This is a genomic window from Pseudomonas sp. CH61, from assembly GCF_059429415.1.
The window spans coordinates 3,323,166-3,437,449 of record NZ_CM182098.1; the positions used below are offsets into that span (position 1 = coordinate 3,323,166).

The following is a 114,284-nucleotide window of genomic DNA, read 5'->3' on the forward strand; positions in this document are numbered from 1 at the left end:
CGCTGATCGATCTGCAACTTGGCCAGACGCAGTTCGGCGGTCTCGTTCAGACGCTCGAGCAATCTTGTCGGTGGAGGAACGGCCGGCATGCTTTGCGTGGGTGCCTGCACCTTGGTCGACGTCGGCAACGGCGCGCCCATGACTTGCGCCAATTGTTGGTACGCGGTGGCCTGATCACGCTCTGCCCGGCTCAATTCAAGGCGCACTTCCGAGCGCTGCACTTGCGCGCGCGTGCCTTCGACCGGTGACGATTTACCCGCCTCGATCCGTCCTTGCGCCACGCGCACACCGTGCTCGGCCAATTGCAGCGACTGGCGCGACAACTGCAAACGTTGCTGCGCGGTTTGCGCGCTGTTGAACGCCTGAATCACATCGGCACGCAAGGCATTGCGCTTGCGCTCCAGTTCGATGCCGGCAGCGTCCTGCGCGCGGCTGGCGACGTCGATGCGTGCGCCGCGTTTGCCGCCCAGTTCGATTGGCTGACTGAGCATTACCGTGGTTGTGCGCGAGTCGCGCCGAGTGTCTTCAGCCTCCCACGACACTTCAGGGTTAGGGATCAGCCCGGCCTGTTGCCGATCGCCTTGGGCGATGCCGATTTCCCATTGCGCGGCGGCCAGTTCCGGGTTGCCGGCGAAGGCACTTTGCAGGGCTTGGTCCAGCGTCAGGGTCGAAGCACTCGCCAGGCCGGCGCTGGCCAACAACACCAGGCCGCTGACTGTTTTTTTCAGGCGTGATTGCGCCGTCAGTTCTATTAAACCGGGCAATGGAAGACTTCCTTTATTCAAGAATCTCGGATGCCGCCACGGTAGGGTTTTGAACTTATCGACAAGGTGACTGGAACATTACAAATCCGTTATCCACGGTTTGCGGAAGTTGTTTTGTTCTAGGATGCGAAGTGCTGGCGGGGGTTGTTGCAATACATGGAAACAAATGCGCGTTAGTTATCTGCTGAATTGCACTTGCGTGAATCGAAGTCATGGGTTTTTTGTGGCTCTCGCTGCGACCGACTGTCGCAGAGCACTGGTTTAGAGCTTTTGATCGTTGACCTTGTAGCCACTACAACCTTTATCGTCCGGACTTCCCCTCACCCCAGCCCTCTCCCGGGGGAGAGGGAGCCGACCGAAGTGTCTGGCGTTATTTATCGACCTGTTACATCAAGTTGATTATGGATTCAGTAAATTTTTTCCACGTCGGCGTAGTTCTGAAATATCCCGCACTCAGTCCCCTCTTCCTCTGGGAGAGGGTTAGGGTGAGGGCCTTTTAAATTAAATACCCATTAAATAAAAGTGGTGATAGATCATGCGAATCCTTGTCGTCGAGGACGAGCTTAAAGCTGCCGAATACTTGCATCAGGGTTTGACCGAAAGTGGTTATGTTGTTGACCACGCGGCCACCGGTGCCGATGGCCTGCACCTGGCGCAACAACAAGCGTATGACCTGATTATTCTCGACGTGAATCTGCCGGAACTCGACGGTTTGGCCGTGCTGGAACAACTGCGTCGCACCCATTCGACGCGGGTAATGATGCTTACCGCGCGCGGGCGTCTGGTGGACAAGATTCGTGGCCTCGATCTGGGCGCCGACGACTATCTGGTCAAGCCGTTCGAGTTTCCCGAACTGCTGGCGCGGGTGCGTACGTTGATGCGCCGCAGCGAAAACTTTCCGGTGCCGCAGGTGTTGAAAGTCGCTGATCTGGAACTCGATCCGGGCCGCCATCGCGCGTTTCGTGGGGCGCAGCGTATTGACCTGACCACCAAGGAATTCGCCCTGCTGCACCTGCTGATGCGCCAGTCCGGCGAAGTACTGACCCGCACGCAGATCATCTCGCTGGTGTGGGACATGAATTTCGACTGCGACACCAACGTGGTCGAAGTGTCGATCCGCCGCTTGCGGGCGAAAATCGACGACCCGTTCGACAGCAAACTCATACACACCCTGCGCGGTGTCGGCTATGTGCTGGAGGCCCGGGAATGAAGCCCTCCAGCCTGTCGATGCGCCTCGGTTTGACGGTGAGTATTCTCGGCGCGCTGTTGGTCGTGTTCCTGGCGATCCTTGCCTATTTCGCGTTGACCCATGAACTCAATGCGCTGTCCCGCGACAGTCTCGAGAAGAAGATGGCGCAGGTCGAACACAGCTTGTCGCTGTACGTCGATGCCAATGAGATCAGCGGCAAGCCGCATATTTTGCTCGATCAGGTCATGGGCCATGACAACCTCACTTTGACGATTTATGACCGTTTGAATTTGCGTTCGCCGCTGCTCAAATCCGGTAGCGGTTTGACTGATCCACGAGTTGAATTGAAAGCGGTGCGGGCGACCACTGATCAACTGGCGTATTCCGACAGCCTGGATGCTGAAGGGGCGAAATTCCTCACCGTGTCCAAGCTGATTCGCCTCAAGGACGGCAACAGCGTGCCGGTGCTGCTGTCGATGGACAACGCCCATGATCAGGCTTTGCTCAGCGCGTATCTGCGCTCGACGCTGATTGCCTTGCCGTTGTTGCTGGTATTCATCGGCCTGACGGCCTGGGGCGCGGTGCAGCGGGGTTTGGCGCCGCTGCGCGAGTTTCGCAAAGTGGCGGCGATGGTCTCGACCCAGGACCTGGAACATCGATTGTCCGTGGTGAACATGCCGCAGGAATTGAGTGAACTGGCGCAGGGCATCAACTTCATGCTGCATCGGCTGGATGCCGGGGTGCAGCAGTTGTCGCAGTTTTCTGATGATCTGGCGCATGAGCTGCGCACGCCGATCAATAACCTGATGGGCAAGGCGCAGGTGACCTTGTCCCGCGAGCGCACGACCGAGGAATACAAGGACGTGCTGGTGTCGTGCACCGAGGAACTGGAGCGCGTGGCGCGGATTGTTTCGGACATGCTGTTTCTGGCGCAGGTCAGTCATCCGTCGGCGCTGGCACCGTTTGAAGCGGTGGCGCTGGAGGTTGAAGTGGCGAAAGTCGCCGAAATGTTTTCGTTGTCGGCGCAGGACAAGGAAATTCATTTGAATGTCATTGGCAGCGCACAGGTGATGGGCGATCGGTTGATGATTCAGCGGGCGATTTCCAATTTGCTGTCCAACGCACTGCGCCACTGCCCGAACGGGAAAACCGTGACGCTGCTGATTGAACAGAGTGCGACGCAGGCTTCCCTGCTGGTCAGTAACCCCGGCGCCGGGATTGAAGCGCAGCATTTGCCACATCTGTTCGACCGCTTCTACCGCGTCGACAGCAGCCGCTCACGCTCACAGGGCAGCACGGGGTTGGGGCTGGCGATCGTGCGCTCGATCATGAGCCTGCATCAGGGTGTGGCCGACGTGAAAAGCCTGCCCGGTGCGATGACCGTGTTCCGATTGGGTTTTCCTGCGGTGACACCAACGGCCCCATCGCGAGCAGGCTCACTCCTACAGTGATTTGCGGCGTACACGCATTAGTGAACGACACAACACCTGTAGGAGTGAGCCTGCTCGCGATTACGGTAGATCAGGCGCGAAAAAAAACGGCACCTTCCGGTGCCGTTCGCCTTTCACATTTCAGCTGTTATTTGCGCGCATCCGCCCACGATTTCAGCAGTTCGTTGTAGCTCACGGTCTCGCCCTTCGGCTTCTCGTTGGCCAGTTTCGGTTTCGGTGCGCCCGGCTGATCAAACCAGTACTGCGCGTCGCGCTCCGGATTCATCTTCGGTGCACAAACAGCTTGGGCCTTGGAGCGTTCCAGGCGCGTCATGATCGCGTCCTGGTCCTTGGCCAAACCATCCAGTGCCTGTTGCGGGGTCTTCTCGCCGCTGGCCGCTTCGGCGATGTGGCTCCACCACAGTTGCGCCAGACGCGGGTAGTCCGGCACGTTGGTCCCGGTCGGGGTCCATTGCACGCGGGCCGGGCTGCGGTAGAACTCGACCAGACCACCGAGCTTCGGCGCCAGATCGGTCATCGCCTGCGAGTTGATGTCCGACTCGCGAATCGGCGTCAGGCCGACGATGGTTTTCTTCAACGAGACAGTTTTCGAGGTCACAAACTGCGCATACAGCCAAGCCGCGAGTTTCTGCTTTTCAGGCGTGGATTTCATGAACGTCCAAGAGCCCACGTCCTGATAACCGAGCTTCATGCCCTCCTCCCAATACGGCCCGCGTGGCGATGGCGCCATTCGCCATTTCGGCGTGCCGTCGGCGTTGACCACCGGCAGGCCCGGTTTGGTCATGTCGGCGGTGAACGCGGTGTACCAGAAGATCTGCTGAGCGATATTGCCCTGCGACGGCACCGGACCGGACTCGGAGAAGGTCATGCCCGCCGCTTCCGGTGGCGCGTACTTCTTCAGCCAGTCGACATACTTGGTGGTGGCGAACACTGCCGCCGGGCCATTGGTGTCGCCGCCGCGAGTCACGCTGGAGCCGACCGGGTGGCAGTCCTCGACACGAATCCCCCACTCGTCCACCGGCAAGCCGTTGGGGATGCCTTTGTCACCGCCACCGGCCATGGAGAACCAGGCATCGGTGAAGCGCCAGCCCAGCGACGGATCTTTCTTGCCGTAGTCCATGTGCCCGTAAACGCGTTTGCCGTCGATCTCCTTGACGTCTTCGCTGAAGAATTTGGCGATGTCTTCATAGGCTGACCAGTTCACCGGCACGCCCAATTCGTAGCCGTACTTTTCCTTGAACTTGGCTTTCAGATCGGCGCGCTCGAACCAGTCAGCACGGAACCAGTAGAGGTTGGCGAATTGCTGGTCGGGCAGTTGATAGATCTTGCCGTCCGGCGCGGTGGTGAACGAGATGCCGATGAAGTCCTTGATATCGAGCGTTGGCGAGGTGAAGTTCTTGCCTTCGTTGGCCATCAGGTCGGTGATCGATTCGGTCTTGCCGTAGCGAAAGTGCGTACCGATCAGGTCCGAGTCGTTGACCCAGCCGTCATAGATATTCTTGTCGGACTGCATCACCGTCTGCATTTTCTCGACCACGTCGCCTTCTTGCAGCAGGTCGTGGGTGAGCTTGATCCCGGTGATTTCGCTGAACGCCTTGGCCAGCACTTTCGACTCGTATTCGTGGGTGGTCAGGGTCTCGGAAACGACCTTGATGTCCATGCCGCGAAACGGCTCGGCCGCCTTGATGAACCACTTCAATTCTTCGAGTTGCTGCTCGGCCGTCAGGGTCGACGGCTTGAATTCACTGCCGATCCATTTTTTCGCCGCGTCCTCGTAGGCATCGGCCCAGGCGGATGCGCTCAAACCGCTGAGTGCCAGCATGGCTGCCAATGAAATGCTATGTCGCAGCTTATTGTTTTTGTCGAACATAGAGACCTCCTGTTTAAGTTGTGGAGCCGCGTTGCCGAACGACTCGACTAGCCCCAACGCATCACAGCCAACAGCCACACCAGGGACAACGCGGACGCCACCCAGATGCTCCAGTCGGTGGCGCCGATCACCAGCAAATGCAGGTAGGCGCTGCCGAGAAGACCGATAAACAAACGATCACCACGGGTGGTGGCAATCGGCAGAAAACCTCGCCGCAGGATGCTCGGCGAACGCAATTCCCAAGTGGTCATACCGACCAGAATCAGGCCGATGACGATGAAGAATGCTGCGGTAGGCGTGGTCCAGCTCATCCATTCCATCATCAGCTCCTCAGACCCGACCAAGGGCAAAGCCCTTGGCCACGTGGTTGCGAACAAACCAGATCACCAGCATGCCCGGCAGAATGGTCAACACCCCCGCCGCTGCCAGCACACCCCAGTCGATACCCGAAGCGGACACCGTGCGTGTCATGACCGCCGCAATCGGCTTGGCGTTTACCGAGGTCAACGTGCGCGCGAGCAGCAGTTCGACCCAGGAAAACATGAAGCAGAAAAACGCCGTGACACCGATCCCTGAACCGATCAACGGAATGAAAATCTTCACGAAGAACTTGGGGAAACTGTAGCCGTCGATGTAGGCCGTTTCGTCGATTTCCTTGGGCACACCGGACATGAAACCTTCGAGAATCCACACCGCCAAGGGCACGTTGAACAGGCAATGCGCCAACGCCACGGCGATGTGCGTGTCGAACAGGCCAATCGACGAATACAACTGGAAGAACGGCAGCAAAAATACCGCTGGCGGCGCCATACGGTTAGTCAGCAGCCAGAAGAACAGGTGCTTGTCGCCGAGAAAACGGTAGCGCGAAAACGCATAGGCCGCCGGCAACGCCACGCTCAGCGAGATCACCGTGTTCAGGCTGACGTAATACAGCGAGTTCAGATAACCGGTGTACCAGCTCGGGTCGGTGAAGATCACCTTGTAGTTCGCCAGCGTAAAGGCCTGTGGGAAAAGCGTCAGGCCGCCGAGGATTTCGGTGTTGCTCTTGAACGACATGTTCAGCAGCCAATAGATCGGCACCAGCAGGAACAGGATGTATACCAGCAGCGGAATTAGCTTTCTTTTGCTCATGGCCGGGCCTCAGCGGTTGGCGTCGGAGTGCGTCATGGCGGTGTAGAACAGCCAGGACACCAACAGGATGATCAGGAAGTACACCAGCGAAAACGCCGCTGCCGGACCGAGGTCGAATTGCCCTACGGCCATCTGCGTCAACGTCTGACTCAAGAAGGTCGTGGCGTTACCCGGCCCGCCGCCGGTGAGCACGAACGGCTCGGTGTAGATCATGAAACTGTCCATGAAGCGCAGCATCACCGCGATCAGCAGCACGCTCTTCAGCTTGGGCAATTGAATATGCCTGAACACCGCCCACGCCGAGGCGCGGTCGATGCGCGCAGCCTGGTAATACACGTCGGGAATCGCGCGCAAACCAGAGAAACACAGCAGCGCCACCAGTGAAGTCCAGTGCCAGACGTCCATCACCAGCACCGTCACCCAGGCGTCCATGGTGTTGGCCGCATAGTTGTAACTGATGCCCATGGCGTTGAGGCTGGAACCAAGCAGACCAATGTCGGCACGGCCGAAGATCTGCCAAATGGTGCCGACCACGTTCCACGGAATCAGCAACGGAATCGCCAGAATGATCAGCACCACCGACGACCAACGACCCTTGGTCGGCATGGTCAAGGCGACGGCGATGCCCAGCGGAATCTCGATCAGCAACACACAGGCCGAATAGATGAACTGGCGCAGCAACGAGTCGTGCAGACGCGGATCGAGCAGCACTTGCTTGTACCAGTCAGCGCCGACAAAGTAGCGGCTGGACTGGTCGAAGATGTCCTGCACCGAATAATTGACCACGGTCATCATCGGGATCACCGCACTGAACGCCACCAGCAGAAACACCGGCAACACCAGCCACCAGGCCTTGTTGTTCTGCACCTTGTTCATGGCTGCACCTCGTCGTCGGCTTCGAGCAGAAACTCATCGGCATAGACCATCAGCCACTGCGCCGGAAAACTGATGTACGCGGTGCCCTGCGGTACCGGTTTGTCTTCGGCCAGGCGCACCTTCAGCGGCGCACCATCGAGGTCGAGGGTCATGATCTTGTAGGTGCCGAGGTCTTCGACGTGTACGACCCTGGCCTTCATCGCGTCATCAAACGGCTCGTCCCAGACATGAATAAACTCGGGACGGATGCCGACCTTCAGATTTTTCCACTGGCCGTGTTCGATATGTCGCTGCATCGCGTCAGACAGCGGCAGATGCGTCGAGGCGAAACCGACGCCGCCGGGTTGTGGCTGCACCTCGATCAAGTTCATGCCGGGGCTGCCGATGAAATAGCCGACAAAGGTATGGCTCGGCCGCTCGAACAGTTCCCGTGGCGTGCCGAACTGGACGATCTGGCCGCCGTACATCACCGCGATCTTGTCGGCGAAGGTCGAGGCCTCGAGTTGATCGTGGGTGACGTAGACCATGGTGATGTTGAACTGCTCGTGAATCTGTTTGAGCTTGCGTCGCAGCTTCCACTTCAGGTGCGGGTCGATCACTGTCAGCGGCTCGTCGAAGAGGATCGCTGAAACATCGTCACGGACCAGACCGCGGCCCATCGAGACTTTCTGTTTTTCGTCGGCGGTGAGGTTGCGCGCCTTCTTGCTCAGGAGGTTTTGCAGGTCGAGGACTTCGGCAATTTCCTGCACCTTGCTGTGCACTTTCGCCTCGGCCATGCCCTGATTGCGCAGGGGAAACGCGAGGTTATCGAACACGGTCATGGTGTCGTAAACCACCGGAAACTGGAAAACCTGGGCGATGTTGCGCTTCTCCGGCGTCAGGTCGTTGACCGCTTTGCCGTCGAACAACACGTGGCCCTGCGAGGGACTGAGCAAACCGGAAATGATGTTGAGCAAGGTCGACTTGCCGCAACCCGACGGCCCGAGCAAGGCGTAGGCGCCGCCCTGCTCCCAGACGTGATCCATCTCGCGGATCGCGTAGTCCTCGGCGCCGCTCGGGGTTTTGCTGTAGCTGTGGGCGAGGTGCTGCAAACGGATTTCGGCCATCAGGCAACCCTCGCGACACGCCGGCCCGGTGCTTGCACCAGACGGCCCTGCGCATCGAAAACGAACAGTTTGTGGGTCGGGATGTAAATGCGGATCGGCGCATCGACGTCGTATTCGTGAACGCCGGGCAGGTGCAGCACCAGCAGGAAATGCTCGTTGCGCACATGCAGGAAGGTTTCCGAACCGCTGATCTCGGCGACTTCGACGGTGACTGCCAGTTCGAGGTCGTCATCGTTGCTCGGCACCAGCGAGATATGGCTGGGGCGCACGCCAAAACGGAACTCGCCCTCGCCCACCGGACGCAGATCGACGTTTAACGGGAAGTGCACGAAATTGGCGAAACTGACTTCGTTACCGGCGATGCGCCCAGGCATCAGGTTGATCGGTGGTTCGGAGAACAATTCGGCGGCGAGCACGGTTTGCGGTTGGTGATACACCGAAGTTGACGCGCCGCTCTGAATCACTCGGCCTTCGTGAAGAATGGTCGTGGTGCCGCCGAGTGCCAGCGCTTCGTTGGGTTCGGTGGTGGCGTAGATCGCGATGGTGTGGCGCGCCTTGAACAGCTCGCGCATTTCCTGACGCAGTTCTTCGCGCAGTTTGTAGTCGAGGTTGACCAGCGGTTCATCGAAGAGGATCAACTCGGCATCCTTGACCAGCGCGCGCGCCATGGCGGTGCGCTGCTGTTGGCCGCCGGAGAGTTCCAGCGGATAGCGCTGCAGAAACTTCTCGATGCGCAGCATCTTCGCGGTTTCCTGCACTTTGCTGTGGATGATCTCTTTCGACACACCGGCCTGACGCAGTGGCGAGGCGATGTTCTCGAACACGGTCATGGTCGGGTAGTTGATGAACTGCTGATAGACCATCGACACGTTGCGCAGGCGCACCGGGCGTTGGGTGACGTCGACGCCGTTCATCAGGATGCGACCGCTGTCAGGCTTATCGAGCCCGGCCATTAAACGCATGAGGCTGGTTTTGCCGGACAGCGTGCGGCCGAGCAAAACGTTGAACGAACCGGGTTCGAATTTCAGGCACGCATCGTCGATCCAGGTCTGGCCCTCGACGGTACGGCTGACGTGCTCCAGGGTGAGTGACATGGCTCGGCCTTTTTATTATTGGAGTCAAGCGACCTGTGCACGGGAGCGAGTTTCGTGCCAGAAATGGCAAGTGGTTGATTTGTCGTGAAAATCGTTGAATGCGTGGGGATTGAGCGTTCATTGCTGAACACATTTGAACAATCGGGCGATTGACAATGAACAATAGTGAACAACACTCTATAAGCGCTTTTTCCCCGATTCTGTGAACGCCGAAGATCCATTGTAGGCCTTCGCCTGCTCGCGATAGCGGTGTGTCAGTCGATGCAAATATGTCTGACACACCGCTATCGCGAGCAGGCTCACTCCTACAGGGGATCTGTGTAGGTTTCGAAGATCGGGTTCATAACAACAATAAAAATCGCTGCATCAGAGGCTGACTGCCATGGCCGCACCTGCCCCGCCGCTGTCCCACGACGCGATCGTCCAGACGTCCTGGCAACGTTGCCGCGCGTTCGGTCTTGACCACCAAAGCACGCCCGCTTTTGATCAACTGCCCGCCACCGGCATTACGCAGCTGCTCGAGCGCCATCATTCACTGGTGCAGACCACACACCAGGAAGTCCTGCCCTACTACGAAAACATCCTCAGCAATTCCAACTGTCTGATCATGCTCGCCGACAATCAGGGCCAGGTGCTGACCTCGTGGGGCACGCAACGTTTTATCGAACCGAATCTGGCGCGGGGCTTTCAGGCCGGGGCGAGCTGGGTGGAACGCACCAGCGGCACCAATGCGATCGGCACGGCGCTGGCCTGCGAACAAGCGGTGCACATCGAACACGATGAACACTTTCTCAAGGCCAACCGCTTCATGACCGGCTCCGCCGCGCCGATTTTCGACGCTGAGCGCAAGGTCATTGCGGTGCTCGATGTGTCCAGCGACAGCTATCTGCCGCCCTCGCACACTTTGGGCATGGTCAAGATGATGAGCCAGACCGTGGAGAACCGGCTGATCCTCAACCTGTTTCATGGCCAGCACTTTCAACTGACCTTCAACACCGGGTTGAACAACCTCGACAGTCAGTGGGCGGGGTTGTTGATTTTTGATGAGAGTGGACAAGTGCTGTCGGCCAATCGCCGCGCCGACAATCTGCTCGGCGTGCGTTTGTCGCGGGTCAGTGTCGAGAGCCTGTTCAAGGTGTCGCTGCTGGAGTTGATCAATCAGCCGGACGGGTTGCCGTTTGCCTTGCAGACGTCCGGGCGTAACCGTTTTCAGTGTTTGTTGAAGCGGCCGAAACAGGCGTCGGTTCAACCGCGCGTTTTTGCTGCTGAACCCAAAACTGCCGCACCCACCGCGATCAGCCTCAACACCTTGCACTTCGGCGACGCTCGCGTGGAAAAAGCCGTGCGGCAGGCTGAGCGTTTGCTGGAGAAAGACATTCCGCTGCTGATCCATGGCGAAACCGGGGTCGGCAAGGAAGTCTTCGTCAAAGCCCTGCACCAGGCCAGCTCGCGTAGCAAACAGGCGTTCATTGCCGTTAACTGCGCAGCGATCCCCGCCGAACTGGTCGAGTCCGAGTTATTCGGTTACGAGAAAGGCGCGTTCACCGGCGCCAACCAGAAAGGCAGCATCGGCCTGATTCGCAAGGCGGATAAAGGCACGCTGTTCCTAGATGAAATTGGCGATATGCCGCTGCCGACTCAGGCGCGGTTGTTGCGGGTTTTGCAGGAACGCTGTGTGCAGCCGGTGGGCAGCAGCGAGTTGTTTGCGGTGGATCTGCGGATTATTTCGGCGACCAACCGATCTTTACGCGAACAAGTGCAATTGGGACGGTTTAGGGAGGATTTGTATTACCGCATTGGTGGGCTGACGCTGGAGCTGCCGCCGCTGCGGGAGCGCAGTGATAAGGAGGCATTGTTTAAACGACTGTGGGAGCAACATCGTGAGCCGACGCAATGGGCGGGGTTGAGCCAGGAAGTGCTGGAGCTGTTCAGCCGTCATCCGTGGCCGGGGAATTTGCGTCAGGTCAGTAGCGTGATGCAGGTAGCGTTGGCGATGGCTGAGGAACAGCCGGTGAGGCTGGAGCATTTGCCGGATGATTTTTTTGTTGATCTGGAGATGGAGCCGGTTGAGCGCGCGCAGCCGTTGGGGTTGGATTTGAATGATGTTGGAGCGTTGAACCGGGAGTTGAAGGCTTCCGGGGGGAATATTTCGCATCTGGCGCGACGGCTTGGAGTTAGCCGCAATACGCTTTACAAGCGGTTGCGTCAGATTGAAGGTTGAGTGAATCCCGTTCCCCTCACCCCAGCCCTCTCCCCCAGGAGAGGGAGCCGACCGAGATGTCTGGCGCTGGACATTGACCTGAAAAAACCAGTCGATTATGGATTCAAAGCATCACGTTCAAGTCGGTGTATCTCTCGAACATCCCCCATTCAGTCCCCTCTCCTGGAGGGAGAGGGAGCCGACCGAGGTGTCTGGCGCTGGACATTGACCTGAAACATCGTGGCGATTATGGATTCGGTGCAAATCGGTCAGGTCGGTGTATCTCCTGAACATCCCCCAATCAGTCCCCTCTCCTGGGGGAGAGGGCTAGGGTGAGGGCGAAAATTCCGGCTCAACATGCGCAACCGAAGCCGCCTCCAATGTGCGCAGCCCCACCAGTACAACAACCACCATCATTATCCCAGCGCCAATGGCCACACCAAACCCCGCTCGCGCGCCCCACGCATCAATCACCAGCCCCGCCAGCATGCCGCCGAGCGCAACGCCAATGCTGATCCCCGTGGTCATCCACGTCAGCCCTTCAGTAATCCTCGACGGCGGGATGATGATTGTCCCCAGCTTCATGACCACGACCATCGTTGGCGCAAACGAAATCCCGGCAATAAACAGCGTCGCTGACAAGACATAAACGTCCGCTGCAAAAATCGGCAACACGCCGGTGAACGCCGTGACCAATATCCCGATCAGGAACTGTTTTTCGATCGCCAGCGAAACCCGCATTGCACCGAACGTCAAACCCGCCACCAGTGAACCGAACGCATAGGCGGCGAGGATGAAAGTCGCCGACGCTGGCCAGCCTTGCGCATTGGCGAAAGCCACGACGGCGACATCGATTGCTCCGCCAATGACCCCCATCGCCAACAACGCGAGGACAATGGTGCGCACGCCGGGGATCAGCAAGGTCGAGCCACTATGGCTGGCGTGGCCGACGACAACCTTGGGTTCAGTCTGGCGCTGCAGGAGAAATGCTGTCACCCCGACAGCCAACAGCCCGACCGCAACAAGGGGCCCGGCTTCGGCGAAAAAACTCACGCTCAAACCGATCGCCAGTGGCGGGCCGACGATGTAGGCCATTTCGGTGAGGACCGTGTCCAGCGAGAACGCCGTGTGCAGTTGCGGCTTGCCCCGGAACAACTGCGTCCATCGTGCGCGGATCATCGACGGCATGCTCGGCATCGTCCCCGCCAGTGCGGCCAGAACAAACAGCAGTGGGGCCGGTGCGCGCATGTAAACCGCAAGGATCAGGGCCAGCAACATGGCAATGCTGAACGCCGTGACGACGGGCAGCACGCGGCTCTGGCCATGTTGATCGACCAGTCTCGAGATGTACGGGCCGAGCAGTGCATTGGCCAGGGTGAACGTCCCGGCGACGGTGCCGGCCAGCCAGTAAACCCCGGTTTTCTGCACTAGCATGGTGATGATGCCGATGCCGATCATTGCCTGTGGCAAGCGGGCGATAGAACTCGCGAGCACTAGCCCGGTGGCGCCGGGGGTGGTTAGTAGCTCGCGATAGTGATTGGCCATGATGTTTCCCTTCGATAATCGTCGCTGATCAGCATCCGGCTGAACGCGTTGCCGACATCAAGACCTACGCGAACGGCAAAAGCAACCCTCACCCCAGCCCTCTCCCAGAGGGAGAGGGAGCTGACCGAGGTGTCTGGCGTTGTGCATCGACCTGAAAGACTGTGTCGATTATGGATTCGGAGAAAAACTTTCAAGTCGGCGTATCTTTTGAGCATCCCCCATTCAGTCCCCTCTCCCTCTGGGAGAGGGTTAGGGTGAGGGGCTCTTCTTCGCAGCCAAACAAAAACCCGCACACGGCGGGTTTTGTTTGTAACAAGTACAGCTATCAGTCAGCCAGACGCCAGGTAGTCCCACCCTTACCGTCTTCCAACACAACGCCCATCGCCGTCAGCTGATCACGAATACGGTCCGACTCAGCCCAATCCTTACCCGCACGTGCCGCCAGACGCGCCGCAATCAGCGCATCAACTTCAGCCGCATCGACACGCCCTTCAGCGCCCGCCTGCAGGAAGTCATCCGCCTCCAACTGCAACACACCCAACACGCTCGCCAGCTCTTTCAGACGTGCCGCCAGACCTGCCGCTGCATCGAGATCGCTCTCGCGCAGACGGTTGATCTCACGCACCATCTCAAACAGCACCGCACAGGCTTCCGGCGTACCGAAGTCGTCGTTCATTACCGTGGTGAAGCGTTCAACAAACGCTTCGCCGCCAGCAGGCGCCACAGTCGGCAAACCTTTCAACGCGTGGTAGAAACGCTCCAGCGCGCCTTTGGCGTCCTTGAGGTTGTCTTCCGAGTAGTTGATCGCGCTGCGGTAGTGGCTCGATACCAGCAGGTAGCGCACGACTTCCGGGTGGTACTTTTCCAGCACGTCGCGGATGGTGAAGAAGTTGTTCAAGGACTTGGACATCTTCTCGCCATTGATACGAATCATGCCGCAATGCATCCACGCGTTGGCGTAGGTCTTGCCGGTGGCCGCTTCGCTCTGGGCGATTTCGTTTTCGTGGTGCGGAAACTCAAGATCGCTGCCGCCGCCATGAATGTCGAAGGTCTCGCCGAGGCAGCAGGTGGACATCACCGAGCACTCGATGTGCCAGCCCGGACGCCCGGCGCCCCACGGCGATTCCCAGCTTGGCTCGCCCGGTTTGGCGGCTTTCCACAGGACGAAGTCGAGCGGATCCTGTTTCGACTCGTCGACTTCGATGCGCGCGCCGATGCGCAGGTCTTCGATTTTCTTGCGCGACAGTTTGCCGTAGCCCATGAACTTGGCGACGCGGTAGTACACGTCGCCATTGCCCGGGGCGTAGGCGTAACCCTTGTCGATCAGGGTCTGGATCATCGCGTGCATGCCCGGAATGTGATCCGTGGCGCGCGGTTCCATGTCCGGCTTCTTGATGTTCAGGCGCGCTTCGTCTTCGTGCATCGCGGCGATCATGCGCTCGGTCAACGCTTCGAACGATTCACCGTTCTCGTTGGCACGGTTGATGATCTTGTCGTCGATGTCGGTGATGTTGCGCACGTAGGTCAGGTCGTAACCGCTGAACCGCAACCAGCGGGTCACCAGGTCGAACGCGACCATGCTGCGGCCGTGGCCAAGGTGGCAGTAGTCGTACACGGTCATCCCGCAGACGTACATGCGCACCTTGTTGCCATCCAGCGGCTTGAAGACTTCTTTGCTCTTGGTGAGCGTGTTGTAGATCGTTAGCACGTTATTTCCCTTGACGCTGAATCACTGGCCCCACGAATCACGCAGGGTCACGGTACGGTTGAATACCGGCTGACCTGGTTTCGAGTCCTTCAAATCAGCGACGAAGTAGCCTTCGCGCTCGAACTGGAAACGGTCTTCCGGCTGTGCATTGCCAAGCGATGGCTCAGCACGACAACCGGTGAGTACCTGCAGCGAATCAGGGTTGATGTTGTCGAGGAAACTCGCGCTGTCTTCAGCCTTCTCTGGGTTGGCCGAACGGAACAGACGATCGTACAGACGCACTTCGCACTCGACGCTGGCGGCAGCCGGCACCCAGTGGATCACGCCTTTGACCTTGCGGCCTTCAGGGTTCTTGCCGAGGGTTTCCGGGTCGTACGAGCAACGCAGTTCGACGATGTTGCCATCGGCGTCCTTGATCGCTTCGTCGGCACGGATCACGTAGCTGCCGCGCAGACGCACTTCACCGGCCGGTTCCAGGCGCTTGTAGCCTTTTGGCGGCTCTTCCATGAAGTCGTCACGGTCGATGTAGATTTCCCGGGCGAATGGCAGCGCGCGCACGCCCATGTCTTCTTTCGGGTGGCGCGGCAGTTCGAGGTTCTCGACCTGGCCTTCCGGGTAGTTGGTGATGACCACTTTCAGCGGACGCAGCACGCACATCGCACGCGGTGCGGTCTGGTCGAGGTCGTCACGGATGCTGAATTCGAGCATGCCGAAGTCGACCACGCCGTCGGAACGGTTGGTGCCGATCATTTCGCAGAAGTTGCGGATCGATTTCGGCGTGTAGCCACGACGGCGGAAGCCCGACAGCGTGGACATGCGCGGATCGTCCCAGCCGTTGACGTGCTTTTCATCGACCAGTTGCTTGAGCTTGCGCTTGCTGGTGATGGTGTAGTTGAGGTTCAGACGGCTGAACTCGTACTGACGCGGGTGCGCCGGCACTGGCAGTGCGTCGAGGAACCACTCGTACAGCGGACGATGGCTTTCGAACTCGAGGGTGCAGATCGAGTGGGTGATGCCTTCGATGGCGTCCGACTGACCGTGGGTGAAATCGTAGTTCGGGTAGATGCACCACTTGTCACCGGTCTGGTGGTGATGCGCGTGACGGATGCGATACATGATCGGATCGCGCAGGTTCATGTTCGGCGAGGCCATGTCGATTTTGGCACGCAGCACGCGGGCGCCATCGGCGAACTCACCGGCGCGCATGCGCGCAAACCAGTCAAGGTTCTCTTCAACGGAACGGTCGCGGAACGGGCTGTTCTTGCCCGGTTCGGTCAGGCTGCCACGGTATTCCTTGGCTTGCTCCGGGGTCAGGTCGTCGACGTAGGCTTTGCCGGCCTTGATCAGCTCGACGGCCCAGTCGTGCAACTGGTCAAAATACTGCGAGGCGTAGCGCACTTCGCCGGACCATTCGAAGCCCAGCCATTTGACGTCGCTTTCGATCGCGTCGATGTATTCCTGGTCTTCCTTGGCCGGGTTGGTGTCGTCGAAACGCAAGTGCGTAACGCCGCCGAACTCCTGGGCCAGGCCGAAGTTCACGCAGATCGACTTGGCGTGACCGATGTGCAGGTAGCCGTTGGGCTCAGGCGGGAAACGGGTAACGATCTGGGTGTGCTTGCCCGAGTCCAGGTCTGCCTGGATGATCGGCCGCAGGAAATTGACCGGCACGGCAGGGCCGGACTTGGCATTCGAGGTAGGGTCGACAGTGGGCTTGCTCATAGGATCCTTGACTTACATGTGCGCGGCCGCAGAGGGGGCCAGACAAAACAAAGCCGCTATCATAGCCGATGCTGTCAAGGGGCTGACAGAGCAGGCCCTATAAAGGTGTGCTTTTTATCGCCGGGAATTGAAAAACAGCCTCGAAATTCGCGCCTGTCACGCTAAACTGCGCACCTTGGCCCACGCTGGCTGAACCGGTTTGGGGGCTCGATGTCCCAAAACCACGAATTCCTCTAAAGAGTAGCGATCATGACTCAAGTTAAATTGACCACCAATCATGGCGACATCGTCATCGAACTGAACGCTGAAAAGGCGCCGATCACCGTCGCCAACTTCATCGAGTACGTCAACGCCGGTCACTACGAAAACACCGTTTTCCACCGCGTCATCGGTAACTTCATGATCCAGGGCGGCGGTTTCGAGCCAGGCATGAAAGAAAAGAAAGACAAGCGTCCAAGCATCCAGAACGAAGCTGACAACGGTCTTTCCAACGAGAAATACACCGTTGCCATGGCCCGCACCATGGAGCCGCATTCGGCTTCCGCGCAGTTCTTCATCAACGTCGCCGACAACACCTTCCTCAACCACAGCGGCAAGAACGTGCAAGGCTGGGGCTACGCAGTATTCGGTAAAGTGACCGCCGGTACCGACGTTGTCGACAAGATCAAAGGTGTATCGACCACTTCCAAGTCCGGCCACCAGGACGTACCAGCAGACGACGTGATCATCGAGAAAGCCGAGATCATCGAAGCGTGATATTGCTGATTTCAGACTTGCATCTGGAAGAGGAGCGCCCGGACATAACCCGGGCGTTTCTGGATTTGCTCGCCGGACGCGCCCGCTCGGCTAGTGCGTTGTACATTCTCGGCGACTTCTTCGAAGCGTGGATTGGCGACGACGCCATGACGCCCTTCCAGCGTTCCATCTGCCAAGCCCTGCGCGAACTCAGCGACAGCGGCACGGCGATTTTTCTGATGCACGGCAATCGCGACTTCATGCTCGGCAAGGCCTTCTGCAAGCAGGCCGGCTGTACGTTGTTGAAGGATCCGAGTGTCGTGCAGTTTTACGGCGAGCCGGTGCTATTGATGCACGGCGACAGCCTCTGTACCCGCGACGTCGGCTACATGAAGCTGCGGCGTTATCTGCGTAATCCGATCACGCTGTTTATCCTGCGCAATCTGCCCTTGAGCAGCCGCCATAAACTGGCGCGCAAACTGCGCAGCGAAAGCAAGGCGCAGACGCGGATGAAGGCTAATGACATTGTCGATGTCACGCCGGAGGAGATTCCGCGGATCATGCAGGAATTTGGCGTGAAAACCCTGATCCACGGCCACACCCACCGCCCGGCGATTCACAAGTTGCAGCTTGGTGAACAAGCGGCGAAGCGGATTGTGTTGGGGGATTGGGATCGGCAGGGTTGGGCGTTGCAGGTGGATGAGAGCGGGTATGCACTGGCACCGTTCGACTTCGCCCCGCCGCTGGCTTTGCCGCATGGCTGAAGATCGCTACCCCCTCACCCCAGCCCTCTCCCCCAGGGGGGGCGAGGGGGAAATGATCTGGTCAAACGATACTGGACACGGTTATAGGGTTTTACCCTTTTTCATGCCGCCAGGGCCTCCATGTCCACCGGAGTTCGGTAGCCATTGTGACTGTGCAGCCTGATCCGATTGTAATAATGGGTCAGGTAGCGCAATACATCGGTACTGGCCTCATCTTCGTTTCGGTAGCCAGCCTTGGGTATCCATTCAGATTTCAAACTGCCAAAGAAACGCTCCATCGGGGCGTTGTCCCAGCAGTTTCCTCGTCGACTCATGCTTTGTTTTATGCGCATGTCCGCCAGCGTTTCACGAAACACTTTACTGCTGTAATGACAGCCCTGATCCGAATGGAACATTAGGTTTTCAGGGCGTCCTCGCGACTCGAAAGCCATCTTTAACGCTCGACAGGTCAGAGCTGAATCCGGACTTCTGGACATCGCCCAGCCGACGATGCGGCGGGCATGCAGATCAAGTACAGCAGCCAGATAAACCCAGTAAGTACCGGCCCAAATGTAAGTCACGTCGCCACACCACACTCGATTGGGGGCCTCGACTTTGAATTTACGCTCCAAATGATTGGGGGCGTATTGCGCCTCCGCACCGCTGGGTTTGTACCGATGCCTGCGCCGTTGCTGGCTCTTCAAACCGAGCTCGCGCATCAGGCTACGAGCCATGTAACGACCTACCGACTCTTTTTCGTTACACAGCGCTTTTGACAGGCTGCGCGCGCCCATTGAGCCGCGACTTTGCTCATGTAATTCGGCAGCCTTGATCTTTAGGCGATCGCGCCCGACATGCACTTTCGCCCGCTGTTTCAGACGCTCGTAATAACTGCTGCGGTTGATACCAAACACGCCACACAACTCGGATCTTGGATATTGCTCGCTTAACTCCTCGACCAGCCTTACCGATCGAGGGAATCCGACATCAAGAGAGCTGTAGCCTTTTTTAAAATTTCCTTCTCGCGCTCAATCCGTCGAATTGTTGCTTCCAGCTCCTGGATGCGTTGTTGGTCAACGGTCATGGCCTTGGACTTCTCAGGCGTCTTGCCACTGCGCTCCGCACGCAGTTGCTCAACCCAGCGACGCAGAGCTGTAGGGCCCACGCCCATTGCTTCGCAGGCTTCACTCACCGAATAGTCTTTATCCAAAACCAGGCAAGCCGCATCCCGTTTGAAATCTGTCGAAAAATATCGTCTGGTCAAATCACACCTCGTCGTTGGGCGTAGATTAACGCCCTTTAGGGGTGTCCAGAATCATTAAGCCAGATCAAAAGGGAGCCGACCGAGTGCAGTTCAAAACCCGCGATCGACTCACAATCTCAAATCATGCTTTCCCCAAACCGGAGTTCAACTCGGTGGCTCAGGTCGGCGTACCTCGAAAGCAAACCTCGGTCAGTCCCCTCTCCCTCCGGGAGAGGGTTAGGGTGAGGGGCTTTTGACCTCAGTGCCCGGAAGCAGCAGGCCCTGCCTTCGCGGCAAACGGTGGCTTAGCCAGCCACACAATCAAAATCAACCCCATAAACCCCCAGCCCAACAACGTGAAGTAATCCACGGTAGAGAGCATGTACGCCTGACTGGTCAAAATCTGATCCATCTGCGCATAAGCCGATTGGCTCGCCCCGCCCAAATGATTCAAAGTCTCGCGCGTCGCCGGCTCAAAGGTACTGATGCTTTCACTCATATACGCATGATGCTGATCCGCCCGGCGAATCCATATCCATGTGGTCAGCGACGCAGCAAAGCTACCGCCCAGCGTCCGCAGAAAAGTCGCCAGACCGGCACCATCGGCAATCTGACTCGGCGGCAGGTCCGACATCAGAATGCTCAAGGTCGGCATGAAGAACAGCGCCACACCAATGCCCATGAACAACTGCACCAGCGCAATGTGCTGGAAATCCACTTCATTGGTGAATCCCGCCCGCATAAAGCAGCTCAAGCCAATCGCCAGAAACGCCAGCCCGGCCAGTAAACGCAGGTCGAACTTGTTCGCGTACTTGCCGACAAACGGCGACAGCAGCACCGGCAGAATGCCGATCGGCGCCACGGCCAAACCGGCCCAGGTTGCGGTGTAACCCATCTGTGTCTGCAACCATTGCGGCAGGATCAGGTTGATGCCGAAGAACCCGGAGTAACCCAGCACCAACACCAACGTGCCGATGCGAAAGTTACGGTGCGCAAACAAGCGCAGATTCACCACCGGATGCTGGTCGGTCATTTCCCAGATGACGAACACCGCCAGCGCAATCACCGAAATCGCCGCGCCGATGATGATGAAGTTCGACTCGAACCAATCCAGGTCATTGCCCTTGTCGAGGATCACCTGCAACGCGCCGACGCCGATGATCAGGGTGATCAGACCAACGTAATCCATCGGCTGACGGCTGGTTTCCACCGGACGTTTGGCCAGTTGCGAGCGCACTACCATCACCGCAAAGATGCCGATCGGCACGTTGATGAAGAAGATCCACGGCCAGCTATAACTGTCCGTTATCCAGCCACCGAGAATCGGCCCGGCAATCGGCGCGACCACCGTGACCATCGCCAGTAACGCCAGGGCCATGCCGCGCCTCGCCGGCGGATAGACCGCGATCAACAGGGTTTGCGTCATCGGATACAGCGGCCCGGCGACCAGACCTTGCAGGACGCGGAAGCCAATCAATTCCGGCATCGACGTGGAGATACCGCAGAGAAACGAGGCCAGCACGAACAGAATGGTGGCCCACAAAAACAGCTTCACCTCGCCGAAACGGCGGCTGAGCCAACCGGTCAGCGGCAACGCAATCGCGTTGCTCACGGCGAACGAGGTGATCACCCAGGTGCCCTGCTCCGAACTCACCCCGAGGTTGCCGGAAATCGTCGGCAGCGCCACGTTGGCGATGGTGGTGTCGAGCACTTGCATGAACGTCGCCAGCGACAGGCCGATGGTGCTGAGCAACAGGCTGGGCGGCGTGAAAGAGGCGTTATTGCTCATTGTGAATCCTATGAAACCAGGTTGTCGCCGTGCCCTTGTGGGAGCGAGCCTGCTCGCGAAAGCGGTGTGTCATTCAGCATTTATTTGTCTGAAAGGCCGCCTTCGCGAGCAGGCTCGCTCCCACAGGGAAAGATTCAGCGTTGCGCGGTTTTGCTGACCGCAGCGCTGTTGTCGTGGATCAGCTGCGCAATCATCGCGTCGGCTTCGGCCAGTTGACGGTCGTAGACGTTGGTGCTGAACGAGGCCTTTTGCGGTGGTTGCTGTGCGAGCACCGGGCCGCTCTGGTCGTGCAGGTTCACTTCAACATTGGTCGACAGACCGACGCGCAGCGGATGCTTGGCCAGTTCTTCGGCGTTGATGTGAATCCGCACCGGCACACGCTGAACGATCTTGATCCAGTTACCGGTGGCGTTCTGCGCTGGTAGCAGAGCAAACGCGCTGCCGGTACCGGCGCCGAGGCTGTCGACGGTGCCGCTGTATTTCACATCGCTGCCGTAGATATCGGATTCGATATCGACCGGCTGACCGATGCGCATGTCACGCAGTTGGGTTTCCTTGAAGTTGGCGTCGATCCACAGTTGATCCAGCGGAATCACTGCCATCAACGCCGTGCCCGGCTGCACACGCTGACCGAGCTGCACGGTGCGTTTGGCCACGTAACCGGTGACCGGCGCGATCAAGGTGCTGCGGGCATTGGTCAGGTAAGCCTGACGCAGGTCGGCAGCGGCGGACATCACATCCGGATGCGACGAGACCACGGTGTCATCGACCAGCGCGCTGGTGGTTTTCAGCTGCTGCTTGGCGTTGGCCAGGGCGTTTTGCGCCGAGGTCAGGTCATCGCGAGCGTGGGACAGTTCTTCCTGGGAAATCGCCCCGCCCTGCGCGAGGTTTTTCCGCCGGTTGTAGTTGTCCTGGGCTTTCTGCACTTCGGCCTGTTGCGCATTGACCTGGGCTTTCATGCCATCAACGTTGCTGTACAAGCCACGCACCTGACGCACGGTGCGCGCCAGTTTCGCCTGCGCACTTTGCAGGCCGACTTCAGCGTCGTTCGGGTCGAAGTTGATCAGCACCTGACCTTCGTGAACCAGATCACCATCGTCAGCGCCAATGCTGACCACAGTGCCGGTCACCAGCGGGGTGATTTCGACAACGTTACCGTTGACGTAGGCGTCGTCGGTGCTTTCGTTGAAGCGCCCGATGAACTCGTGATACGCCCAGACGCCGGCGCAGGCGAGTGCAACCACAACGGCCAGCACCAGCAGCATGACTTTGCGCTTGCGCGGGTTGCCGGTGTCCGGGGTGTTGCCTTGAGCTTGGGTGTTTTCGGCAGTGGCCATGACAATTACCTTGAATTAGTTGTGCGGCGTGGCTGGGGTGGCGTTGGCTGCGGTCAGGGTTTGCCCCTGGAAGCCGCCGCCCAGCGCTTGCATCAGTTGAATCGACAGATCGATTTGCTCGGCATTGAGGTTGGCCAGTTGACGCTGGGCCTGGAGCAATTGCTGCTCGATGCTGAGCACGTCCAGGTAGTTGCCGATGCCGGAACCGTAACGCTGGACCACGGTGTTGTAAGAATCCTGGGCAATGTCGGTGGCGTGCTGCTGCGCACCGATCTGCCGGCCGATGTCACGCAACTGATTGATCGTGTCGCTGACATCGCCCAGTGCTTTCACCAGACTTTTGTTGTACTGCGCCACCGCCAGATCGTAATCGGCGTCGCGCGCATCGAGGTTGGCGCGCAGGCGTCCGCCGTCGAAGATCGGCACGGAAATGGTCGGGGCAATATTGAAGAAGCGACTGGCCGAACCGAACATCGCATCACCCAACAAAGACTCGGCACCGGCCGAGGCCGACAGGTTCAAGTTGGGATAGAAGCGGGTTTTCGCCGAGTCGATGTCTTTGCTCGCCGCTTCAACGCGCCAACGGGCGGCAACCAGATCCGGGCGACGACCGAGCAGTTCCGCCGGCAACACCGACGGAACGGCAACAGCGCTGGCTTGCAGGACTTTCGGTCGGGCGATTTCGTTGCCACGATCCGGGCCTTTGCCGAGCAGCACAGCCAAGGCGATCTTGGCGCTGTTCAGGCGCTTTTCTGCGTCGATCAGGCTGGCTTCGGAACTGGCTTCCAGACTTTGCGTTTGCTGGAACTGGTACTGACTGTCGATCCCGGAACTCAGGCGACGCTGGCTCAGGTCGAGCATTTGTCTGGTGCGTTTGAGGTCTTCGTTGGCCAGGTCATAAACGATGTGTGCCTGACCGAGATCGCTGTAAGCGCGAGCGACATCGGCGGCGAGGGTCAGCTGTGCGGCCTGACGATCAACTTCAGCGGCGCGGGCCTGACCGAGTGCAGCTTCCCAGGCATCACGCTGGCCGCCCCAGAGGTCGAAGTTGTAATTGAAACCGGCGCTGACGTTACGCACGGTGGCGTAGGCGTCGCCCTGCCCCAGCGGATCCTGATCCTTGGCCAGACGCGAACGGCTGATGCCGGCGCTGGCGTCGAGGGTCGGATAACGTTCGGCATCGGCGGCATACGCGGCGGCGTTGGCCTGATGCGCGCGGGCCTCAGCGATCTGCATGTCCGGGCTGTCGTGCAGGGCTTCGCGAATCAAGCCGTCGAGTTGCGGATCGCCGAGGCTGGTCCACCAGTCGCTCTTCGGCCAGGCGGCCGGCGACAGGGTCACGCCGTTGAGGGACTGGCCGACTTTCAGGTTTTTTGCATCGAGGCTCGCGCCCGAAGTGTCGAGGCCGCTGTAGTTGGCGCAACCGGCGAGAATCATCGCCGACAGCACCAGAGTCAGGCTGCTGCGCAAGGTTTTACCGCTCATTGTGTTCACCTAAGCGCTGGATGGTGATCGGGTCACCGGCTGCCAGCAGGATTTTCTTGAGGATGTATTCCAGGGTTTTCAGCTCTTCGCGAGAGATGGCGCCGGCCAGTTCATTCATCGCATCGGCGCCGATGTGCGGCAGGCGATCGGCCAGTTGCTGGCCTTGCTCAGTCAGTTTCAGTTGCACCTGACGGCGATCGCCTTCGCTGCGCTGGCGAGCCAGAAAGCCTTTCTGCTCCAGACGATCGAGCATGCGCGTCATCGAACCGCTGTCGAGCGACAGGTGCCGGCACAGTTCGGCCGGGGTATCGACGCCGAACTGGGCCATGATGATCAACACCTTGAACTGCGCGGCGGTGATGCCGTGGGGTTCCATGTGGGTGTCGATGATCCGGTCCTTGAGCAGCGCGGCACGGCCAAGCAACAGGCCGAGATGGCAATGTTTGAATTCGTCCGGGGTGAAATGCTTCATTTGCTCACCTAATAACTGCCTAGGCAGTGAATGTATGTCGAGATGTTACTGCCTAGGCAGCGAATGTCAATGGAATAGTTAGCAGGCTTGGTAATTAGTTGAGCAATGGAGTTGGTTTTGTGTCGCACAGGCGGACGCCATCGCGAGCAGGCTCACTCCTACAAGGGAACGCATTTCAAATGTAGGCCTTCACCTGCTCGCGATTGGAGCGACTCGGTGTGAAGTCGGTCAGGATTCGTCGGAAGGACGCACAGATGGCGGTTGCACCGGATGCACCTCACGCCCCCGCAAGGCAGTCGCCACATACCCAAAGGCCCGCTTGCTCACCGCATAAATGCTATGCCAGCCCGGCGGTGCCGGCTCGATGGCGGCATGCAACGCTCGCGCGTAATCAAGCACCAGCCCGGGCGTCCAGGCCATCGCCTCTGCCCGTTTGCGCACTTGCGCAGCAACCCAGAACTCGGGGCTGAAGATGACTCGGGCGAAATCCAGCATGCTCGAATGTCCCCGGTTCATCGCTCCTTCCAGCGCCGCTTCGAGGCTATGGGCGACGGCGCTGGAACAGTTTCGGCTGGTCAGGTTGTACGTACTGTCCTGCCGATACTCCGTCCAGAACGCATGCAGGCGCCGGGCGTCGTAATGGGCGAAACTGACCTGCACCGAAGACGGGCACCAGTCCGCCACCTCGCCGGCATAGTCCGGCAGAAACCTGCCGGCAACATCGTTGTTCGGCGTCGCCCGCAGCAAGCGCACGAAATCCCCCGCCGAACGATCAATGTCGTCCTGCGGGTAATGGCTGATGTAAATGTCCGGGCCACATTCCAGTGCCGCATGGCCGGCGGAGATCACGCCGTTGATATCGACCGCCGCGATGTAGCGGTTGAGCAGGCGATTGCGCACCAGAGTGTCGTCGACGGTACCGCTGGGGGTCCAGACGTGAATCACCAACGCGTCGCTGCTGGCCGGCGCACTCACTGCAGCAGGACTGGTCAGCGGCAGCTGGTGTTTGAAGCGCACGGCTTGCCGCAACAAGGCGCAACCGGTCAGGAACAGGCTCATGCCAATGCAAAACGGCACCGTGCCCTTGTACAGCGTCGGATACGGCTCAAGGATAAACACGCCAAAGCCGATTTCGAACAACCCCGCCAGCAGCGACACTCGCCAACCGACAAAACGCACCACCAGCGCCGCCGCCAGCCGAAAGCCGCCATCGAGCAGAAAAGCCCCGCCAAACAGCACCGCCAGAATCAGCCCGGCAGCGTGTTGCCGGTCGACGATCAACAGTCCCAGCAAGAGAAACGCCAGTCCTCGCGCTCTGCGCAGCGCCGCAGCGGTCCCGGCTTGCGGTGCCGGCACCAGCAGCAGGATCAGCGCTTCGAGCAACAACAGATAGCCGAAGAGATGCAGCGGAAAATACAGAACACCGTCCAGCGCATCAATGAAGATGCCCACACCGGCCGCGCCCCAGGCGATGCCCGTCAGCGCCAGCGCGGACCAGCGTTTGCGGACGAATTCGTGACCGAGCAAGACCATACTCAAGCGGACCATTTGCGCCCCCGTTCTCTTCGGGTAGCCGCCAACCGCGCAGCTTTCCAGTGGCGGTGAGTCTAATCCATTCTGCAAAAGCCGGATCGCAGCGACGCGACCCGGCGATGGGAAACGCGCGTTAGAAATCGCGCTTGTAGAAGATATCCAGCGAACTCGCCACGCCACTTGCCGCCTCGACATAGACCTTCTTGCTCAGCTTATAGCGCAGCGCAATGGTGTTGGCCGGTTCAAACACGCCCACGCCATAACGCAAACTGAGCTTCTCGGAGATATTGCCGCTGGCCACCACACTGGTGGTGTTGCCGCTGCCCGCCGTGTCGAGCTGGAAATCCTGAATCCCCAGATCCTTGGCCAGGCTGCTGGTGACTCCGGAACTGCCCATCAAGCCCAGCCCCAACGCCGCTTGCGCGAGCATGTTGTTGTCTTCGCCGTTGGTGCTCAGCGGTCGACCGAGGACCAGATAGGAAAGCGCCTGCTCCTGACTCATCGCCGGCTCGGAGAAGATCTGCGTGGTCGGCTGCTCGGCGCTGCCGCTCAGGCGAATACCGGCGATCACGTCGTCGGTCTGGCGGATCGCTTCGATGTCCAGATACGGCTGATCGAGGGGGCCGGCGAACAACAGACGCGCACGCCGCACTTGCAGGCGCTGGCCGTAGGCACTGTAGCGGCCGTCGTTGAGCCACAGTTCGCCACGGGTGTCCATGTTGTCGCCGATGTGCACATGACCTTGCACGTTGGCGGTCAGACCAAAACCGGCGAAGGCCAGTTTGTCTTCGCCGACCACCACGTCGATGTCCATTTTCATCGCCAACGGTGGTTTGCCCTCTTCGGTCTGCGCACCGACGATGATCGTGTCATCGGAGACTTTTACCGTTGACGGCGGCAATTCACGCACGGTGATTTCACCTTTGGGCACCTGCACTTTGCCGGCGATTTTCAGTTCGTCGCCGGCCATGGAAATCTTCAGGTCCGGTGCTACTTCCAGCTTGGCATAAGGCTCGACGGTGACCGGCAATTGCGTGCCTTTCAACGCCAGATCAACCACCAGTGCCTGGCCCCAGGCAACGTTACCGTTGAGGCTGCCCTGCCCGCTCTTGCCGCTTTTCCAGCCGCCGTCGAGGCGTACCGATTCGCCGGCAATCAGGGCGGTGAGTTGCAGATTCTGCAGCTCCATCGGCAACTCGGCGCCGGACACTTCGCCATCGCTGAGTTGCACGGTGCCGTTGACCAGCGGCGCCAGCAGTCCGCCGGAAATCGTCCCGCTGCCATTCAGGCGGCCGGTGAGTTTTTCAACCATCGGCACAAACGGCCGCGCCACCGACAGATCCAGTCCGCTGAGGCGGAACGAGCCGCTCAACGGTTTGTTTTTCGGCAGTGGATTGAGCTGTGCCTGCACCATCAACTCGCCGAGTTTGCCGCCGACGAAATTCAGCTCGGTGTCGACGCGCTTGGGGGTGAGTTTGCTGGTGAGTTTCAGGGTCTGGTAGGGGAAGTCCAGCCACTGATCCTTTTCCTTCATGCGCAAGGTGCCGCCGCTGGCGTCAATGCTGACCACACCATTCGGGCCGCTGGCCGGCAGATCCAGTTGCAGATCGGCGTTGAGCTTACCCTTCCAGGCAAAGTCTTTCGGCAACCATTGCGCGAGGCTTTCGATCGGGAACTGCTTGAGGTGGTAGCGCAGTTTCGGCTCCGGCATCAGCCGTTGATCTTCACCGCACAGGCTGGCGTCGCCGGACATCCAGCAATGCGCGCCAAAGTTGATCTTGCCGTCGGCCAGACGTTCGAGTTTGGCCGGATTCTGCAGTTTCCAGTCCTGGCCACCGGCCTGAATATCGCCACTGGCCAGACGACCACGCCAGTTGCCCTTGTCCAGATTGCCATCCAGACCAAGGGCCAGTTTCAGCTTCGGCCCGATCAGGTCGAGGTTGAGTTTCTGGTTTTTGATATCGCCCTGAGCGCTGGCAGTCAGCGTGCCCAATGAAGTGTCACCGGCCTGAATGCCGGCACCTTTCAGATCGATCTTCGCCCTTTGCGCACTGTCGAGGGTGGCATCGAGGTTGAGGCTTTGCAGGCGATTGTCCTGGAACGCCAGTTGCGAACCTTGCAGACCGAGTTTGCCCTGCGGTGCTTTCAACGTACCGGCCACATTGACCTGACCGTTGACCTGCCCGCGCAGTTGCGGCCAGAGCTGAGCCAGACGCGACAGCTTGATGTCGATCTGCCCGGTGAGTTTCTGTTGCAGGCTGCCCTTGCCGTTGATGCTGTTGTCGCCGAGGCGGATTTGCAGGGCGTTCAGGTTCCACTGCTCGCCAGCGCCGTCAGCCTTGGCCTGAAGGATCGCCGGTTGACCGCGCAGTTTGCCTTTCAAGTCGAGGTCGGCGGTCAAACTCAGGCGTTCATTTTTCATTTCGCCTTGGCTTTTCAGCGGTCCAGCTAACGTGCCCGGCAACTCGGCAACCCAGTACGCCGGGTTCAACGCCGACAGCTCCAGCGCTGTGTCCCAGGCGATGCCGTCGGCGAACTGCACATTGACGTGCCCTTCAGCCTTGCCCTGCCCGGCTTGCATTTTCAGTTGCGGCAAAGCGATCTGTTTCAGGCTGCCGCTGAACGGACTGCTCAGGGTAAACGCGCCCGCAGGACCATCCAGCGCGGCGGCGAAGTTGCCGAGGTATTGACCGTCGGTGTAAGAGACTTCGCCAGTGAAGGTACGCAAGGCGACTTGTGGCTCGTCGATTTCGTTGTAGAGCCGATGCCACGGAAAGTCCTGCCAGTTGATGTTGGCTTGGGCGCTGAGGCCTTTGCTCCAGTCGACGCTACCGGTGAGTTTCAGGCTTTGTTTATCGTTGGCCGTCAGGTCGAGGCCGGCGATCTGCGCGCCGCTGGCGTCGACTTTGCCTTTGAGCAGCAACGCCACCGGGCCTTTGTCGGCGGGCAGCGTGGCGTTGCCGTTGAGCTGGTAACCGCTTTTCAGGTCGCCTTCACCGGTCAGCAGCAATTGATTGAGTTGCAGGGTGTCGGGCAGGTCGGCGCTCGGTTTGAACGCCTCGCTAGTGATGCGCACCTTGGCTGGCAGGTTTTCCGCCAGCGGTTGCAATTCACCACTCAACAGGCCGTCGAGGTAACCCCGGCTGTCGGCGTGCAGGTTGAGGGTTTTCAACAGGTCGCCGTCGATCTTCAACGCCAGCGCCCACAGCCCCGTGCCCGGCGACGGCAATGTCAGGTCACCGGCGATGTTCAGCGGCCAGTTGCCGGTCGGCGTGAGTGTGCCGGACAGGTTCAGGCTGAGCTCGTCGCGCTGCAATTTCACGCTGTCGATCTGCATGCCCTGGGCGGTCCAGTGCGCCGCCAGTTGCAAACCCTTGAGCTGCTCGCTGCCGTTGAATAACAGGCTGCCAACCTGCACGTCGCCCAGTTCGATGGCCACCGGCAATTGCAGATCCGGCAGTTTGATCGGGCCGCTCTCAGTGGTTTCTTCACTCGGCGGGAATTGCAGAATGACCTGATCTGCCTTGAGCTGTTCGATGCACAGGGTCATGCGCGTCAGGCACAGCGGCGACCAGGCGAAGATTGCCTTGTTCAGTTCGACGCGGCTGCTGTCCTGCTGCCACAGCAGATGATCGGCGCTCCACTGCCCGCCTAGGCGACCCTGGAAATTTTCCACGCTCAAGCCCGGCACGAGGCCCAGCACCCAGCGGCTGCCGGCCGCCGTGCCGAGCACAGCGGTGACACTCAATACAATCAACAACACCAGCGCCAGCAGCGTCAGCGCCGTAATTTTCAAACCACGCTTCACAGCTCAGGCCCCATGGAAAAGTGCAGCCGGATGCCGCCATCGTCGTCGAGTGCGTGGGCCAGGTCGAGGCGGATCGGCCCCACCGGCGAGACCCAGCGCACACCAATGCCGACCCCGGTCTTGAGGTTCGGCAGTTCGAGTTTATTGAAGGAGTTGCCCTGGTCGACGAAGGTCGCCACGCGCCATTTTTCGGCGATCGAGTATTGATACTCGACGCTGCCAGCGACCATGTAACGGCCGCCGATTCGGTCGCCATCGGAGTTTTTCGGCGACAGACTCTGATAGTCGTAACCGCGCACGCTCTGATCGCCACCGGCAAAGAAGCGCAGCGACGGCGGCACCGAGTTGTAGCCGTTGGTGGCGCTACCGCCGACCTGCACGCGACCGAGCAAGCGATGTTTGTCGAACACCGTGGTCAGGCCTTTGACCAGCGCGGTGCCATACAGAAGGTTGTTGTCCGAGCCGAGGCCTTCCTTCGCCACTTTGCTTTCGAAGCTCAGGCGATAGCCGTTGTGCGGGTCGATGCGGTTGTCGCTTTTCAGATACGAGTAACTGATGCCGGGCATCAGCAAGGTGCTCAGGCCGGAGTCATCGCCGAGTTCATATTCTTCACGCTGCCATTTCAGCGAGATCACCCGCTGCCAGCCACTCGGCAATTTGCTGTGCCATTCCGGGCCGAAGGTCAGCAGTTTGCTCAGGGTATCGGAGCCGTCGATGTCTTCGAATTGATAACCGCCGGCCCAACGCAATTTATCGGTCAGTGGCGGGTCGAGCGGGATGTCGTAGAACAAACCAACGTTTTGCCGCGGCGCTGAGAGCTCGGCTTCCCAGCCATAACTGTCGCCCTGCGGGTTGACCCAATGGCGGGTCCAGTTGGCTTTGATGCGCGGGCCGACGTCGGTCGAATAACCGAGACCCAGGCCCATGGTGCGCGGCTTGCGCGTGTCGAGTTTGACGTCCACCGGGATCACGTCGTTCTTCGCGGTGGTCGGTGCGGCATCGACGCGTACGCCTTCGAAGTAACCGCTCGATTGCAGATCGCGATTGAGTTCGGCGATCAGCTCGGAGTCATACGGCTCGCCTTCCTTGAACGGCACCATGCGTTGCAGCAGGTCTTCGTCGAACGGCGTGTCGCCTTCGAATTTGACTTTGCCCAGCGCATAACGCGGGCCGCTTTCGTAGATCAGTTCGATGTCGGCGACACCGGCGCGCGGGTCGACCATGAGTTTTTGGCTAGTAAAGTGGCCACTGAAAAAACCGAAGCGCGAAGCCTGATTCTGAATAAGTCTTTTGGCGTCTTCGTAACGGCCATGGTTGAGCACCGCACCGGACTTGAGCGCGTCGCTTTTCGGGACTCGAAAGGATTTGAGGGAGGCCGCCGGGCCGTCGACACGGAGGGTGACGTTGCGCAGGTGAATAGGCTCGCCGGGATCGATCTTCAACACCAGGCGCGGCTTTTCGCCACCCTTGACGTCGCTTTCGATCTGCGGCTGGTAGTAGCCCAACGCCTGAGCCGCTTTGCGCGCCTGCTCTTCGGCACCGCGACTGAAGCGCTGCAGGGCTTCTTCGTCACGATCGCCGAGGCTGCCGATATAGCCTTCTATATTGGCCTTGAGTTCATCGTTGGACGGTTTGATCCGCACATCCAATTCACTTTGCGCCAGCGCCGCGCAGCTGGTTAACAGCATGAGCACGCCACTGGTAAATCTTCCTGGAAACTTCATAGGCGCGGATGCTATCACGGGCTTGGGAGCGTGATAGAACAGGAAATTTCCCAAGAAGTTCGATTGTTATGCTGTTGCAGTTTGTAACACCTGCGGATTGGCGTGGAAAAACACGTGTTCGCGCACCGGGCCGACGGCAACTTCGCCGATCTCTTCGTAACCCTGCCTTTTATAGAATTCCAGGTAACGCGGGTTGCCGGTGTCGAGCACCACGCCTTGCGAGGTTTCGTCGACGGCGCACCAGTTGTGTACGGCCGTCAGCAGTTGTTCGCCAAAGTGTTTGCCCTGGAATTGCGGGTGAATGCCCAACAAGGGAAGCATGTGCACGGAATCGCTGGGCACGCACGCGGCGACCGCATCGTGGTATTCCAGATAGCGTCGGGTGCAACGAAAACCGGTGCTGAGCACCATGCGCAGGCGCCACGCCCAGCTTTCGGTGATGCCCAGGCGCCGTTGCGGTGGCGCGATCAGGGCGATGCCGATCAGGCGGTCGTTGACCAGCAGACCGATAGCGGGCAGGTCCTGCAGAAAGTGTTGTTTGACCAGTTCACGCACCGTCGCCCGCACGCGCTGTTCATAGCCGGGGCGTTCGGCTTCGAACAGGTAGCCGAAGGTCGGCTCGTGGCGATAGGCCTGATAGAGCAGCGATCGGGCTTCGCGGGAATAGCCGCGGTCGAGCATATGAATGTCGGCGATGGCGGTCTGGGTTTCAGGCATGACGGTGAATCTCCCCGGGGCGCGTGCAAATGGCGGCGCTCTTGTTGGTACGAACCTTTTGCGGGTGGCGTGGTTCCCCACAGGTATAGACCAAGTCGGGATCTTCATCGACTGGGCGGCCGTCAATCGCGAGCAGGCTCACTCCTACAGGGGTACGCATTCCAATTGTAGGAGTGAGCCTGCTCGCGATGACGCCGGCCCTGACAACATCTATCTGGCAGGCAAAGACGATTTCCCCTACCCCACACTGGCCCCCATCCCACATGTCAGCTAGCATCGCCCTTTTGCCAGGACTGCCGACCATGAAGATCGTTTCCTTCAACATCAACGGACTGCGCGCCCGTCCGCATCAGTTGGCAGCGCTGATCGAAAAACACCAGCCGGACGTGATCGGCCTGCAGGAAACCAAGGTCCACGACGACCAGTTCCCGCTCGAAGAAGTCCGCGCCCTCGGCTACTACGTGTACTTCCACGGCCAGAAAGGTCACTACGGTGTGGCGATACTCTCGCGTCAGGAACCGATTGCGATCCACAAAGGTTTCGCCACCGACGAAGAAGACGCTCAGCGTCGCTTTATCTGGGGCACCTTCGCCGACGCCAATGGCGTGCCGGTGACGATCATGAACGGCTATTTCCCACAGGGCGAAAGCCGCGACCACCCGACCAAATTCCCGGCCAAGCAGCGTTTCTACAGCGATCTGCAAGCGCTGCTGGAAACCCAGTTCCACAACGAACAGCCTGTGGTGGTGATGGGCGATGTGAACATTTCCCCGGAAGACTGCGATATCGGCATCGGCCCGGACAACATGAAGCGCTGGCTGAAAACCGGTAAATGCAGCTTCCTGCCGGAAGAGCGCGAGTGGATGGCGCGCCTGAAAAACTGGGGTTTGACTGACAGCTATCGCCACTTGAACCCGGACGTGACCGACATGTTCAGCTGGTTCGATTACCGCAGCCGTGGCTTTGAAGATGAGCCGAAGCGTGGCCTGCGCATTGACGTGATTCTGGCGTCGCATGGTTTGTTGCCGCGGGTGAAGGCAGCGGGTGTCGACTATGAATTGCGCGGGATGGAAAAACCTTCCGATCATGCGCCGATTTGGCTTGAACTCAGCTGATCCCTAGCCTTACGCAATCCCTGTAGGAGTGAGCCTGCTCGCGATAGCGGTGAATCAGTCGACATAAATGTTGACCGGTACACCGCTATCGCGAGCAGGCTCACTCCTACAGGGGATCGCTGTCATCTTTCGGTCATGCGCCTGACTTAATCTCCCCGGCAATCCCCTTGGCTTGATTCGGTGCCGGCATGACCCTGCGTGTTCTGTGCGTGTTTCTCTTGAGTGCGTGGCTGACGGTTTCTGCCGCCGCCCTGCCCCTTCCTGAAAACGGCCCGGCGCTGCGCATTCAAGGCTCCAACACCATTGGCGCCGAACTCGGCCCGGCACTGGTCGAAGGTTTGCTGCAGGAACAAGGCCTGCTGAAAATCCACCGCGAAACCCCGGACAGCGCCAATGAACTGCGCATCGTCGGCCAGACCAGCGAAGGCAAACGCGTGATCGTTGAAGTCGCCGCCCACGGTTCCAGCACCGGTTTCACCGCGTTGAAAAATGCCAGCGCCGATCTGGCGGCGTCCTCTCGCGAGATCAAGGACAGTGAATTACAGGCCCTGCAATCACTGGGCGATCTGAAAAATCCCGCCGCCGAACAAGTCATCGCCATCGACGGCCTGGCGATCATCCTTCATCCCGACAATCCCCTCCAACAACTGGACACTGAGCAACTGGCGCGGATCTTTGCCGGCGAAGTGAAAACCTGGGAAGACCTCGGCGGGCGTGGCGGTGCGATTCATTTATATGCGCGCGATGATCAATCCGGCACCTACGACACGTTTAAGGAGCTGGTCCTCAGCCGTCGTGGGAAAAGTCTGAGCAGCAACGCGAAAAGGTTTGAATCCAGCGAGCAATTGTCCGACGCCGTCAGCGCGGATCCGCAGGGCATCGGCTTCATCGGTTTGCCCTACGTGCGCCAAGCGAAAGCCGTGGCCATTGCTGATGGCGCATCGCAGTCGATGCTGCCGCTGAACAGCTTGATCGCCACCGAAGACTATCCACTGTCGCGGCGGTTGTTCTTCTATCTGCCGCCCGAAAGCAACAATCCTTGGGCGAAAGCCTTGGTGACGTTTGCGCAGAGCCGTGAGGGCCAGGCGATTGTCGCGGCAAACGGTTTTATCAGCCAGACCGTGCATGCCATGAGCGTCGCGCCGAACGCGCTGATGCCCGAGGGTTATCAATCCCTCAGCCGTCACGCCCAGCGTCTGACGGTGAATTTCCGTTTCGAGGAAGGCAGCGCGAATCTCGATAACAAGGCGCGTCAGGATCTGGCGCGGGTGTTCGACTATATAAAGCGTCATGACAAGACTGAACGCTCGGTGACCTTGGTTGGGTTTGGTGATGCCAAGGATGACCCGGCGCGGGCGGACCTGCTGTCAAAGCTGCGGGCGATGGCGGTGCGGCGGGAGTTGGTGAAAAACGGCGTGGTGTTGCGTGAGGTTCGCGGCTTTGGTGCGTTGATGCCGGTGGCGGCGAACAATGCGGATGAGGGGCGGATCAAGAATCGGCGGGTTGAGGTTTGGGTGTATTGATATCACCAGATTGTTCCCACGCTCCGCGTGGTAACGCCACCATGGACGCTCCGCGTCCACTGTGACGCAGAGCGTCACGGGATGCATTCCCACGCAGAGCGTGGGAATGATCAGGTGGATCAGCGTTCGCTACGCAGCATCTCCTTTGGCACATACTTGCCGATCTCGAACTTGCCGATCGCCGCGCGGTGCACTTCGTCCGGGCCGTCGGCCAGGCGCAGGGTGCGTTGCATGGCGTACATGTAAGCCAGCGGGAAGTCGTTGGAGACTCCTGCCCCACCATGCATCTGGATCGCTCGGTCGATCACCCGCAGTGCCACGTTCGGCGCAACCACTTTGATCTGCGCGATTTCGCTTTTCGCCACTTTGTTACCGGCGGTGTCCATCATGTACGCGGCTTTCAACGTCAGCAGGCGCGCCATGTCGATCTCCATCCGCGAGTCGGCAATCTTGTCGATGTTACCGCCCAGACGCGCCAGCGGTTTGCCGAACGCGGTGCGACTTACCGCGCGCTTGCACATCAATTCCAATGCACGCTCAGCCATACCTATCGAGCGCATGCAGTGGTGAATCCGGCCTGGGCCAAGACGGCCCTGGGCAATTTCAAAGCCGCGTCCTTCACCCAACAGGACGTTTTCGTACGGCACGCGCACGTTGTCGAACAGTACTTCGGCGTGGCCGTGTGGCGCGTCGTCGTAGCCGAACACCGGTAGCGGACGGACGATTTTCACCCCGGGGGTATCGACCGGCACGAGGATCATCGAGTGCTGGGCGTGGCGTGGCGCATCGGGGTTGCTCAGGCCCATGAAGATCAGGATCTTGCAACGCGGATCGCAGGCGCCTGAGGTCCACCATTTTTTGCCGTTGATCACCCACTCGTCGCCATCACGCACGGCGCGGGCGGCCATGTTGGTAGCGTCGGAGGAAGCCACATCCGGTTCGGTCATGGCGAATGCCGAGCGGATCTCGCCGCGCAGCAGTGGTTCGAGCCAGCGTTGTTTCTGTTCTTCGTTGGCGTAGCGCACCAGCACTTCCATGTTGCCGGTGTCTGGCGCCGAGCAGTTGAACGGCTCCGGGCCGAGCAGCGAGCGGCCCATGATTTCCGCGAGCGGCGCGTATTCAAGGTTGGTCAGGCCGGCACCGAGCTCCGACTCCGGCAGAAACAGATTCCACAGGCCTTCGGCCTTGGCCTTGGCTTTGAGCTCTTCCATGATCGCCGTCGGCTGCCAGCGATCGCCTTCGGCAACCTGGCGCTCGAACACGGCTTCGGCCGGGTAAACGTAAGTGTCCATGAACGCGGTCACGCGCTCACGCAGTTCTTGCACCTTGGGCGAATAAGCGAAATCCATGAGCAGCTCCCGATGGTTAAGGCAGTTCTTGAGCAGAGGTTGTTTAGGCCATGCAATCGATGCTAGAACAGCGTTGATAATTTACCTAGCCTATTCTCGGCGTGTATAAACATTCATCACCGATATATGATCGGCTGATTGCCAGCCCCCAAAACACCGCCCTAAATAACAAGAGAAGCCGCGTTATGAATCTGAGTAAGGTCGACCTCAACCTTTTCATCGTCTTCGACGCGATCTACACCGAAGCCAACCTGACCCGCGCCGGGCAGATTGTCGGCATCACCCAGCCGGCGGTATCCAACGCCTTGGCGCGGTTGCGCGAAACCTTTAACGATCCACTGTTCGTGCGCACCGCGCAGGGCATGGTGCCGACACCGATGGCGCAAAACATCATCGGCCCGGTGCGCAACGCGTTGTCGTTGCTGCGCGTGTCGGTGCAGGAAAGCCGCATCTTCAACCCGGCGCAAGCGGTCAAGACCTACCGCATCAGCATGACCGACCTCACCGAAGCGGTGATTTTGCCGCCGCTGTTCCAGCGCCTGCGCCGCTTGGCGCCGACCGTGATTATCGAAAGTTTCCTGTCCAAGCGCCGGGAAACCACCAAGGAACTGGCCGCCGGGCGTCTGGATTTTGCGGTGGATGCGCCGCTTAACACCGACCCGCAGGTGCGCCACGTCAAGCTGATGGAAGACCGTTACGTATGCGCAATGCGCAAGGGTCATCCGATGGCGGGCAAGGAAAAACTGTCGCTGGATGATTATCTGTCGCTGACGCATATCCATATTTCAAGCCGCCGCAGTGGTCTGGGCTATGTCGATCTGGCGCTGGGTAAAATGGGCATTCAGCGCAAGATTGCCCTGCGTTCGCAGCATTACTTGATGGCGTCGCAGGTGATGCAGCAGACCGACATGGTCATGACCGTGCCGGAGCGCTTTGCCCGTCGGCATGAATTGCAGGCGTTTAATCTGCCGGTGAATGATGTGCCGCCGGTGGAGACGCACCTGTACTGGCATGAAAGCACTGACCAGGACCCGGCGAATCGCTGGATGCGCGAGCAGATGATCGAGTTGTGCCAGCAGGTGACGGCGCAGGAGAAGAAGCTCGATAAGGTGTAAGACTTCTTACCGTGTCTTCGTTCTTCGCGAGCAGGCTCGCTCCCACAGGTTCTCGGTCGAACACAAATCCGTGTTCGACACAGATCCACTGTGGGAGCGAGCCTGCTCGCGAAGGGGCCATCAAATACACCACAGATCATCCTGCTTGACGTAAACGTCAACCTGCCATTAGCTTAGCGCCAAGACCTTTTTCCGAGCGCTTCCATGAGCAGCCAGACTTACAGCATCTCCGACCTCGCCCGCGAGCTGGACATCACCACCCGGGCGATCCGCTTTTATGAAGAGCAAGGCCTGCTCAGCCCTGAGCGCCGTGGCCAGGAACGTATCTATTCGCCACGCGACAAGGTCAGCCTGAAGCTGATCCTGCGCGGCAAACGCATCGGTTTCTCGCTGGCCGAATGCCGCGAACTGATCGAGCTTTACGACCCGTCCAGCGGTAACACCAAACAGCTCAACAGCATGCTGGCGAAAATCAGCGAACGCCGCGAGCAGCTGGAGCAGCAGTTGCTGGATATCGAACAGATGAAGCTGGAACTCGATACCGCTGAAGAGCGCTGCGTGCAGGCGCTGGAGCAAACCCTCAAGAACCAGCAAGCGATCTGACAAACAACACAAATCCCCTGTAGGAGTGAGCCTGCTCGCGATAGCGGTGTGTCAGTCGAACAAATATTATCTGACACACCGCTATCGCGAGCAGGCTCACTCCTACAAGGGTTCTCCACGAATTCAAAAGAGCAGGTCAACCGCCATGTCCCTCCCCTCCCAAGTACGCCTGATCGAAGTCGGCCCGCGCGATGGCCTGCAGAACGAAGCCCAACCGATCAGCGTCGCCGACAAGGTGCAACTGGTGGATGCTCTCAGCGCCGCCGGTCTCGGCTATATAGAAGTCGGCAGTTTCGTTTCGCCGAAATGGGTACCGCAAATGGCCGGTTCCGCCGAGGTGTTCGCACAGATCCAGCGCAAACCCGGCGTGACCTACGGTGCACTGGCGCCGAACCTGCGCGGCTTCGAGGACGCCATAGCCGCCGGGGTCAAGGAAGTCGCGGTGTTCGCCGCGGCCTCCGAAGCCTTCTCGCAACGCAACATCAACTGCTCGATCAGCGAAAGCCTGGCGCGCTTTGCGCCGATCATGGAAGCCGCGCAGCAGCACGGCGTTACCGTGCGCGGTTACGTGTCCTGCGTGCTCGGTTGCCCGTACGAAGGCACGGTCGCGCCAGAGCAAGTGGCGATGGTCGCGCGTGAGTTGTATGCGATGGGCTGCTACGAAGTATCGCTGGGCGACACCATTGGCACCGGCACCGCTGGCGCGACTCGCCGCTTGTTTGAAGTGGTGTCGGCGCAAGTGCCACGGGAAAAACTCGCCGGGCATTTCCACGACACTTACGGCCAGGCCATGGCCAATATCTATGCCAGCCTGCTCGAAGGCATTTCGGTGTTCGACAGCTCTATCGCGGGCCTCGGCGGCTGCCCGTACGCCAAAGGCGCGAGCGGTAACGTTGCTACCGAAGATGTGGTGTACCTGCTCAACGGCCTAGGCATCAAGACCGGAATCGACCTGGACGCCTTGATTGCTGCGGGTCAGCAGATCAGCGCGGTGCTCGGTCGCCCGAGCGGTTCGCGCGTGGCCAAGGCTCGCAGCGCACAGTGAGGGGACAAGGTGTTACCGCTGTGTCTGGAATGTGGGTTGAAGCGAGTAACACGGAAACAAATTGTCTGGTTTCGTCGGAGTGAAAAAACGCCTTAATTTTCAAGTCATTGATTTATAACGTATTTTTAAAGTTGGCACGGCTTCTGCTATCTCTATGGCATAACAAGAATAAAAAGCAGCAAACCAATAAAAATAAGACGTACCGACTCTGACATAACAAAAACAACACGGCAGAGACGCAGCTAACAGATTTTTTTGGAGAAGGTGTGCTTTTCAGGGTGCTCTCAGGAGTGACCCGCAACCGGGCAGAGAACAATAAAACTACCTTCAGGTAGCTCCCGAATCGGTTGGATCGCTCAGCGAGAAAGCAGATCAGCGCTCAAAAAAATACGTTTGCTCTTGACCCCGGATGGGGGTCGCCAAAAACAGCGGTAAAGGGCCACGGTTGCCAAAAACAACAACAGACCGACCCTCAATAATAAAAAAGAGCACGCGACGACAAAATTAAAGGGGAGCCTCGGCTCCCCTTTGTGCTTTCTGTGATTCCTCTTTCCAACACCGCTAATCCCTGTGGGAGCGAGCCTGCTCGCGAAAGCGGTGTATCAGACACATTTGCGCTGAATGACACACTGCATTCGCGAGCAGGCTCGCTCCCACATTAGATTGTCATCACATTAAGTTTTGTGTCAGGCCTGCTTTTCGCGCAGTTCTTCGATGCTTATTTCACGCATTCTGAATTTCTGAATCTTGCCCGTCACCGTCATCGGAAACTCTTCGACGAACTTGAAGTGCCGTGGCGTCTTGAAGTGCGCGATGCGTTCCTTGCACCAGGTTTGCAGCTCCAACTCGGAAGCATTGTGGCCAGGGTGGAATTTGATCCAGGCGACAATCTCCTCGCCGTAACGCGAGCACGGAATGCCGATCACCTGCACGTCCGCCACCGCCGGGTGAGTGAAGAAAAACTCTTCCAGCTCACGCGGATAAACGTTCTCGCCGCCACGGATGATCATGTCTTTGTTACGCCCGGCGATGTTGACGTAACCCTCCTCGTTCATGCTCGCCAGGTCGCCGGTGTGCATCCAGCCCGCTTCATCGATGGCTTCAGCGGTGGCTTGCGGATTACTCCAATAGCCGAGCATCACGCTGTAACCACGGGTGCACAGTTCGCCGATGGTGCCGCGCGGCATGAGGTTGCCGGCTTCATCGATGATCTTGCTTTCCAATTGTGGCTGCGTGCGGCCAACGGTGGTCACGCGTAATTCCAGCTCATCGTTCGGCCCGGTTTGCAGCGACACCGGGCTGGTTTCGGTCATGCCGTAGGCGATCTGCACTTCGCTCATGTGCATCTCGCTGATGACCCGGCGCATCACTTCGATCGGGCACGTGGCGCCGGCCATGATCCCGGTGCGCAGGCTCGACAGATCGAATTCGCCGCGCTGTGGCTGGTCGAGCATGGTGATGAACATGGTCGGTACGCCGTAGAGGCCGGTGGCCTTTTCTTCGGCGACGGTTTGCAGGGTCAGCAACGGGTCGAACGCGTCGTTGGGGTAAATCATCGTGCTGCCGTGGGTGATGCAGCCGAGGTTGCCCATGACCATGCCGAAGCAGTGGTACAGCGGCACCGGGATCACCAGGCGGTCGCGCGGGGTCAGGCCGATGCTTTCGCCGACCATGTAACCGTTGTTGAGGATGTTGTAGTGACTGAGGGTCGCGCCCTTGGGGAAACCGGTGGTGCCGGAGGTGTACTGGATGTTGACCGCTTGATCGAAGTGCAGGCTGTCGCTGCGTTCGTGTAGTTGTTCTTTGGAGACACTGCTTGCCATGTCGGCCAATTGCGACCACGGCAGGAAACCTGACGGTGGCTGCGCATCGAGGCTGATCACCCCGCGCAAGTCCGGCAGGCGCTCGTTGCGCAATTGGCCGATGGATTGCTCGGCCAGTTCCGGCACCAATCCCTGCAACATGGTGTGGTAGTTGGAGGACTTGAACGCCCCGGCGCAAACCAGCCATTGGCAGCCGGATTGCTTGAGTACGTATTCGAGTTCGGAGCTACGGTAGGCCGGGTTGACGTTGACCAGGATCACGCCGATTTTCGCGGTGGCGAATTGTGTAATGCACCATTGTGCGCAGTTGGGTGCCCAGATACCGAGCCGGTCGCCGGCCTGCAAACCCAAAGCCAGCAGCGCTCTGGCGTGCAGATCGACTGCATCGGCCAGTTGTCGCCAGGAATAGCGCAGCTGCTGATGGCGCACCACCAGCGCTTCACCGTCCGGGTACTGCGCGACCGTCTGATCAAACTTCTGTCCGATGGTCATCGCCAGCAAGGCTTTGTCCTGAGAACCACGGGTGTAGCTGCGCTGCGGGTTTGCACTGGGTTGATCCATGACGACCCCTATTGTCTTTATTTATGGGTTGCCGACGGTCACTTGTAGGAGTGAGCCTGCTCGCGATCTCGATCCATCAGTCAACATTTACGTCGACTGACACAACGCGATCGCGAGCAGGATCACTCCTACAAAAACTAATCAGCTTTCAATCTTGAACTGCCCCTACTCTCGCTCAAGTTGACGTTAACGTAAAGGGTGATTGACAGCCATCCATCACAGGCTTACGTTAACGTAAAGGTGAGAGCCGAGTGACCGCCCTCCCCACCCTACAAAAAAGCCAAAAGGTGACCCATGAGCTATCCATCCCTGAACTTCGCCCTCGGTGAAACCATCGACATGTTGCGCGATCAGGTGCAGTCCTTTGTCGCCAAGGAGATCGCCCCGCGCGCGGCGCAGATCGACAGCGACAACCTGTTCCCCGCCGACATGTGGCGCAAGTTCGGTGACATGGGCCTGCTCGGCATCACCGTGCCGGAAGAGTACGGCGGCGCGGGCCTGGGTTACCTGGCGCACGTGGTGGCGATGGAAGAAATCAGCCGCGGTTCAGCCTCTGTAGCGCTGTCCTACGGTGCGCACTCCAACCTCTGCGTCAACCAGATCAACCGCAACGGCAACCATGAACAAAAAACCAAATACCTGCCGAAACTGATCAGCGGCGAGCACGTCGGCGCCCTCGCCATGAGCGAACCGAATGCCGGTTCCGATGTGGTTTCAATGAAACTGCGCGCCGACAAACGCGGTGACCGTTTCGTCCTCAACGGCAGCAAAACCTGGATCACCAACGGCCCTGACGCCAACACTTACGTGATCTACGCCAAGACCGACCTGGAAAAAGGCCCGCACGGCATCACCGCCTTCATCGTCGAGCGCGACTGGAAAGGCTTCAGCCGCAGCAACAAGTTCGACAAGCTCGGCATGCGTGGCTCCAACACCTGCGAACTGTTTTTCGACGACGTCGAAGTGCCAGAAGAAAACATCCTCGGCGTGCTCAACGGTGGCGTGAAAGTGCTGATGAGCGGCCTCGATTACGAGCGCGTGGTTCTCTCCGGTGGCCCGACCGGGATCATGCAGTCGTGCATGGACCTGATCGTGCCGTACATCCACGACCGCAAACAGTTCGGCCAGAGCATCGGCGAATTCCAGTTGATCCAGGGCAAAGTCGCCGACATGTACACCCAACTCAACGCCAGCCGCGCCTACCTCTATGCAGTTGCGCAGGCTTGCGAGCGTGGCGAAACCACCCGCAAAGACGCCGCCGGAGTGATCCTCTACACCGCCGAACGCGCCACACAAATGGCCCTCGACGCGATCCAGATTCTCGGCGGTAACGGTTACATCAACGAATTCCCGGCGGGCCGCTTGCTGCGTGATGCCAAGCTGTACGAAATCGGTGCCGGCACCAGTGAGATCCGTCGCATGCTGATCGGTCGCGAACTGTTCAACGAAACGAAATGAATTTCGTCAGCGGCAAGCGGCAAGTTTCAAGCTGCAAGAGGACCGCGCTCTTGCTTCAACTTGTAGCTTGTAGCTTGCAACTCGAAGCTGCTACGGAGTAGCCCCATGATTCTGCACACTCAGCTCAACCCTCGTTCAGCGGAGTTCGCCGCCAACAGCGCGGCGATGCTCAAACAGGTCGACGCCCTGCACACCCTGCTCGCCCAAGTGGCGCAGGGTGGCGGCGCGAAAGCTCAGGAACGTCACACCTCACGCGGCAAACTGCTGCCGCGTGAACGCATCAACCGTTTGCTCGATCCGGGCTCACCGTTTCTGGAAATCAGTCAATTGGCCGCCCACGCTGTGTATGGCGAAGACGTACCGGCCGCTGGTGTGATCGCCGGTATCGGCCGGGTTGAGGGCGTCGAATGCATGATCGTCGCCAACGATGCGACGGTGAAAGGTGGCTCGTACTACCCGCTGACCGTGAAAAAACACCTGCGCGCGCAGACCATCGCGCAGCAGAATCGCCTGCCGTGCATCTATCTGGTGGACTCCGGCGGCGCCAACCTGCCGCGTCAGGACGAAGTGTTCCCGGATCGCGAGCACTTCGGGCGGATCTTCTTCAACCAGGCCAACATGAGTGCAATGGGCATCCCGCAGATCGCCGTGGTCATGGGTTCCTGCACTGCGGGTGGTGCTTATGTGCCGGCGATGGCTGACGAAGCGATCATGGTGCGTAATCAGGCGACGATTTTCCTCGCCGGGCCGCCGCTGGTGAAAGCCGCGACCGGCGAAGTGGTCAGCGCCGAGGATCTGGGCGGCGCTGATGTGCACTGCAAGATTTCCGGGGTCGCCGATCATTACGCCGACAGTGACGAACACGCCCTCGCCCTCGCCCGCCGCAGCGTCGCCAACCTTAACTGGCGCAAGCTCGGCGAGGTGCAGCAGCGCGCGCCGATTGCGCCGCTGTACGCCAGCGATGAGTTGTACGGCGTGGTGTCCGCCGATGCCAAGCAACCGTTCGACGTGCGCGAAGTGATTGCGCGACTGGTCGACGCTTCGGTGTTCGATGAATTCAAGGCTTTGTTCGGCACCACGTTGGTGTGTGGCTTTGCGCACCTGCACGGCTACCCGATCGCGATCCTGGCGAACAACGGCATCCTTTTCGCCGAAGCCGCGCAGAAAGGCGCGCACTTCATCGAACTGGCCTGCCAACGCGGTATTCCGCTGCTGTTTCTGCAGAACATTACCGGCTTCATGGTCGGCCAGAAATACGAGGCCGGCGGCATCGCCAAGCACGGCGCGAAACTGGTAACGGCGGTGGCTTGCGCCAAGGTGCCGAAATTCACCGTGATCATTGGCGGCAGCTTCGGCGCTGGTAACTACGGCATGTGCGGGCGCGCTTACGATCCACGTTTTCTGTGGATGTGGCCAAACGCGCGGATCGGCGTGATGGGCGCCGAGCAGGCAGCGGGCGTGTTGGTGCAGGTCAAACGCGAACAGGCTGAACGCAGTGGGCAGGCCTTCAGTGCCGAGCAGGAAGCCGAGATCAAGCAACCGATTCTCGACCAGTACGAAGAGCAGGGTCACCCCTACTATTCCAGCGCACGGCTGTGGGACGACGGCGTCATCGACCCGGCGCAGACCCGCGATGTGCTGGCCCTGGCCTTGTCCGCGTCGCTGAACGCGCCAATCGAACCGAGCCGCTTCGGCGTGTTCCGGATGTGATTTTTTGTGGGAGCGAGCCTGCTCGCGAATACGCTTTGTCAGGTAGTGGAAATGTCGACTGATACAACGCTTTCGCGAGCAGGCTCGCTCCCACAGGAACCGTGGAGACGGATGAATATGAGCGATTTCAACACCCTCGAACTGCAAAACGACCCACGCGGTTTCGCGACGCTGTGGCTCAACCGCGCGGAAAAGAACAACGCGTTCAATGCCGAGATGATCCGCGAGTTGATCCTCGCCCTCGACAAAGTCGCCAGCGACGCCAGCCTGCGTTTCTTGCTGGTGCGTGGCCGTGGCAAGCATTTCAGTGCTGGCGCTGACCTGGCGTGGATGCAGCAATCGGCCGAGCTCGATTACCACACCAACCTCGACGACGCCCGCGAACTGGCGGAGCTGATGTACAACCTCGCCAAGCTGAAAATTCCCACAGTGGCCGTGGTCCAAGGCGCAGCGTTCGGTGGCGCACTGGGATTGATCAGTTGCTGTGACATGGCGATTGGCGCCGATGACGCGCAATTCTGCCTGTCGGAAGTGCGCATTGGTCTGGCGCCGGCGGTGATCAGTCCGTTCGTTGTACAGGCTATCGGCGAACGGGCTGCGCGGCGCTATGCGCTGACCGCTGAACGTTTCGGCGGCCAACGCGCACGGGAAATCGGTTTGTTGTCCGAAAGCTATCCCGCCGCTGAACTGGATCAGCAAGTCGAACAGTGGATCAACAACCTGCTGCTCAACAGCCCGGCTGCGATGCGCGCCAGCAAAGACTTGTTGCGTGAAGTCGGCAACGGCGCGTTGACCCCGGCGCTGCGCCGCTATACCGAAAATGCCATCGCCCGCATCCGCGTCAGCCCTGAAGGTCAGGAAGGCTTGCGCGCCTTTCTGCAAAAACGTCCGCCGAACTGGCAAGCCGCAACCACCCCCAAGGAGCCGCGTTGATGAGCGCACCTGTTCTCACCACTCTGCTGGTGGCCAACCGTGGCGAAATCGCCTGCCGTGTGATGCGCACCGCCAAAGCGCTGGGCCTGACCACGGTCGCCGTGCACAGCGCCACCGACCGTGAAGCGCGGCACAGCCGTGAGGCGGACATTCGCGTCGATCTGGGTGGCAGCAAAGCGGCCGACAGTTATCTGCAAATCGACAAATTGATCGCAGCGGCCAAGGCCAGTGGCGCTCAGGCGATTCATCCGGGTTACGGCTTTCTCTCGGAAAACGCCGGTTTCGCCCGCGCTATTGAAGCGGCCGGGCTGATTTTCCTCGGCCCACCCGCCTCGGCCATTGATGCCATGGGCAGCAAGTCCGCCGCCAAAGCGTTGATGGAAACCGCCGGTGTGCCACTGGTGCCGGGTTATCACGGTGAAGCGCAGGATCTCGAGACCTTCCGCGATGCTTGCGCGCGTATCGGTTATCCAGTGCTGCTCAAGGCCACGGCCGGCGGCGGTGGCAAAGGCATGAAAGTGGTCGAGGACGTCAGCCAATTGGCCGAAGCCCTCGCCTCGGCTCAGCGTGAAGCGCAGTCATCGTTCGGCGACTCGCGGATGCTGGTGGAGAAATACTTGCTCAAGCCGCGTCACGTGGAAATTCAGGTGTTCGCCGATCAGCATGGCAACTGCCTGTACCTCAATGAGCGTGATTGCTCGATCCAGCGTCGGCACCAAAAAGTCGTCGAAGAAGCGCCGGCACCGGGCTTGTCCCCGGAACTGCGTCGGGCGATGGGCGAAGCGGCTGTGCGCTCGGCGCAGGCGATCGGCTATGTCGGCGCGGGTACTGTGGAATTTTTGCTGGATGCGCGCGGTGAGTTCTTCTTTATGGAGATGAATACGCGGTTGCAAGTCGAACACCCGGTGACAGAGGCCATCACCGGTCTCGATCTGGTGGCGTGGCAGATCCGCGTGGCGCGTGGTGAAGCGCTGCCGATCACCCAGGCGCAAGTGCCGTTGAACGGCCATGCGATTGAAGTGCGCTTGTACGCCGAGGATCCTGCGAATGACTTCCTGCCGGCGACCGGGCGTCTGGCGTTGTACCGCGAATCGGCCGAAGGGCCAGGGCGCCGGGTGGATAGCGGAGTCGAAGAAGGTGACGAAATTTCGCCATTCTACGACCCGATGCTCGGCAAGTTGATTGCCTGGGGCGAGGATCGCGAACAGGCCCGGTTGCGCTTGTTGAGCATGCTCGACGAATTTGCGATTGGCGGTTTGAAAACCAACATCAATTTTTTGCGACGGATCATCGCGCACCCGGCATTTGCGGCGGCGGAACTGGATACCGGGTTTATTCCGCGTTATCAGGAGCAATTGCTGCCTGCTCCGGGCATGTTGAGCGATGCGTTCTGGAGCGCGGCGGCGCAGGCGGTGGCGCAGAGTCTGCCGCAATTGGCGCGTCAGGATGATCCTGCTTCGCCATGGTCACTCAACAGCGGTTTGCGCGCGGGTCTGCCAAGGGAAATCACCCTGCATTTGAGTTGCGAGGGGCAAGATCGCGCTTTGACGTTGAGTACCGATGATCACGCCAGACTGTCCGGCGAAGCACTCATCGTCGAGCACGAGGGCGTTCGTCGTACATTGCGTGCCATCCGCCAAGGGGATTCTCTGTACCTGCAATGGGAAGGCGAGTTGCGGCGCATCGAAACGTACGACCCGATCAGCGCCGTCGAAGCCAGTCACACCCATCAGGGCGGACTGACCGCGCCGATGAACGGCAGCATTGTCCGCGTGCTGGTCGAGGCTGGGCAATCGGTCGAGGCCGGTGCGCAACTGGTGGTGCTGGAAGCGATGAAGATGGAACACAGCATCCGCGCGCCGCATGCCGGGGTGATCAAAGCACTGTATTGCCAGGAAGGCGAAATGGTCGGCGAAGGCAGCGCTTTGGTTGAACTGGAAGCAGTGTGAATATGAGGATCGATCCTACGCTTGGCGAGGATCGATCTGACTAGTAACGCGCCGTTGCCTGAACCACAACTCCGATGATTCGACACTCATCGGTCAGCAGGGCTTTCGGCCAGGTCGGATTGAGCGGCACCAGGTAACGCTGGCCGCCCTCTTCGTCCAGCTTGCGGAAGATCGCTTCAGGGCTGTCGGGCCACTGGGCGATCACCAGTTTGCCGGGCACCGCCTCCGCTGCCGGGTCGACCAGAATCAGCATGCCTTCGGCAATGCTCTGGCCACTGGGAGCGGTCATCGAATCCCCCGCCACCGTCAACCAGAACGCCGGGCCACGCGCGTGGTAATCCGTCAGTTCGAAACGCTGTTTGCCGGATGCCTTCGTGTAGGACGCCGCATCGCTCTCGCGCACCTCGCAGGTCGTCTGCCAATCGCTGACCGGGTAACGGAAGTAAGGGTTGTACTTCTGCGCCAGCGGCATGTCGTCGTCAGATGTTATTTGCGGTTCCCGGATCACCAGCACCACTTCCAGAAAATCCATGCCCAGCGCGTGCAGCACGCGATTCATTTCCGTGATGCCGGGTTCGCGACGCTTGTTCAGCCAATGGCCGATCCCGCCCTGGGACATGCCGACGCGCTCTCCGAGCTCTGTTTGAGTGATTTTGAGTTCACTCATCTTGGCCTTGACCAACTCAATCCATTTGTCCATGTGCAGCACCTTACGTCGACGCCTTCGGCCAGCAAAACACATATTGTAGTATTTAAATTCTGGTCACAACTACACAGAGTACTATTCTGAAGGCACGGATTTTCAATCGACCAAGGAGTGCCTCTTCATCATGAATATCAGCAGCAAAGACTTGCCCGATCTGCAAATGGACACCACCTTCACCTCGCCTCAGGGCAATGCGGCGGCGCAGCGAGCATTGGACTATTACTTGAAACCAGCTGTGTCAGAACCGGCAGTCGACGAACGCTTTTTCGATGTCAGGCGCCATCTCAGTGGCGAAGAAGCCTTGGTGCACGCCTCGGATCTGTTGCGCTGTGCCGCAGCCACTGCGTTCAAGGCAGCCGAAAACCTGCAAGGCGCGAGTCGCGATCTGGCATTTTCAGTGGTGCACATGGTGGATATGGCGCGGGCGATGGTTGACCATTCGCTCGATGGCGATGAAGCCTGAGGGAGAGCAGTGCGGGCGGACAGGAAAGAATTTTCCTATCGCGTAGGTAAAAACATTTGACTTGCAAATGATAATGATTATTATTGCATGCAGCTGGTCGCGAGATCAGTCGATGGACCAGAGACCTTAGGTCGGTCTTCTGGACTATCTCCTCATCAGGCTAATCACGGTTTTTGACCCGGCTTTTTGCCGGGTCTTTTTTTGCCCGTTTTTCGGGCTTGTGGCTTCAGGCTAATGAAGTCTTTAGGTGCTGCAAATTCGATGGCGCGGATAATATCAAAAGAATATCGCTTGGCAAGCGAAGCCCGGCCAGATTGGGGCAAACTAATGACAATTAGCACTTGAGAATCAATCGCACACTCTCTAAGCTGCTTGCGCGTCATGGAGGACGCCCCCCGCCACACCCCTCAAATCCCCTCGGTTTCAGCCCTGCCTGCGTGTACAGTAACGGCCATAAAAATCATATTCAGGAATCGATTATGACCGTGGCCAAATCTTCGTTCGACATCAGCGCCAACTTCGACAGCGGCAACATCCAAGTCATCGACATCAGCAACCCGCTCAATCCGGTTCTGGCCATTCGCCCGGACACCCGCAGCGCCCATTTTCAGTGGTTCCACTTCAAGGCCAGCGGTCTGCATGTTCATCAGGAACACTGGTTCCGCCTGGTCAACGCCAGCCAGTCCTCCTATAACAAAGCCTGGACCGGCTATCAGGCAGTCGCCTCCTACGACCACGTCAACTGGTTCCGCATTCCAACCAGTTTTGAAGGTGACAGCCTGCGCTTTTGCCTTGAAGCCGAGCAAACCCACGCCTGGTTCGCCTACTTCGAACCCTACAGCCGTGGTCGTCATGACTGGCTGATCGATCAGGCCCTGAGCAAGGCCGGCACCGAATTGCTGGCCACCGGCAAGAGCGTCGAAGGTCGCGATATTCAACTGCTGCGCAAAGGCACCGGCGCCGAAGGTCAGCGCAAAATCTGGATCATTGCTCAACAACATCCCGGCGAACACATGGCTGAATGGTTCATGGAAGGCGTGATCGAACGCCTGGAAAGACACGACGATCCCGTGCTGAACAAACTGCTGGCCAGCGCTGACTTGTACCTGGTGCCGAATATGAATCCCGACGGTGCCTTCCACGGTCACTTGCGCACCAACGCGATGGGCCAGGACTTGAATCGCGCCTGGCAGAACGCCAGTCAGGACGTCAGCCCCGAGGTACTTTTCGTACAGCAGCAAATGGAAAAGTACGGCGTCGATCTGTTCCTCGACGTACATGGCGACGAAGAAATCCCCCACGTATTCACCGCCGGTTGTGAAGGCAATCCGGGTTACACGCCGCGCATCGAAAAGCTCGAAGAGCATTTCCGCAGCCACCTGAAACACACCACCAAAGATTTCCAGACCAAGCACGGCTACACCCGCGACGAACCGGGCCAGGCCAACATGACCCTGGCGTGCAACAGCGTCGGACAGAAATACGACTGCCTGTCGCTGACCCTGGAAATGCCATTCAAGGACCACGATGATCATCCCGACAAAGTCACCGGCTGGTCGGGCAAACGCTCGAAGCAATTGGGCAAAGACGTGCTGACCACCATCGCTGACATGGTTGATACCCTGCGCTGATCCCCTCCTCCGTCCCGCAAAAGATCGCAGCTTGTCTGCGATCTTTTGCTTTCTGCCATTCGTACCTTCACGCAAACAGGTTGCAAAATAAAACCTGAATCAATACCGTGATCAAGGTTTTATTTTGAAACCTAAAAGGATGCGGGATATGAAACCTCTCAAAAGCAGCACCGTTTTGCTTTTCTCTGTGGCCTGCGGTCTGGCCGTGGGCAATGTGTATTACGCCCAGCCATTGCTGGACGCGATGGCCGAGGCGTTTGCGATGTCGCCGGCGACCATCGGCATCGTCATCACCCTGACGCAAATCGGTTACGGCATCGGTCTGGTACTACTGGTCCCCCTCGGCGATCTGCTCAACCGGCGCCGGTTGATCGTCACTCAAACTCTGCTGTCGGCAGCGTCCTTGTTGATGATCGCGCTGGCGCCCAGCAGTGTCTGGCTGCTGCTCGGCATGACGCTGACGGGGCTGCTCGCCGTAGTGACGCAGGTGTTGGTGGCTTACGCCGCCACACTGGCGATCCCGGCCCAACGCGGGCGCGTGGTCGGTGTGGTGACCAGCGGCATAGTGGTGGGAATTCTGCTGGCACGCACAGTCGCCGGCGGCATCGCCGATCTGGCTGGGTGGCGAGCGATCTACTTTCTGTCGGCAGGGCTGACCCTGGTGATAACGTTGCTGCTGTTTCGAGTTCTACCCAAGCATGAATCGCCACAACCGGCGACTGGCTACATTGCACTGATCGCCTCGGTTTTCAGTTTGTTCAAAGAAGAACCGGTACTGCGCCAACGCGCGATCCTCGCCCTGCTGACCTTCGCCAGCGCAATGGTGCTGTGGACGCCGATGGTGTTGCCACTGGCCGCGCCGCCACTGTCCCTGTCGCACAGTGAAATCGGACTGTTCGGGCTGGCCGGTGCCGCCGGTGCGCTGGCCGCCGCACGGGCCGGGCATCTGGCGGATCGCGGTCTCGGGCAATGGGTCAGCGGTCTTTCACTGTTGCTGATGCTCGCCTCCTGGTTGCCGATCGCCCTCACCCAATCCTCGTTGTGGGCTTTGTTGCTCGGCGTGATCACCCTGGATCTGGGTCTGCAAGCCGTGCATGTCACCAGCCAAAGCATGATCTACAGCGTGCGTCCCGAAGCGCAAAGCCGTCTCACCGCCGGTTACATGTTGTTTTACTCGATCGGCAGCGCACTCGGCTCCATCGGCTCGACCGCCATGTACGCGTGGGCCGGCTGGATTGGCGTGTGCCTGCTCGGCGCGGGCATCAACGCCGTGGCGCTCGCGTACTGGTGGCTGACCCTGAAAAGCGGCGCACCGGCTCGATGCGCCACTCAAGCGGGTTAACTGCGATCGCGACCGCGCAACATGCTGTCGAGCACTTCGTCGCGGCGGATCCAGCCATGAAACAACGCCGCCGCCAGGTGCAGCAGCACCGTCAGGAACAACAAATAGGCCAGATAGCCATGAGCCTTGCGCAAAAACGCGAACAACTGCGCATCGGCCGGAACGATCGCTGGCAACTGCAACGTTGTGCTGAGCATGACCGGTTCACCCGAGGCGCTGATCATCGCCCAGCCGAGCAACGGCAACACCAGCATCAACGCGTACAACAGCAAATGCGATGCCTTAGCCGCCAGCACTTGCCAGCCCGGCAGATCCGCTGGCAACGGTGGCTGGCGAGTGGTCAGTCGCACCAGCAAACGCACAATCACCAGCGCCAGAATCGCGATGCCCAGCGGTTTGTGCAGATGGATCAGCCATTCATGCCGCTCGGAAACCGAGGTGACCATGCCGGCACCGATAAACAGCATGGCGATGATCATCAGCGCCATCAGCCAGTGCAGAAGCCGCGCCAACAGGGCGAAATGCGTCGGTTGAGTGCTCATGGACGAGCCTCCTGTTTGGCAGCGGGCAACTGGCTGACTTCGCTGGTGCGGCGCAGATAGGAATCGGCGTAACCGGCGGAACGAGCCGCGAGCAACGGGTCGTCGGAACCTTGAATCCCGGCCGGCAGCACCAGCGGGTCATAGTTGATGTCACGGCATTCGCCGCTCAGTTGTGGCTGGGTTTTTTCCAGCACCAGCGTGCCGGCGTTCAACACTTTGCGCCCGGTTGGCCAAGTCTTGCTGGCGTCATTCACCGGATCCTCAGGATTGGCCAGGGTAATGTTCAACTGAAAACGCAGCGGCGCGGACGCCAATCGTTGCACCAGATCTTTCTCGAGAAAATCGCCACCCTCAGGCGCGGTGGCGCCCGCAGCATCGCGCGCCAACGGCGTCATGCTCCAGCGTACGGCCTGCTTTTTACCGCTGGCGTCGACCAGATAAAACGCGTTGACGCTGTTGTAAGTTTCAGTGGCATAACTGGCCGACGGCTTGGCGGTTTTCACCCAGGTCAGAAACGGCACGGCTTCCGGGTGCGAGGCAAAGAACGCCGGGACCTTGCTCGGATCAGGTTTACCCGTGGCCGGGTCCGGCGACTGCGCCAGCTGCAATTGATAAAACGCCTCAGGCGTGCCGACCGGGAACACCGGCATGCTGTTCATCCCGGTGCGCCACTGCTGCCCGTTGGCCTGGGTGAACCGCAACGCCAGACTGCGAATCGGCACGCTGCTGTCCGCTGCATACGGATTGCCCGCCGGCAGCGCGAAACGCCCAACCACCGGAGTCTGCGGCTCGTTGAACACCTGCGCGGTAGAAAATACCCGTGCCTCGCCACTGCTCTCGAAATGCCCGATCACGCACACGCCTTTGGCGTGGTTACGACGAAACCCGGGATGCACGCCGTTGTTCTTCTCCAGCACATCGACCAGCGCTTTTGGCGTCAGACGTTGTGGGTCGAAGTTACCGTGAACGTAGGCAAACGCCCCGGCCACCGCAGCGACTACCACGGCAATGCCGCCCAGACGCAATATCAGGCTCGCGGCACTCAGTGGCGGGAGTTGCGGCCCGCCGGGCGGTGAAGCGTTGGGTGAGGTACGATCAACCATGAAAAACTCCAGGGCCATCGGCCACAAGTAGGAAGAATCAGCAAGACGCGCCTCGTCCGGGTTTATTCCACGCGACGGTATTTATTTTTCCGAACGTGGAATAACCTCCAACGGCGGGCGTCTCCCTAGTCCACAGCGTAGTGACTAGCAGAATTTCATGAGCGAATTCGACGAACAGTTGAGAGAAATCATTCCCAGATTGCGCCGCTTTGCCGTGTCACTGACACGCAACAGCAGCAGCGCCGACGATCTGGTGCAGGCGTGCCTGGAGCGGGCGCTGTCGAGTTGGGGCGATAAACGCGCCGACGGCGACTTGCGTGCCTGGCTGTTTGCGATCCTCTATCGACAATTTCTCGATGCCCATCGCCGCTCGCGACGCTACGCGCGGATGCTCGAGTTCTTCACCGGTCGCGACGATGCCGAACCCTCGGCGGAGCGCACCGTCATTGCCCAGTCGACCCTGCAAGCCTTCGACCGTCTGCCCACCGAACAGCGCGCCTTGTTGCTGATGGTCTCGGTGGAAGGCCTTTCCTATAAAGAGGTCGCCGAGATTCTCGACGCCCCGATCGGCACCGTGATGTCGCGCCTGTCCCGCGCCCGCCAGGCCTTGCGCCAACTCAGCGACGGCGAAATCAGCAGCCCTTCTTTGCGGATACTCAAATGATCAGCCTGCCTCCCAACGAGCGTGATTTGCACGCCTATGTCGACCACCAGCTCAGCGACGCCGACCGGCGTGTGCTGGAGACCTGGCTGGCCAGTCACCCGGACGAAGCGGCGCAGGTGCGCGCCTGGCAACAGGATGCCCAGCAACTGCGCGCGGCACTTAGCGGCGCGTTGCAGCAACCGGCCAATCCGGCGCTTGATCCGGCCATGATCCGCCAGCGCCGCCAGCGTCAGTCACGGCGTCATCTGGCCAGCGCGGCGGTGTTGCTGATTGCGGTCAGTGTCGGCGGCTTCAGCGGCTGGCAGGCGCGGGAAATGACCCTTGTGCGCTCGACCATGCTGCCGATGACCGACGCCTTGCAGGCCTATCGCTTGATTGCCCAGCAAGGCATGCTGCCAGCGGATTACAAAGTCGACAGCGAGGGTGATATGCAACGCTGGCTCGACCGTTATTTCACCCGTGCCAGTCGCTTGCCTGATCTGAAGGCGGCCGGGTTTGAACCGGTCAGCGGACGCCTGCTCAGCACCGACGAAGGCCCGGCGGCGATGGTCATGTATGAGGATGGCAGCGGGCACAAGGTGAGTTTCTACGTGCGCCCGCCGGGCCCGAAAAACACCTTTTTGCCCCGTGGCAGCCGCAGTGATGGCGATTTGCAGGCCGAGTACTGGTCGGGCGGCGGGTATAACTATGCGATGGTCAGCCCGGTCGATACGCCAGCGGCGCAACAGCTCAAGCAATCGCTGCAATTCTGAGAGCTCAACCTCTCCCCTGTGGGAGCGAGCCTGCTCGCGAAGGAGCCGGATCAGTCGCATCGTTGCTGAATGACACATCGCATTCGCGAGCAGGCTCGCTCCCACAAGGGGATCAGCTTCAGCCTCAGAAACCCACATCGAGCACGACATTATCCAGATAGGTGCCCGCCGGTGGCGTGGTCTGGTCGGTGTAGATTTTCGCGTTGTAGTTGAAAATCTGGCTGCCCGTGCCCAACCCGTTACCCGGATTGACCTCGGCATCGGTACTCGCCCGCCGCGCCGTGCCGACACTGCCCCAGCGCGTGGTACCGGCGCTTTTGAAAATATCGTAGGCCAGATAATTGCTCCCGGAAATCATCCGTCGCCGCCCGCCAACACTCACCGCGTTCTGCCCGTCACTTAACCCCACGGTGTAAGCACTGCCCTTGGTGCAGGCCAGATTGATCGTCTGTCCGGTCACCGGCGTAAAAGCGCTGACCACCGGCGCGCTGCCGAAGGCAATGTTCGGCGCCGTAATCGTGCAGTCGTTGGACACGGTCAGGTTCACCGTCAAAGAAGTCGTGCCGTTGGCGATATCACGCCCGAGGCAAACAGCGCCGATGCCGATCCCCGAACAGTAATTCCAGTTCCAGAAAATGCTCAGGGTCTCGGTATACACCCCGGCGGCGACGTTGCTGCCAATGGTGGTACCGAGATACAGCGGCACGGTTTTCGGCGTCGTACCGTTGAGCAGACCCAAGGCATCGATGATGCCGTTGCGCGCAAAGTCATAGGCAGTGCCGCGGGTCAGTGGGTAACTGGTGCTGTTGTTGGCGTAGATCGTGTAATTGATGACATCGCCGGTCGGCCCGACCAGACCACTTTGAGTCGATGAAACGGTGCCCCAGAAGTGGTCGTTGCTGGTCAGCAGGGACAGCAGCGAACCGGTGCAACTCAAACCCGCATTCAGTGTGGAACTGGGCTGCGAAGTCGTGCGCACGGCGATCGAACTGAGCATACCGAACGCCGCCGGCGTGGTGCTGACCACCGAACACGCAGCCTGCACCGCCGCCGGCAACATTAGCGCCAGCAACAGAAGCCAGCGCGCGCGGATCATTGGCACACCAACGGGCCAATTAACGGTACCTGATCCTGATTCAGATCGACACTGAACTGCGCCTGACAGGTCTTGCCGTCGGCCAGCGTCACCTGCAGCGAGTTCTGCGCCTGCAGGTTTTCCAGATAGACCAGCCCATCCCAGCCGACGACCGTTCGCGTGCCACTCTGCTCATGCAAAACACCCGCGCCCAGCGGCAACTCGCGCTGCTGCGCGTCGACCAGCACGATGCTCGCGGCAATCACTCGGGTCAGCGGAAACTCCAGCAGATAACCGCTGCCACGCCTTACAGCGATGCGTTGTTCGACGTTGGGGCTGCGCACGTTGGCCGGCAGATTCAGGGGATCGATTTCATACTTGCCGCGGTAATAGGCGCTGCTCCATGGCACCAGCAAATGACCGTTCTTGTCGGTCTGACCGACCTGCTGGTTTTCGTAGCGCACCGGAATGTCGGCAAAACCATCGGTGCTCACCACCACAAACGCATCGTCGATACGGTTGGCGGCAAACACCTGACGGTCCATCCACACCAGTGAACCACTGGCATCGGCCCAACGGGTTTCGGCGTCGGAAGTGCCATAGACACCGGCCTGCAACTGCACCGATTGCAGACGCCAGGTGACGTCGGCCTGACGATAATCGGCGCCGTCACCCTTGGCGTAACCCAGATTGAAACCCACGCCGCCCTCAGTCGGCACCGCGCGGCTGTAGTTGACCCGCTGCTGGCTCTGCCCGGTTTTGCTGCGATCACTGCTGATCGCCAGGCTGCCGCGCAGATCGAACGGAATCACCAGCTGCGCCTGCACCGCCCAGTTGCTGTCGCCGATCTCACGGTTGGCCGACAGGTAGAAACTGCTGTTGCGCCACAACGGTTTGCTCCAGCTGAGGTTGAGCAGCCGCGTGCGCGAATCGTCCGCCGCGCGCACATCGAAATAACCCGCACCAAGGCTGCCCCAGCGTTCGAGGTTAAGGCTCAGGGTCGCTTGCTCGCTGCGCCGGCTAAGACTGATGTACGGGCTGTCGACCACGCTCAGGTCGGCGTATTGATCGTGACGTTGCAGCCGCTGGTAGGAAAAGCTGAAACGCTGGTTGCTGTACTGGTAGCCCAGGCTTAATTGCTGGCCGCCCTCGCCGTCGAAACGGCTTTGGCTCAGTGCACTGTTGAGCACACCGAAGTTACCGAGCTGCCAATTGCCGCCGAGGCCGCCCAGTGTCAGCGAATCGGCCGCTTCGGCATGGCTTTCCACGGTGAAACTGTCGCTGACGCCATAGCGCAGACTGCCGGAGGTGACACCCGGGCCGTAGTTGAAATCCTTCAAACCATAGTCGCGACGCAGCGTACCGGCGGCCACGGAAAAATCGCTCAAGCCTTTTTGCAGCAAGGTGCTGGTGACATAGAACGGCACCGTGGTCGAGACCTGCCGACCGAGCGCATCAGTGGTCACTACGACGGCTTCGCCCGCACCGTTGATGAACGGAATATTGGTCAGCGTGTACGGTCCGGGCTGCAAATCTGCGCTGCTGGACTTGTAGCCATTGATGAACAGATCCACCGAGGACGGCACCGCCGCTTCACCGGCAAATTGCGGTAATGGATAGGTCACCAGATCCGGGCGTACGGCAAAGTCCCGGGAAAACTGCACGCCGCCCAGACGCACCGAACTGCTCCACGGCAAAGCACCGCTGATCACGTCACCGGCCTCGTAGGTGAGCATTCGTTCGTCATCGGAGTATCGCCACGTGGTGTCGTAGCGCAGATAGCCGTTGTCCAGCGTGTTGAGTGAATCACCAGACAAGGTTTGCCGATACTGCCCGGTGTTGGACAGCGTGCCCCAGCTGTCGAACAGCCGTACTTCGTTCCACGCCGCCAGATAAGTGCCGGCATCGTCGGTGTCATTGAGGTACAGGTCATAGTTGAACAGCGCGCCGAAACTGCTCAGCGCCGGAGTGCGCGGGTAAGCCTGACGATTGCCGATGAACTGTTCCGGCAGCCAGTCCGGCGGCACGTCCAGCAGCAAACGTTGACCAACACTGTCGTAGTCACTGTGCAGCCCCGCCAGACTGTCGAGATCGACCTCGGCGCCGAGGCTGTCGGGCAGTTTCATGCCGGTCTCGCGCAACGCGGTCACTGGCACGAACAAGCGCCCGTCGCGCTGCTGCACTGCCACCACGCGACCGGTATTCATCTGGTTGACCACCAGTTCCAGAAACAACTGTGCATCACTGACGGCCTCCATGCCGCTGGGAGGCGGCGGCAGATCGCCGGCCCCGGATGGTTGAATGAACATCAGGCAACACGCGCCGGTGATGAGCCACAACGGACGCTGAATACGGCGAACCCGTCCTGGGTTCATACGCGTTTTACGTCCGTCAATGGACTGAATCCTCCTGATACCGCTTGCGTCGACGCCAGATGCCCGCGCTACGACTCACTTACTTGGCGGGCGTGATGCTCTGCACCTGTGCCGCGCCATTTACTCGTACCTGCAACGCTGACTCACCGGCCAACGGCCCGGGCGCCGGCCAGCGCATCACCGCGCCGGGAAGCACATAACCCAACAACCCTTCGGCCAATGGCTTGCTCTGCCCGGCCTGTTTGATTGCCACGTCGGTCAGCCGCGCATGCACCGCGCCCTGATTGCGCACTTCCACATAAGGCTTGCCGTCCACGGCTACCGTGCGCCAGCTCAACTGCGGCAGGCCAACGCCCTTGGGATCACGCGCACGGCTGCTGTCCTCTTTGCTCCACAACCCGGCGCCATAGGCAAACAGCGGCACCGAATAACGCATCTGGAAGCGGATCGCTGCGGCGGTTTTGCCGCCGTCAGCGGTTGCAGGTTGCGCGGAGGGAATTTCGTCGATGATGATCCGGTAGGCCAGCTCCTGGCCCGGCGGTACGTCTTTGGTTCGGGTCAGGCGCACCAGTTGTTTCTGCCCCGGTTCGATTTTCGCCACCGGTGGGCTGCCGATCACGTCGCGCTGGTTCTGGTATTGCTCGGCGAAACCACTCTGGCTCCAGCCGAACACGCGGATCTGCAGATTGGCGGTTTCGCTGCCGCGGTTTTCCAGCCACAGCGCACTGGCCTGTTGATCAGCCTCCAGCACCGGATCGATCGGCCAGATCAGCACCGAACTCGCCGCGTGCGCCTGGCTTGCGCCAAGCATGACCATCGTCCACATCACACAGCGCACGAAAGAATGCCGTGACGTCACTGCCCCCATAAAACTGCTCCTTGTCGGCCATTCAACTTCGCCTCACCACGACAGTTGCACCTGCAACACGTCGCTGTACGTCCCCCCAGGCTGATTGCCCGGCAATTGCACCTGACCGTAAATCGGCAGGCTGATGTTGTTCGCGTCGCTGTAAGCCACCGCCACACTCTGGCCAATGCCCAGGCTCTGGCTGTACGCCGCATCGCGAAACAGTGCATACGCCACCCGCGCGCTGCCGCTGTTGACCTGCATGTGCCGGCCGCTGCTGTTGTACTGGCCGCCATCAACGCTCATGTTCAGCGTTACGCCCGGCGTGCATTGCAATTGCACCCCGCCGGTCAGCGCGACCTGCACGGTGCCGGTGGCCAGTGCCGAACGCGAACCGAAATTCAGCCCGCCATAGTTCGACACCCCGCCCACCACCAGACACCCGGCAGTGACCGTGGCACTGACCTGAAAGCTCTGGCTCGTCGCTGCGGTCAGCGGCAGCGGTGCACTGCCGGCACAGAGCAGGAGCAGCGCGGCACAGCCATGGCGGCGCATGGCATCAGAACGTCAGTTCAACAGCGACGGTGTCGGTGTATGTCCCCGCCGGCAAACCGGCCTTGCCCACCGCCTGACCGTAGATGTTCACCGTCTGTGCGACTCCGGTGCTGGCCGCAAGATTGATGGTCCCGTCGATCGCCAGCAGTTGCGAGTGCCCGGCATCGGTGTACAAGTCGTACGGCACGTAATTGGCCACCCCGTCGTACAACGCTCGGGTGCCGCCCGGCGACATGCCGTCATGGGAGCCGGCGCGCACCTTGACCGTCGGCGTGGTGCCACTGGAACAGAGAATCGACAACGCCCCGCCGCCTCCGCCCAACACTTGTCCGGTGGCGGTGGTGAACAGGCTGTTGGCGGTGCCGAAGTTCAACGCACCGAAGTTCAGCCCGGTGGAACCGCCAGCGCCGTTGACCTGACAACTGCTGATCAGAATCAGGCTGGAGGTGATCTGGCCGGTGACCGTGGTGGCGGCGTTGGCACTGGAAACCAGCGCCAGGCCAAGCAATGACAAACCTATCCTTGATGCAAACATACGCATGGTGTCCGTCCTCTCCGGGGTTACCAGTCGAGCGTCACCGTCAGCGTGTCGGTATAGACACCTGCCGGTACCGCGCGGGTATTCGCCACCACCGAGCCAAATACCGGAATGGGTATCTGCGCAGCGCTGGTGACAGCGAAATTGTGTTGCTGGCCGATGCTGTAGCTCCGGGCGCCGGAGGGATCGACGAACAGCTGATAGGGAAGGGTCTGGCGGCCGTTGCTCAGGCGCCGGGTGTTGCCGTCACCGTGGCTGCCGCCGTCGATGGTGACAGTGAAGCCGGTGACCGAAGGATTGCAGGCAACGTTGAGTTTGCCGCTGCTGTCGCCATCCAGACTGGCCTTGATCGGCGCGTTCCAGGTGGGCCCCTGAAGGCCGAAATCGAGGGTGCCGAAATCGCTGACCGGGCTCTCGGGCGTGCTGGTATTGGTAACTTCGCAGCCGGCAATCAGGATCAGCCGCGCATTGATCTGCCCGCTGACCGCCGCTTGCGCCTCGTCTGCGAGCAATGCCAGCGTACCTGCCGCTACCACCATCCAGTGTTTGCCTGTCATTGCGCCCGTCCCTGCTCCCTTACGCTGACTCATTCACCGCGTTCATCATGGAACGCCTTCCTTGCACACCCGCGTCCACCGGGTGTCTTGAAACCGCGATCACCAGGTGACCGTCACCTTGACCAGATCCGAATAACGGCTGACTCGCGGCACTTCAGCCAAGCGTTCGATGCGCGCGTACAACGGTAATTCCACCGTGCCGCTGTCCGGCACCCGTCCGCTGACCGGCACGTCCACCACCAGCGGTACCCGGCGCGCCGCATCCTGATACAAGCGATACGGAATAGGTTTGCTGCCGACCGAACCGGCCATGTAGCGGACCTCACCGACACCGCCATGCAAGCCGCCATCGACGCGCATCTGGTACGGCGTGTCCGGGTTGCACTCCAGCCGTGGCAGGCGCTGATTGGTCAACGCCGCGCCCAATGGCCCGGTCGGGTCGTCAAGGCGCGCGGTGCTGCCGAAGTCGAGCACACCCAGTTGCTCAATGCCGGCGCCACGCTGTTGGCCGATCAACTGGCAGCCGCGCTGCACGTCAACGCGCACTTCGACTTGAAGATCTGCCGCATGAGCAGGCACAACGAGTACCCCCAGCAGGCCCATGACCACTTGTACATTCACTGCGCCGTTCCTTGTCAGTGATCGCTTGCGACGTCGTTTCTGTGATTGAGGTTAGCAACGGTCGACGATTCCGCCAGTCGATTGGATCCAGGGATCGCCCGGGATATGTTTCGAAAGGTTGGCAACCGGTCGAGCCATGTCGCTAAAAATAGCTGTACGCGCGGCACAAATTTGTTCAATAACCGCCCACTGTCGATCCGCTGTGGTGGCTGGCCAGGTCGGCGTCTGGTTACACTGTGTCGCCGCGCTCCCGGGAGCCGGTTTTGACGATCACGGAGACGCCCACAGTGCCTGCCCACCTGCCGAAACGATCGCGACTGATCCAGCGCTGGCCGGCGTTGCGCCGTTGGTTGGGCAAGGGTTTGCCGGCCAGTGTCGGGCATGACGCCAGTGCCCAGTCGATCCATGATTACTTCCGGCACAAGGCCAGTGTGCAGGGTTACACCCTCAGCCACAGCCAGCAGCGCGTCATCGAGTGCATGGCGCAGCAGGCCAGCCTGTTGTTTGGCGCAAGCGGCCGAACTGCGCCAAGCCTGTATCTGTTCGGCGCCGTCGGACGCGGCAAGAGCTGGTTGCTCGATGGCTTCTTTCAGGCCCTGCCGATCACGCAGAAACGGCGCCTGCATTTCCATCAGTTTTTCGCGCAATTGCATCAGGGCATGTTCAGCCATCGCGAGCAGGACGATGCCCTCGAAGTGACCCTCGACGAATTGCTGGAGGATTGTCGGGTGCTGTGTTTCGACGAGTTTCATGTGCATGACATCGGCGATGCCATGCTCATCACCCGGCTGTTCAAAGCATTGTTCAAACGGCGAATTCTGCTGTTGGTGACTTCCAACTATGCGCCGGATGGCCTGCTGCCCAATCCGCTCTATCACGCCCGCTTCAAACCGGTGATCGAACTGATCAATACGCACATGCAGGTGATGGAAGTCGGCGGGCCGCACGATTACCGCAGTCACACGCGCCACTCTGCGCAGCAGTTATTCACTCAGGGCCATTACGTGTGGCCAGCCACGCCAGCGCAACGTGCCACTCTGCAGCTGCCGCCTGCCGATGCGCCAGCCGTTGCGCTAACCGTCGGCACCCGGCAGATTCGGGCTCGCTGGTGTGAAGAGCGAAGTGTCGGTTTTACCTTCAACGATCTGTGTGAACAGCCGACGGCGGTCATGGATTATCTGGAGCTGTGTCGACGTTTCGACCGCTGGATCATTGATGATCTCCCGGAACTGGGAGAATGCCCGATCGCCGCACAACAACGCTTCATCAACCTGATCGACGTGCTGTACGACCAGGACAAGCACCTGACGTTGCTGGGTCGCCTGCCCTTGCGCGAAAGCCTCGACGGCCACGCCATTGACCTGGCGCGCACGCGCAGTCGGTTGGGGCAGTTGCAGGAGATGCACAACGACGACTGAGCACACTGACCCTGTGGGAGCGAGCCTGCTCGCGAAAGCGCGGTATCAGTCAATACATAAGCGGCCGACAGTCCACTTTCGCGAGCAGGCTCGCTCCCACAAAAGGCAGCTGAAGTTTCGCCACCTACCCAATTTCAAATCCGGGTATTGCCGTTATCATGTCGCCCATTCCCGGCGCCCCAGCGGCGCGCCCCTGATCATTAGCGAACCCCAACATGCACACCCTTGCTCAATTGCGCGCCGGCGAGTTGTCGGGCATCACGCGGCTGGATCTGTCTTGCGGACTGACCGAGTTCCCGGTCGAGATTTTCCAGCTGGCCGACACTCTGGAAATTCTCAATCTCAGCGGCAATGCCCTGAGCAGCCTGCCGGATGACCTGCATCGTCTGACGCGTCTGCGCGTGCTGTTCTGCTCCGACAACCCATTCACCGTACTGCCGGTCTGTCTCGGCCAATGCGCGGCGCTGACGATGGTCGGCTTCAGGGCCAATCGCATCGTCAACGTCCCCGCTCAAGCCCTGCCGCCACAACTGCGCTGGCTGATCCTGACCGACAACTGCATCGAAAGCCTGCCGAGCGAACTCGGTGAGCGCCCGGCCCTGCAAAAGCTCATGCTGTCCGGCAATCGTCTGCAAGCGCTGCCGCCTTCACTGAGCAACTGCCATCGACTTGAGTTGCTGCGCATTTCCGCCAACCGCATGACCGAACTGCCGCAGTGGCTGCTCGCGCTGCCGAGCCTGACCTGGCTGGCCTACGCCGGTAACCCGCTGGAAACCGAGGCTGACGACGCCGCACTGGAGGCGACACCGCTAATCGACTGGTCGGCGCTGCGTCTGCAGCAACAGTTGGGTGAAGGTGCCTCGGGGGTGATTTCCCGGGCGAGCTGGCATCGCGACGATGGTTCAGTGATGTCGGTTGCGGTGAAATTGTACAAAGGTGAAATGACCAGCGACGGTTCGCCGCTGCACGAAATGAATGCCTGTATCACCGCCGGCCTGCATCCCAATCTGATCCGCATCGAGGGGCGCATCAGTGGCCATCCCGACGGCCAACAGGGACTGGTGATGCAACTGATCGATCCGTCCTTCCATAACCTCGCCGACCTGCCAAGCCTGGCGTCCTGCTCACGCGATGTGTACGCCGATGATTGCCGGTTCAGTGCCGAGGTGGCGCTGAACATTGCCAGAGGCATCGCCTCGGCAGCGGAGCATCTGCATCAGCAAGGCATCACCCACGGCGATCTCTACGGGCACAACATTTTGTTGAACGAGCGCGGCGATTGCCTGCTCGGGGATTTTGGCGGGGCGTCGTTCCACGCCATTGCCGACACGGCGCAAACACGCGCGCTGCAACGCATCGAAGTACGTGCGTTCGGAATTCTGCTGGGTGAGTTGCTGGCGCGCATCGACTCGGGGTTGAGTGATGAGCGGCGTGCGGTGCTTGAGGAGCTGGAGCGGCGTTGCTGTCAGGCGGAGGTGCTGGCGCGGCCGGGGTTTGCTGAGGTCATGCGGCAACTTGAAGATCTGTGACCGCTGCGCGGTCAATCGCGAGCAGGCTCACTCCTACACTGGATCTGTGGCGTTCACAAATCCCCTGTGGGAGCTAGCCTGCTGGCGATGAGGCCATCACTGACGCGGTCGATCAGCCCGCCAGGCCGACAAACATGTCCTGCACGTCATCATGGTTGTCGAGGCCTTCGAGGAATGCTTCAACCTCAGCCATCTGCTCGTCGCTCAAACCGCTGACCGGGTTCTTCGGCTGGTAGCCGAGTTTGGCCGACAGCACGGTGAAGCCTTGCTCTGGCAGCGCTTTCTGCACCGCATCCAGATCGGTAGGGTCGGTCAGGAACAGGGTTGCGCCGTCTTCGCCCGGCTCGAAATCCTGAGCACCGGCTTCGATGGCGGCCATTTCCGGATCGGCGTCCGGGGTGTCCGGCGAAGCTTCGATCATGCCGACGTGGTTGAAATCCCAGGCCACGGAGCCGGAGGCACCCAGTTGGCCTTTACGGAACGCCACGCGGATTTCGGCGACGGTACGGTTGATGTTGTCGGTCACGCACTCGACGATCAGCGGCACCTGGTGCGGGGCGAAGCCTTCGTAGGTCACGCGATGGTATTGCACGGTTTCACCCAGCAGACCGGCGCCTTTCTTGATCGCGCGATCCAGGGTTTCTTTTGGCATCGAGGCTTTCTTGGCCTGTTCGACCACCAGACGCAGGTGTGCGTTGGTGGTGGTATCGGCACCGTTGCGGGCAGCGATGGTGATTTCCTTCACCAGTTTGCCGAAGATCTTGCCCTTGGCGTTGGCTGCCGCTTCTTTGTGTTTAACCTTCCACTGTGCGCCCATTACTCACTCTCTTGATCTGTGGCGCCGAGACATCTATTGGCCGACGCGTGGCGCCAAGTTTATACGGCCTAAAGTCGGCAATCGACCAAAAAAACACAATGCAGAATCGACATCTTCACCAGTGCTTGTAGGGGGATTCTGAAAAACACCTTTGACATGACCATTCAGCGCTGTGGTTTCGTACCCTCTCAGGCCCGTATTGCCTGACAGAGCCTGTTCGAATGCTCAATGACAAGGAAAGTCCTTTTACCCTGATCCTGACCGACAGCCGCCTGTGCCTGCCGGTGGTGCGTTTTCATGGCGAGGAAGCACTCAACCAGCCCTACCGTTTCGACATCGAACTGATCGGCCTGGCCCCCGCCGTGGCGCCGGGTACCTTCCTGCATCAACCGGCATTTCTGCGCCTGGACGACCAGCATGGGATTCACGGCGTGATCGACAGTGTCAGTTGCGAACATCGCGGCACGCATCGGATCGGCTATCGACTGACCGTAGTGCCACGTCTGCAAAAGCTCGCCCAGCCGAACAAGCGCCGCGTGTTTGTGCAACGCAGCGTGCCGCAGATTCTCCAGCAATTGCTCACGGAAAATGCCCTGCCCGTTGAGGGCTACCGGATTGAAATGACTGTCGGCCAATACCCGCCCCGGGCGTTTTGCATCCAGTACGAAGAAAGCGATCTGGCATTGCTGCACAGGCTGTGTGAAGAAGAAGGCATCCACTACCACTTCGAACACCGAATGGACGGCCACATTGTCGTGTTTGCCGATGACAGCCTGAGCCTGCCGCAAGTACCGGTGCTGATTGCGTTCAAGGCCTGCGAGCAAACTCCCTCACCCTGCGTCAGTGCGCTGTACCAGCATCACCACGCAGCCCCCATCGCCACGCTGCATGCGGTGCGTAATCGAGGGCAACAGGTGATCAGCGTCGATGCCGCCAACCACATCACGGTAAATCCCCTGCCGCCAATACCTTCCCTCGAGCAACGTCACCACGAACAACGCAGCCGTCGGCATCTGGAGCGGCAACGCTGCCAGCACCGCACGATCAATGGCCGCAGTGATCGGGTCGGTTTGCTCAGTGGCCATCTGCTGCAAGTGTCGGCGCATCCGATCAGCCACTTCAACGAACAATGGCGGCTCACGTCGATCCGCCATCACGGGGAACATCCGTCGATTCTTGACCCGAACCCTGCCCTGCACCGCTACCACAACGATTTCACTGCCCAGCCCTGGTCAACCGATTTTCGTCCCGCGCTTAGACAAACCCGCCCCGGCATTGCCGGATATCACCTGGCGCAGGTGTTCGGGCCTGCCGGGCAACCGGCACAACTCGATGAGCAGGGTCGAGTCGCCGTCAGGCTGTGGCCCTCGGAACACCCGCAGGCACTTGATGACGACACGATCTGGTTACCCATCGCCATGACGCGAGCCAATGGTCGAATCGCACTGGACGAACTGCCCTGCGCCGGCAGCGAAGTGTGGGTGAGTTTCCTCGACAGCGACCCGGATCGACCGATCCTGTGTCTGGGCAACTCGCGCAAGCCTACGCCTCGCGAACCACCGCCTGCGCGCGACAGCAGCTTGTTGCTCGACTGGTTGCTCAACAGCGATGCCCGCTGATCCCTTTGTAGGACATCAGCAAAAAGCGCTCAGGCTTTGTCAGCCTTGCCCGCCGCCGCGGCGAATTTCGCCAGACGCACGTCCAGGTGCCGCGGCCGCCGCCCATGATCCTCGGCGCGCTCCTTGCGGCGGATCGCATTGCGCACCATCAACGAGCCGAGATAGCGGATCGGCTCCGGCGGAAAATAGCCCAGCGGCCCGTTGACCAGCGGCGAGCGCGTCCACGGGTTGTCCAGGCCTTGCACCAGTGAAGCGAGAATCTGCCCGCCCATGTGGCACGGGCCGACGCCGCTGCCCGAATAGCCAAAACCGTAAAACACATTGCCGGCGCAGCTCATCTGGCCGAAGAATGGCAAACCGGTGACCGAGCGATCCGACGGGCCGTTCCAGGTGGCATCGACTTTCACATCGGCAAACGCCGGAAAGAAGTCCGCAAGGCTGTTTTTCAGCAGGCCGGCATAAGGCGATGGCTGATCGAACACCGGCAGCATCCGCCCGCCAAACGCGAAGGTGTTGCCGCCCTTGCCGAGCATGATCCGGCCGTCCGGGGTGTTGTGGTAGTAGTGCACGAAAATCCGCGAATCGAGCACTGTCACGCCGCTGGTCAAACCGATTTCCTGCAACAGCTCCGGGCGCGGTTCGGTGATCAGCATGTCGCTGGAGACAATCGCCACGCTGCGTTCGAACTGCGGAAAAGCACGGGCCATCCAGGCATTCATCGCCAGCACCACGCGATCGGCGATCACCGTGCCAGTCGGCGTCTGCAAGCGCGCCGGGCGTCCTTCTTCCAGCCCGGTCATCGCGGTGTTTTCGTGAATCTTCACGCCCAATTGCAACGCCACCCGACGCAAGCCACGCACCAGTTTGCCCGGCTGCACACTGGCCGCTGCCGGCGAGAACCAGCCTTCCAGATGCTTGCTCGAACCGGCCATGCGTTGCACATCGGCGAGCGGACGCTGGGTGAACGAGTTGATGCCATGGAGTTCCAGTGCGGCAATCACCGCATCGGTCGAGCCGACTTGCGCGCGGTTGGTCGCGGTGTACAGCGTGCCGTCGAGGCGATAATCGGCATCGACGCCGTACTGCTCGCAGAACTCACCGATCGCATGGATGCTGCGCTCCGATTCCTTGACCAGACGTACCGCTTCCTCGACGCCAAACAGACGTTCAAGGGTGAAATATTTTGCCGACCATGACAGCGCACAACCACCATTACGCCCACTGGCGCCGGCGCCGCAGATGTCCGCCTCGATTAGCAATACATCAAGTTCGGGGTTCTGTTGCTTGAGCATGATTGCCGTCCACAACCCGGTGTAGCCGCCGCCAACGATGCACACATCGGCGCGTACTTCGCCCTGCAAAGGCGGGCAGGTTTGCGAGTTGTCGGCCTGCAAGGCCTGCTCCAACCAAAACGGTCTCATGGGATTTCTCCAAGTCAGATGGCCACGACCCAGCCTGCCGCGAGCGTCGCAGCAGGCCGCGAGGCACAGGGTTTCAGGAACGCAGGGGTTTGATCGTCAGCGGGCAATTGGGGATAGACGCACGCGGTTCCATCACCCCGACCGGGCGACTGTTCCAGTGCGGAATCAGCACCAGCGCCGAGAACAGCGCACAACCGGCGAAGACGATGAACACCGTCACCGAGTCGAAGTAACCCGGCAGCAAACCGCCCAGCACCGCGCCGACCGAGCCGCAGCCGTTGACGAAACCGGCCGCTGTGGCGCCAGCCTTGGCTTTGCCGAAGTCGATCGCGGCGGCACCGCTGATCATTGAGTCCGGGCCGTACAGGGTCAGGCCCATGACGAACAGCAAAGCGACCACCAGCAAGACACTGCCGGTGTGCAGCGCGCCCATGAACAACGCCAGCGTCACGGTCAGCGCCAACAGACTCAACACGCAGGCCGGCATGCGCCGGGCGCCGAAGAGTTTGTCCGAGGCCAGGCCAATCAGGATCGGCCCGAGCAACCCGGCCAGTTCGAACGAGGTGGGAATGATCGCCGCGCCGACCTTGCCGACACTCGGCATCTGCTCAAAAACAATCACCGGCCCCCACAACAGAATCGCGTAACGCGCCGGTTTCAACATGAAATACGCCAGGCCCAGCACCAGCACCGTGCGGTTACGCAGGATTTCCTTCAACGGCTCCCAGACACTGAGCTTGCTGTTGGCTTCGGTTTCTTCTGCGGTCAGTTCAGGTTCCGGCTCTACCGCCGGCAAGCCGACGTCTTCCGGTTTGTTGCGCTGGAAGATAAAGAACAACACCGCGACCACGGCAACCACCACCGCACTGGAAATGAACGCCGCGTGCCAGGTGCCCATCAAGGTATACGCCCACCAGCCGGCGAACGGCGACGCCACCAGACCACCAAACGCGTAACAGGAACTCCATAGGCCGAGCACCCGCCCGCGCTGCTGAGAGGGGAAGAAACTGCCGAGGTTTTTGCACAATCCCGACCAGCCGGTGGACTGCGCCAACCCCTGAATCAACATGCAGGTGGCGAAGATTGGCAACGTGGCGTAACTGCCCATCACCAGCGCCGCTGCGGCGGAAATCAGCAACCCACCGAGCACCACGACCCGTGGGCCAAAGCGGTCGGCGAGCATGCCCCAGGTGAACTGGCCGAGGGCATAAGCCGCCAGATAAATGGCATCGAGGTTGGCCATGGCCATCTTGTCGAGCATGAAGGTCGGGTCTTCGGCGATGCCCAGTTTGGCCACCGAAAAGGCTTTGCGGGTGAAATAGAAAGCGGCGTACGCCAGCCAGGTAATCGCGAAAATCTGCACGCGCCAACGCGCAATGGTGCCGATGTGCTTGTTCATGGTGGTTCTGACCTCAGGGTGTGAGTGTGCCGGCAGAATCGTTAAGCAAAACGCCTGTGTTTTTATTGTTGAGCACTGCGATATCACCCCGTCCCTAAGGCGATATCGGTCAGATGAGTCCTGCTGTTGCACGCACAGGCTCATGGCCACCGTGCTGCCCGAGCGGGCAGTCAGCGATGGCGTGAGCCGATCAAAGCAATTACTGTTTAATAAATAAAATCGATTTATCGTATTTCACACATAAGCTCAGCTTGTTACTGACTTAACGATCAGGTGACTTCATGTCGGTGTCCCACGCCCAACTCAAAGCCTTCCACGCCGTGGCCGTGCATGGAAGCTTCACCAAAGCCGCCGAGCGCCTTTTTCTCACGCAACCGGCGATATCCGACCAAGTGCGCAAACTCGAAGAGCGTTTCGGCGTTTTGCTGTTCCACCGCAATAAACGTTCCGTGCGCCTGACTGATCTGGGCGAGCGCCTGCTGGCGATCACCCAGCGTCTGTTTGTGATTGAAGCCGAAGCGCAGGAGTTGCTGCAGGAATCTCAGGCCTTGCAGACCGGCAGCCTGATTCTCGCGGTGGATGCGCCAGTGCACGTGCTGCCGCAGATCGCACGGTTCTGTGAGCGTTATCCGGGGATCAGCGTGAAGATCGAGACCGGCAACACCGATGAATCACTGTTTCGTCTGTTCAACTATCAGGCCGATCTGGCGTTGCTCGGGCGCGATGTCAGCGATGAGCGCTTGCTGTGTGTTCCATTGCGTAACGATCCGATGGTGGCGTTCGTTTCGCGTAATCACCCGTGGGCCGAGCGTGAATCGATTTGCCTGGAAGACCTGGATGACACGCCGCTGGTGCTGCGTGAACACGGATCGGTGACAAGGCAGACGCTGGAAGAGGAAATGGCCCGGGCCGGGTTTCGCATTCGCCCGGCGATTCAGGTGGAAGGACGGGAAGCGGCACGCGAGGCGGTGGTGGTCGGGATTGGCGTGGGCGTGGTTTCGGCGGCGGAGTTTGGTGCGGATTCGCGGGTGTGTGCGTTGCCGATTGTCGATTGCACACGACGGCTGACGGAGACGCTGGTGTGTTTGCGTGAGCAAAGCAATCGACGGGTGGTGTCGACCTTCCTCGATATGGTTCGCGACAGTCTCCCCGGTTCCTGATCGTTCCCACGCTCTGCGTGGGAACGCCTCAACGGACGCTCCGCGTTCGGCTTTGGATGGGACGCAGAGCGTCCCGGGCTGCATTCCCACGCAGAGCGTGGGAACGATCACGGGGCGGCTGGCGCGAGGCCAAAGAACGCCTGAATCAAGCGCAACTCCCGACGCCGCTCCATGCAGCCGATCATGTGCCGATTGACCAACCCTGCCCCGACAATCGGAATCGCCACCACCCGCGGGTCATGGCTGACCTCAACCGATGACACCACACCAACACCCAACTCGGCCGCGACGGCTTCGGTCACCGCCTCACGGCTATCGAGTTCCAGCAGCACGCGCGGATGGATCGACGCCTGCGCGCAGGCGTCATCAAACGTGCGCCGGGTGATTGAGCTTGGCTCGCGCAGCACCATGATCACCTGATCCAGTTCCTTGAGTTTCACTTCACCAGCACGCACCGCCCACGGGTGCACCGCCGGTACCAACGCGCAAATCCGTGATTCGCTCAACGCTTGCAGATGCAGGCCTTTGCGCGGCTCCACTTCGGTCAACACCGCCACATCGGCGTGTTCCGACAGCAACGCCGCGAGGGTTTCCTGAGCATTGCCCAAACGCAGATTCACCGTGATCCCCGGATACCGCGCACGCAGGCTGGCGAGCATCGGCATGACCATGTGCGGCCCGTCCGCCGCCACTTCCAGCCGTCCGGTGAGTAATTGCCGGTTGGCCTCGAGCATCGTCTGCGCCTCTTCCGCGAGGCCAAACATTGCGCGGGTGATCGCCGCGAGTTTGGTGCCCTCCTCGGTCAGTTCGACCCGTCGCGCGGTGCGCCGTAACAGAGTGATCTGGTAGTGCTCCTCCAGCGCCTTGATATGCCCGGTAACTGCCGGCTGGCTGATGAACAAGCGCGCGGCGGCGCGAGTGAAGCTGCCTTCGCGGGCCACGGCGTCGAAGGCGCGGAGCTGGAACAGATTCATGAATAACTCTCACTGATGGCTGGCATAACAACAAACAATTTGATTGATGCAACAGCGAATTGCAACGTATGCCTCGTAGCTTCATCCCACAGCGCAATCCGAGGACACACGAATGAGTATCGCCGAACCCATCCTGCTCACTCCCGGCCCGTTGACCACTTCGGCCCGCACCCGCCAGGCGATGATGGTCGACTGGGGGTCATGGGATGACCGCTTCAACCAACTGACCGCCAGCCTATGCGAACAATTGCTGGCGATCCTCAACGGCGCCGCCACGCACCACTGCGTGCCATTGCAGGGCAGCGGTACCTTCGCCGTCGAAGCGGCCATCGGCACTTTGGTGCCGCGTGACGGCAAAGTGCTGGTGCTGATCAACGGCGCGTACGGCAAGCGTCTGGCGAAGATTTGCGAAGTGCTCGGCCGCTCGTTCAGCACCTTCGAAACCGCTGAAGACGAACCGACCACCGCCGCTGACGTCGACCGTCTGCTGCGCGCCGACAGCGACATCACCCACGTCGCGCTGATTCACTGCGAAACCAGCACCGGGATTCTCAATCCGCTGGCGGAGATTGCTCAGGTCGTCGAGCAACACGGTAAACGCCTGATTATCGATGCCATGAGTTCCTTCGGCGCATTGCCGGTGGATGCGCAACAAGTGCCGTTCGATGCGCTGATCGCCGCGTCCGGCAAATGCCTGGAAGGCGTACCGGGAATGGGCTTCGTCTTCGCCCGCAAGGAATCACTGGCCGCAGCCGCCGGTAATTCGCACTCGCTGGCGATGGACCTGTTTGACCAGCACACCTACATGATGAAAACCGGGCAATGGCGCTTCACCCCGCCGACCCACGTGGTCGCGGCACTGCACGAAGCGCTGCTGCAATACAACGAAGAAGGTGGCCTGCCGGCGCGACATGCGCGTTACGCGGCCAATTGCGAGGCGCTGATGGACGAGATGGGCAAGCTCGGTTTGCGCAGCTTCCTGCCAGCGGCAATTCAGGCGCCGATCATTGCCACGTTCCATGCGCCGCAAGATCCGCGTTATCAGTTCAAGGATTTCTACGAACGGGTCAAGGCCAAGGGTTACATCCTCTATCCCGGCAAATTGACCCAGGTCGAAACCTTCCGCGTCGGCTGCATCGGCCACGTCAGCCCGGACGAAATGCGCCAGGCCGTCGCGGCGGTCGGCGAAGTGCTGCGCGAGATGGAAGTCCTAGAGATCTAACCCACACCCAAAATCCCCCTGTAGGAGTGAGCCTGCTCGCGATGAGGCCGTGCCAGTCGACGAAGATGTTGAATGATCAACCGCTATCGCGAGCAGGCTCACTCCTACAGTTTGAATTGCATTGCCAACTCAGGAAGTTGATCAACATGAACTACGTCAATCCAAACAAGCTGCAAGCCGCGATCCTCGACTGGGCCGGCACCGTGGTCGATTTCGGCTCGTTCGCGCCGACGCAGATCTTCGTCGAAGCGTTCGCCGAGTTCGACGTGCAGGTCTCCATCGAAGAAGCCCGTGGCCCGATGGGCATGGGCAAGTGGGATCACATCCGCACCCTTTGCGATCAGCCGCAAGTGGCCGAGCGTTATCGCAAGGCATTCGGCCGCACGCCGACCGATGACGACGTCACCGCCATCTACAATCGCTTCATGCCGCTGCAGATCGAGAAGATCGCCGAGCACTCGGCACTGATTCCCGGCGCTCTGGAAACCATCGCCAACCTGCGCCAGCAAGGGATAAAGATCGGCTCGTGCTCCGGCTATCCGAAGCAAGTGATGGACAAGGTCGTCGAACTGGCCGCCACCAACGGCTACGTCGCCGACCACGTGGTTGCCACCGATGAAGTGCCGAATGGCCGTCCGTGGCCGGCCCAGGCGCTGGCCAACGTGATCGCGCTGGGCATCGACGATGTCGCCGCATGCGTGAAGATCGACGATACCGTGCCGGGCATTCTCGAAGGCCGCCGCGCCGGTATGTGGACCGTTGCGCTGATCTGTTCGGGCAATGCGCTGGGTCTGGATTACGCCGGTTTCCGCGCCTTGGGCAGCGATGAGCTGGCCAGCGAACGCAAGCGCATTCACGCACTGTTCGAAGGCTCGCGCCCGCACTACATGATCGACACCATCACCGATTTGCCGGAAGTGATTGCCGACATCAACAAACGCCTGGCCAATGGTGAAATGCCCCAATACAGCTAGTTCCGCCGAGACGAAGAAAACCGCTGATTGCAAACGCAATCAGCGGTTTTTTATTCGACTTGCATAAATCAAATCAAGCAAACGATTTAACAGGCGCTTACCAAACTCAAGTGTTCACTCTGAAACAAGATCACCTGCGGCGTCATAAGCCAGACCGTCCGGGTATTTAATACTGCCATCCGGAAACTTGATTGTTCCGTCCGCCCATTCAATACGCCCATCCGCATATTCGATCGTATCATCTGGCCACACGATTCGGCCATCGGGATACTCTACCCGACCATCTTCATATTGAATAATACCATCGGGACGTGTTACCGATGTTTTATCCACATCGATCCGGCTGCCGTCCGGCAATGTCGTCGAGCCATCCTGGTGGGTTGTGGCACCGATGGTTTGAATCAGTGCAATCAAGGCAATCGGGTCGACATTGACGTTGACCGTTGGCCACGGCATCGGCGGTCGCTTGGTGTTGACTGGATCAGTCGGAAGGGTTGGCGCTACAGGCGTGGTTGGCGCCACCGGTTTGGTCGGGGCTACAGGCTTGGTCGGCACCACCGGTTTGGTCGGGGCTACAGGCTTGGTCGGCATCACCGGTTTGGTCGGGGCTACAGGCTTGGTCGGCACTACCGGTTTGGTCGGGGCTACAGGCTTGGTCGGCACCACCGGTTTGGTCGGGGCTACAGGCTTGGTCGGAACTACCGGTTTGGTCGGGGCTACAGGCTTGGTCGGCACCACCGGTTTGGTCGGGGCTACAGGCTTGGTCGGAACTACAGGCTTGGTCGGAGTGATGGAGGGCCGTGGTTTTGGTGTCGGTTTCGAGATCGGAGCCTTAGCCATATCTTTCTTTACGGCGTAGGTGTTTTTTTGCTGGGCAGCTACAATAGTTTTTTTCATTTCCACAAACTCAACACAATAAAATCAGCACTAATTACAAACCTTAGAAAACAACTAAGGACCTGACAAAACAATAATCACCCCACCCCAATAATTCAAATCAAAGCAAACACAAGATATAAACAACAAACAGTTACACCAACAACTTCAAACCACCACCCAACAACTCCCCCAATACAACAACCCAACAACTTCAGAAATACGCCTTTTCGACAGCGCCACTCCGCCAGCAAAAAACATTGATTAACTCAGGCAAAAACATCACATCAGGTTTACAGTTGATACAGGCCGTCAAACAAGAAGCGGTACCTGTAAACCCTGACCGATGAGGAAACACCGTATGCCGTGGACAAGTTCCGAATCACGCTACAGCACCGTATCGGTCCTGCTGCACTGGCTGATGCTGGTGTTGTTGGTGCTGGTCTACGCCAGCATGGAATTACGTGGCCTGTTTCCCAAAGGCAGCGGCGGGCGCACGCTGATCCGCGAAGTGCACTACATGCTCGGCCTGACCGTGTTTGTGCTGGTGTGGTTTCGCCTGCTCGCGCGCAGCATTGGCCCGGCGCCGAAAATCTTCCCCGCCTCACCGCAATGGCAAACCGTACTGGCGCGGCTGATGCACTGGGCGTTGTACCTGTTCATGATCAGCATGCCGATTCTCGGCTGGCTGATTACCAGCGCCGAGGGGCATCAGGTGATGTTCTATGGTTTTGATCTGCCGCTGCTGGTCGCGGAGAACAAGGATTTCGCCAAGCAGGTCGAGCACTGGCATGTTCTGATTGCCACGATCGGTTACTGGCTGATCGGCCTGCATGCGCTGGCGGGGATCTATCACCACTATGTGGTGCGCGATAACACGCTGCTGCGGATGATGCCCAAGCGCGGTTGATTGTCAGGGGCTGGCGATAAAACCGCGCCGGCCCTGCAAGCCACCGGTATGAATGAAGATCAGCCGCGTGCCAGCTGCGAATCTGCCCGCCTCGACTTGCTGTTTGAGCGCCAGCAACGCCTTGCCGGTGTATAGCGGCTCCAGAGGAACGCCGCTGGCCTGCTCGGTCTGCTCAATGAACGTGAGCAACAGCGGATCGACCTTGGCAAAGCCGCCGCGGCTGGCGTCGATCAGTTCATATCCCACGCAGCTCTGACCGGGCGACGGAACAATCGCCTCGACCTGCGGCGCCACGCCGTGATCCTCAGGTACCGCCAACGCGCCATAGACCGGATGCGCACCGGCCTCGGCGAGAACCAGCCCGGCGAGTGTCGTCCCGGTGCCACAAGCCAGCCACCATCCGTGGTAATCACTCCAACCGAGCGTGGGTAATTGCGCTTGCGCCTGTTCCTTGATCGCGGCACAACCGAGCGCACCCGGTAAACCACCACCGCCCTCGGGCACTGCATGCAGTTGCGGATACAGCTCGTGCCAGGGCGCCCAGAATCCCGGTTCGTTTCGTGCGCGATAACCGCCGTAACCCAACCAATGCAGCTGCATGCCAAACGCCTGCAAATCCAGCACCGTCGGTGTCTCTTGCGCATGCCCGCGTAACAGGCCCACGGTTTTGAACCCCAGCCGCCTCCCCGCTGCCGCCAACGCGTGCAGATGATTGGAATGCGCGCCACCGAGGCTGATGATGCCTGCGGCCCCCGCACGATCGGCGGCTTTGAGGTGTTCGACGAGTTTGAACCATTTGTTGCCGCTGATCAGCGGGTCGATCTGGTCGAGGCGCAGGATCGCGACTTCAATATCGGCGGTTTTCAGCCAGTCGAGGTGAAGGTGTTCGAGAGGGGCTTGGGGTAGCCAATCGGAGGGAGGCAAAAGCATGGGCGGCGATTCGATCTGGACAGAGCCGGCATTCTAGTCGCTCACAAGCCGCCATCGCGAGCAGGCTCACTCCTACATTTGAAATGCGTTCCCTGTAGGAGTGAGCCTGCTCGCGATGGCCATTGGCACGCTAGACCTGCTAAATCAGAGCTCAGCGGCGAGGCGCGAACCTTGGTTGATCGCACGCTTGGCATCCAGCTCGGCCGCGACATCGGCACCACCGATCAGGTGCACATTCTGCCCCGCTTCAACCAGGCCATCGTGCAGTTCACGCAATGGATCCTGCCCCGCACAAATCACAATGTTGTCCACCGCCAGCACTTGCGGCTCGCCGGTTTCGCCGATGCGGATGTGCAGGCCTTGGTCGTCGATGCTCAGGTATTCAACGCTGTTGAGCATTTGTACCTGCTTGTTCTTCAGACCGGTCCGGTGAATCCAGCCAGTGGTTTTACCCAGACCATCACCGACCTTGGTTTTCTTGCGCTGCAACAGGAACACTTCACGGGCCGGCGCATGCGGTGCGGCTTTGATCCCGGCAACGCCACCGCGTGCCTCCAGCTGCGTATCGATGCCCCACTCTTTCCAGAACGCGGCGCGATCCTGGCTGGTCGCTATGCCTTCGTGAACGAGGAACTCCGAGACGTCGAAACCGATACCACCGGCGCCGATCACCGCCACGCGTTTGCCAACCGGTTTGCGCTCGAGGATCACGTCCAGATAACTCAGCACCTTGGCGTTGTCGACGCCCGGAATTGTCGGTACACGCGGCGCAATGCCGGTGGCGAGGATGATTTCGTCATAACCGCCTTCAACCAGTTTCGCCACGTCGACGCGGGTGTTCAGGCACACCTCAACGTTAGTGGTCTGCAGTTTGCGTTTGAAGTAACGCAGGGTTTCGAAGAACTCTTCCTTGCCCGGCACACGTTTGGCGATGTTGAACTGGCCGCCGATTTCGCTGGCCGAATCAAACAGCGTCACCTGATGGCCACGTTCGGCAGCCACGGTCGCAGCAGACAAACCGGCAGGGCCGGCACCAACCACAGCGATTTTCTTGATCTGCTGCACCCGCAGGTAGTTGAGTTCGGTTTCGTGGCAGGCACGCGGGTTGACCAGGCAACTGGTGAGCTTGCCGCCGAAGGTGTGATCGAGGCAGGCCTGGTTGCAACCGATGCAGGTGTTGATTTCGTCGGCGCGGCCTTCGGCAGCCTTGTTGACGAAGTCCGGGTCGGCAAGGAACGGCCGCGCCATCGAGACCATGTCGGCATCGCCTTCAGCCAGAATCTGCTCGGCGATTTCCGGGGTGTTGATGCGGTTGGTGGTGATCAACGGGATCTTCACCGAGCCACGCAACTTGGCCGTGACCTTGCTGAACGCCGCGCGTGGCACTTTGGTGGCGATGGTCGGAATCCGCGCTTCGTGCCAGCCGATACCGGTGTTGATGATGGTCGCGCCGGCCTGCTCGATGGCTTTGGCGAGGGTGACGATCTCGTCCCAGGTGCTGCCGCCCTCGACCAGATCGAGCATCGACAGACGGAAAATGATGATGAAGTTCGGGCCGACCGCTTCGCGAACGCGACGAACGATTTCCACCGGCAGGCGCATGCGGTTTTCGTAGCTGCCGCCCCAACGGTCGGTGCGGTGGTTGGTGTGCGCGGCGAGGAACTGGTTAATGAAATAACCTTCCGAGCCCATGATTTCGACGCCGTCGTATTCGGCGGTTTGCGCCAGTACCGAACAGGTGACGAAATCGCTGATCTGCTTCTCGATGCCTTCCTCGTCCAGCTCTTTAGGCTTGAACGGGTTGATCGGCGCCTGGATCGCACTCGGCGCCACTTGCTTGGGGCTGTAGGCATAACGCCCGGCGTGAAGGATCTGCATGCAGATCTTGCCGCCCGCCTCGTGCACCGCGCGGGTGACGATGCGGTGCTTGAGTGCTTCTTCCTCGGTGGTCAGCTTGGCCGCACCAGAATAAACCCCGCCCTCGTCGTTCGGACCAATGCCGCCAGTAACCATCAAGCCAACACCGCCGCGCGCACGTTCGGCGAAGTACGCCGCCATACGTTCGAAACCGCCCGGTTTTTCTTCAAGGCCCGTGTGCATCGAACCCATCAGGGTACGGTTGCGCAGCGTGGTGAATCCCAGGTCCAGCGGGGCCAACAGGTGCGGGTAATGAGCGGCGGTCATCGGTAACTCCACAACGAGCAATCACGGAAAAGTTGCGGGCGCTCTGCGGCTCCCGTCAGTCATGTTCGACAGACTAAGAGTCGCATCGCTGTCACTCAATGACCGTAACTGACAACTTATTGATCCAAATGCGCAGCGCCCCTTGGCAACCGGAGCCATGGGCCCTACCCTAGTCGCCATACCCTGTACCCGGTAGTTGTTGGTTTTCATGCGCAAACTTTTGTACCTGTTCTTCTCCATGGCCCTCGTCGCCGCTTTGACCACCTACGCCATGTGGGCGGCGGACCGGCCGGCGGGGCACTACCTGTCGGACTTACGCATTAAAGTGGCGGTCGATCAGGGCACCCCCGCCGATCGCGGCAACCTGCTGGGCATCCAGCCCGAGCTGTTTCCCACCGACTATCAAAACCCCGAGCGCTTGCACCGCAAACTCGCTGCCTATTTGCAGCAAGCTCAGGATCAAGGCCTGCTGAACGACAAAACCGTCGTGGTATTGCCGGAAAACGTCGGCACCTGGCTGCTGCTCAGCGGTGAAAAAGACGAGCTGTATCAGGCCCCGTCCCTTGCCGAGGCGATGAACTGGCTGGCGGCAAGCAATCCGCTGCTGTTCGCCCGCGCCTGGCTCAGCGCCAACGGCAGCGACCGCCTCAACGACGCGTACCTGCGGATGAAATCCAAGGCGATGGCCAAGGACTACCAGGCACTGTTCGGTGGTCTGGCCAAGGAGTTTCACGTGACACTGGTGGCCGGCTCGATCGTGCTGCCGGAGCCAAGCATTCGCGACGGCCAGCTCAAACCCGGCAGCGGCGCGCTGTTCAACAGCAGCGTGGTGTTCGGCCGCGACGGCGTGCCGCTTGGCCAGCCACAGCGACAGATGCACCCGGTGTTCGATCAACGTGAAGTGATCGAAGGTGCGGACAAACATTCGCTCAACGTGGTCGATACCCCGGCCGGACGCCTCGGCGTGCTGATTGGCAGTGACAGTTGGTATCCGGACAACTACCGCCAACTCGACGAGCAACGCGTGCAATTGGTCGCGGTACCGGCACAGGTGCTCGGTCAGAGTACGTGGAACCAACCGTGGCGCGGCTATAAGGGTTCAAGTACGCCGGGATCGGTCAGCCTCAAACCCGGAGAGCTTACAGAAGGACAGGCCTGGCATCGGTTGACGCTGACCGCGCAACCTCCGAGCAGTCAAGCGATTGCCGGCATCAGTGTGTTTCTGCGCGGGCAGTTCTGGGAGAAGGCCAGTTCCGGTCAAAGTTTCCTCAGCAGCAACGGTCAGCAGTTCGCCGATGGCGAGGCCCGTGGCGCGCGCTTGCTGAACATCTGGTTGTAAGCCATGAAACCGCTACCGATGCGTCTTGGGGATCTGTCGGTGGGCTTCGTTCACAGCCTCGCCGATGCCGTGCGCAGCCATGCGGTCGATCCGCAGCCGCTGCTGGAGCAATATGGTCTGGACGCCGCGCGGTTGGCTGAGGCCGGGGCACGCTTGTCGATTCCGCGCTATATGCGTCTGGGCCACGCGGCAATTCAGCTGACCGGTAATACGGCGCTGGGCTTGCGCATGGGCCAGCTCAGCCGCCTGAGCCAGGCAGGGCTGGCCGGTGTCACTGCCGCACAAGCGCCGACCGTGCGCGAAGCCGCACGCTGCCTGATCCGCTTCGAGGCGTTGTACGGTTCCAACTATCGCGGCCAGTCCAGTTTCCACGAAGATGCCCATGGCGCGTGGCTGCGTTTCTATTCGATCAGCCCGTACAACGCCTATAACCGTTTTGTCGTGGACTCGATCATTGCCGGGTGGCTGCATCAGCTCTCCAGTGTCAGCCGCGAACCGCTGCGCGCTGAACGCATCGACATCGAATTCGAAGCGCCGGATTACCGCGAGGCTTACAGCGTGCTGGGGGATTGCCCGATCCAGTTCGGTGCCGAGCGTAATCAACTGCGCCTGAACCTCAACAGCCTCGCACTGCGCAACCCCGAGCATTGCTCGAGTACCTGGCGGCATCTGCTGCAGTTGTGTGAGCGGGAACTTGAACAATTGACCCGCACCCGCAGCTTGCGCGAACGCATCACTCAGCTGTTGGGGCCGTTGCTCAATGGTGGCCGGGAACCCGACCTGGAAGAAGTGGCGACACGCCTGAAGCTGCCGACCTGGACCTTGCGGCGCAAACTGGCCGAGGAAGGCACGCAGTTTCGCGCGATCCTCAACGATACGCGCCGGGACCTGGCGATGACCTACATCCGTGACACCGAACTGGCCTTCGGCGAGATTGCCTACCTGCTGGGTTTCGCCTCAGCCGAAGCGTTCCAGCGAGCCTTCAAACGCTGGAGCGGTCAGACGCCCGGCGAATTTCGCCGCAGCCACCGCAAAACGGCATAACAGCAGCTGCGAGCTACAAGCTTCAAGCTGCAAGTCAAAGCTCGGTGGCGTCTTCGGCGGGCTCGGGTTGATCCAGTTCAAAGGCCTGGTATTCGAGCAGCTCTTCTTGATATTCATCCATCGCGTAATCCCCCTGCTGCTCTCTTGAATGGGCCTGAGCAAATGCCCAGTGCCTCGAGCTTAACGTGCTCGTGTGAAGGAAAAGTGAAACCCGGCCTTCATGAATAAAACGTAGCAGGTGGTCAGGAATTTATCGCGGGAATTTTGTCAGGGGAATGTAACGAGATTTTAAGTGCATCAGAAGCCACTGTGGGAGCGAGCTTGCTCGCGAAGGCGTCGGAGCCTTCAGCACATAGGTGACTGAAGGTCCGTCTTCGCGAGCTGGCTCGCTCCCACAGGGATTTGCGGTGAGGCTGGTTTATTGGCCGGACGCTGGCATCGCCGGAATCGGCTCGGAGGGCGGCGGGATGTCCGGGTTGGCCGGTGGCGTGATGGTTTCGGTCGTCGATGCTGGCGCCGGTTCTGCGCTCGGGGCCGGAGTGATCGGCGCCGCCTCTGCCGGTGGCGCAACCGGTTCAGACGTCACTGGCGTCGCCTCAGCAGGTGCCGGCGCCGGTTCTGCGGCAGGCGCAGGTGTCGCAGCAGGCTCAGCCGCCGGAGTCGGTGTAGGCACCAGCGCTGCCGGAACTGCCTTCGCCTCAGGCACACCCAAGTCAGCCTTCGGCTTCTCTTCAATGTGTGCAGCTTTCTTTGCTTCCGCCGGGAGGAACAACTCCACCAACGTGAAGAAGCGCTCATAGAACTTTTGCGACGTCACCGTCTCGCTGGCGACCTTGACCATCGAATCGTCGGACGAGCCGATCGGCATCGACACCGAGCCCAACACACCCACGCCGAGGCTGGCCGAGTTGTTGGTTTTCTTCAGCGCGTAGCGATCCTGCAAGGCGTTGGCGAACATCGTCGCATGGTGCCCGGCGCTGCCATCATCGGCGCAGACCACGTTGAAGCTGATCTCCATGTGGGTGTCGCCGGTTTGCTGGAAGCTCTTGTGGCCGCTGACCAGTTTCGGGTCGCTGCTGGTGATGATGTAGCCCTGGCTGAGCAACGCACGCCGGGCCGCTTCGCAACTGACCGAATCGGTCACTGGATAATTACGCGAAAACGTACCGGAGTCATCGAAGTTCTCATGCTCATACATCGGCTTGTCTTTCGAACAGCCGGCAACAGCGGTCAACAACAGCGCCAACCCGACAACACGCATGGGAGTGGAAATCAACATTGAACATCCTGAGAGAAAACAGTCCGGGGCGTATTGTGCAACAGATCACGACCCCGCGGCGCATGGATTAGTGTCTTAAAGCAGTTACAACTCTATCGACCGTCAGTTGCGGGAAAAAGTCGCAACGCCAGATGATCGATGAACACGCGCAATTTAGCCGTCGCGTGGCGACTCGATGGCCATAGCACCCAAAACTGCCCGGTGTGCTCCAGATGCACATCGAGCACCCGCTGCAAGCGCCCTTGCGCCTCGGCCTCGCGGGTCATGAAATCCGGCAGACAGGCAATGCCCATGCCGGCCAGTGCCGCGTGGCTTACAGCCTCAATCGACGTGCTGACCAGCCTAGTCGGCAACGTCGGCTCGGCGGCACCCTCCGCGCGAATCAGCGGCCAGGTTTCCAGTTTGCCGGTGGCATGAAAGGTGTGTCTAAGGCACGCGTGAGCCGCCAGATCGCCCGGCGTTTGCGGCACGCCGCGCTGCGCCAGATAAGTCGGGCTGGCCACCAGCACCATGTGAAACTCGCCCAACGGTCGCGCCATCAGTCGCGAATCCCGTGGTTTTCCAGTACGGATCACGGCGTCGAAGCCCTCTTCAACCACATCGACCATGCGATCGGTCAAATCCAGATCCAGTTCAATCTGCGGGTACAACGCCATGAACTCGGCCATGACCGGCATCACCAGGCCATGCACCTGCGGCAGGCTGATGCGCAACCTGCCATGGGGTTTCGCAGCCGCATCGCACAACTCGAACTCCGCCGCCTCGACCTCCGCGAGGATCTTGCGACAGCGCTCCAGAAACAGCGCCCCTTCACTGGTCAGCGTGACACTGCGAGTGGTGCGCTGAAACAGCCGCACGCCGAGTCGCGCTTCCAGCCGCGCGATACTTTTGCCCACCGCCGAGGATGACACCCCTTGCAGCCGTCCGGCTTCAGTGAAACTGCGCGTCTCGGCGACCTGAACGAACACCGAAATACTGCCCAGGCTATCCATACCAACCTCCCATTAACGACATCCGTGTCCGATATGTTCGGAACCTTAACCCGTTTTTCACCGATGTGCAGCGCCCTACCCTGTGCTCCTCGTCAACTTTGAACATGGATGCCGGCTCATGAACGATGCCCAACTTGGTTGCCCCGCACTTGAACAACCCGTCGATCGCCGTGAACGATTACCCCTCGGCGCCCTTTTGGCACTGGCCACCGCCGGTTTCATCACGGTCATGACCGAAGCCATGCCCGCCGGCCTGTTGCCGCAGATGAGCAGCGGCCTGAATGTGTCCCAGGCGCTGATCGGGCAATTGGTCACGCTGTATGCGATCGGCTCGATCCTCGCGGCGATACCGCTGATAATCGCCACCCGAGGCTGGCGACGCAGACCGCTGTTGCTGTCCGCCATCGGCGGCTTTGCCATCGCCAACAGCATCACCGCCCTGTCGGAGTGGTACTGGCTCACTCTGATCGCGCGCTTTATCGCCGGGGTATTTGCCGGTTTGCTTTGGGCACTGCTGGCGGGATACGCGAGCCGCATGGTCGCCCCACACCTGCAAGGTCGCGCCATTACCGTAGCCATGCTCGGCGCGCCGCTTGCGCTGTCGCTGGGAATACCCGCAGGCACCCTGCTCGGCACCTTGGTCGGCTGGCGCCTGAGCTTCGCCATCATGACCGCGCTGACCGTTGTGCTGGTGATCTGGGTACGCTGGCAAGTACCAGACTTCGCCGGCGAACGCGTGGGAAAACGCATGCCGCTGCGTCAGGTGTTTACCCTGCCGGGCGTGCGATCGGTATTACTCGTCACCCTCACCTACGTCGTTGCGCACAACTTGCTGTACACCTACATCGCGCCTTTCCTGCAACCCTCCGGGCTAGATGCGAGTGTCGACCGCGTGCTGCTGGTATTCGGCCTCGCCTCGGTGTTGAGCCTGTGGATCGTTGGCAGCCTGATTGACCGCTGGCTGCGCGAACTGGTGTTGATCAGTGCCGGGTTGTTCCTGCTGTCCGCAATAGCACTGGGCCTGTGGCGCGAATCGCCGAGCGTGGTGTACATCGCCACCGCTGTGTGGGGACTCGCGTTTGGTGCAATGCCATCACTGCTGCAAACCGCCTCGGCGAAAACCGCGAAAGAGGCTGCCGATACCGCGCAATCGATGTTGGTTACGCTGTGGAATGTCGGGATTGCAGGCGGTGGTTTGATGGGTGGTTTGTTGCTGGGGAACCTTGGAGTGGGGGCATTCCCGTGGATTGTTGCAGGATTGCTGGTACTGACCCTGTCAGTAGCGATCAAAGCTCGGGGACATGGTTTTCCAAGAGCCGAATGAGACCGAGTGCGCTGTTGGATTGAGGCCAGACGGCTGGAAACTGATCGATTGACAGGGCGTCTTCGCGAGCAGGCTCGCTCCCACAATTGGATTGAGTACATCTGACAGAAGATTGCTCGGCTGGGAGGCCGCCATCGCGAGCAGGCTCACTCCTACAGTGGAACTGAGTACATCAGATAGAAGATTGGTCGGCTGGGAGGCCGTCTTCGCGAGCAGGCTCGCTCCTACAGTGGAACTGAGTACATCTGACAGAAGATTGGTCGGCTGTCAGGTCGCCTTCGCGAGCAGGCTCACTCCTACAGTGGAACTGAGTACATCAGATAGAAGATTGGTTGGCTGGGAGGCCGTCTTCGCGAGCAGGCTCGCTCCTACAGTGGAACTGAGTACATCTGACAGAAGATTGGTCGGCTGTCAGGTCGCCTTCGCGAGCAGGCTCGCTCCTACAATGGGATTGAGTACATCTGACAGAAGATTGGTTGGCTGGGAGGCCGTCTTCGCGAGCAGGCTCGCTCCTACAATGGGATTGAGTACATCTGACAGAAGATTGGTCGGCTGTCAGGTCGCCTTCGCGAGCAGGCTCGCTCCTACAGTGGAACTGAGTACATCTGACAGAAGATTGGTCGGCTGTAAGGCCGCCATCGCGAGCAGGCTCGCTCCCACAGGTTTAATTCGTGTACGGCCCACGCGGCAAAGCCGCCCCACTCAACAGGATGAGCGTTAGCTCGGCTGCAGCTCTTGATCTTGATCTGAAGGCCCGTCGGCAGGCTGAGTGGAGGGATTGATCCGGGGGTGGGAGCGCAGCGACCGTTCGACGAAGTCGAACACATCGAGAGGAGGTGCAGCGAAGCAAACCGTAGGCGATGCCCCCGGATCAATCCCGAAGCGAAGGAACCCCGAGCCCCAGCGAGCGGGCCGAACGTCAGGGCACAGCCTTTTGGGTTACCTTTTCGGCGTTTGGAAAAGGTGACTCGCTGTAAGAGCGAAACCGCCAGCGGCAGCACCCGCAGCAACGGATATCCCCCAAAACCCCAAGAACATGGTCGGCCCAAAGGCCGCCACGACCCAACGCAAAAAAAAAGCCCCGACCTATACAGGCCGGGGCTTTCACATGACAGCTCAATCAACCATCAAAACCGCTTGATCTCAGCCTGAGCTTCCAACTGCTTGCGATACGCCGCAAAGTCCTGCTGCCCCTCACGCGAAGCAAGGAAACGACGGTACTGAACCTTCTCTTCATCCGTCGGCGCAGCCGCTTCGTTAACGCCGTTCAGACGCACGATCATCAAACTACCGTCCGGCAGGGTCACACTGGTGAACGTCGGCTTGTCCTTCGCAGCCGGCTTCGGCATACGGAACAACGCTTGCAGCACCGCCGGATCAACACCTTCCTGACCACGAGTGGCCGCTTCGGTAGCTTTCCAGTTCTGCCCGTCAACCGCCTTGTCCAGAGGAGCCTTGCCATCACGCAGATCAGCAATCAGCTTCTCAGCCTTGGTCTTGGCAGCCGCACTCGCGTGCTCTTTGGTCAACTGAGTGCGGATCGCCGCATTCACGCTTTCCAATGGCAGTTGCGCAGGCTTCAGGTGCTCCTTGGAGCGCAGCACGATCACGGTTTCCGGATCCAGCTCGATGGCGGTGCTGTTGGCACCTTCGTCGATCACTTCGGTGCTGAACGCAGCGGTCACTACGGCACGGTTGGCCGCAACACCTTCGCCACCTTCACGGCCGAACGGCTTGGAGGTGTGCACGGTCAGTTTCAGATCCGCCGCTGGCTGAGCCAGGTCAGACGCTTCGAACGCCGAGTCTTCCAGTTGCTTGGTCGCCTCGACAAAACGCTGCTCGACCTGCGCGGCTTTCAGCTCGCGGGTCAGCTTGTCTTTCAGGCTGGCCAGGGTCGGCACTTCAGGCGCTTCGACCCCCAACAGCTTGATCAGGTGGTAACCGAAGTCGGTACGAATTGGCTCGGACACCTGGTCTTTAGACAAGGAGTACAAGGCTTTTTCGAACGCCGGGTCGTAAACACCAGGACCTGCGTAACCAAGGTCACCGCCATTGTTGGCCGAACCCGGATCCTGCGAGAACTCTTTGGCCAGCGCTTCGAACTTCTCGCCCTTGGCCAGACGCGCCTGGACTTCGTCGATCTTCGCCTTGGCCTGAGCTTCAGTGGTCTTGTCGTTCACTTCGATCAGAATGTGCGCGGCACGACGCTGTTCCGACAGGTTGGCGATCTCTTTCTGATAAGCCGCCTGCAGGTCTTCGTCCTTGACGGCGACCTGATCGAAGAACGACGACTTCTTCAGTTCTACGTAATCGATGATCACTTGATCCGGAGTCATGAACTCCTTGGCGTGCTCGTCGTAGTAAGCCTTGACCTCGTCGTCGGTCAGCTTGACCGCCGCCGGATCAGCCTTGACGTTCAGGGTGGCGAAATCGCGGGTCTGTTTTTCCAGACGGGCAAATGCCAGCACTTCAGCGTCGGTGACGAAACCGCTGCCCGCCACACCGGCGCGCAGTTGGCCGATCAGCATTTCCTGAGCCAGCATCTGGCGGAATTGCATACGGCTGTAACCCAGTTGACGGATTACCTGATCGAAACGCTCGGAGCTGAACTTGCCGTCCACCTGGAATTCAGGTGTCTGCAGGATCACTTGGTCCAGTGCGCCTTCGGAGAAAGCGAATTTCGCTTGTTCGGCGCCTTGCAGTAGCAGCTTGCGATCGATCAGCCCCTTTAGGGCCGATTCGCGGAGCATTTTTTCGTCGAGCAAGGAAGCATCGAAATCCTTGCCCAGCTGTTGCATCAGCTGACGGCGTTGCATATCAACGGCCTGGCTCAGCTCGTTCTGGCTGATTTCATCACCATTGACCTTGGCCGCCTCATTCTTGTGAGTCGTGGCCTGGAAAATGGCGTCGAAACCGGTCAGAGCCATCAGTGCAACGATGACCCCGATAATGGTCTTGGCAATCCAGCCTTGTGAATTGTCCCTGATATTCTGCAGCATGCGTCCCCCAGAAACGGTTGAACTTCAAAATTAGGCAACCGTGGAGCGTGGGTAGAATCCGGATAGAAGAAAGGCGCATCCGAGGATGCGCCTTCTCGTAACTGGCGGAGCGGACAGGGCTCGAACCCTCGATCCCGGCGTTACAGGCAACTGTTTCAGTGACCTGCTCTACCGCTCCGCTGCCAAGTCAGGCATGACCCCGACCCGGATGGGTAAAAACCTGAAAACTTAGTTAACAGCTTCTTTCAGTGCTTTACCGGCTTTGAAACCTGGCTTCTTGGCAGCCGGGATTTCCAGAGTCTTGCCGGTCTGAGGGTTACGACCGGTACGAGCCGGACGATCCGTCACGGAGAAAGTACCGAAACCAACCAGAACAACGGAGTCGCCAGCCTTCAGAGCGCCAGTGACGGATTCGATTACAGCGTCCAGCGCACGGCCAGCAGCAGCTTTCGGGATATCAGCGGATGCAGCGATAGCATCAATCAGTTCCGACTTGTTCACTCTAAGTCCCCTTATATCTATTTTGAGATGATTCTAAGTTTTTTGGTGAAAGCAAAAACGAGTGCTGAATGGCCTACAGACACTTAAGAGCCGCTTTATAACAAGGGCTCTAAAAAACTGTCAAGGAAGCCCCCCAGGCAAAAGCGTATTAATGCGTGCTAATTCTTTCCTTAGAGTCAGACTCACGTTTTTCGTCCTTGGCAACTATCTCCGGAGCCACATCCGGCAAGGGCTCCGGCGCGTATTGCAGCGCAATTTGCAGGACCTCGTCAATCCATTTAACCGGTTTAATCTGCAGATCCTGCTTGATATTGTCAGGAATCTCCTTCAGATCACGCACGTTCTCTTCCGGAATAATCACGATCTTGATTCCGCCGCGGTGAGCCGCCAGCAGTTTTTCCTTCAAACCACCAATCGCCAGCACCTGACCACGCAAGGTAATTTCACCGGTCATGGCGACATCGGCACGCACCGGAATGCCGGTCAATGCCGACACCAGCGCCGTGCACATGCCTACACCAGCGCTAGGGCCGTCCTTCGGGGTCGCCCCTTCCGGCATGTGAATGTGCGTGTCACGCTTCTCGTGGAAGTCCAGAGGAATGCCCAGGCTCTTGGCACGGCTGCGCACCACAGTCAGCGCGGCAGTGATCGATTCGACCATTACATCGCCCAGCGAACCGGTCTTGATCAATTGGCCTTTGCCCGGCACAACCGCGGCTTCGATAGTCAGCAACTCGCCGCCCACCTGTGTCCAGGCAAGGCCGGTCACCTGACCGATCTGATCCTGCTGCTCGGCCAGACCGTAACGGAACTTGCGCACACCGAGGAAGTGCTCGAGCAGATCAGCTGTCACTTTCACCGAGAAGCGTTTTTCCAGCGCGTGCTCTTTCACGGCCTTGCGGCAGACCTTGGCGATCTGACGTTCGAGGCCACGCACACCGGCTTCACGGGTGTAGTAACGGATGATGTCGCGGATCGCTTCTGCATCGAATTCCAGCTCGCCCTTTTTCAGACCGTTAGCGGCGATCTGCTTTGGCGAGAGGTATTTGACGGCGATGTTGATCTTCTCGTCTTCGGTGTAACCCGGCAGACGGATCACTTCCATCCGGTCGAGCAGCGCCGGCGGAATGTTCATCGAGTTCGAGGTGCACAGGAACATCACATCGGAAAGGTCGTAATCGACTTCCAGATAGTGGTCGTTGAAGTTGTGGTTCTGCTCTGGATCGAGCACTTCCAGCAACGCCGACGCCGGATCGCCACGCATATCGCTGCCCATTTTGTCGATTTCATCGAGCAGGAACAGCGGGTTGCGCACGCCCACCTTTGTCATCTTTTGAATCAATCTTCCCGGCATCGAACCGATGTAAGTCCGACGGTGACCACGAATTTCCGCTTCATCACGCACGCCACCGAGGGCCATACGCACGAATTTGCGGTTGGTGGCGTGGGCAATCGACTCCGCCAGCGAGGTTTTACCCACACCCGGAGGACCGACCAGGCACAACACCGGGCCACGAATTTTCTTCACACGTTTTTGCACGGCGAGGTATTCAAGGATGCGTTCCTTGACCTCTTCGAGACCGTAGTGATCGGCATCGAGAATGTCTTCTGCGCGCGCCAGGTCCAGGCGTACCTTGCTCTGCGCCTTCCACGGCACCTGCACCAGCCAGTCGATGTACGAGCGCACCACGGTGGCCTCAGCGGACATCGGCGACATTTGCTTGAGCTTGTTCAGCTCGGCAGTGGCTTTCGCCAACGCGTCTTTCGGTAGGCCGGCAGCGTCGATACGCTTTTTCAGGTCTTCGATTTCGTTGTGGCCTTCGTCGCTGTCGCCGAGCTCTTTCTGAATGGCCTTCATCTGCTCATTCAGGTAGTACTCGCGCTGACTGCGCTCCATTTGCTTTTTGACACGGCCACGAATGCGTTTTTCGACTTGCAGCAGGTCGATCTCGGCATCCAGCAACGCCAGAACGTGCTCGACCCGGGCTGACAAATCGATGATTTCGAGGATTTCCTGCTTCTGCTCGATTTTCAGCGCCATGTGCGCCGCCATGGTGTCGACCAGACGACCCGGCTCATCGATGCTGTTGAGCGACGACAGGACTTCAGCCGGGACCTTCTTGCCCAACTGTACGTATTGTTCGAACTGCGACAGCAGCGTGCGCACGAACACTTCGGATTCGCGCTCGGCAGCGTCAACCTCTTCGATCAGCGAGACTTCGGCACGGCAGTGGCCGTCGACTTCGCTGAAGCGCTCGACGGTGCCGCGCTGCTCACCCTCGACCAACACTTTTACGGTGCCGTCAGGCAGCTTGAGCAGCTGTAGAACAGTGGCGATGGTACCTACGCGATAGAGAGCGTCTTCACCGGGATCGTCGTCAGCCGGGTTTCTCTGGGCCAGCAGGAGGATCTGCTTGTCGCCCGTCATCGCGGCCTCGAGGGCTTCGATGGATTTCTCGCGCCCCACGAACAGCGGGATAACCATGTGCGGATAAACCACGACATCACGCAATGGCAGGAGAGGCAATTCGATGGTTGTCTTCATGATTTCGCCTCTACGGCGGCCATATGGCCGTAATCAGATGGAATTGAGCTTGAAACCAAGATGGGGGCTGCCTTGAAAAAAAACAAGCGCTAAGCGGATGTAAAAAATGACATAAAAAAAAAGAGGCCCGAAGGCCCCTTCTTTATTCCAGCAGACTGGACACTTACGCGTCCGGTGCTGCCTTGGCGGTCGGCTCACTGTTTTCGTAGATATACAGTGGCTTGGACTTGCCTTCGATCACGCTTTCATCGATCACGACTTTGCTCACCTCGGACTGCGAGGGGATTTCATACATCGTGTCGAGCAGTACACCTTCGAGAATCGAGCGCAGGCCACGGGCACCGGTTTTACGTTCCAGTGCACGTTTGGCGACCGATTTCAGCGCGTCTGTACGGAACTCCAGATCCACGCCTTCCATCTCGAACAGCTTGGCATACTGTTTGGTCAGAGCATTTTTCGGCTCGGTGAGGATCTGCATCAGCGCAGCCTCATCCAGCTCGTCCAGCGTCGCGAGGACCGGCAGACGACCGACGAATTCCGGGATCAGACCGAACTTGACCAGATCGTCAGGCTCGACTTCACGCAGGGACTCACCAACTTTCTTGCCTTCTTCCTTGCTGCGCACTTCTGCGTTGAAACCGATGCCGCCCTTGGTGGAACGGTTTTGAATAACCTTTTCCAGACCGGAGAACGCACCACCGCAGATGAACAGGATGTTACGGGTGTCGACCTGCAGGAATTCCTGCTGCGGGTGCTTGCGACCACCTTGCGGCGGTACGGAAGCGACCGTGCCTTCGATCAACTTCAGCAAGGCCTGTTGCACGCCTTCACCGGAAACGTCCCGGGTGATCGACGGATTGTCGGACTTGCGGGAAATCTTGTCGATTTCATCGATGTAGACAATACCCATCTGGGCTTTCTCTACGTCGTAATCGCACTTCTGCAGCAGCTTCTGAATGATGTTCTCGACATCTTCACCCACGTAACCCGCCTCGGTGAGGGTGGTTGCGTCGGCAATGGTGAACGGAACGTTCAGCAAGCGGGCCAGTGTTTCGGCCAGCAGGGTTTTACCGGAGCCTGTCGGGCCGATCAGCAGGATGTTGCTCTTGCCGAGTTCGACGTCGTCAGCCTTTTTGTCACGCTGGTTCAGGCGTTTGTAGTGGTTGTACACCGCTACGGCCAAAACCTTTTTCGCACGCTCCTGACCAATGACGTACTGGTCAAGGATGCCGCTGATTTCTTTAGGCGAAGGCAATTTATGCGCGCTGCTTTCGGCCTGGGCTTCCTGCACCTCCTCACGGATGATGTCATTGCACAGGTCGACGCACTCGTCGCAGATGAAGACCGAGGGGCCGGCAATCAATTTGCGCACTTCATGCTGGCTTTTGCCACAGAAGGAGCAATAGAGCAGCTTGCCGTTGTCCTCGCCGTTGCGGGTGTCAGTCATTCGTTCGATCCAAATCCGATAGGCTTGCAACACAAGATGAAGGCTATTGCGGGCTTTTTCAAGCCCGCCGCTGATCAGACAAGCCGACCAAGCCTATTTTGAGCTGCTTATTTTAAGCTGGGCGCTGGTTGATCACTTCGTCGATCAGACCATATTCCTTCGCAGCTTCTGCACTCATGAAGTTGTCGCGATTGGTATCGCGCTCGATTTCTTCCAGAGTACGCCCGCTGTGTTTGGCCATCAGCGTGTTCAGACGCTCGCGAATGAAGAGGATTTCCTTGGCGTGGATTTCGATGTCCGACGCCTGGCCCTGGAAACCGCCCAGTGGCTGGTGAATCATCACGCGCGAGTTCGGCAGGCAGAAACGCTTGCCCGGGGCACCTGCGGTCAGCAGGAATGCACCCATGCTGCAGGCCTGGCCGATGCAGGTGGTCGACACGTTCGGCTTGATGAACTGCATGGTGTCGTAGATCGACATGCCTGCTGTCACCGAACCGCCCGGGGAGTTGATGTAGAGATGGATGTCCTTGTCCGGGTTTTCCGCTTCAAGGAACAGCAGTTGCGCGCAGATCAGGTTGGCCATGTAGTCCTCTACCGGACCAACCAGAAAGATCACTCGCTCCTTGAGCAGGCGCGAATAGATGTCATAGGCGCGTTCGCCACGAGCAGATTGCTCGACAACCATCGGGACCAGGCCGCCGGCGGCCTGGATATCAGAGTTCTGCTGAATATAAGAATTACGGAACATGCTCTGCAGTCGCTCCCAAATAGTTATGTCTTGAATACGCATAAGCCAGCTCGAGAGCTGGCTTATGGTGTGTACTTCTTAACGCAAAATCAATCAGTCGGCTGTTGGAGCTTCTACCGGCTTGACTGCTTCTTCGTAAGAGACCGCTTTGTCGGTCACACTAGCTTTCTGCAGAACAGTATCCACAACTTGTTCTTCCAGCACAACCGAACGCACTTCGTTCAGCTGCTGCTCGTTTTTGTAGTACCACGACACAACCTGCTCAGGCTCTTGGTAAGCCGAGGCCATTTCCTGAATCATTTCGCGAACGCGAGCTTCGTCAGGCTTCAGGTCGAACTGCTTGACCACTTCAGCAACGATCAGACCCAGCACAACGCGGCGCTTGGCTTGCTCTTCGAACAGCTCGGCCGGCAGTTGATCAGGCTTGATGTTGCCGCCGAACTGCTGAACAGCCTGCACGCGCAGACGGTCAACTTCGTTGGACAGCAGCGCCTTCGGCACTTCGATCGGGTTGGTGGCCAGCAGACCGTCCATTACCTGATTCTTGACCTTGGATTTGATCGCCTGACGCAGTTCGCGCTCCATGTTCTTGCGAACTTCGGTGCGGAAACCGTCGATGCCGCTTTCCTTGATGCCGAATTGAGCGAAGAACTCTTCGTTCAGCTCTGGCAGCTTAGGCTCGGAAACAGTGTTGACAGTCACGGTGAACTCGGCGGTTTTGCCAGCCAGGTCGAGGTTCTGATAGTCCTCTGGGAAGGTCAGGTTCAGAACGCGCTCTTCACCGGCTTTAGCCCCAACCAGGCCTTCTTCGAAGCCCGGAATCATGCGGCCGGAACCCAGCACCAGCTGAGTGCCTTTGGCGGAGCCGCCAGCGAACACTTCGCCGTCAACCTTGCCAACGAAATCGATGTTCAGTTGGTCTTCGTTCTGGGCAGCGCGATCGGCCACTTCAAAACGGGTGTTCTGCTTGCGCAGGATGTCGAGCATTTTGTCCAGGTCAGCGTCAGCCACGTCAGCGCTCAGACGCTCAACGGTGATGCCGTCGAAGTCGGCAACGGTGAACTCCGGGAACACTTCGAACACAGCAACGTATTCCAGATCCTTGCCAGCTTCGAGCGACTTAGGCTCGATCGAAGGCGAACCAGCCGGGTTCAGCTTCTGCTCAACCACAGCTTCGTAGAAGGAGGACTGGATCACGTCGCCTACAGCTTCCTGACGAGCATCAGCACCGAAACGGCGCTTGATTTCGCTCATTGGCACTTTGCCTGGACGGAAGCCAGCAATCTTGGCCTTTTGGGCGGTCTGCTGCAGACGCTTGTTGACCTGAGTCTCGATGCGCTCAGCCGGCACGGTGACGCTCATGCGGCGCTCGAGAGCAGTAGTATTTTCAACAGAAACTTGCATGGATATTCCTCGTTGCACAGACGTTAGCCGGCCGTTTCCGACCCCAGAATCAAGGGCATGCATTCTAGTGGGTCAAACTCAAGAAGTCACCCTACTGAAAACGGGTAAAAAAACAGCAGGCATTTTATCGGGACCGCTACACCAATGCAGCGCGCCCCACAGGCGAATACAACCAATCACGCCAGGGCTCTGCGCCAACCGCTTCTATATATAGAAGAGACTGCCAATCACTCCCTGACGGCCGTTCTTGCAAGCAAGCCCGGCGAGCAGCGCAGCATCATCGAGCAACATAAATACGACGAAGCGCCCTACTCCTGCGTCCGGAAACCGGCCATGCCGGTTTTCAAAACCGCAAAACAAAAAAGGCGCCAGACTGTTAAATCTGGCGCCTTTCGAAATATGGGGTGGACGATGGGGATCGAACCCACGACAACGGGAGTCACAATCCCGTGCTCTACCAACTGAGCTACGCCCACCATATTGCGTAACAAAAAAGCCAAACAACTTCTTTGTTGAAACTTCAACAGCCCGAAGACATGAATGAAGCTTTAATTGGTGCGGATGAAGAGACTCGAACTCTTACGCCTCGCGGCGCTGGAACCTAAATCCAGTGTGTCTACCAATTCCACCACATCCGCGGATGAAGCTTTTTAAAGCAAAGGCGCCAGACTGTTACATCCGGCGCCTTTCGAAATATGGGGTGGACGATGGGGATCGAACCCACGACAACGGGAGTCACAATCCCGTGCTCTACCAACTGAGCTACGCCCACCATATCGCGTTACTTGTGCCAAAGCTGCCTAATGGCGCACCCGGCAGGACTCGAACCTGCGACCATCCGCTTAGAAGGCGGATGCTCTATCCAGCTGAGCTACGGGCGCCTTATTAATCTGTACTCTTAAAGGACTACAAACTAAGTGCTTTCCAGTGTCGCAGAACCTTGATTCCGCTTCACCTTCTTAACCAGTGCTAGGCTGTGCCCGACAAGTGCGACGAATAGTATAGAGCGCTCCAAAGGTCGTCAAATCCTTTTTGAAAAAAATTCATTTAATTAAAGGAGTTAGAGGAATTTGCTGACCAAGCGCCTTTGCCCTCACCGCTCGACATGCGAGAATGCGTTCTCATTTTTTCCCCTCTCGATGGTTAATCACGCGCAATGACTGCACAACTAATCGACGGCAAATCGATCGCCGCCAGCCTGCGCCAGCAGATCGCCCAACGAGTTGCCGAGCGTCGCCAGCAAGGCCTGCGCACTCCCGGCCTCGCGGTGATCCTGGTCGGCAGCGATCCTGCCTCTCAGGTTTATGTCTCGCACAAGCGTAAAGACTGTGAAGAGGTTGGCTTCCTCTCTCAAGCCTACGACCTGCCCTCCGACACCACGCAAGACGCATTGACCGATCTGATCGATCGCCTCAACGACGACCCTGCAATCGACGGCATCCTGCTTCAGTTACCGCTGCCCGAGCACCTGGACGCCTCCAAACTGCTGGAGCGCATCCGCCCGGACAAAGACGTCGACGGTTTCCACCCTTATAACGTCGGCCGTCTGGCCCAACGCATTCCGCTGCTGCGCCCATGCACGCCTAAAGGCATCATGACGCTGCTGGAAAGCACCGGCGCTGACCTTTATGGCATGGACGCAGTGGTAGTCGGCGCCTCCAACATCGTCGGTCGCCCGATGGCGATGGAACTGTTGCTGGCCGGTTGCACCGTCACCGTGACACACCGCTTCACCAAGGATCTGGCCGGCCATGTCGGCCGTGCCGATCTGGTGGTAGTGGCCGCCGGCAAGCCGGGCCTGGTCAAAGGCGAGTGGATCAAGGAAGGCGCGATCGTGATCGACGTCGGCATCAACCGTCAGGACGACGGCAAACTGGTCGGTGACGTTGTTTACGAAACCGCCCTGCCCCGCGCTGGCTGGATCACTCCGGTGCCGGGTGGCGTCGGTCCGATGACCCGCGCCTGCCTGCTGGAAAACACGCTTTACGCAGCAGAAACCCTGCACGCCTGATCGGTACTTTCAGCAATAAGAGAAACCCGCCTTGTGCGGGTTTTTTCATGCCTGAGAAAAAACTGTAACCGTTCGCCGGAAACCCCTCTTTTTACAGGCCTTTTCACGAGTTTTTCAGGTCGTTCAAACAACCATCGACAGATCTTCAGCCATACTCCTAGAATGCGACGCTTTGAAGAAATAACCCGTTACAAACTAACGGAATATCCAACCTTTTTGAGTTCGCCCGCGTGAAAATTCGTCTTTCGATTCTGAGCCTGTTTTTTGCAGTTTCAGGCACTTTCATCACGCCAATGATCAACGCTGCGGAAACCACCGCTGCCCCACGTGACGCTTCGACCCTGAAGATCGCCTCCGGCAGTGCCCTGCTCATGGATATGCAGACCAACAAAGTCATCTACTCCAGCAACCCAGACGTGATCGTGCCGATTGCCTCTGTCAGCAAGTTGATGACCGGTTTGGTAGTGGTTGAAGCCCGGCAAAACATGGACGAATGGATCAATGTCGATATCAGCAACACGCCGGAAATGAGGGGTGTGTTCTCCCGAGTCAAACTCAAGAGTGAACTGCCGCGTCGCGAGATGTTGCTGATCGCCTTGATGTCGTCGGAGAACCGCGCGGCCGCCAGCCTCGCGCACCACTATCCGGGTGGCTACGCCGCCTTTATCGCGGCGATGAACGCCAAGGCCAAGGCACTGGGCATGACCAACACGCACTATGTCGAGCCAACTGGCTTGTCCGAGCGCAACGTTTCCACTGCACGCGATCTGAGCAAGTTGCTGGTCGCCGCGAGCAAGTACCCGATCCTCAGCGAACTCACGACCACCAAGGAAAAGACCGTGTCGTTCCGCAAACCCAATTACACCCTGGGTTTCCGCAACACCGATCACTTGGTCAACAAAGCCGACTGGGACATCAAGATCACCAAGACCGGCTTCACCAACCCCGCCGGTCACTGCCTGGTACTGGTGACGAAGATGGGCAACCGCCCGGTCGCGCTGGTGATCCTCGACGCGTTCGGCAAGTACACCCATTTTGCCGATGCCAGCCGTATTCGCAGTTGGGTAGAAACCGGGCGCAGCGCCAGCGTTCCGGCGGTGGCTCAGCAGTACAAGGCCGAGAAAAACCTCAAGAATCGCCAGAGCGGCGTAGTCGAAGCGTCCAAGTAAGGCACCGCACAAGAAAAAGCCCCGAATCCCCGGGGCTTTTTTTCATCTGCTGCCTCAGTCATTGGGCAACGGCATCTGATCATCATCAGGAATGCCATCCCCCGCACTCGGATCCCGCGAAGGTTCCGGTGTCATGACATTGGGTCGGGCCATCGGATCGCGCATCGGGCTGTCCGGGTCCAGCACCGGATCAATATCCGGCTCTGGCGTAGTAGGCACACTGTCCGGTTTTTGGTCATCGAAGCTTGAATCGGTACTCATACGCACCTCGCATCAAGGTTTCAGATTGGCTAGCGGGTCATACGGCTTGGCCGGTTGCTTGTCGTCCTCGCCGGGCTTCACGTCTTTGGGGGCTTTCGCAGGGCCGACGGGATCGACTTGCGGATCATCAAGATCCGGCGAATCCGGATCAAAGCCCAGATCATGACCCGAAGAGTGCTCGGAGGAATGTGGGCCTTTCGGGGATTGGGGATCTGTCATGTTCGCCTCCTGATTCACCCGCAAACGACGGGCTATAAAGGTAAGAGGCGTGCCGGGCGCAGTCGTGCCCGGCAAATGACGAACGGAGACTCAGTGGGCGGCCAGCGCTTTCTTCGCCTGCGCCGCTTCGTTTTCCTGACCGGCCTGAGCCAGTTCATCAGCTGCTTTTAGCCAGCGTTGCCGGTCGACGGCAGCAGGAATCTGCGACGGCTTCTGAATCAGCACGGCCCAGCCACCAGACTTTTCCAGCGCCGATTCAAAGGAACTGAAACTCATCAATTCGCGGCGGTTCATGCCGGCGCGCAGCAGTACCTTCTGTTTGTTGCGGTCATAACCGGACAGGATCGCGTAACGCGGCTCGGCCCAGAATGCCGAGCCCTCGCTGAAGCGCACCATCACCGGATAACCCGCCGCAACTTGGGTCAACAGCGCTGGCAGGTTGCTGTCCAGCGGATAAACCACCATGCCGTACTCACGGGCAAGGTTCTGCAGGTTCTGCTGCAATTTGTCTTCGGCACCCGGCAAGTGCAGGGGTTTTTCCAGCAAGCCCGGGGTGATCACGATGCCCTGCTGCGATAACAGGCTGGCCAGCACTTGCGGCCCGCTCTGATTGGCTTCGCCGCGATAGAACGTGCCGCTGAGTTCGACCCGCTCCGGCAGACGCTTGACCTCGGGCGCGACACTGCCTGCACACCCGGCCAACATGGCCGCGCACCCGGCCACCAGCAGCGCCGCACGAATTCGAGAAAATACCTGCACCATCATCACTCTCTGTTCAGACGCCGGTCATCGTGTTCCGGCAACGCTTGCGATCATAGGGCCGCGCCAGTCTGCGGTATAGCCTTAAGCGGCAGACACATCGCTTGCATAGAGCAAACTGATTGGTCGTCACCGACCTTTGGTCAATAGTCTGCAACACCTCATTGTCTAGACTGTCACTGAAACAGAGCGAATTGAAAAAAGTGTGCGCCCGATGCAGGGCGAAGAGGAGGCACTGATGAGCCTGACCATGACGATTGTGATGTTGATTGCCGGATGGCTGGCCGTGGCGGCTGCCATGCTGTGGGGTGTACTGCGGATTTCGCGGCGCCATCATCACCATTCGGTTCAGCCTGCTGCACTCGAAAAAACGCCGAAACAAAGTCCTCGCCATGCCACTGCGCACTGAGGCTTAACGTCAAAATCGAAAAGCCCCTACCCTAGCCCTCTCCCCGAGGGAGAGGGGACTGACCGAGTTGTTTTTTCGAGTTACGCCGACCTGAAGGACCGGACTGAACACAAATTTGAAAACCACACAGATCGGCTCCCTCTCCCTCGGGAGAGGGCTGGGGTGAGGGGCTGGCCTTACAGAACATAGAAAACCTGAAATAAAAAAAGGCCGCCTGAACTGAGTTCAAGCGGCCTTTTTGGCTTACTGGCGGTTACACCTGCTCAGCCAGCTTCTTCTGCTTCGCCCGACGCGACATCATGTTCAGCACTTCAATCGAAGCCGAGAACGCCATCGCCGCATACACATAACCTTTCGGTACGTGGGCGCCGAAGCCTTCAGCGATCAAGGTCATACCGATCATGATCAGGAAGCCCAGCGCCAGCATCACCACCGTCGGGTTGTCGTTGATGAACTTGGCCAGCGGTTCAGCAGCAAACAACATCACCAGCACCGACACCACCACCGCGATGATCATGATCGGCAAGTGTTCGGTCATGCCGACGGCAGTAATGATGCTGTCGATCGAGAACACCATGTCGAGCATCAGGATCTGGCCGATGGCAGCGGCAAAACCCAAGGTGACCGTCGAGGTCGCCGACTTCGGATCTTCCGGTGCCGGGTCCATGCTGTGATGGATCTCGGTCGTGGCCTTCCAGACCAGGAACAGACCGCCGGCAATCAGGATCATGTCCTTCCAGGAGAACGCCTGGCCCAGAATCTCGATCACCGGCGCAGTCAGCTGCACGATGAAAGCGATGGTGCTCAACAGTGCCAGACGCAGGATCAACGCCATGCCGATACCGATGCGGCGCGCTTTCTGCTGGTATTGCTTGGGCAACTTGTTGGTCAGGATCGAGATAAAGATCAGGTTATCGATGCCGAGCACGATTTCCATCACCACCAATGTGGCCAAAGCAACCCAAGCGGTGGGGCTGGCGGCGAGCTGTAACAGATATTCCATGGGTCAGTCCTGACTCTGTGTAAGACGAATTAGATGGTCTTGGAGGAAGATTCGGATTGTTCCGCATCTTTTTCCGGTGTTTCTTTTTTCTCGATCAACCCGCCGGTGGCATCGCTGAGCGCCTGCTCGGCAGCTTTATGCGTGTCGTCAATCGCTTGCTTGGCGCTTTCGGCGGCTTTGCCCATCAGTTGCTGGGCGCTTTTCTCGGCCTGATCGCAACCGGCCAGAAGCAGTAAAGACGTAAACATCAATGCTGGGATGGTGTATTTCATAAGGTTTCCTTCGAATGAACAGACAGGCTCACAGACCGGCCGTCGATGGCTGGGCATTCTAGGGAGATGAACACTTCAGGAAAATTCGTATTTTTAGCGGCTATACTTCGGTTTTCACGAACTGTAGACCGTCATGCTCAATTACCGACAACTGCATTACTTCTGGGTCGTAGCAAAGACCGGCAGCATCGTGCGCGCCTGCGAGCAACTGAACCTGACCCCACAAACCATCAGCGGGCAGATTTCCCTGCTCGAACAGACGTATGGCATCGAGTTATTCAGACGCGTCGGACGGCAACTCGAATTGACCGAAGCCGGGCGACAAGCCCTGCCCTACGCCGAGCAGATGTTTCAACTGGGCGGTGAACTGGAGTTGATGCTGCGCGCCCAGCCCAACGAACAGCAGATTCTGTTCCGCGTTGGCGTGGCAGACGTGGTGCCGAAATCCATCGTTTATCGCCTGATTGCGCCGACGATGGAGCTCAACGAGCCGCTGCGCATCACCTGCCGCGAAGACAAACTGGAACGGTTGCTCGCCGATCTGGCCATCCAGCGTCTGGATCTGGTGATCTCCGACAGCCCGATGCCCTCGCATCTCGATATCAAGGGCTACAGCCAGAAACTCGGAGAATGTGGGATCAGTTTCTTTGCCACCGCTGAACTGGCAGCCAGATACGGTCAGGATTTCCCGCGCAGTCTGCACGGTGCACCGCTGTTGATACCCGGCGCGGAAACCGTGGTGCGCAGCCGCTTGCAGCGCTGGTTTGCCGAGCAGCAGATCCAGCCGCAAATCGTCGGCGAGTTTGATGACAGTGCGTTGATGCAGGCCTTCGGCCAATCCGGCAGCGGGATTTTTATTGGCCCGAGCGTGATTGCCGATGAAGTGAAGCGCCAGTACGGCGTCGAGTTGATTGGCCAGACCGACGCGGTGACCGAGTCGTTCTACGCCATTTCGGTGGAGCGCAAGGTCAAGCACCCCGGCATCGTTGCGATTACCGAAGGTGCCCGACGCGAGCTGTTTACCGCGTTATGAGGCCTCGGCGCAGATTTCGCGCGGCTTGAGCGTCATCAGCACCATGGCGAGGAACACCGAGAGCAAAATGAACCCAGCGGCGGTAAAGCCGAGGAAACCCAGACCCGCGCTGTCGATGACCCGACCACCGACGATGGCGCCCAGGCCGATGCCGAGATTGGCCCCGGCGATGTTCAACGAGGCGGCAAAGGCCGGCGCTTCCGGCGCGGCTTTCATCAGGCGCACATGGCTGACCAGGAACAACGCGGCCTGAGTCACGCCCCAGATCCCCATCGCCACTGCGAGCCCCAGCGGCGAATGAATGTTCGGCACCAGCGAGACCATGCCGGCAATCATGAATGCACAGAACAACACCGACGCCCCCAGCGGATGCCGGTCTACCGCACGACCACCCAGCGAGTTGCCGATCAGCCCGACCGCGCCGAAGGCCATCAGGCACCAACCGACCACGGTGCCGTTGAAACCGGCGAGGCGCTCAAGAATGTCGGCCAGATAGGTGTAAGCGGTAAACATGCCGCTGAACACCAGAATCGACAGCACGATATGGCCGATCATCAACGGGCTGCGCAGGATCTTGAACTGCGAGCGGAAGCTGACCTGATGCTGGTGCAGACTGGTTTTCGGCAGGTAAACAAATAGCAGCAAGGCTTTGGCAAAAGCGATGACCGCCAGAATGCCAAAGGCACTGCGCCAGCCGAAAGCGTCAGAAATCAGCGTGCCGACCGGGATGCCAAACACCGTGGCGCAAACGATGCCGAAACCAATCTTGGCAATCGCGCGACCGGCGAAATCCGGGCCGACGATGTCCACGGCCGTCTCACTGGCCAAGGCCCAGAACACCGGCAGACCGAGCGCCGGGATCAACCGGGCAATCGCCATCACCCAGATGTTCGGCGCCAGCGCCGCCACGGTATTGGCCAGACCAAACATGATCAGGATGCTGATAAACAGCTTGCGCCGCTCGAAGCGGGCGAAGTAGGCGGTCAGGAAAGGCCCGAACATCGCTACGGTGAAAGCGAACAGCGTCACCAGCAACCCGGCCTGCGGGATGGTGACTTCAAGGTCTCGGGCAATCGCCGGCAACAGGCCGACGATGACGAATTCCGTGGTCAGCACCGTGAACCCGGCGGCAGACAACAGAAGAATGGGCAACAGCATGCGCAACTCCAGCAAAACGACGACACCAGCGTTGACCCGGAGGCCCGCTGGCAGAGTTTGAAAATAAGGATGCGCAATCTTAACAGAGTGTGTCCGGGCTGACTTGCACAAACCTGTCGACTTTGTTGCCAGATCCGGTGGTAGATCGTCACAGGCCTGAAGGATAAGGCCTACGCTGTGATAAAGTCCGCGCCCTGAAAAACGTACAGCCTATTCAGCGGCCTGTTTAATGGCGTTGATGTCGCGTCAACACTTTCGGTGCATGACGGTGGTCTGCCCCCGTTTTGCCATCGCTATCACGCAACCCTGCACCCTATAAAAAATCAGAGATGCCGCTATGACTGCTTCATCCCCTTCTCTATTGCAACGCCTGAAGAACCTGAGCCTGGTCGCACAGATCCTCATCGGCCTGATCGCCGGTATTGCCTTGGCGATGTTTGCCCCGGACGTGGCAAAAGACACCGCGTTCATCGGCAAAGTGTTCGTGTCGGCGTTGAAAGCCGTCGCGCCGATTCTGGTGTTCGTGCTGGTGATGGCTTCGATTGCCAACCATAAACACGGCCAGGAAACCCACATCCGCCCGATTCTGTTCCTCTATCTGCTGGGCACCTTCGCCGCAGCGGTGGTGGCCGTCATCGCCAGCATGGCGTTTCCGTCGCACTTGGTGCTCGCCACCGAGAACGTTGCGGTCACTGCGCCGGGCGGCATTGGTGAGGTCTTGCAAAGTTTGCTGCTGAGCGTGGTCGATAATCCAGTGAAGGCGCTGATCGAAGCCAACTTCATTGGCATTCTGGCCTGGGCAATCGGCATGGGCGTCGCGATTCGCCATGCCGGTGACACTACCCGCGAAGTGCTCGGTGATCTGTCCAACGGCGTGACCCTGATCGTGCGTGTGGTGATTCGCTTTGCACCGCTGGGCATTTTCGGTCTGGTAGCGTCGACGCTGGCGACTTCGGGCTTCGGCGCGCTGATCGGTTATGCGCACCTGCTGGCCGTGCTGCTCGGCTGCATGTTGTTCGTGGCGCTGGTGATGAACCCGCTGATCGTATTCTGGAAGCTGCGTCGCAACCCGTACCCGCTGACCCTCAAGTGCCTGCGTGAAAGCGGTATCACCGCGTTTTTCACCCGCAGTTCGGCAGCGAACATTCCGGTCAACCTGGAATTGAGCAAGCGTCTGGGTCTGCATGAAGACACCTATTCGGTGTCGATCCCGCTGGGCGCGACCATCAACATGGCCGGTGCGGCGATCACTATTACCGTGTTGACCCTGGCGGCCGTGCATACATTGGGTATTGCCGTGGACATTCCGACGGCGATTCTGCTCAGCGTTGTCGCCGCCATTTGCGCGTGTGGCGCGTCGGGTGTGGCGGGTGGATCGCTATTGCTGATTCCGTTGGCTTGCAGCTTGTTCGGCATTCCGAGCGAGATTGCCATGCAGGTGGTGGCGGTCGGTTTCATTATTGGCGTGTTGCAGGATTCGGCGGAGACCGCGCTGAACTCGTCGACTGACGTGCTGTTTACCGCTGCGGCGTGTTTGGGTGAGGAAGCGAAAGCCCAACGTACCGCGTAACCGCCTTACCCTGTGGGAGCGAGCCTGCTCGCGAAGGGGGCGGGTCAATCGACATTGATGTCGCCTGACACACTGCATTCGCGAGCAGGCTCGCTCCCACAATGAAAAACGAAAAGCCCGCCATGGTGTGAACCTTGGCGGGCTTTTTTGTGGCTGAGATCTTTTCCCCTCACCCCAACCCTCTCCCCCAAGGGGGCGAGGGGGAAAAGGGGCAGACCGAGTGCTGTTCAAAATCTGAGTTCGACTTGATGTTTCAGGTCGGCGTATCTCGAACAAACAACCCGATCAGTCCCCTCTCCCTCCGGGAGAGGGCTAGGCGGGCGGCGTTCCGATGAGGGGCTTTTGACTTTTTAGAACGCGCCCATGTAATCACGCTTGCCCACTTCAACACCGTTATGACGCAGCAACGCATAAGTGGTGGTGACGTGGAAGAAGAACTGCGGCAAACCATAAGTCAGCAGGTAAGCCTGACCGCTGAAGCGCTTCTCTTTCGGCGTGCCCGGACGGGTGACGATTTCGATGCCTTCCTTGCCATCGATCTGCTCTGGCTTGATCTCGCCAATGTAGGCCAGCACCTTGGCGATCAGGGCTTGCAGCTCGGCGAAGGTGGTTTCGGTATCGTCGTACTTCGGCACTTCGACTTCAGCCAGGCGCGAAGAAACACCTTTGGCGAAGTCCACGGCGATCTGCACCTGACGGGTCAGCGGGAACATGTCCGGGTACAGACGGGCCTGCAGGAACGCGTTCGGGTCGATGTTTTTCTCGGTGGCGTGGGCTTCAGCCTTTTTCAGCACATCGCTCAAAGCGTTGAGCATTTGTTGAAAAACCGGGACGGATGCGGCGTACAGGGAAATGGTCATGGCAGTCTCGTGTAGTGGCTGGGTGGAACAAGGAGGCGATTATAGCCATGCTTGATGACCACACGGCTTGCCTTTTGTTTGGCAAGGATTAGGCTAGGCGCCTTCGACTGCAGAGGGAACGCGCGATGACCACAGAACCAGAATCCACCTTCGACGAGCCACGGCTCAACGCCACGGAAATCCGCATCCTCGGCTCGTTGATCGAGAAACAGGCGACCAGCCCGGAAACCTATCCGTTGACGCTCAATGCGTTGGTCACGGCATGCAATCAGAAAACCAGCCGCGAACCGGTGATGAACCTGACTCCGGGTCAGGTCGGCCAGAGCCTGCGCGCACTGGAAGGTCGCGGTTTCGCCAAACTGGTGATGGGCAGTCGCGCCGACCGCTGGGAGCACAAGGTCGACAAGGCGCTGGAGCTGGTGCCGGCGCAAGTGATTCTGAGCGGATTGATGTTTCTGCGCGGCCCGCAAACCGTCAATGAACTGCTGACCCGCAGTGGCCGCATGCATGAATTTGAAGATAACGAGCAAGTGGTGCATCAGCTTGAGCGGTTGATTGCGCGCGGGCTGGCGGTGTTGATTCCGCGTCAGGCCGGGCAGCGTGAAGATCGTTACACCCATGCGCTGGGGGATCCGGCGGATATCGAGGTCATCCTGGCGGCGCGGCAGAATCCATCGGATCGCGGCGCAAGCAGTGGCGTCTCGATCGAGCGCATCGAAGAGCTCGAAGCGCGAATCGCCGCGCTGGAAGAACGCCTGGCCCGCCTCGAATAACCGCACAAAACCAATCTAGGAGTGAGCCTGCTCGCGATAGCGGTGTGTCAGTCAAATATGATGTGACTGACACACCGCTATCGCGAGCAGGCTCACTCCTACAAGGGATCTATGTTTTACTCGCCATCCCAGTAGTCAACGCCATCCGCCTGCCGTGCCACCGCCACAAAACCTGAGGCATTGCCCTCAGCATCCACCTGAAAACTATCCATCACCGCATATTTGTTCGAATCCGGGTACTCGCAGATTTCCGGCTGTTGCTGCGTACTCACCGCCAGATAACGCAGTTCGCCCGAGCTGGTATTGATGATCTGATGCGCCTTCTCCGGCCCACCCGGCGGACAGGCGATCACATCACCTTCGCGAATCGGAAAACGCTCGGCGCCGAGACGCACCTCGCCCTCCCCGGCCACCACGTAGAACATTTCTTCGTTGACCCGATGGCTGTGAAGCGGGCTGCCGCGCATGCCCGGCGGCAAGGCGTACAGGCGATAGCCGAGTTTTTGCGAACCCAGTTGCTGACCGACGCGGGCCATGCGCTGCTGATAGCGGCCGGCGGTTTCGCCTTCCGGGGCCAGTGCTTCGGGCAGGGGTTCGAGTTCGACCTGATGCAGATTGAGGATGGGCGGATGCATGGGGGCCTCGGTCACGGTTTTTGTGGTGGGCAAGTCTGGGCTTGCTGGGGAGGCAGTATAGGCAAGGTTCTGATCTGAATCCGTTGTGAGGCCATCGCGAGCAGGCTCACTCCTACAGGGTGAACGCATTCCAAATGTAGGAGTGAGCCTGCTCGCGATGGGGCCGGTAAGGCTCTTACACAATTCGCTGATCAGCTCCGGGCAAACGCCACCGCCGCCGCAAACTGTTCTTCAGTCGGGCGCACACCGGTGTACAACACAAACTGCTCCAGCGCCTGAATCGCAATCACCTCAAGCCCGGTGATCACCTTTTTACCCTCGGCGCGGCCATGCACGATCAACGGCGTCTCCGACGGAATCGCCACTACATCAAACACCGTATCCGCCGCTTTGATCACTTCTGCCTCAAACGCCAACTGCCCCGCCTCCGGCCCACCGTCCATGCCCACCGGCGTCACATTGATCAGCATCTGCGGACGCTCATCACCCAGCTCAGCCTGCCAGCGATAATCCAGCGAATCCGCCAGCGCACGCCCGGCGCGCTCGTTACGGGCGACGATCAAACCGTTTTTATAACCGCCATCGCGCAAGGCGCTGGCCACGGCTTTGGCCATGCCGCCGCTGCCACGCAGGGCGAAGGTCGACTCCTTGGGCACCGCGTGGGTTTTCAGCAACTGCTCGATGGCAATGTAATCGGTGTTGTAAGCCTTGAGATGGCCGTCGGTGTTGACGATGGTGTTGATCGACTGGATCGCCGCCGCCGACGCGTCCAGCTCATCGACCAGCGCAATGCACGCTTCCTTGAACGGCATCGATACGCCGCAACCACGGATGCCCAAGGCGCGAATGCCGCCGACTGCGCCGGTCAGGTCTTTACTGCTGAATGCCTTGTAGTAGAAATTCAGGCCCAACTGCTCATACAAATGGTTATGAAAACGCAGACCGAAGTTGCCTGGACGCCCTGACAGGGACATGCACAGCTGGGTGTCTTTGTTCGGGTTCATCTGCATGAAACTTCTCCTTCAAACGCACTTTCGGATAGACGGGATTAGCCAGCCCATCGGGTTCTGAACGATCATAGAGGCCTGTTTTAAACGTGTTCTGTGGCCCTTGCATGGCCCGGTAAAGAAGCCGGTACAGACCTTACACAAAATTTACCCAGCGGCTGTGCTGATTTTCAGAATTTCGCTGTCTTAGAAGTATCCCCGCGACAACTGTGGGCCTGGTGCAGGCCCTGCCGCCGGGTCGAAGAACCGAGGAATTATCATGATTCGTAAACTCCCTATCGTCGCCCTGCTGATCGGTGCTTTTGCTGTCACAGGGCAAGCAGAAGCCCACGGCGGTGGCTGGCAGGGTCCGGCGGTGTTTGGCGCAATCGTCGGCTCGGCCATCATCGGTTCGGCGCTTATCAACCAGGATCGCCCGGTCTATGTGCAACAGGCGCCGGTGTATGCCCCGCCACCGGTGTATGTGCAACAACCGCCGCCACCGGTCTACTACCAACCGGCACCGGTGTATGTGCAACAACCGGTGTACATTCAACAGGCCCCCGTCTACTACGGCCCGCCTCGCGGTTATTACGGTCGGCCACATGGCTACTACGGTGGCCCACGCTGGTAATCGCAACACTGAGCCCTGCTTTTATAGCGGGGCTTTTTTATGACCGTTGGTCGGCCAGCGTCTGAAAAAATCTCGCCAAGGTCGCTGTGAGGACAGTTTCACCGGCTAAAGTCGGCATGATTGATTGAGCGTTATGGTCTTTTCCATAAAACGGTCATTTATTTGTCATGACGGAACCGCAATCTGAATCCGTCCGTAAACAACAGGTTGATAACAACAAGGACGACTGTATGCCAACACAAAACCCGCACCGCATTGTCGGTCTGTGCACCTCCAGCAAGGTGTACAGCGCGCTGACCGAGCTCAAGCATCTGGAAGGCCATCGCTGCGCCAAGTTTCTTTCGCTGCTGGCGGAAAACCTCGTGCACAAAGGTTTGCTCAACGAGCGAGAAGTCATGCACATGCTCGATCAAGTAGTCGATTGAGCCAGCCCTCAACGGCGTCAATGACTACTATCGAAAGCGTTGATTGTCCGTAGAAGCGGCGAATCTCTAAGGTAGCTCCATTGTTAGATGGAGGTACTCGTCATGGCTCAGGTTCAAATCATGTCCGTTATCGGCAGCGCCGTTCCCGCTTCGCTCAGAGCATCGGGTCTGCTCGCCTGCTGGTATCTGATGCGCGACGGCGAAGCGATCAGCGGCCCGCTCACTTCGCTGCCCGCGGCGCAGGCACTGTCGCAGAAGATCGTCAGCGCGCCGTTTCACGCTTAAGGCAGTTGCACCTTGGGCTTGGTCTCGGCGAACAACGCCCAGCTCGACATGAACAGCGCCGCGATCAGCGGCCCGATCACAAAGCCATTCAGGCCGAATACCGCCAGACCACCCAGGGTCGAGATCAGAATCAGGTAATCGGGCATTTTGGTGTCCTTGCCCACCAGAATCGGCCGTAACACGTTGTCCACCAGCCCAATCACAAATACCCCGAACAAGCCCAGCACCACGCCTTGCCAGATCATCCCGCTGAGCAGGAAATACACCGCCACCGGCGCCCAGACAATTCCCGCACCCACCGCTGGCAGCAACGACAGAAACCCCATCAAGACCGCCCACAGCAATGCGCTGGGGATGTCGAGAAACCAGAAAATCGCTCCGCCCAGCGCGCCTTGAGTCACCGCGACTACGAGATTGCCCTTCACCGTCGCCCGTACCACGCGGTTGAACTTCAACTGCAAGCGCCGCTTGTGGCCTTCCTCCAGTGGCACGGCAGTGCGCACCTTGCGCGCCAGTTCGGCGCCGTCACGCAGAAAGAAAAACAGCAAATACAGCATGATGAAAAAACTCACCACGAATTCGAATGTGCCCTGACCAAAACTGAATGCCTGGCTGGCCAGCACCTGGCTGCCCTGCATCGCCGATTTGACGATTTTCTCGCGTAGCGCATTGAGTTCGCCCATGCCGAAGCGGTCGAGCAAGTGCTGAAAGTACGGCGGCAAGCTGTGCTTGAACTGCGCCAGATACGCGGCAATGTCCAGCTCACCGCTTTCGATATTCTTGTAAACCGTCGCCCCTTCCTGCACCAGCAACACGCTGACGATGATCACCGGCAGAATCGCGATGACCAGACAGATGCTCAACGTGCACAGCGAGGTCAGGTTGCGTTGCCAGCCATATTTCGCCTGCAACTTGCGTTGCATCGGCGCAAACAGAATGCCGAGGATCACCGCCCAGAACACCGCACCGTAGAACGGCAACAGGATCCAGATGAAGGCCACCGTGACCAGCACCAGCAGCACGGTCAGGGATTTGAATTGAAGACTCTTTTCGTTCATGTCCGGTCCATGTCAGTCAGGCGTCATGCACGCCCCGCTCCTTAGTCAGCCGCGGCGTGCACGAGTGCCATCTTTATTCATGGAGCATAGATCCAGATCAACAAACCCCCACCACTCCTGACTTACCCTGCTGCGCTTTTGCGACCGACACCACCATGACCTCGATCCTCGCCGCCCCCGAACTGCTCGCTCCCGCCGGCACCCTGAAAAACATGCGCTACGCCTTCGCCTACGGCGCCGATGCGGTCTATGCCGGACAGCCGCGTTACAGCCTGCGGGTGCGCAACAATGAATTTGATCACGCCAATCTGGCGCTGGGCATTGGTGAAGCCCAGGCGCAGGGCAAACGCTTCTACGTGGTGGTCAACATCGCGCCGCACAACGCCAAACTGAAGACCTTCCTCAAGGATCTGGCACCGGTGATCGAGATGGCGCCGGATGCGCTGATCATGTCCGACCCGGGGCTGATCATGCTGGTGCGCCGGCATTTCCCGCAGATGCCGATTCACCTCTCGGTGCAGGCCAATACGGTGAACTGGGCGAGTGTCGAGTTCTGGCAGCAGATGGGATTGAGCCGGATCATCCTGTCACGAGAATTGTCGCTGGAAGAAATCGGTGAAATCCGCGAACAGGTGCCGGACATGGAACTGGAAGTGTTCGTTCACGGCGCATTGTGCATGGCCTATTCCGGGCGCTGCCTGCTCTCCGGCTACATGAACAAACGCGACGCCAATCAGGGCAGCTGTACCAATGCCTGTCGCTGGAAATACTCGGCGCAAGAGGCCACGGAAAATCAGCTCGGCGAGATCGTCCAGACCTTCCAGCCCGAGCCGACCCTGGGCCTCGGCGCGCCGACTGATCAGGTGTTCCTGTTACAGGAAGCCAACCGCCCCGACGAATTGATGCCCGCTTTCGAAGACGAGCACGGCACCTACATCATGAACGCCAAGGACCTGCGCGCGGTGCAGCATGTCGAGCGCCTGACGCGCATGGGCGTGCATTCCCTGAAGATCGAAGGCCGGACCAAATCGCACTTTTACTGCGCGCGCACCACGCAGGTGTATCGGCGGGCGATTGATGATGCGGTGGCCGGGCGTGAGTTTGATCGCAGCCTGATGACGGACTTGGAGTCACTGGCGCAGCGTGGCTACACCGAAGGTTTCCTGCGTCGGCATGTGCATGACGAGTATCAGAATTATCAGAATGGAAGTTCGGTATCGGAGCGTCAGCAGTTCGTGGGTGAGTTGACCGGCGAGCGGCGTGAGGGGCTGGCCGAGGTCAAGGTGAAGAATCGTTTTGGTCTTGGTGATCATCTGGAATTGATGACGCCCACGGGCAATTTTCATTTTGATTTGCAGGAGTTGCAGAGTGTTAAGGGTGAGGCGATCGAGGTGGCACCGGGGGATGGGCATACGGTTTATGTGCCGATTCCGGAGGTTGTGGATTTGCGGTTTGGGTTGTTGATGCGGGATCTGCGGGGTGCCTGAGAATGCCCTCACCCTAGCCCTCTCCCAGAGGGAGAGGGGACTGATTGGGGGATATTGAAGAAATACACCGACCTGAAAATTCGCCGGTGAATCCAACAATCGACTCGTCTCAAGAACATTGGACTTGGCTGAACCCATAATCGACTCGATTGTTCAGGTCGACGTATAAAACATGACAACTCGCTCGGTCCCCTCTCCCAGAGGGAGAGGGGACCGATTGGGGGATATTGGAGAAGTTCACCGACCTGAAAGTACTGTGCCGAATCCATAATCAACTCTTCTGATCAAGAAGATTGGACTTGGCCCAATCCATAATCGACTCGATTGTTCAGGTCGGCGTATAACCCGAGACACCTCGGTCGGCCCCCTCTCCCTCCGGGAGAGGGCTGGGGTGAGGGTAGTTTTTCCTACGCAACAAACTCCTCCCGCAACATCGCCACAAACGCCTCCCGCGCCGGATGCACCCCGGCGTTTTCATGCCAGTAAAACAAATTGTCGACGGCGGTCAATTCCGGGAATTCATACCCCACACACCCAGCCCCTTTCGCGTACTGCTCAAACACGCCCTTGGGCACCAGCGCCACCCCTGCCCCGGCACTCACACAACCCACAATCGCACCATAACTGGCGAGACTGACGATCGGCAGCGACAACCCCTGACGCAACAACCAATGCTCCAGCGCCGCCCGATACGGACAACCTTGCGGCCACATGAACACGGTTTTGTCCTGCAGGTCTTCGATGCCGCGCACCGGCCCGAACGACGTCGACGCGATCAGCAGCAGTTCTTCGCGATACATCGGCGTGCGCTTGAGCTGCGAACGCTCGACATCCACCGCAACAATCGCCCCATCGAGGCGATGGCTGACGGTGTCGTCGAGCAACTGCCCCCACGTGCCGGTGGTGAGTTCCAGCGCCACCTGCGGATAACGCTGGTGAAACTTCGCCAACAAGCGCGGCAAGCGCCCGGTCGCCGATGATTCGATCGCACCGATGCGCAGCGGCCCGGACGGCTCGGCCGAGGGATCGACCGCACGTTTCGCTTCAGCGGTCAGCGCCAGAATCTTTTCCGCATAGGCGAGAAACGTCTGCCCCGCCGGGCTGATGCGCAACCCGCGGCCCTCACGCAGAAACAGCGCAACGCCCAACTCGGCCTCCAGGGCCTTGATCCGCGCGGTGATGTTCGACGGCACGCAAAACAGCTTTTCCGCCGCCCGCGCGATGCTACCGACCTCGGCCACGGTCTTGAACATACGGATTTGCGCCAGCTCCATATCCATCACTCTGAGTGAAGATTCAGCGCAGTATAAGTCAGTTGTGGCGAATGATTACGCGCCCGGATACTCGGCGCATTCACACTTTTGAGCAGCCGATCATGCCGCCCCCTTCCCCACTGAAAATCCTTCTGGCGATGGCGTTTGTCGTCGGCTGCTGGGCGTATTCGCCGACCGGTATTCACATCGGCCTGCAAGCCTACGACCCCGGGCATCTGGCGTTGCTGCGGTTTCTGTTGGCGTCGTTGTTCATGGCGCTGATCGCCGCGTTCAAAGGCATTCGCCTGCCGCACTGGCGCGATCTGCCGTTGTTGTTCGCCCTGGGTTTCTTCGCCGTCAGCCTGCATCACGTTGCGCTGAACATCGGCCAGCAAAGCGTCAGTGCCGGCGCTTCCAGCGTGTTAGCGCAATCGAGCCCGCTGTTCAGCACATTGCTGGCGCGGTGCGTGTTCAAGGATCAGGTCAGCGCCTGGCGTTGGGGTTGTGTGTTGCTCGGCTTTGTCGGCGTGGTGATCGTGGTCAGCGGCGATAAGGGCTTGGGCGCTATCGATGCGCATGCACTGCTGATCCTGTTGGCAGCGGTTTCATGGAGCGTTTACTTCGCCCTGCAAAAACACCATGCGCGGCGTTACGACGGTTTCAGTCTGGCGTGTTACGCGGTGTGGTCGGGGACGTTGATGCTGCTGATTTATCTACCGGGGCTGGGTCAAGCTGTGCTGAATGCGCCGTTGCGGGTGCAGTGGGCGGTGTTGGCCTTGGGCGTTTTTCCCAGTGCGCTGGCCTATCTGGCGTGGGGGTTTGTGCTCAAACATGTGGATCTGAGCCGGGCGACGATGACGCTGTACTTGATACCGCCGACGGCGATGGGGATTGCTTCGGTTGGTTTGGGGGAACGACCGACGTTGCTGGTGCTGGTGGGGTCGGTGGTGGTGTTGATCAGTGTGTTGGCGCTGAATTTGGAGCGGCGGGTTGTGGGTGTTCGGGCAGTTGGGGTCTGATCTCGGATTTGGGTTGAAACCAATTCCGCAATCGCGAGCAGGCTCACTCCTACAATGGGCGGTGGGTGCACATGAAGTCTGTGCATGCCACAAAACCCTGTAGGAGTGAGCCTGCTCGCGATGAGGCACTGAACAACAACGCATTAATCAAAAGCCAATAACCGCTCAGCGCCGATCATCCGACAACGGCGTCGGCTCATCCGCTTGCAGCACGTCCTCATCATCCGCCGCCGGATCCTGCCAGTCCTCCGGCCGATCAGCATCGCTCAACGGATCACGCCCCGGGGGCATTCCCATCGGCGCATCATGATCGGCCAGTGTCGGTTCATCGGTACCGGACATCGGCCGGGTTGGATCGGTCGGCAGCACACCGCCCTGAAACAGCAAATCATTAGCCATGACACACCTCACCAAGGAGGTCCGGAAAACCCGGGCCGTACAACTTGGAATCAGGCCTTGCAGCGGCGTGCTATCGACCAGACCGACGGCGCTCAACCCTGCGCGGAAAAGCGGTCGCGGCTGTTGGTCAGGTGCAGCCACATCGCTGCCCGCGCAGCATCCGCATCCTGACGCTTGATCGCGTTCAGAATCGCCTCGTGCTCCAGATGAGCCAGTTGCCCGAGCTTGCTCAGATCCGCCGCGCCACGTTCAGCTGCATTGAGCCGGTTACGCGGGATCATCGCACTGCCCAGGTGCTGCATGATCTCGCTGAAACAGACGTTACCCGTGGCTTCGGCGATCAGCAGATGAAAGCGC

General features: G+C 59.3%; 100 protein-coding genes and 4 tRNA genes (2 of these 104 cut by a window edge). 40 read left to right on the forward strand and 64 right to left on the reverse strand.

The features are described 5' to 3' along the window. Positions 1-764, reverse strand: the 5' portion of a protein-coding gene (locus AC5SEM_RS14830; protein WP_495470659.1) for a TolC family protein. The gene continues 484 nt to the left of window position 1, outside the view; 764 of the gene's 1,248 nt are visible here — the first part of the coding sequence; it begins with the start codon at positions 762-764; its stop codon lies beyond the left edge, outside the window. A gap of 535 nt (positions 765-1,299) precedes the next feature. Between AC5SEM_RS14830 and AC5SEM_RS14835 the strand changes: the two genes are divergently transcribed. Together AC5SEM_RS14835 and AC5SEM_RS14840 are read left to right on the forward strand one after the other, a co-directional pair. Continuing rightward, positions 1,300-1,974: a heavy metal response regulator transcription factor gene (locus AC5SEM_RS14835; protein WP_495470660.1), complete on the forward strand. Its 675-nt coding sequence runs from the start codon at positions 1,300-1,302 to the stop codon at positions 1,972-1,974. Next, entirely contained in the window at positions 1,971-3,404 is a 1,434-nt protein-coding gene (locus tag AC5SEM_RS14840) for a heavy metal sensor histidine kinase (RefSeq protein ID WP_495470661.1), read from the forward strand. Before AC5SEM_RS14835 ends, AC5SEM_RS14840 begins: the two co-directional genes overlap by 4 nt. A 127-nt stretch (positions 3,405-3,531) precedes the next feature. Here AC5SEM_RS14840 and AC5SEM_RS14845 read toward each other — a convergent pair whose 3' ends face one another. From AC5SEM_RS14845 to AC5SEM_RS14870, 6 genes are read right to left on the reverse strand one after another with little or no spacing between them, the layout of a single operon-like run. Continuing rightward, positions 3,532-5,274 (reverse strand): ABC transporter substrate-binding protein, encoded by a 1,743-nt coding sequence (locus AC5SEM_RS14845; RefSeq protein WP_064389298.1) that lies wholly within the window; start codon positions 5,272-5,274, stop codon positions 3,532-3,534. A 47-nt stretch (positions 5,275-5,321) separates the two neighbouring features. Further along, complete coding sequence (locus tag AC5SEM_RS14850; protein WP_007912485.1) at positions 5,322-5,594, reverse strand: DUF2160 domain-containing protein; 273 nt, start codon at positions 5,592-5,594, stop codon at positions 5,322-5,324. A 10-nt stretch (positions 5,595-5,604) separates the two neighbouring features. Continuing rightward, positions 5,605-6,405 (reverse strand): carbohydrate ABC transporter permease, encoded by an 801-nt coding sequence (locus tag AC5SEM_RS14855; RefSeq protein WP_090284391.1) that lies wholly within the window; start codon positions 6,403-6,405, stop codon positions 5,605-5,607. 9 nt (positions 6,406-6,414) lie between these two features. Beyond that, on the reverse strand, positions 6,415-7,281 hold the full coding sequence (locus tag AC5SEM_RS14860; protein ID WP_007912484.1) for a carbohydrate ABC transporter permease: 867 nt from the start codon (positions 7,279-7,281) through the stop codon (positions 6,415-6,417). Further along, the gene (locus AC5SEM_RS14865; RefSeq protein WP_495470662.1) at positions 7,278-8,387 is read right to left on the reverse strand and encodes an ABC transporter ATP-binding protein; all 1,110 of its coding nucleotides are present in this window, start codon (positions 8,385-8,387) and stop codon (positions 7,278-7,280) included. Before AC5SEM_RS14865 ends, AC5SEM_RS14860 begins: the two co-directional genes overlap by 4 nt. After that, a complete protein-coding gene (locus tag AC5SEM_RS14870) occupies positions 8,387-9,481 on the reverse strand; it encodes an ABC transporter ATP-binding protein (protein WP_123594178.1) in 1,095 nt (364 codons plus the stop codon). The genes AC5SEM_RS14865 and AC5SEM_RS14870 overlap by 1 nt, the downstream gene beginning before the upstream one ends. A 382-nt stretch (positions 9,482-9,863) precedes the next feature. On the opposite strand from AC5SEM_RS14870, the gene AC5SEM_RS14875 reads away from it, so the two are divergent. Next, positions 9,864-11,702, forward strand: a complete 1,839-nt coding sequence (locus AC5SEM_RS14875; RefSeq protein WP_495470663.1) for a sigma-54-dependent Fis family transcriptional regulator — start codon at positions 9,864-9,866, stop codon at positions 11,700-11,702. 306 nt (positions 11,703-12,008) lie between these two features. Here AC5SEM_RS14875 and AC5SEM_RS14880 read toward each other — a convergent pair whose 3' ends face one another. The 3 genes from AC5SEM_RS14880 to AC5SEM_RS14890 form a co-directional block, all read right to left on the reverse strand. Further along, positions 12,009-13,226 (reverse strand): MFS transporter, encoded by a 1,218-nt coding sequence (locus AC5SEM_RS14880; protein ID WP_495470664.1) that lies wholly within the window; start codon positions 13,224-13,226, stop codon positions 12,009-12,011. Positions 13,227-13,551: 325 nt separating this feature from the next. After that, positions 13,552-14,934, reverse strand: coding sequence for a cysteine--tRNA ligase (gene cysS, locus AC5SEM_RS14885; RefSeq protein WP_016986558.1), 1,383 nt, complete (start codon positions 14,932-14,934; stop codon positions 13,552-13,554). A gap of 21 nt (positions 14,935-14,955) precedes the next feature. Beyond that, a complete protein-coding gene (locus AC5SEM_RS14890; protein WP_122600546.1) occupies positions 14,956-16,653 on the reverse strand; it encodes a glutamine--tRNA ligase/YqeY domain fusion protein in 1,698 nt (565 codons plus the stop codon). 249 nt (positions 16,654-16,902) lie between these two features. Here AC5SEM_RS14890 and AC5SEM_RS14895 point away from each other — a divergent pair, with 249 nt between their 5' ends. Further along, positions 16,903-17,409: a peptidylprolyl isomerase gene (locus tag AC5SEM_RS14895; RefSeq protein ID WP_016986556.1), complete on the forward strand. Its 507-nt coding sequence runs from the start codon at positions 16,903-16,905 to the stop codon at positions 17,407-17,409. Further along, positions 17,406-18,152, forward strand: a complete 747-nt coding sequence (gene lpxH / locus AC5SEM_RS14900; RefSeq protein ID WP_007912467.1) for a UDP-2,3-diacylglucosamine diphosphatase — start codon at positions 17,406-17,408, stop codon at positions 18,150-18,152. Before AC5SEM_RS14895 ends, lpxH begins: the two co-directional genes overlap by 4 nt. Before the next feature lie 101 nt (positions 18,153-18,253). Here the strand turns inward: lpxH and AC5SEM_RS14905 are convergent. The 9 genes from AC5SEM_RS14905 to AC5SEM_RS14945 all read right to left on the reverse strand — a co-directional run bounded on the left by AC5SEM_RS14905 (position 18,254) and on the right by AC5SEM_RS14945 (position 32,239). Then, positions 18,254-19,395, reverse strand: a protein-coding gene (locus AC5SEM_RS14905) for an IS3 family transposase (protein ID WP_320413090.1) whose coding sequence is annotated in 2 segments (ribosomal slippage) — positions 18,254-19,134 and positions 19,134-19,395 — 1,143 coding nt in all. Because the reading frame shifts where the segments join, the coding sequence is not laid out codon by codon here. 238 nt (positions 19,396-19,633) lie between these two features. Beyond that, a complete protein-coding gene (locus AC5SEM_RS14910) occupies positions 19,634-21,163 on the reverse strand; it encodes a DHA2 family efflux MFS transporter permease subunit (protein ID WP_495470665.1) in 1,530 nt (509 codons plus the stop codon). A 134-nt stretch (positions 21,164-21,297) separates the two neighbouring features. After that, positions 21,298-22,500 (reverse strand): HlyD family secretion protein, encoded by a 1,203-nt coding sequence (locus AC5SEM_RS14915; RefSeq protein ID WP_008082123.1) that lies wholly within the window; start codon positions 22,498-22,500, stop codon positions 21,298-21,300. A gap of 15 nt (positions 22,501-22,515) precedes the next feature. Then, positions 22,516-23,985 (reverse strand): efflux transporter outer membrane subunit, encoded by a 1,470-nt coding sequence (locus tag AC5SEM_RS14920; RefSeq protein ID WP_495470666.1) that lies wholly within the window; start codon positions 23,983-23,985, stop codon positions 22,516-22,518. Continuing rightward, positions 23,975-24,457 (reverse strand): MarR family winged helix-turn-helix transcriptional regulator, encoded by a 483-nt coding sequence (locus tag AC5SEM_RS14925; RefSeq protein WP_095118200.1) that lies wholly within the window; start codon positions 24,455-24,457, stop codon positions 23,975-23,977. Before AC5SEM_RS14925 ends, AC5SEM_RS14920 begins: the two co-directional genes overlap by 11 nt. 228 nt (positions 24,458-24,685) lie before the next feature. After that, complete coding sequence (locus AC5SEM_RS14930; RefSeq protein WP_495470667.1) at positions 24,686-26,005, reverse strand: hypothetical protein; 1,320 nt, start codon at positions 26,003-26,005, stop codon at positions 24,686-24,688. A 118-nt stretch (positions 26,006-26,123) separates the two neighbouring features. Further along, positions 26,124-29,798 (reverse strand): translocation/assembly module TamB domain-containing protein, encoded by a 3,675-nt coding sequence (locus tag AC5SEM_RS14935; protein ID WP_495470668.1) that lies wholly within the window; start codon positions 29,796-29,798, stop codon positions 26,124-26,126. Further along, entirely contained in the window at positions 29,795-31,522 is a 1,728-nt protein-coding gene (locus tag AC5SEM_RS14940) for an autotransporter assembly complex protein TamA (RefSeq protein WP_495470669.1), read from the reverse strand. The genes AC5SEM_RS14935 and AC5SEM_RS14940 overlap by 4 nt, the downstream gene beginning before the upstream one ends. Before the next feature lie 66 nt (positions 31,523-31,588). Further along, a complete protein-coding gene (locus tag AC5SEM_RS14945; RefSeq protein ID WP_007912451.1) occupies positions 31,589-32,239 on the reverse strand; it encodes a GNAT family N-acetyltransferase in 651 nt (216 codons plus the stop codon). A 302-nt stretch (positions 32,240-32,541) separates the two neighbouring features. On the opposite strand from AC5SEM_RS14945, the gene xthA reads away from it, so the two are divergent. Then, a complete protein-coding gene (gene xthA, locus AC5SEM_RS14950) occupies positions 32,542-33,354 on the forward strand; it encodes an exodeoxyribonuclease III (RefSeq protein ID WP_495470670.1) in 813 nt (270 codons plus the stop codon). Between the two features lie 188 nt (positions 33,355-33,542). Next, entirely contained in the window at positions 33,543-34,877 is a 1,335-nt protein-coding gene (locus AC5SEM_RS14955; protein WP_495470671.1) for a substrate-binding domain-containing protein, read from the forward strand. A 119-nt stretch (positions 34,878-34,996) separates the two neighbouring features. Here the strand turns inward: AC5SEM_RS14955 and AC5SEM_RS14960 are convergent, their stop codons facing one another. Further along, positions 34,997-36,226 carry an acyl-CoA dehydrogenase gene (locus tag AC5SEM_RS14960; protein ID WP_077573648.1) on the reverse strand — a complete coding sequence of 410 codons (1,230 nt, stop codon included), beginning with the start codon at positions 36,224-36,226 and terminating at the stop codon, positions 34,997-34,999. A gap of 185 nt (positions 36,227-36,411) precedes the next feature. Here AC5SEM_RS14960 and AC5SEM_RS14965 point away from each other — a divergent pair, with 185 nt between their 5' ends. From AC5SEM_RS14965 to AC5SEM_RS14975, 3 genes are all read left to right on the forward strand, one after another. Continuing rightward, a complete protein-coding gene (locus AC5SEM_RS14965; protein WP_016986544.1) occupies positions 36,412-37,341 on the forward strand; it encodes a LysR family transcriptional regulator in 930 nt (309 codons plus the stop codon). A gap of 204 nt (positions 37,342-37,545) precedes the next feature. Next, positions 37,546-37,944, forward strand: coding sequence for a MerR family transcriptional regulator (locus AC5SEM_RS14970; protein WP_077573649.1), 399 nt, complete (start codon positions 37,546-37,548; stop codon positions 37,942-37,944). Between the two features lie 145 nt (positions 37,945-38,089). Beyond that, positions 38,090-38,989 carry a hydroxymethylglutaryl-CoA lyase gene (locus tag AC5SEM_RS14975; protein ID WP_077573650.1) on the forward strand — a complete coding sequence of 300 codons (900 nt, stop codon included), beginning with the start codon at positions 38,090-38,092 and terminating at the stop codon, positions 38,987-38,989. Positions 38,990-39,675: 686 nt separating this feature from the next. Here the strand turns inward: AC5SEM_RS14975 and AC5SEM_RS14980 are convergent. Beyond that, positions 39,676-41,373, reverse strand: coding sequence for an AMP-binding protein (locus AC5SEM_RS14980; RefSeq protein ID WP_495470672.1), 1,698 nt, complete (start codon positions 41,371-41,373; stop codon positions 39,676-39,678). A 294-nt stretch (positions 41,374-41,667) separates the two neighbouring features. Between AC5SEM_RS14980 and AC5SEM_RS14985 the strand changes: the two genes are divergently transcribed. The 4 genes from AC5SEM_RS14985 (at position 41,668) to AC5SEM_RS15000 (ending at position 47,423) form a co-directional block, all read left to right on the forward strand. Continuing rightward, the gene (locus tag AC5SEM_RS14985; RefSeq protein WP_122590347.1) at positions 41,668-42,831 is read left to right on the forward strand and encodes an isovaleryl-CoA dehydrogenase; all 1,164 of its coding nucleotides are present in this window, start codon (positions 41,668-41,670) and stop codon (positions 42,829-42,831) included. A gap of 105 nt (positions 42,832-42,936) precedes the next feature. Beyond that, positions 42,937-44,541: a carboxyl transferase domain-containing protein gene (locus AC5SEM_RS14990; RefSeq protein WP_495470673.1), complete on the forward strand. Its 1,605-nt coding sequence runs from the start codon at positions 42,937-42,939 to the stop codon at positions 44,539-44,541. Positions 44,542-44,658: 117 nt separating this feature from the next. Next, a complete protein-coding gene (locus tag AC5SEM_RS14995) occupies positions 44,659-45,474 on the forward strand; it encodes a gamma-carboxygeranoyl-CoA hydratase (RefSeq protein WP_495470674.1) in 816 nt (271 codons plus the stop codon). Beyond that, entirely contained in the window at positions 45,474-47,423 is a 1,950-nt protein-coding gene (locus AC5SEM_RS15000; protein ID WP_495470675.1) for an acetyl/propionyl/methylcrotonyl-CoA carboxylase subunit alpha, read from the forward strand. The genes AC5SEM_RS14995 and AC5SEM_RS15000 overlap by 1 nt, the downstream gene beginning before the upstream one ends. 40 nt (positions 47,424-47,463) lie before the next feature. On the opposite strand, the gene AC5SEM_RS15005 is transcribed toward AC5SEM_RS15000, so the two are convergent. After that, positions 47,464-48,123 (reverse strand): LexA family protein, encoded by a 660-nt coding sequence (locus AC5SEM_RS15005; protein WP_495470676.1) that lies wholly within the window; start codon positions 48,121-48,123, stop codon positions 47,464-47,466. Positions 48,124-48,253: 130 nt separating this feature from the next. On the opposite strand from AC5SEM_RS15005, the gene AC5SEM_RS15010 reads away from it, so the two are divergent. Next, positions 48,254-48,592, forward strand: a complete 339-nt coding sequence (locus AC5SEM_RS15010; protein WP_116030176.1) for a DUF6124 family protein — start codon at positions 48,254-48,256, stop codon at positions 48,590-48,592. 164 nt (positions 48,593-48,756) lie between these two features. On the opposite strand, the gene AC5SEM_RS15015 is transcribed toward AC5SEM_RS15010, so the two are convergent. Continuing rightward, on the reverse strand, positions 48,757-48,975 hold the full coding sequence (locus tag AC5SEM_RS15015; RefSeq protein ID WP_034154748.1) for a hypothetical protein: 219 nt from the start codon (positions 48,973-48,975) through the stop codon (positions 48,757-48,759). A gap of 96 nt (positions 48,976-49,071) precedes the next feature. On the opposite strand from AC5SEM_RS15015, the gene AC5SEM_RS15020 reads away from it, so the two are divergent. Beyond that, positions 49,072-50,223: a M14 family metallopeptidase gene (locus AC5SEM_RS15020; RefSeq protein WP_495470677.1), complete on the forward strand. Its 1,152-nt coding sequence runs from the start codon at positions 49,072-49,074 to the stop codon at positions 50,221-50,223. Positions 50,224-50,371: 148 nt separating this feature from the next. After that, complete coding sequence (locus tag AC5SEM_RS15025; RefSeq protein ID WP_495470678.1) at positions 50,372-51,565, forward strand: MFS transporter; 1,194 nt, start codon at positions 50,372-50,374, stop codon at positions 51,563-51,565. Here AC5SEM_RS15025 and AC5SEM_RS15030 read toward each other — a convergent pair. Further along, on the reverse strand, positions 51,562-52,107 hold the full coding sequence (locus AC5SEM_RS15030) for a cytochrome b (RefSeq protein ID WP_311997653.1): 546 nt from the start codon (positions 52,105-52,107) through the stop codon (positions 51,562-51,564). The genes AC5SEM_RS15025 and AC5SEM_RS15030 overlap by 4 nt on opposite strands. After that, positions 52,104-53,210: a catalase family peroxidase gene (locus AC5SEM_RS15035; RefSeq protein WP_495470679.1), complete on the reverse strand. Its 1,107-nt coding sequence runs from the start codon at positions 53,208-53,210 to the stop codon at positions 52,104-52,106. The genes AC5SEM_RS15030 and AC5SEM_RS15035 overlap by 4 nt, the downstream gene beginning before the upstream one ends. Positions 53,211-53,367: 157 nt before the next feature. Here AC5SEM_RS15035 and AC5SEM_RS15040 point away from each other — a divergent pair, with 157 nt between their 5' ends. Both AC5SEM_RS15040 and AC5SEM_RS15045 read left to right on the forward strand, forming a co-directional pair. Continuing rightward, the gene (locus AC5SEM_RS15040) at positions 53,368-53,874 is read left to right on the forward strand and encodes an RNA polymerase sigma factor (protein ID WP_077573661.1); all 507 of its coding nucleotides are present in this window, start codon (positions 53,368-53,370) and stop codon (positions 53,872-53,874) included. Continuing rightward, positions 53,871-54,626, forward strand: a complete 756-nt coding sequence (locus AC5SEM_RS15045; protein WP_495470680.1) for an anti-sigma factor family protein — start codon at positions 53,871-53,873, stop codon at positions 54,624-54,626. Before AC5SEM_RS15040 ends, AC5SEM_RS15045 begins: the two co-directional genes overlap by 4 nt. Positions 54,627-54,750: 124 nt before the next feature. On the opposite strand, the gene AC5SEM_RS15050 is transcribed toward AC5SEM_RS15045, so the two are convergent. The 7 genes from AC5SEM_RS15050 to AC5SEM_RS15080 all read right to left on the reverse strand — a co-directional run bounded on the left by AC5SEM_RS15050 (position 54,751) and on the right by AC5SEM_RS15080 (position 61,176). Next, positions 54,751-55,722: a Csu type fimbrial protein gene (locus tag AC5SEM_RS15050; RefSeq protein WP_495470681.1), complete on the reverse strand. Its 972-nt coding sequence runs from the start codon at positions 55,720-55,722 to the stop codon at positions 54,751-54,753. Next, a complete protein-coding gene (locus AC5SEM_RS15055) occupies positions 55,719-58,076 on the reverse strand; it encodes a fimbria/pilus outer membrane usher protein (RefSeq protein WP_495470682.1) in 2,358 nt (785 codons plus the stop codon). The genes AC5SEM_RS15050 and AC5SEM_RS15055 overlap by 4 nt, the downstream gene beginning before the upstream one ends. A gap of 79 nt (positions 58,077-58,155) precedes the next feature. Continuing rightward, positions 58,156-58,944 (reverse strand): fimbrial biogenesis chaperone, encoded by a 789-nt coding sequence (locus AC5SEM_RS15060; RefSeq protein ID WP_495470683.1) that lies wholly within the window; start codon positions 58,942-58,944, stop codon positions 58,156-58,158. Positions 58,945-58,977: 33 nt separating this feature from the next. Then, positions 58,978-59,478 carry a Csu type fimbrial protein gene (locus tag AC5SEM_RS15065; protein ID WP_016983916.1) on the reverse strand — a complete coding sequence of 167 codons (501 nt, stop codon included), beginning with the start codon at positions 59,476-59,478 and terminating at the stop codon, positions 58,978-58,980. Positions 59,479-59,482: 4 nt separating this feature from the next. Further along, positions 59,483-60,019, reverse strand: a complete 537-nt coding sequence (locus tag AC5SEM_RS15070) for a Csu type fimbrial protein (RefSeq protein ID WP_064389251.1) — start codon at positions 60,017-60,019, stop codon at positions 59,483-59,485. A gap of 20 nt (positions 60,020-60,039) precedes the next feature. Beyond that, positions 60,040-60,573 (reverse strand): Csu type fimbrial protein, encoded by a 534-nt coding sequence (locus AC5SEM_RS15075; protein ID WP_077573667.1) that lies wholly within the window; start codon positions 60,571-60,573, stop codon positions 60,040-60,042. Positions 60,574-60,672: 99 nt separating this feature from the next. Beyond that, positions 60,673-61,176 (reverse strand): Csu type fimbrial protein, encoded by a 504-nt coding sequence (locus tag AC5SEM_RS15080; RefSeq protein ID WP_177412570.1) that lies wholly within the window; start codon positions 61,174-61,176, stop codon positions 60,673-60,675. A gap of 305 nt (positions 61,177-61,481) precedes the next feature. On the opposite strand from AC5SEM_RS15080, the gene zapE reads away from it, so the two are divergent. Both zapE and AC5SEM_RS15090 read left to right on the forward strand, forming a co-directional pair. After that, a complete protein-coding gene (gene zapE, locus AC5SEM_RS15085; RefSeq protein WP_495470684.1) occupies positions 61,482-62,612 on the forward strand; it encodes a cell division protein ZapE in 1,131 nt (376 codons plus the stop codon). A gap of 215 nt (positions 62,613-62,827) precedes the next feature. Continuing rightward, a complete protein-coding gene (locus AC5SEM_RS15090) occupies positions 62,828-64,141 on the forward strand; it encodes a leucine-rich repeat-containing protein kinase family protein (protein WP_495470685.1) in 1,314 nt (437 codons plus the stop codon). A gap of 112 nt (positions 64,142-64,253) precedes the next feature. Here the strand turns inward: AC5SEM_RS15090 and AC5SEM_RS15095 are convergent, their stop codons facing one another. Further along, on the reverse strand, positions 64,254-64,958 hold the full coding sequence (locus AC5SEM_RS15095; protein WP_102901638.1) for a YebC/PmpR family DNA-binding transcriptional regulator: 705 nt from the start codon (positions 64,956-64,958) through the stop codon (positions 64,254-64,256). Between the two features lie 221 nt (positions 64,959-65,179). Between AC5SEM_RS15095 and AC5SEM_RS15100 the strand changes: the two genes are divergently transcribed. Then, positions 65,180-66,577 carry a type VI secretion system Vgr family protein gene (locus AC5SEM_RS15100; protein WP_495470686.1) on the forward strand — a complete coding sequence of 466 codons (1,398 nt, stop codon included), beginning with the start codon at positions 65,180-65,182 and terminating at the stop codon, positions 66,575-66,577. A gap of 29 nt (positions 66,578-66,606) precedes the next feature. On the opposite strand, the gene AC5SEM_RS15105 is transcribed toward AC5SEM_RS15100, so the two are convergent. Both AC5SEM_RS15105 and AC5SEM_RS15110 read right to left on the reverse strand, forming a co-directional pair. Then, positions 66,607-67,998 (reverse strand): FAD-dependent oxidoreductase, encoded by a 1,392-nt coding sequence (locus tag AC5SEM_RS15105; protein WP_495470687.1) that lies wholly within the window; start codon positions 67,996-67,998, stop codon positions 66,607-66,609. A gap of 73 nt (positions 67,999-68,071) precedes the next feature. After that, positions 68,072-69,397, reverse strand: a complete 1,326-nt coding sequence (locus tag AC5SEM_RS15110; protein WP_077573674.1) for an MFS transporter — start codon at positions 69,395-69,397, stop codon at positions 68,072-68,074. Positions 69,398-69,678: 281 nt separating this feature from the next. Between AC5SEM_RS15110 and AC5SEM_RS15115 the strand changes: the two genes are divergently transcribed. Then, the gene (locus AC5SEM_RS15115; RefSeq protein WP_495470688.1) at positions 69,679-70,557 is read left to right on the forward strand and encodes a LysR family transcriptional regulator; all 879 of its coding nucleotides are present in this window, start codon (positions 69,679-69,681) and stop codon (positions 70,555-70,557) included. Between the two features lie 107 nt (positions 70,558-70,664). On the opposite strand, the gene AC5SEM_RS15120 is transcribed toward AC5SEM_RS15115, so the two are convergent. Then, positions 70,665-71,531 carry a LysR substrate-binding domain-containing protein gene (locus AC5SEM_RS15120; RefSeq protein ID WP_495470689.1) on the reverse strand — a complete coding sequence of 289 codons (867 nt, stop codon included), beginning with the start codon at positions 71,529-71,531 and terminating at the stop codon, positions 70,665-70,667. Positions 71,532-71,643: 112 nt separating this feature from the next. Between AC5SEM_RS15120 and AC5SEM_RS15125 the strand changes: the two genes are divergently transcribed. After that, on the forward strand, positions 71,644-72,753 hold the full coding sequence (locus AC5SEM_RS15125; RefSeq protein WP_077573677.1) for a 2-aminoethylphosphonate--pyruvate transaminase: 1,110 nt from the start codon (positions 71,644-71,646) through the stop codon (positions 72,751-72,753). 146 nt (positions 72,754-72,899) lie between these two features. Next, a complete protein-coding gene (phnX, locus tag AC5SEM_RS15130; RefSeq protein WP_077573678.1) occupies positions 72,900-73,727 on the forward strand; it encodes a phosphonoacetaldehyde hydrolase in 828 nt (275 codons plus the stop codon). Between the two features lie 114 nt (positions 73,728-73,841). Here the strand turns inward: phnX and AC5SEM_RS15135 are convergent, their stop codons facing one another. Further along, entirely contained in the window at positions 73,842-74,567 is a 726-nt protein-coding gene (locus AC5SEM_RS15135) for a hypothetical protein (RefSeq protein ID WP_495470690.1), read from the reverse strand. Between the two features lie 397 nt (positions 74,568-74,964). Between AC5SEM_RS15135 and AC5SEM_RS15140 the strand changes: the two genes are divergently transcribed. Then, positions 74,965-75,513: a cytochrome b gene (locus AC5SEM_RS15140; protein ID WP_077573681.1), complete on the forward strand. Its 549-nt coding sequence runs from the start codon at positions 74,965-74,967 to the stop codon at positions 75,511-75,513. Between the two features lie 3 nt (positions 75,514-75,516). On the opposite strand, the gene AC5SEM_RS15145 is transcribed toward AC5SEM_RS15140, so the two are convergent. Next, positions 75,517-76,443, reverse strand: a complete 927-nt coding sequence (locus tag AC5SEM_RS15145; RefSeq protein ID WP_495470691.1) for a 1-aminocyclopropane-1-carboxylate deaminase/D-cysteine desulfhydrase — start codon at positions 76,441-76,443, stop codon at positions 75,517-75,519. 144 nt (positions 76,444-76,587) lie between these two features. After that, positions 76,588-78,627, reverse strand: a complete 2,040-nt coding sequence (locus AC5SEM_RS15150) for a 2,4-dienoyl-CoA reductase FMN-binding domain-containing protein (protein WP_495470692.1) — start codon at positions 78,625-78,627, stop codon at positions 76,588-76,590. Positions 78,628-78,835: 208 nt separating this feature from the next. On the opposite strand from AC5SEM_RS15150, the gene AC5SEM_RS15155 reads away from it, so the two are divergent. Next, the gene (locus AC5SEM_RS15155; protein ID WP_077573684.1) at positions 78,836-79,966 is read left to right on the forward strand and encodes a carbon-nitrogen hydrolase family protein; all 1,131 of its coding nucleotides are present in this window, start codon (positions 78,836-78,838) and stop codon (positions 79,964-79,966) included. 3 nt (positions 79,967-79,969) lie between these two features. Further along, a complete protein-coding gene (locus tag AC5SEM_RS15160) occupies positions 79,970-81,010 on the forward strand; it encodes an AraC family transcriptional regulator (RefSeq protein ID WP_495470693.1) in 1,041 nt (346 codons plus the stop codon). 418 nt (positions 81,011-81,428) lie between these two features. Here AC5SEM_RS15160 and AC5SEM_RS15165 read toward each other — a convergent pair whose 3' ends face one another. Then, a complete protein-coding gene (locus tag AC5SEM_RS15165) occupies positions 81,429-82,289 on the reverse strand; it encodes a DUF2242 domain-containing protein (protein ID WP_495470694.1) in 861 nt (286 codons plus the stop codon). 92 nt (positions 82,290-82,381) lie between these two features. Next, positions 82,382-83,281, reverse strand: coding sequence for a LysR family transcriptional regulator (locus AC5SEM_RS15170; protein ID WP_495470695.1), 900 nt, complete (start codon positions 83,279-83,281; stop codon positions 82,382-82,384). Positions 83,282-83,399: 118 nt separating this feature from the next. On the opposite strand from AC5SEM_RS15170, the gene AC5SEM_RS15175 reads away from it, so the two are divergent. Further along, positions 83,400-84,605: an MFS transporter gene (locus AC5SEM_RS15175; protein ID WP_495470696.1), complete on the forward strand. Its 1,206-nt coding sequence runs from the start codon at positions 83,400-83,402 to the stop codon at positions 84,603-84,605. Between the two features lie 1,127 nt (positions 84,606-85,732). Here AC5SEM_RS15175 and AC5SEM_RS15180 read toward each other — a convergent pair. From AC5SEM_RS15180 to AC5SEM_RS15225, 10 genes are all read right to left on the reverse strand, one after another. Beyond that, positions 85,733-87,604: a SurA N-terminal domain-containing protein gene (locus AC5SEM_RS15180; protein WP_116030197.1), complete on the reverse strand. Its 1,872-nt coding sequence runs from the start codon at positions 87,602-87,604 to the stop codon at positions 85,733-85,735. Between the two features lie 228 nt (positions 87,605-87,832). Then, a complete protein-coding gene (locus AC5SEM_RS15185) occupies positions 87,833-88,105 on the reverse strand; it encodes an HU family DNA-binding protein (protein ID WP_003183171.1) in 273 nt (90 codons plus the stop codon). A gap of 148 nt (positions 88,106-88,253) precedes the next feature. Further along, positions 88,254-90,650 (reverse strand): endopeptidase La, encoded by a 2,397-nt coding sequence (gene lon / locus AC5SEM_RS15190; RefSeq protein WP_007917325.1) that lies wholly within the window; start codon positions 90,648-90,650, stop codon positions 88,254-88,256. Positions 90,651-90,813: 163 nt separating this feature from the next. Then, on the reverse strand, positions 90,814-92,097 hold the full coding sequence (clpX, locus tag AC5SEM_RS15195; RefSeq protein WP_003223632.1) for an ATP-dependent Clp protease ATP-binding subunit ClpX: 1,284 nt from the start codon (positions 92,095-92,097) through the stop codon (positions 90,814-90,816). A 112-nt stretch (positions 92,098-92,209) separates the two neighbouring features. Beyond that, positions 92,210-92,845 (reverse strand): ATP-dependent Clp endopeptidase proteolytic subunit ClpP, encoded by a 636-nt coding sequence (gene clpP / locus AC5SEM_RS15200; protein WP_007951559.1) that lies wholly within the window; start codon positions 92,843-92,845, stop codon positions 92,210-92,212. Positions 92,846-92,938: 93 nt separating this feature from the next. Continuing rightward, complete coding sequence (gene tig / locus AC5SEM_RS15205) at positions 92,939-94,249, reverse strand: trigger factor (protein WP_495470697.1); 1,311 nt, start codon at positions 94,247-94,249, stop codon at positions 92,939-92,941. A 400-nt stretch (positions 94,250-94,649) separates the two neighbouring features. Then, a tRNA-His gene (locus AC5SEM_RS15210) sits at positions 94,650-94,725 on the reverse strand. A 77-nt stretch (positions 94,726-94,802) separates the two neighbouring features. Further along, positions 94,803-94,887: transfer RNA gene (locus AC5SEM_RS15215), tRNA-Leu, on the reverse strand. A gap of 58 nt (positions 94,888-94,945) precedes the next feature. Beyond that, a tRNA-His gene (locus AC5SEM_RS15220) sits at positions 94,946-95,021 on the reverse strand. A 32-nt stretch (positions 95,022-95,053) separates the two neighbouring features. Continuing rightward, positions 95,054-95,130 (reverse strand) — tRNA-Arg (locus AC5SEM_RS15225). A 275-nt stretch (positions 95,131-95,405) separates the two neighbouring features. Here AC5SEM_RS15225 and folD point away from each other — a divergent pair. Further along, positions 95,406-96,260 carry a bifunctional methylenetetrahydrofolate dehydrogenase/methenyltetrahydrofolate cyclohydrolase FolD gene (folD, locus tag AC5SEM_RS15230; RefSeq protein ID WP_038362797.1) on the forward strand — a complete coding sequence of 285 codons (855 nt, stop codon included), beginning with the start codon at positions 95,406-95,408 and terminating at the stop codon, positions 96,258-96,260. Positions 96,261-96,490: 230 nt separating this feature from the next. After that, a complete protein-coding gene (pbpG, locus tag AC5SEM_RS15235; RefSeq protein WP_137219632.1) occupies positions 96,491-97,429 on the forward strand; it encodes a D-alanyl-D-alanine endopeptidase in 939 nt (312 codons plus the stop codon). Positions 97,430-97,483: 54 nt separating this feature from the next. Here the strand turns inward: pbpG and AC5SEM_RS15240 are convergent, their stop codons facing one another. The 3 genes from AC5SEM_RS15240 to AC5SEM_RS15250 form a co-directional block, all read right to left on the reverse strand. After that, entirely contained in the window at positions 97,484-97,690 is a 207-nt protein-coding gene (locus AC5SEM_RS15240; protein WP_495470698.1) for a hypothetical protein, read from the reverse strand. Positions 97,691-97,702: 12 nt separating this feature from the next. Further along, a complete protein-coding gene (locus tag AC5SEM_RS15245; protein ID WP_077573693.1) occupies positions 97,703-97,909 on the reverse strand; it encodes a DUF6021 family protein in 207 nt (68 codons plus the stop codon). A 90-nt stretch (positions 97,910-97,999) separates the two neighbouring features. Then, a complete protein-coding gene (locus tag AC5SEM_RS15250) occupies positions 98,000-98,671 on the reverse strand; it encodes a peptidase C39 family protein (protein ID WP_495470699.1) in 672 nt (223 codons plus the stop codon). 235 nt (positions 98,672-98,906) lie between these two features. Here AC5SEM_RS15250 and AC5SEM_RS15255 point away from each other — a divergent pair, with 235 nt between their 5' ends. Next, complete coding sequence (locus AC5SEM_RS15255) at positions 98,907-99,077, forward strand: hypothetical protein (RefSeq protein WP_495470700.1); 171 nt, start codon at positions 98,907-98,909, stop codon at positions 99,075-99,077. A 253-nt stretch (positions 99,078-99,330) separates the two neighbouring features. Here the strand turns inward: AC5SEM_RS15255 and AC5SEM_RS15260 are convergent, their stop codons facing one another. After that, complete coding sequence (locus AC5SEM_RS15260) at positions 99,331-100,080, reverse strand: TerC family protein (RefSeq protein WP_016986876.1); 750 nt, start codon at positions 100,078-100,080, stop codon at positions 99,331-99,333. 29 nt (positions 100,081-100,109) lie between these two features. After that, positions 100,110-100,352, reverse strand: a complete 243-nt coding sequence (locus AC5SEM_RS15265) for a hypothetical protein (RefSeq protein WP_122597351.1) — start codon at positions 100,350-100,352, stop codon at positions 100,110-100,112. A 133-nt stretch (positions 100,353-100,485) separates the two neighbouring features. Here AC5SEM_RS15265 and nhaR point away from each other — a divergent pair, with 133 nt between their 5' ends. Continuing rightward, complete coding sequence (gene nhaR / locus AC5SEM_RS15270) at positions 100,486-101,385, forward strand: transcriptional activator NhaR (protein WP_016986874.1); 900 nt, start codon at positions 100,486-100,488, stop codon at positions 101,383-101,385. On the opposite strand, the gene AC5SEM_RS15275 is transcribed toward nhaR, so the two are convergent. Next, on the reverse strand, positions 101,380-102,543 hold the full coding sequence (locus AC5SEM_RS15275) for an MFS transporter (RefSeq protein WP_077573698.1): 1,164 nt from the start codon (positions 102,541-102,543) through the stop codon (positions 101,380-101,382). The two genes, nhaR and AC5SEM_RS15275, sit on opposite strands and share 6 nt — an antisense overlap. Before the next feature lie 337 nt (positions 102,544-102,880). On the opposite strand from AC5SEM_RS15275, the gene sstT reads away from it, so the two are divergent. Beyond that, positions 102,881-104,113 (forward strand): serine/threonine transporter SstT, encoded by a 1,233-nt coding sequence (gene sstT, locus AC5SEM_RS15280; RefSeq protein ID WP_495470701.1) that lies wholly within the window; start codon positions 102,881-102,883, stop codon positions 104,111-104,113. A gap of 350 nt (positions 104,114-104,463) precedes the next feature. Here sstT and AC5SEM_RS15285 read toward each other — a convergent pair whose 3' ends face one another. After that, positions 104,464-104,973: a DUF1993 domain-containing protein gene (locus AC5SEM_RS15285; RefSeq protein ID WP_034154670.1), complete on the reverse strand. Its 510-nt coding sequence runs from the start codon at positions 104,971-104,973 to the stop codon at positions 104,464-104,466. A gap of 125 nt (positions 104,974-105,098) precedes the next feature. Here AC5SEM_RS15285 and AC5SEM_RS15290 point away from each other — a divergent pair, with 125 nt between their 5' ends. Beyond that, on the forward strand, positions 105,099-105,746 hold the full coding sequence (locus tag AC5SEM_RS15290) for a YceH family protein (protein ID WP_495470702.1): 648 nt from the start codon (positions 105,099-105,101) through the stop codon (positions 105,744-105,746). Positions 105,747-105,862: 116 nt separating this feature from the next. Here AC5SEM_RS15290 and AC5SEM_RS15295 read toward each other — a convergent pair whose 3' ends face one another. Both AC5SEM_RS15295 and AC5SEM_RS15300 read right to left on the reverse strand, forming a co-directional pair. Further along, entirely contained in the window at positions 105,863-106,381 is a 519-nt protein-coding gene (locus AC5SEM_RS15295; protein WP_495470703.1) for a cupin domain-containing protein, read from the reverse strand. Between the two features lie 191 nt (positions 106,382-106,572). Beyond that, on the reverse strand, positions 106,573-107,391 hold the full coding sequence (locus tag AC5SEM_RS15300) for a shikimate 5-dehydrogenase (RefSeq protein ID WP_495470704.1): 819 nt from the start codon (positions 107,389-107,391) through the stop codon (positions 106,573-106,575). 256 nt (positions 107,392-107,647) lie between these two features. Here AC5SEM_RS15300 and AC5SEM_RS15305 point away from each other — a divergent pair, with 256 nt between their 5' ends. From AC5SEM_RS15305 to AC5SEM_RS15315, 3 genes are all read left to right on the forward strand, one after another. After that, the gene (locus tag AC5SEM_RS15305) at positions 107,648-108,001 is read left to right on the forward strand and encodes a hypothetical protein (protein WP_077573703.1); all 354 of its coding nucleotides are present in this window, start codon (positions 107,648-107,650) and stop codon (positions 107,999-108,001) included. A 230-nt stretch (positions 108,002-108,231) separates the two neighbouring features. After that, entirely contained in the window at positions 108,232-108,426 is a 195-nt protein-coding gene (locus tag AC5SEM_RS15310) for a hypothetical protein (protein ID WP_016984641.1), read from the forward strand. Between the two features lie 102 nt (positions 108,427-108,528). Continuing rightward, positions 108,529-108,711, forward strand: a complete 183-nt coding sequence (locus tag AC5SEM_RS15315) for a hypothetical protein (RefSeq protein WP_034154665.1) — start codon at positions 108,529-108,531, stop codon at positions 108,709-108,711. On the opposite strand, the gene AC5SEM_RS15320 is transcribed toward AC5SEM_RS15315, so the two are convergent. Then, positions 108,708-109,769, reverse strand: a complete 1,062-nt coding sequence (locus AC5SEM_RS15320; RefSeq protein ID WP_212621503.1) for an AI-2E family transporter — start codon at positions 109,767-109,769, stop codon at positions 108,708-108,710. The two genes, AC5SEM_RS15315 and AC5SEM_RS15320, sit on opposite strands and share 4 nt — an antisense overlap. A gap of 155 nt (positions 109,770-109,924) precedes the next feature. Here AC5SEM_RS15320 and trhP point away from each other — a divergent pair, with 155 nt between their 5' ends. Then, on the forward strand, positions 109,925-111,256 hold the full coding sequence (gene trhP, locus AC5SEM_RS15325; RefSeq protein WP_495470705.1) for a prephenate-dependent tRNA uridine(34) hydroxylase TrhP: 1,332 nt from the start codon (positions 109,925-109,927) through the stop codon (positions 111,254-111,256). A 407-nt stretch (positions 111,257-111,663) separates the two neighbouring features. Here the strand turns inward: trhP and AC5SEM_RS15330 are convergent, their stop codons facing one another. Continuing rightward, positions 111,664-112,530, reverse strand: a complete 867-nt coding sequence (locus AC5SEM_RS15330; RefSeq protein WP_495470706.1) for a LysR family transcriptional regulator — start codon at positions 112,528-112,530, stop codon at positions 111,664-111,666. Positions 112,531-112,631: 101 nt separating this feature from the next. Here AC5SEM_RS15330 and AC5SEM_RS15335 point away from each other — a divergent pair, with 101 nt between their 5' ends. Beyond that, complete coding sequence (locus AC5SEM_RS15335; RefSeq protein WP_495470707.1) at positions 112,632-113,528, forward strand: DMT family transporter; 897 nt, start codon at positions 112,632-112,634, stop codon at positions 113,526-113,528. A gap of 165 nt (positions 113,529-113,693) precedes the next feature. Here the strand turns inward: AC5SEM_RS15335 and AC5SEM_RS15340 are convergent, their stop codons facing one another. Continuing rightward, positions 113,694-113,927: a hypothetical protein gene (locus AC5SEM_RS15340; protein ID WP_495470708.1), complete on the reverse strand. Its 234-nt coding sequence runs from the start codon at positions 113,925-113,927 to the stop codon at positions 113,694-113,696. Positions 113,928-114,019: 92 nt separating this feature from the next. Beyond that, a protein-coding gene (locus AC5SEM_RS15345) for a FadR/GntR family transcriptional regulator (protein WP_495470709.1) crosses the window boundary here: on the reverse strand, positions 114,020-114,284 show its 3' end. Its footprint extends 449 nt past the window's final position; only the last 265 of its 714 coding nucleotides appear in the window; the start codon falls outside the window, past its right edge; the stop codon is at positions 114,020-114,022.

Excerpts from the sequence above, each read along its gene's own strand:
- AC5SEM_RS15095 (WP_102901638.1), bottom strand. The coding sequence starts at position 64,958 with ATGGGCGCACAGTGGAAGGTTAAACACAAAGAAGCGGCAGCCAACGCC.
- AC5SEM_RS15145 (WP_495470691.1), bottom strand. The coding sequence starts at position 76,443 with ATGCTTTTGCCTCCCTCCGATTGGCTACCCCAAGCCCCTCTCGAACAC.
- AC5SEM_RS15135 (WP_495470690.1), bottom strand. The coding sequence starts at position 74,567 with ATGGCTAAGGCTCCGATCTCGAAACCGACACCAAAACCACGGCCCTCC.
- AC5SEM_RS14985 (WP_122590347.1), top strand. The coding sequence starts at position 41,668 with ATGAGCTATCCATCCCTGAACTTCGCCCTCGGTGAAACCATCGACATG.
- AC5SEM_RS15015 (WP_034154748.1), bottom strand. The coding sequence starts at position 48,975 with ATGACGCGCAAGCAGCTTAGAGAGTGTGCGATTGATTCTCAAGTGCTA.
- lon (WP_007917325.1), bottom strand. The coding sequence starts at position 90,650 with ATGAAGACAACCATCGAATTGCCTCTCCTGCCATTGCGTGATGTCGTG.
- AC5SEM_RS14995 (WP_495470674.1), top strand. The coding sequence starts at position 44,659 with ATGAGCGATTTCAACACCCTCGAACTGCAAAACGACCCACGCGGTTTC.
- AC5SEM_RS15175 (WP_495470696.1), top strand. The coding sequence starts at position 83,400 with ATGAACGATGCCCAACTTGGTTGCCCCGCACTTGAACAACCCGTCGAT.
- phnX (WP_077573678.1), top strand. The coding sequence starts at position 72,900 with ATGAACTACGTCAATCCAAACAAGCTGCAAGCCGCGATCCTCGACTGG.
- AC5SEM_RS15330 (WP_495470706.1), bottom strand. The coding sequence starts at position 112,530 with ATGGAGCTGGCGCAAATCCGTATGTTCAAGACCGTGGCCGAGGTCGGT.
- AC5SEM_RS15100 (WP_495470686.1), top strand. The coding sequence starts at position 65,180 with ATGCTCAATGACAAGGAAAGTCCTTTTACCCTGATCCTGACCGACAGC.
- AC5SEM_RS15170 (WP_495470695.1), bottom strand. The coding sequence starts at position 83,281 with ATGGATAGCCTGGGCAGTATTTCGGTGTTCGTTCAGGTCGCCGAGACG.
- AC5SEM_RS14870 (WP_123594178.1), bottom strand. The coding sequence starts at position 9,481 with ATGTCACTCACCCTGGAGCACGTCAGCCGTACCGTCGAGGGCCAGACC.
- AC5SEM_RS15180 (WP_116030197.1), bottom strand. The coding sequence starts at position 87,604 with ATGCTGCAGAATATCAGGGACAATTCACAAGGCTGGATTGCCAAGACC.
- AC5SEM_RS14850 (WP_007912485.1), bottom strand. The coding sequence starts at position 5,594 with ATGGAATGGATGAGCTGGACCACGCCTACCGCAGCATTCTTCATCGTC.
- AC5SEM_RS15110 (WP_077573674.1), bottom strand. The coding sequence starts at position 69,397 with ATGAACAAGCACATCGGCACCATTGCGCGTTGGCGCGTGCAGATTTTC.
- AC5SEM_RS15155 (WP_077573684.1), top strand. The coding sequence starts at position 78,836 with ATGCGCAAACTTTTGTACCTGTTCTTCTCCATGGCCCTCGTCGCCGCT.
- AC5SEM_RS15140 (WP_077573681.1), top strand. The coding sequence starts at position 74,965 with ATGCCGTGGACAAGTTCCGAATCACGCTACAGCACCGTATCGGTCCTG.
- AC5SEM_RS15055 (WP_495470682.1), bottom strand. The coding sequence starts at position 58,076 with ATGAACCCAGGACGGGTTCGCCGTATTCAGCGTCCGTTGTGGCTCATC.
- AC5SEM_RS14945 (WP_007912451.1), bottom strand. The coding sequence starts at position 32,239 with ATGCCTGAAACCCAGACCGCCATCGCCGACATTCATATGCTCGACCGC.
- AC5SEM_RS15310 (WP_016984641.1), top strand. The coding sequence starts at position 108,232 with ATGCCAACACAAAACCCGCACCGCATTGTCGGTCTGTGCACCTCCAGC.
- AC5SEM_RS15005 (WP_495470676.1), bottom strand. The coding sequence starts at position 48,123 with ATGGACAAATGGATTGAGTTGGTCAAGGCCAAGATGAGTGAACTCAAA.
- AC5SEM_RS15120 (WP_495470689.1), bottom strand. The coding sequence starts at position 71,531 with ATGAATCTGTTCCAGCTCCGCGCCTTCGACGCCGTGGCCCGCGAAGGC.
- AC5SEM_RS15000 (WP_495470675.1), top strand. The coding sequence starts at position 45,474 with ATGAGCGCACCTGTTCTCACCACTCTGCTGGTGGCCAACCGTGGCGAA.
- AC5SEM_RS15045 (WP_495470680.1), top strand. The coding sequence starts at position 53,871 with ATGATCAGCCTGCCTCCCAACGAGCGTGATTTGCACGCCTATGTCGAC.
- AC5SEM_RS15295 (WP_495470703.1), bottom strand. The coding sequence starts at position 106,381 with ATGCATCCGCCCATCCTCAATCTGCATCAGGTCGAACTCGAACCCCTG.
- AC5SEM_RS14990 (WP_495470673.1), top strand. The coding sequence starts at position 42,937 with ATGATTCTGCACACTCAGCTCAACCCTCGTTCAGCGGAGTTCGCCGCC.
- AC5SEM_RS15305 (WP_077573703.1), top strand. The coding sequence starts at position 107,648 with ATGATTCGTAAACTCCCTATCGTCGCCCTGCTGATCGGTGCTTTTGCT.
- AC5SEM_RS14865 (WP_495470662.1), bottom strand. The coding sequence starts at position 8,387 with ATGGCCGAAATCCGTTTGCAGCACCTCGCCCACAGCTACAGCAAAACC.
- AC5SEM_RS15290 (WP_495470702.1), top strand. The coding sequence starts at position 105,099 with ATGACCACAGAACCAGAATCCACCTTCGACGAGCCACGGCTCAACGCC.
- AC5SEM_RS14835 (WP_495470660.1), top strand. The coding sequence starts at position 1,300 with ATGCGAATCCTTGTCGTCGAGGACGAGCTTAAAGCTGCCGAATACTTG.
- AC5SEM_RS15340 (WP_495470708.1), bottom strand. The coding sequence starts at position 113,927 with ATGGCTAATGATTTGCTGTTTCAGGGCGGTGTGCTGCCGACCGATCCA.
- AC5SEM_RS15315 (WP_034154665.1), top strand. The coding sequence starts at position 108,529 with ATGGCTCAGGTTCAAATCATGTCCGTTATCGGCAGCGCCGTTCCCGCT.
- AC5SEM_RS15020 (WP_495470677.1), top strand. The coding sequence starts at position 49,072 with ATGACCGTGGCCAAATCTTCGTTCGACATCAGCGCCAACTTCGACAGC.
- AC5SEM_RS14890 (WP_122600546.1), bottom strand. The coding sequence starts at position 16,653 with ATGAGCAAGCCCACTGTCGACCCTACCTCGAATGCCAAGTCCGGCCCT.
- AC5SEM_RS14975 (WP_077573650.1), top strand. The coding sequence starts at position 38,090 with ATGTCCCTCCCCTCCCAAGTACGCCTGATCGAAGTCGGCCCGCGCGAT.
- AC5SEM_RS14895 (WP_016986556.1), top strand. The coding sequence starts at position 16,903 with ATGACTCAAGTTAAATTGACCACCAATCATGGCGACATCGTCATCGAA.
- AC5SEM_RS15060 (WP_495470683.1), bottom strand. The coding sequence starts at position 58,944 with ATGGGGGCAGTGACGTCACGGCATTCTTTCGTGCGCTGTGTGATGTGG.
- AC5SEM_RS15260 (WP_016986876.1), bottom strand. The coding sequence starts at position 100,080 with ATGGAATATCTGTTACAGCTCGCCGCCAGCCCCACCGCTTGGGTTGCT.
- AC5SEM_RS15040 (WP_077573661.1), top strand. The coding sequence starts at position 53,368 with ATGAGCGAATTCGACGAACAGTTGAGAGAAATCATTCCCAGATTGCGC.
- AC5SEM_RS15090 (WP_495470685.1), top strand. The coding sequence starts at position 62,828 with ATGCACACCCTTGCTCAATTGCGCGCCGGCGAGTTGTCGGGCATCACG.
- tig (WP_495470697.1), bottom strand. The coding sequence starts at position 94,249 with ATGCAAGTTTCTGTTGAAAATACTACTGCTCTCGAGCGCCGCATGAGC.
- AC5SEM_RS14845 (WP_064389298.1), bottom strand. The coding sequence starts at position 5,274 with ATGTTCGACAAAAACAATAAGCTGCGACATAGCATTTCATTGGCAGCC.
- AC5SEM_RS14970 (WP_077573649.1), top strand. The coding sequence starts at position 37,546 with ATGAGCAGCCAGACTTACAGCATCTCCGACCTCGCCCGCGAGCTGGAC.
- AC5SEM_RS14910 (WP_495470665.1), bottom strand. The coding sequence starts at position 21,163 with ATGAGCAATAACGCCTCTTTCACGCCGCCCAGCCTGTTGCTCAGCACC.
- AC5SEM_RS15160 (WP_495470693.1), top strand. The coding sequence starts at position 79,970 with ATGAAACCGCTACCGATGCGTCTTGGGGATCTGTCGGTGGGCTTCGTT.
- AC5SEM_RS15125 (WP_077573677.1), top strand. The coding sequence starts at position 71,644 with ATGAGTATCGCCGAACCCATCCTGCTCACTCCCGGCCCGTTGACCACT.
- AC5SEM_RS14965 (WP_016986544.1), top strand. The coding sequence starts at position 36,412 with ATGAATCTGAGTAAGGTCGACCTCAACCTTTTCATCGTCTTCGACGCG.
- AC5SEM_RS15240 (WP_495470698.1), bottom strand. The coding sequence starts at position 97,690 with ATGAGTACCGATTCAAGCTTCGATGACCAAAAACCGGACAGTGTGCCT.
- AC5SEM_RS15265 (WP_122597351.1), bottom strand. The coding sequence starts at position 100,352 with ATGAAATACACCATCCCAGCATTGATGTTTACGTCTTTACTGCTTCTG.
- AC5SEM_RS14880 (WP_495470664.1), bottom strand. The coding sequence starts at position 13,226 with ATGGCCAATCACTATCGCGAGCTACTAACCACCCCCGGCGCCACCGGG.
- folD (WP_038362797.1), top strand. The coding sequence starts at position 95,406 with ATGACTGCACAACTAATCGACGGCAAATCGATCGCCGCCAGCCTGCGC.
- nhaR (WP_016986874.1), top strand. The coding sequence starts at position 100,486 with ATGCTCAATTACCGACAACTGCATTACTTCTGGGTCGTAGCAAAGACC.
- AC5SEM_RS15320 (WP_212621503.1), bottom strand. The coding sequence starts at position 109,769 with ATGAACGAAAAGAGTCTTCAATTCAAATCCCTGACCGTGCTGCTGGTG.
- AC5SEM_RS15065 (WP_016983916.1), bottom strand. The coding sequence starts at position 59,478 with ATGCGCCGCCATGGCTGTGCCGCGCTGCTCCTGCTCTGTGCCGGCAGT.
- AC5SEM_RS15080 (WP_177412570.1), bottom strand. The coding sequence starts at position 61,176 with ATGGGCCTGCTGGGGGTACTCGTTGTGCCTGCTCATGCGGCAGATCTT.
- AC5SEM_RS14955 (WP_495470671.1), top strand. The coding sequence starts at position 33,543 with ATGACCCTGCGTGTTCTGTGCGTGTTTCTCTTGAGTGCGTGGCTGACG.
- xthA (WP_495470670.1), top strand. The coding sequence starts at position 32,542 with ATGAAGATCGTTTCCTTCAACATCAACGGACTGCGCGCCCGTCCGCAT.
- AC5SEM_RS15035 (WP_495470679.1), bottom strand. The coding sequence starts at position 53,210 with ATGGTTGATCGTACCTCACCCAACGCTTCACCGCCCGGCGGGCCGCAA.
- AC5SEM_RS15050 (WP_495470681.1), bottom strand. The coding sequence starts at position 55,722 with ATGATCCGCGCGCGCTGGCTTCTGTTGCTGGCGCTAATGTTGCCGGCG.
- AC5SEM_RS15105 (WP_495470687.1), bottom strand. The coding sequence starts at position 67,998 with ATGAGACCGTTTTGGTTGGAGCAGGCCTTGCAGGCCGACAACTCGCAA.
- AC5SEM_RS14855 (WP_090284391.1), bottom strand. The coding sequence starts at position 6,405 with ATGAGCAAAAGAAAGCTAATTCCGCTGCTGGTATACATCCTGTTCCTG.
- AC5SEM_RS15165 (WP_495470694.1), bottom strand. The coding sequence starts at position 82,289 with ATGTTGATTTCCACTCCCATGCGTGTTGTCGGGTTGGCGCTGTTGTTG.
- AC5SEM_RS14980 (WP_495470672.1), bottom strand. The coding sequence starts at position 41,373 with ATGGATCAACCCAGTGCAAACCCGCAGCGCAGCTACACCCGTGGTTCT.
- AC5SEM_RS15300 (WP_495470704.1), bottom strand. The coding sequence starts at position 107,391 with ATGCAGATGAACCCGAACAAAGACACCCAGCTGTGCATGTCCCTGTCA.
- AC5SEM_RS15025 (WP_495470678.1), top strand. The coding sequence starts at position 50,372 with ATGAAACCTCTCAAAAGCAGCACCGTTTTGCTTTTCTCTGTGGCCTGC.
- sstT (WP_495470701.1), top strand. The coding sequence starts at position 102,881 with ATGACTGCTTCATCCCCTTCTCTATTGCAACGCCTGAAGAACCTGAGC.
- AC5SEM_RS14840 (WP_495470661.1), top strand. The coding sequence starts at position 1,971 with ATGAAGCCCTCCAGCCTGTCGATGCGCCTCGGTTTGACGGTGAGTATT.
- AC5SEM_RS15115 (WP_495470688.1), top strand. The coding sequence starts at position 69,679 with ATGTCGGTGTCCCACGCCCAACTCAAAGCCTTCCACGCCGTGGCCGTG.
- AC5SEM_RS15255 (WP_495470700.1), top strand. The coding sequence starts at position 98,907 with ATGAGCCTGACCATGACGATTGTGATGTTGATTGCCGGATGGCTGGCC.
- AC5SEM_RS15075 (WP_077573667.1), bottom strand. The coding sequence starts at position 60,573 with ATGACAGGCAAACACTGGATGGTGGTAGCGGCAGGTACGCTGGCATTG.
- AC5SEM_RS14925 (WP_095118200.1), bottom strand. The coding sequence starts at position 24,457 with ATGAAGCATTTCACCCCGGACGAATTCAAACATTGCCATCTCGGCCTG.
- AC5SEM_RS14920 (WP_495470666.1), bottom strand. The coding sequence starts at position 23,985 with ATGAGCGGTAAAACCTTGCGCAGCAGCCTGACTCTGGTGCTGTCGGCG.
- trhP (WP_495470705.1), top strand. The coding sequence starts at position 109,925 with ATGACCTCGATCCTCGCCGCCCCCGAACTGCTCGCTCCCGCCGGCACC.
- AC5SEM_RS15245 (WP_077573693.1), bottom strand. The coding sequence starts at position 97,909 with ATGACAGATCCCCAATCCCCGAAAGGCCCACATTCCTCCGAGCACTCT.
- AC5SEM_RS15030 (WP_311997653.1), bottom strand. The coding sequence starts at position 52,107 with ATGAGCACTCAACCGACGCATTTCGCCCTGTTGGCGCGGCTTCTGCAC.
- AC5SEM_RS15010 (WP_116030176.1), top strand. The coding sequence starts at position 48,254 with ATGAATATCAGCAGCAAAGACTTGCCCGATCTGCAAATGGACACCACC.
- clpP (WP_007951559.1), bottom strand. The coding sequence starts at position 92,845 with ATGTTCCGTAATTCTTATATTCAGCAGAACTCTGATATCCAGGCCGCC.
- AC5SEM_RS15285 (WP_034154670.1), bottom strand. The coding sequence starts at position 104,973 with ATGACCATTTCCCTGTACGCCGCATCCGTCCCGGTTTTTCAACAAATG.
- AC5SEM_RS15070 (WP_064389251.1), bottom strand. The coding sequence starts at position 60,019 with ATGCGTATGTTTGCATCAAGGATAGGTTTGTCATTGCTTGGCCTGGCG.
- AC5SEM_RS14915 (WP_008082123.1), bottom strand. The coding sequence starts at position 22,500 with ATGGCCACTGCCGAAAACACCCAAGCTCAAGGCAACACCCCGGACACC.
- AC5SEM_RS15275 (WP_077573698.1), bottom strand. The coding sequence starts at position 102,543 with ATGCTGTTGCCCATTCTTCTGTTGTCTGCCGCCGGGTTCACGGTGCTG.
- clpX (WP_003223632.1), bottom strand. The coding sequence starts at position 92,097 with ATGACTGACACCCGCAACGGCGAGGACAACGGCAAGCTGCTCTATTGC.
- AC5SEM_RS14875 (WP_495470663.1), top strand. The coding sequence starts at position 9,864 with ATGGCCGCACCTGCCCCGCCGCTGTCCCACGACGCGATCGTCCAGACG.
- AC5SEM_RS14860 (WP_007912484.1), bottom strand. The coding sequence starts at position 7,281 with ATGAACAAGGTGCAGAACAACAAGGCCTGGTGGCTGGTGTTGCCGGTG.
- AC5SEM_RS15150 (WP_495470692.1), bottom strand. The coding sequence starts at position 78,627 with ATGACCGCCGCTCATTACCCGCACCTGTTGGCCCCGCTGGACCTGGGA.
- AC5SEM_RS14930 (WP_495470667.1), bottom strand. The coding sequence starts at position 26,005 with ATGGTCCGCTTGAGTATGGTCTTGCTCGGTCACGAATTCGTCCGCAAA.
- AC5SEM_RS14940 (WP_495470669.1), bottom strand. The coding sequence starts at position 31,522 with ATGAAGTTTCCAGGAAGATTTACCAGTGGCGTGCTCATGCTGTTAACC.
- AC5SEM_RS14960 (WP_077573648.1), bottom strand. The coding sequence starts at position 36,226 with ATGGATTTCGCTTATTCGCCCAAGGTGCAAGAACTGCGTGAGCGCGTG.
- AC5SEM_RS15335 (WP_495470707.1), top strand. The coding sequence starts at position 112,632 with ATGCCGCCCCCTTCCCCACTGAAAATCCTTCTGGCGATGGCGTTTGTC.
- AC5SEM_RS15250 (WP_495470699.1), bottom strand. The coding sequence starts at position 98,671 with ATGGTGCAGGTATTTTCTCGAATTCGTGCGGCGCTGCTGGTGGCCGGG.